Below are 115,343 nucleotides of genomic sequence, written 5' to 3' on the forward strand. Positions count from 1 at the left end.
GAGAGTCACGAGCGGCGCCGTGCTGAAGCCCATCTCCTCGGCGCCCAGCAGCGCGGCGATGACCACGTCGCGCCCGGTCTTGAGCTGCCCGTCGGCCTGCACGATGACGCGGCTGCGCAGGTCGTTCAGCACCAGCGTCTGGTGCGTCTCGGCCAGGCCCAGCTCCCACGGCAGGCCCGCGTGCTTCACCGACGTGATGGGGCTCGCGCCCGTGCCGCCATCGTGACCGCTGACCAGGATGTGGTCCGCGTGCGCCTTGCTCACGCCCGCCGCGATGGTGCCCACGCCCACCTTGCTCACCAGCTTCACGCTGATGCGCGCGCTGGGGTTGGCGTTCTTCAGGTCGTGGATGAGCTGCGCCAGATCCTCGATGGAGTAGATGTCATGGTGCGGCGGCGGGCTGATGAGCCCCACGCCGGGCGTGCTGTGCCGCACGGCCGCGATCTCTTCGTTCACCTTGCGGCCGGGCAGTTCACCGCCCTCGCCGGGCTTCGCGCCCTGCGCCATCTTGATCTGGAGCTCGTCCGCGTTGGTGAGGTAGTTGATGGTGACGCCAAAGCGCCCCGACGCGATCTGCTTGATGGCCGACCGCTTGGGGTTGAGCGAGCCGTCCGGCAGACGCTTGTAGCGGAGGGGATCCTCCCCGCCCTCGCCCGTGTTGGACTTGCCGCCCAGCTGGTTCATGGCCACCGCCAGCGTGCTGTGCGCCTCCATGGAGATGGAGCCGAAGCTCATGGCGCCGGTCACGAAGCGCTTCACGATCTCGCTCGCGGGCTGCACGTCCTCGAGCGGGATGCCGGTGGTCTCCTTGAACTTGAAGAGGCCCCGCAGCGTGCAGCGCGTCTCCGAGTCGTCGTTGGCGTGCTTGCTGAACTCCCAGTAGGCGTCACGGTCGTTGCCGCGGGCCGCCTTCTGCAGCGTGGCGATGGCCTTCGGGTCCCACATGTGGCGCTCGCCGGTGGCGCGCCAGTGGAACTGGCCGTCGTTCGGCAGCACGGGCAGCCGCGCGGCCTCGGGCAGGGTAGGGTAACCCACCTCGTGGCGGCGGACCTGCTCCTCGGCCAGCACGTCGAAGCCCACACCCTCGATGCGGCTCGCGGTGCCCGCGAAGCACAGGTCGATGACGGCGTGGTTGATGCCCACGGCCTCGAAGATCTGCGCGCCCTTGTAGGACTGCAGCGTGGAGATGCCCATCTTGGCGAAGACCTTGAGCATCGCCTTGCCCGCGGCCTTGCGGTAGATCTCCACCGCCTTGTCGGGCGCGTAGTCCGCCTTGAGCACGCCCTCCTGGTGCAGGAAGGCGAGCGCCTCGAACGCCAGGTAGGGGTTGATGGCGTCCGCGCCGTAGCCCACCAGCGTGCAGAAGTGATGCACCTCGCGCGCCTCGCCCGTCTCGAGCACCAGGCCCACGCGCGTGCGCTTGGCCTTGCGGAGCAGGTGGTGGTGCACCGAGCCGCACGCCAAGAGCGCGCTCACGGGGACGCGCTTCTTCGACGTGCGCCGGTCGCTCAGGATGATGAGCTCGTAGCCCTCGTCCACGGCGGCTTCGGCCTCGGCTTGCAGGCGACGGATGGTCTCGCTCAAGCCGGCGGCGCCACGGCTGCGCGGCCAGGTGATGTCCAGCGTCTTGCTGTCCCAGCTGCAGGCGCTCTTGCCGTCCAGCGACTTCAGCCGCAGCAGCTGGTCGTTGTTGAGGATGGGGTTCTCCACCCGCAGCCGGGCCGCGTGCTTCGCCGTGGTCTCGAGCAGGTTGCGCTCGGGCCCGATGAAGCACTCGAGGGCCATGACGACCTCTTCGCGGATCGAGTCGATCGGCGGGTTGGTCACCTGCGCGAAGAGCTGCTTGAAGTAGTCGTACAGCATGCGCGGCTTGTCGCTCAAGCACGCGAGCGCGCTGTCGTTGCCCATGGACCCCACGGGGTCGCGCTTCTCCTCCACCATCGGCTTCAGCATGAACTGCAGCGTCTCGGTGGTGTACCCAAAGGCCTGCATGCGCGCGAGCACGGTCTCGGGGTCGTACGCGTGCGCGGCCATGTCCTCGGGGTCGGCCGGGGGCAGCGTCTCGAGAGAGATGACGTGCTCCGCCAGCCACTCACCGTAGGGGCGCGCGCCGGCCACCTTCTCCTTGATCTCCTCGTCGGGGATCATGCGCCCCTGCTCGAAGTCGATGAGGAACATGCGCCCGGGCTGCAGGCGCCCCTTCATCTTCACGTTGGCCGGGTCCACGTCGATGACGCCGACCTCGGAGGCCATGATGCACTTGTCGTCGTGCGTGATGTAGAAGCGGCTCGGGCGCAGGCCGTTGCGGTCCAGCGTGGCGCCGATGACCTTGCCGTCGGTGAAGGCGATGGACGCGGGGCCGTCCCAGGGCTCCATCAGCGTGGAGTGGTACTCGTAGAAGGCGCGCTTCGCGGGGCTCATGGCCGTGTGCATCTGCCACGCCTCGGGCACCATCATCATCACGCACTCGGGCAGCGAGCGGCCGCCCATGTAGAGGAACTCGAGCACGTTGTCGAAGTTGCCCGTGTCGCTGGTGTCGGGTTCGGCCACGGGGAACACCTTGGTGATGTCCGCGCCGAACGCGTCGCTCTGCACCACGCCCTGGCGGCTGCTCATGTTGTTCACGTTGCCGCGCAGCGTGTTGATCTCGCCGTTGTGGCTCATCATGCGCATGGGCTGCGCGCGGTCCCACGAGGGGAACGTGTTGGTCGAGAAGCGCGAGTGCGCCATCGCCAGGTGCGACTTGTACTCCCAGTCCGCGAGGTCCGGGTAGAAGGGCACCACCTGCGAAGGCGTGAGCATGCCCTTGTAGATCATCAGGCGCGTGGACAGCGAGCACACGTAGAAGAGCCCGGCCTGCGTGAGCTTCGCGTCCTTGCGCAGCGCGTTGCCCACCGACTTGCGGATGATGAACAGCTGACGGTTGAAGTCGTCCTCGCTGATGCCCTCGGCGCGGCCCACGAAGAGCTGCTCGATGTGCGGCAGCGACGCCACCGCGGTGGGCCCGATGTCGGCGCCCTTCGGATCCACGGGCACCTCGCGCCACCCGAGGAAGCGCTGGCCCTGGTGCTCCACCTGGCGCTCCACGTAGCGCTTGGCGTGCCGGCGCTCGGCGGCGTCGGTCGGCAGGAACACGTTGCCCGCCGCGAACTCGCCATCGGGCGGGAGCGTGAGCCCAGCATCCCGCAGCGCCACCTTGCGCAGGAACTCGATGGGCAGCGCAGTCAGCAGCCCAGCGCCGTCACCCGTGTTCGTCTCGCAGCCGCACGCGCCGCGATGATCCATCGCGCGGAGCAGCTGGTCGGCGTCGAGCACGATCTGATGCGAGCGACGCCCCTGGATGTCGGCCACGAAGCCAACTCCACAGGAGTCCTGCTCATACTGGGGGTCGTAGAGACCCTGCTTTTTGGGTGCGCAGTAGGGCATTGGGGTTTCCTGGGTTCAAGACGCCGAGCGGCGTCGGCGTTTGCGGGGGGTGTCGTCCAGCGGGGCGACCTCGTCGTCGTCGAACGAGACCTGGACGCGCTCGGTGTGGCTCGAGAGCACCACCATGGTGTGGGTGCCCTCCACGCCTTCCAGCGAGCGCACGCGGCTGATGAGCCGCTCGAGGCTGTTGGTGTTCTTGACCTTCACCTTCAGCAGGAGGGTGTGACCCCCCGTGACGTGGTGGCACTCCATGATCTGGGGCATGGCCTCCACCCAGTCCTCGATGTCCGAGAGGCGAGCGGGATCATAGACGCTCACGCCGATGAAGGCGGCGATGTCGAGGCCCATCGCGCGGGCGTCCACGCAGGCGTGATAACCCGTTATGATTCCAGCGCTTTCCAGCTTCCGGACGCGCTCCATCACCGCGGGTGCGGTGAGGCCCACTTGCTCCCCCACCGACTTCAGCGAGATCTTGGCGTCGGCCTGCAGTGCAGCGACCACCTGACGATCGATGACATCGAGTGGGTAGGGGTCTTCGCCAAATTTTGTTCGGTCGTAGGCCACGGAGGCCTAACGCATAGTGGGTATGGCGCGGTGTGTCAATTGGATCTGGCCCTGTTTGTGGGGCCGGAATGTCGAAGTTACACAGCTGATATTTCCGCGGTCCCGGAAAGCTCTTAGGGGTATTGACCTATGACACCGCGTGCAGCATAGTTCTCCTCGGCGCTGGAGACGGCGCCAACGGGCCCTGGGTAAAATGCAGTCCCTCCCCTCCTTGCACGCCCGGGGCCCGACCTAACTCCACCACGCTAGACGTGGGCACCAAAGCGAAACGCCGCAGCCCCTCGAGAGCTGCGGCGTTTCGGTTTGTTTCAGGCTGACCGAGGTCAGTCTCGTCTCCCATCGGCTGACCTAGGTCAGCCCCGGTGGCTAGCGACCCGCCGGGCGGCCTCCTGGACCACGCTGCCCATCGGCCGGCCCGTGGTGGCCACCTGGCGACCGTGCCCACGGCCCCCTTGGCGTCCGCGGTGGTTGGCCCGCTCGGCCTCCAGCTGCGTCATCTGCTCGGCGGTGAGGATCTGGCGGAGCTCGCTGTCCACCTGCTCACGCTGGGCGCGGGCCGCCGTGCGGCGCGCCTCGGGCGTTGTGTTGGCACCGGCATCGCGGGCTGCGTGCCGCCGGCTGGCGGCCTGCTCGAAGACGCGCTGCACGCGGGTGGTCTGGCTCTCGTTCAGCCCCAGGGTCTCGCGCAGGTGGGTGACGCGCCGGGCCACGTGTTCGGTGCGCGCTTGGGCTCGCAGCGCCTCGGCCTGCTGGCGCTGCGCCGGGGTCAGCACCGCGTCCACGCGGCGGCGCGTCTCTTCATGAAGGGCCCGCATCTGGGCACGGTTCGCCTCGCGGTCGCCGCTGCCGCGCAGCTGCTCGGCCCGAGCGCGCGTCTCCTCACGGATGGTGCGGAGCTGCGCTTGCTGGGCGTCGGTCAGGTTCAGCTGACGCATCACGTCGCCGTGCTGGCCGCCGCCCTGTCGGCCGTGGTGCCCGCCGCCACGACGGCCCTCGCCCCGGCCGCGGGGGCCACGCTCGCCGCGCGGTCCGTCGGCATGCTCACCCGCAACGCCGGCGTCGGGGTTGTTGCGGGGCGGCTGGGCCGACAGGCCCGCTGGCACCGCGAGGGCCAGCAAGAGGGAGGCACCGGAGAGCTTGCGGAAGAGTCGGGTGGAGAGGGTCATGATCAGTCCTGTTCGTTCTTGGTCCGAGTGGTTCGGGGTCGTTTGGGCAGCGCCTTGCTGCTGTGTGGGAAGACGCCCGACTCCTTGCGCTCACCTTAACGCCCTCCAACTTTCTGCTATCCCCTCTCCGATGCCCACGGCCCCCATGGACAGCGGACACAACGTGGCCTTCTTGTGGCTGCTGCGGACCCGCTGGGCCGCCACGGCGGCGTTCGCAGTGGCGGTGGTCGTCGCGCAGGAGGTCCTGCAGCTGCGGCTCCAGCTCACGCCGCTCTTCGTGCTCTGGTCGCTGGCGCTCGCCACGAACGCGGCCGCGGCGTGGGTGCCCCGAGAGAAGCAGGCCGTCGCAGGAGCGTGGTTGCTGGGCTTCGACATGAGCGTGCTGACGCTGATCCTGGGGATCGCCGGCGGCCCCAGCAACCCGTTCAGCGCGCTCTATCTCGTGTACGTGACGCTCGCGGCCATGACCCTCAGCGGGCGGGTGACGGCTGCGCTCACCGTGTTCGCCATTGTCGCCTATGGCGCGCTCTTCATGGTGCCACCCGAGCTGCTCGACCCGCACGCCGGACACTACGGGCACACCGCGCACATGGGGCAACAAGACGGCACATCGGCTTACGACGCACACCTCTACGGAATGTTCCTCGCGCTCGCGGTCACGGCGGCGCTGCTGGCGGGGTTCGTCACCCGCCTGGCCAGCGCCCTGCGCCGCCGCGAGCAGGAGCTGAGCGTCGCGCGCGCGGAGGTGTCTCGCGCCGAGCGGCTCACGGCGCTGACCACGCTCTCCGCGGGCGCGGCGCACGAGCTCGGGACGCCACTCGGGACCATCGCGCTGGTGGCCAAGGAGATCGAGCGGCGCGCAAGCGGTGACGACCTGCTCGCGTCCATTCGTGAAGACGCCGCGCTCGTGCGGGCGGAGGTCGCGCGCTGCCGCGGCATCCTGGACCGCATGGCGGGGCGCACGGGGGAGCCCGTGGGGGAGGCACGTGAGACCATCACGATCGCCGACTTGGTGGCTGCCGCTCTCGAGCGCCTGCACGCGGCCGACGCCCAGCGCGTGACGCTCACAGCGGGGGGCGACGAGGTGGTGCGCGTGCCGCCGCGCGCGCTCACGCAGGTGCTGGAGAACCTTGTGCGCAATGGCCTCGACGCTGCCTCCGAGAGCCGCGTGCGGGTCGCGGCGGAGCGCGGCGACGACGGCATCGTGAGCGTGCACGTGGCCGACGACGGCCCCGGCATGAGCAGCGACGACCTGGCGCGCGCGGGCGAGCCGTTCTTCACCACCAAGGACGTGGGCCACGGCATGGGCCTCGGGCTCTACCTCTCGCGCGCCGTGGTCGAGCAGCTGGGCGGCACCTTCGAGCTGCGCTCCACGACCGGTGTGGGCACCGAGGTGAGCTTCGTGATCCCCGCCTGAGCGGGTGTGCCCGACCATGCGCCATTAGAGGCTGCGACAATTTGACGCCTTGCCCACCCGTTCATGAGGGGTATTGCTTTCACCGAGCCTCGGATGGAGATCCCCGCATGAGCACCGACGAGCCCCACGTCGCACGCACGCTGTTGGTGGTGGACGACGACCACGTCTTCCGCGGGCGCCTGGCGCGGGCGTTCACCGAGCGTGGCTACGACGTGCGTCAGGCGCGAGACGCCGAGGAGGCGCGGCAGCTGGCGGAGCAGGAGACGCCCGAGTTCGCCGTCGTGGACTTGCGCATGCCGGGCAGCAGCGGGCTCGAGGTGGTGGCCTGCCTGCACACACTCGACCCGACCACGCGGGTGGTGGTGCTCACGGGCTACGGCAGCATCGCGACGGCGGTGGAGGCCGTGAAGCTCGGCGCCACGCACTACCTCACGAAGCCGGCCGACGCCGACGAGGTGGAGCTGGCGTTCGCTCGCGGGCAGGCCTCGGGCGACGCGACGCTCCCCATCCGCGAGGAGGATGCCCCCAGCCTCGCGCGCGTGGAGTGGGAGCACATCCAGCGGGTCCTCACGGACGCCGGGGGCAACATCAGCGTGGCGGCGAAGCGCTTGGGGCTCCACCGCCGCTCATTGCAGCGGAAGCTCTCGAAGTACCCCGTCTCGCGCTGACCCGGCGTCTACGGCCAGGCCCGTGCAGCGAGACGGGCGAACCCTCAGGCGTCCTTCTTGGACACGCGCTTCGGCTTGGCGTCCGTGGCCACCGAGCGAATGGCGGTGGGCGTCAGCGTGGCGCTGATGAAGGCCGAGACGTCGATCAGGTCGCGCGGCTTGAGGCCCGCGGCGATCAGGCGCTCCTGGCAGCGCACCGCGGCGCGCATGAACTGCTCGTACGTGGCGCCGTTGGGGCTGCTGTCGTAGTTGAGCTCGAGCTCGAGCACCAGGGCCTGCTTCTTGAAGTAGGTGGGCTTCACGAAGACGTGCTCGGTGGGCAGCGCGGCGGCCGCGAGCCACGTGGCGGCCGGCCAGGAGGCGCCGCCGTCGATGCGCATGGCGAGCACGTACTCGTCGAAGCGACGCGCCAGCGGGCCGTCGCCGTACAGCAGCTCGTACAGGGCGCGCGCGAAGTTCTCGTGGGCGCTCTCGGGCATGGTGCGGAAGCGCGTGATCTCGGCGCGCTGCGTGGTGCCCGCGGTGCCCTCGAGGCAAGCGGCGGCGCTGTCGAGCACGGCCGTGTAGTTGCCCTCTTCCATGAGCTCGCCGAGGGTGTCCTGGCTGAGCACGTCCATGGCGCGCGTGATGGCCGCGTCCTTGAGGCGGTCGTCGCCCACGCCGCGCTCGGCCACGAGGTAGTCCGGGTCCTGGAAGCCGCCGGGGTACTGCGCCTTGAAGAGCGCCACTTGCTGCGGGAACTCGATCTCGGGGCGCTTGAGGGCGGCCTTGGTCTTGGTGGACGTGGACGGACGGTTGCGACGCGCGGCGCGATCAATGCGGTGCGCCTCATCCGGGGCGCACGGCAGGACGCTCATCTTCTCGTAGTACTCTTGATGGATGGCGCGCTCGGTGCCGTCCTCGAAGAGGAAGATGCGGCGGTCGCTGAGCTCCTCGAGGAGCACGGCGCGGCCCCACTGCTGGCGCTTGCCGTGTTGGAAGATACGCGGAGGGATGGCGGGCGTCGGTTCGGTCATTGCGTGGTGATGGGCCGTGGTGAGGAAGGCGCGCCAATCGAATTGGCTCCGCGGTCGCGGAAGCGCGCGCGTTCTTGCAGGAAACCTACAGCCGGCGCGGGGTGTACCACGTGCAGGGGGCCGGCGCACGCCGACGGGGCCCTGCGCGCGTGCAGGAGGGGCTCAGCGGGGGGCGAAGACCTCCCGGCCGGTCGCGCCGGCCAGGACATCGGCCAGCTCGAAGCGGGCCGGGAGCACCTCGTTGGCCAGCCAGAGGCGCGCCTGGTCGTCGAAGTGGTCGGAAGCCGCGATGCCGGACTGCCCCCCCGGGACGATGTTCACGCCCGTGACGTTGCCCGGCTCCATGTGGAACACCATGCGCATGACCGGTCCGTTCCCGAACGTGTAGGGCGACCCCGTGGTGAGCGGTGGGTGGGCCGCATCCACCGAGTAGAGGTCGCTGTGCCGCGGGAACCACGGCAGCGAGGCGCGCGGGTCGGCCGCGGGGAGGTCCGGGAAGAGCGGCAGCCGCGCGGTGTTGATGTCACGCCCCAGCAGGGCGACCTCCGGGATGTCCCCCGCGAACTGCGTCACCAGCGACTGGAAGCGCACCTGGTGGCGCAGGCCCCAGAGCCACTCGTCCATGTCCGTGGTGTCGAAACCGCCCACGCCGGGCACCTCCGGGTCGGGGGCCGCCCCCAGGCGACCCAGCGCCCCGGCCAGCGCGCTCAGGAGCATCTCGTCGCTGCGCTCCACCACACCCACGGTGGTGGCGTCGTCGAAGAAGACCGACTCCTCCGTGGCCGCGTCCCACGACGCCAGGTTGTCGGGGTTGCTGGCACCGCGGCCCTCGAGGAGCCAGACCAGCGCCTTGATGCGCAGGGCGGCGTCCGCCTCGAACACGAAGGCCACGTTCTCGTCGCCGAAGATGGTGTCGTGCATCCCGCGCAGCCACTCGTTCCAGATCATGGTGGCCACGGCCGCCTCGCGCTGCTCCTGCGTCGGCGCTTCGTAGAAAGTCTCGACGCCGCTCTCGGCCTGCGCGCCGCGCATGAGCCAGGTCTCGAGGCGCGTCTCCACCTCGTCGAAGGCGGTGAGGTTCGCCACATAGAGGTCGACCAGGCGCTGCTCGTCGGCGCTCAGCACGGGGTCGTTCATGTTCAGCTGCTGCGCCCGCTGGATGGCCGCGAGGGCGAGCGGCGCGAGGTGACGGCCCACCGGGGAGTGGTGGTCGGCCTGCAGCGCGCGCATGGCCTCGAGGCTGCCCGAGCTCGTGGCCGCCAGCTCCGCGAGGCGGTCGGAGATGGTGGTGGCACGGTAGCCCCCGTCGAAGTCGTACCCCAGGTACCACGCGTCGTTGGTCAGGTCGTCGTCCACGGTCATCCCGCCGATGTCGTTGTTGGCGTTGGCGATGAAGCCGGCTGCCGGCGAGATGGCCATGGGCCACTCCTCGAAGGGCACCAGGCAGTGCTCCGGGTCGGCCTCGTCGGGCAGGCCTTCGTCGTTGAGCGGGATGGTGAAGGCGCCGAAGCGGTTGCCGTCCAGCAGCGAGCGGGGGTCGCCGCCCGCGGCCCACGTACGGTCGGCGTTGCGCAGGTTGTCGCGGCAGGGCAGCGCGTTGTAGCTGCCGTACCAGACGTCGCCGTGGATGTCCGCGGCGCCCAGGTTCTGTCCGAAGCCCACGAAGCGGCGGCTGGCTTCCCGCATCTCGGCCACGTTCTCCGCGCGCCCGAGCCCGTCGGCGGCTTGCACCGTGTTGGCGATGTCGAAGCCCGTGTAGTCGAACGAGATGGCCGTGATCTTCCCGTCCATGTCGGTGTCTTCGGGGATGATGTAGACGCCCTGCACGTTGACCAGCGTCTCGCCCGCGCCCGGCACCGTGTCGGCCTCCACCACGCGCCCCTCGAGCTCCGCCAGCAGGCGACCGTCGAAGGTGGTGTAGCGCGTCCAGGTCTCCGAGCGGCCCACCGAGTCGAAGGCGGGCACGTTCGCGATCTCGTAGACCTCGTCGATGCCCACCAGCGGGCGCCACTCGTCCTCGAAGAGGCTCGCGCTGGGCGCGCCGTTCGCGTCGAGCTGGATCTCCTCGCGGTACCAGTCGGTCAGGTCGCCATAGAGATAGGTGATGCTGTAGGCCACGTTGCCGTTGGTGCCCACGCCCATGTAGGGCACGCCGGCAAAGAAGAGCCCCAGCTGGCGCAGCGCGTCGCGCCGGCCGCCGAAGACCGAGGTGTCGAGGCCGGTGTGGTAGAGCAAGCTCGGCACCGTGAGCGGCAAGTGGCCATCCCCCGCCAGCAGCGCAACCCCGTCGGTGGTGCTCGCAGCCGTCATGGCCCACACGTTGGAGCCGTAGTCCTGGTCGCGACCCCCGTGCACCAGCTCTTCCCAGCGGTTCGCGCGCGCCAGCACGCGGTTCAGCAGCGTCTCGCTCACGTCTGCGCCGCGGCTCGGAGCGATGGAGCGCGGCCCCACGAGCCCCGCCGCGTTGGCCATGGCGCCGGTGGTCAGGCCGAAGCCGGGTGTGGTGGTGGTGTTGCGCAGCGGGCGCACCGGCGTCCAGATGTCTTGCACGATGCCCGCTTGGCGCAGCGCCTCGTTGGGCAGGCCGGAGCCGGTGAAGGCCTCGTCCAGGCGCGCCTCCACGCTGGCCCGCTCCACGTCGAGGCTGTCGTACCCCTGCTGGAACGTCACCGCAGCCAGCCAGCCGATCAGATCCCGGCCCGTGACGTGACGCATCACCGGCTCGGCGCGTGGGATGACCAGGCGCAGCAGCGTGAGCTCCGTGGGCGGCTCGGCTTCCTGCACGGCCACGGCGTCGATGTACGCGTTGATGCCTTCGGCATACGCCTCGAACGTGTCCAGCTGCTCGGGCGTGAGCTGGTCCAGGATGCGCTGCGCCACCACCGCGAGGCCCTGGCCACGCGACAGCTGGTCGCCCGACAGCGCCACGTCACCCACCAACGACGACAGCTCGCCCCAGCCCAAGCGCCGGCCCGCTTCGATGGAGAAGTAGCGGTCGGCGGCAGCCAAGTAGCCCTGCACCACACGCAGGTCGCGCTCGTTGTGGGCGTAGATGTGCGGGATGTTCGCCTCCGTGCGCACCACGTGCACCTCACGGCGCAGCGTGGGCAGCACCATGCGCGTGGTCTCGGGCACCGCCAGCACGGCCGCTTGGTCCTCGGTTTGGCCGCCTCCGCAGCCTGCGCCGAGGCCGGCAGTCACGAAAAGCGTGGAGAAGAGAAAGCGCGACACGAGCCGCTGGGAGCAGCGGAGGGGGGCAGCGAACATCCGGACAGGATCGGCGATGTGTCGTCAAATGGCAATGGGTGCCATATTCCGTGGCGTGCTTCGTCTGCTGATCCTCGGGCTCGACTGCGTGCCCCCCGCGCTGCTCTTCGACCGCTGCCGCGACGTCATGCCGAATGTGTCGGCGCTCATCGAGCGCGGTGTGCACGGGCCGCTGCGCTCGAGTGAGCCGCCCATCACCGTGCCGGCCTGGGCCTGCATGACGTCCGGCCGCGACGCGGGCGAGCTGGGGCTCTACGGGTTTCGCAACCGGGTGCGGGGTGAGTACGGCCTGCGCACGGCGGACAGCCGCGACGTGCGGGTGAAGCGTCTGTGGGATTACCTGGGCGACGCCGGACACCGAGTGGCTCCTCTGTTCGTGCCGCTGACCTATCCGCCGACACCCGTTCGGGGTGTGATGGCCTCCTGCTTCCTCACGCCGGAGGGGGCGCCCTTCACGTTCCCGCCGGGGCTGGGGGCGCAGCTCGAGGAGCGGCACGGCGCCTACCACGCCGACGTGCGTGACTTTCGCACCGACGACCTGGACCGCATCTGGGGCGAGCTGCACGCCATGGCCGAGCAGCACGTGGCCATGGCGCGTGACGTGCTCGCGCGGCAGTCCCCCGAGTTCATGATGATGGTGGAGATGGGGCCCGACCGCTTCCACCACGCGTTCTTCTCGCACTTCGACGCGCGCCACCCGCTGCACCAACCGGGCAGCGCGTATGCGGACGCACCCGAGCGCTACTACGCGTTCTTGGATGCACAGCTGGGCAAGCTGCTGGCCGATGTGCCGCCCGACTGCACCGTCATGATCGTGAGCGACCACGGGGCGAAGTCCATGCTGGGCGGCTTCTGCATCAACGACTGGTTGAGCAGCACGGGCTTCTTGCAGCACGCTGCCGTGAGTGCGCCCACGCCGCTGCGCGAAGCCGGCGTGGTGTGGTCCGGCACGCGCGCCTGGGCCGAGGGCGGCTACTATGCGCGGGTGTTCCTGAACGTGGCCGGCCGCGAGCCCGAGGGGGTCGTTCCGCCCGCCGACTACGAGCGCACGCGCGACGCGATCATCGAGGCGCTCGGGCGCGTGAAGCGCCCCAATGGAAGCGCCTTTCCGGTGCGCGCCGTGAAGCCCAACGAGTCGTACCGGGCCACGCGTGGTGAGGCGCCCGACCTGATGCTCTACCTCGACGACCTGGACCACCGCGCGCTCGGCACCGTGGGCCACCCGAGCCTGTTCCGGCAGAGCAACGATGGCGGGCCCGATGGCTGCAACCACGACTGGGACGGCGTCTTCGTCGCGGCCGGGCCGGGCATCCCCGCTGGCGACCGCGTCGAGGGCGCTAGCCTCTTCGATGTCACCCCCACCGCGCTCGGTCGCTTTGGTCTGCGTGTCGAGGGGCTAGCGGGGCGCGACCTGTTCGCACGGCGCTGACGCGTTCGCGCTCACAGTCCCGCTTCGGACCAGTCCTCCGAGAGCGGCTCGTCGCCGTCGTCGCGGGCGTGCCACCAGGCATCCTCGAGCCCGAGCATCTCCTCGTGCAGCTCTTCGGGCGTGAGCGCGATGGCCACGGGTGAGAACGTTCCGCTCGCCTGTGCCCCGCGCAGGGTGGTCGTCGCCAGGCGTGTCAGCGTCAGGAAGGTCTCGCTCACCCCCTCGTGCTGATCCGCTCGTGCCGGCAGGATGCGCACGGACGGCAGCAGCCCGAGCTCGGCGCCCACCTGGGCAGGCGACAGCGCGTCCGGAAGGTCGAGCTTGTTCACCTGCAACACCAGCCGCTGCTCCACGTCGGGGACGATCTCGCGCAGTGTCGCGAGCATGCGCCCCTGCGCGGCCATGCGGCTCGCGGACGCCTCCGCCACGAAGCAGACGGCGTCGGCAGAGCGCAGCAAGAGGCGACGGCGCGCGCGCAGCGACCACTGGCCTGGCACGCTCACGACGTGGAGCCGCACGGGGCGCCCATCGAGGTAGCCTCCTTCGAGCGCGCGCCAGTCGAAGAACTCGGTCCGCCGGCTCGACGAGCCTGGCGCGGCCAGGGTCCCTCTCCGCGCGCTGAACAAGGTCTCGTGCAGCACGCGGATGTTCGTGGTCTTTCCGGCTCCTGGCACGCCGTCGTAGACGATGCGAAGAGTCAACTCGCCCGAGTCGGGGTCGATGTAGGCCATGGCCAGCTCGCTCGAGCGGGGTTCAGAGCTTCAGGCCATCTTCGATCCCGCGCATGCGGTGCCGAGCGAGGCCCAAGTTGCCGCGGCTCTTGTCGATGGCGACATACAGGAAGAGCGAGGGGTTGCGCGCAAGCGGGCGGATGAGGTGGTACTGCGATTCGAGGGTGATGAGGATGTCCTCGATGGCGCCAGGGATGCCCAGCTCGCGCATGACGCGCATCTTGGACTTCACGACGCCGGTGTTGCCCGAGGCGGCGAGCTCGATGTCGAACCCGCTGTTCCCGCCGATGGTGCCGAGGGTGAGACCAGACTCCCAGTCGACGAGAGCGGCGGCGACTGCGCCGTCGAGGGTCATGATCTCTTCGAGGCTCTTGCTGATGGTGGACATGATGGCTTGATTCCGAGGACGTTTTGGGGGGGATGAAGGACGCGCTGCGGGAGCCAGCGCGTGGGAGACAGGGATGACGGCGGTGTCGGGACCCTCCGTGAGTCGGCGGATCTCCGCGGCCAGCTCCGCGAGCGAGAAGCACAGGTCCGACGCGTAGCTGCGCTCCACGGAGTGGAAGACCACGCGCCCGCCTTCCGCGCGATGCAGGAGGCTCGCCAGCTGCCGGGCGTTGTGCTCGAGCAGCGCACTCCGCATCGCTTGCCGGTCGACGACACCCTCGTCGACGAGCGCCTCCGCGAAGTTTCGCCCTGACGTGCGGCAGCCCTTCCACACCTGCTGGAGCGTGGGGTGTGAAGCGAGTCCGCGCGCTTGCATGACCTCGGACAGGCGTCCCGCCCCGTCATGGGAGACCACCCAGGCGATGGCCCCGCCCGCGAGGAAGATGCGGTCCTGGTGCTCCGGAGTGTGAATCACCACCTCGCCGTGGCCGAGCTGGATCGCGTCCAGCAGCACCCGCTCGAGTGTGCTGGGGAGCTGGAGGTCGTCCAGCCCGCCGGTCAGTCCATCATGGGCGGCTTCGTCACCCTTGGTGGTGTGCTTCTCCGTCAACACGGGACTTGTATAGTACGAATTGTGCACTTGGCAATCTTGTAATCGACCAAAACGACCAAACACGCGGCCAACGCGAGAGGTTGCTCGGGGGTATTGAGGACATATGTAGCACTGAATTGGGATGCGCGCCCTCAGAGCCCGTTCCCGCCGTGCCACGCCCAAACGCAACGACGGCCAGCACCACTCAGGGCGCTGGCCGTCGTCGTGGGCCGTTGTCGTGGGAGGCAGGCTACCAGCTGATGCGGAACACCCAGCGCGCGTGCTCGGGCCCATCGGCCACGCGGGAGATGGTCTCCACACGCCCGCCGAGGACCCCGTGCGACTTCAGCGTCCCGGACACGATGCCGCGGAACGTGTCCGCGTAGAAGGGGCTGGGCTCCACGCGACACTCCCAGATCATCGCGCGCTCGCCCGACACGCGCACCGCGTGCTCGTTGTCCTGCACGCTCATCTTGTAGGCATCCACCAGACGCTCGAGCACGCGCCGCGGATCCTTGCCCATCATGGCGCTGAGGGTGCGCCCCACCATGCTGTCGCGGAACACGGGGTAGAAGGTCTCGGCGATGCGCTCCATGGCCTGCTCGAGCGGCACGTTCGGATGGAGCACCGGCGCGGCCATGAAGTACAGCTTGTAGAAGTCGCGGTGGGGCAGCAGCGCGAAGGGGATCACACGCCCACGCACGCCGGCGTGGGCCATCAGCTGATCGGCCAGCGTTGCGTCCCGCTGACGCTTGATGACGTTGACCAACCCATCGAAGAACATCCCGCGCACTTGGCACTCGCTCGGGAAATGGAAGAGCGTGGCGACGATGGCGCGCTGATCCGCAGCGCTGAGTGGCAGCGCCGCGGCGAACGACTCGACCTCGCTCTGGTCGATGGCGCGCAACCCCCAGTCGAGGCCTTCGCGTGGGGTCGAGTCGAGATGAAGAGGGGGGGGCATGTCAGATGCTCCGTCGAATCAAGGGACGAGGTCCGGGGCGGCGAGTGGGGGCAGGCCGAGGCGGAAGCGAATCTTGTCGAGCAGCTTGAGCGGCTCGAACACCAGGGGCTCCTCGAGCGGGAACAGCTCGCACGGCTTCGCGCTGCTGTGGTCCGCTTCGAGGATGGCGTTCACGGCGCGGCGCGCCGCTTCGTTGGCGCCCTCCATGGTGGCCAGGTCCGTGTAGGTGCGCACGAAGTCCGACGCCAGGAAGAGGTTGGGGATGCCGGTGTGCGCCTCCGGGCGGTCTGCCCACGAGCCCACGGTGTTCACGAGCAGCGGCTCGCGGTTCTCGGGCTTTCCGCTGGCCCCGCCGGTCACGATGCTGTCGTCCAAGTACCAGTGGGCGAGGTTCGAGTCCATCAGGTCCACGCCTGGATCGTCGTTCAACGAGAGCCGCAGCTGCTCCCACACCTCGTCCTTGATCTTCTGCCGATCGTCGATGGCGTCGGCGGGCTGATGCAAGAGGAAGCCTGGCGAGGTCCAGTCGCTGATGTCCACCGAGAGGATGCCGCGCACGGTCCCATCGCCCACGCCCGACAGGCGCTCCGACCAGAACTGTTGCTGCGAGATGCTCGTGAGCGCCCAGGGTGAGTCCGCGTAGATGGTGTGCCCGTGGGCGAGCGGGACGTCGTCGCGCAGGAAGAACTGGATCCCGCTCATCCACTCGGTGTGCAGCTGCGACAGCTTGCCGAGCTCGGGCGCCGCCGCCTTCATGTCGGGCGTCACGAAGTGCACGAAGCGGTCGACCGGGATAGCCGAGACGTAGTGGTCCGCCGTGACACTCTCGATGGTTCCATCGGGCTTGCGCACATCGACACTGCTGACGCGTCCGCCCGCCATGTGAATGGCCTCGAGCGGGCGCTCGAGCTCGTAGGTGACGCCCAGCTGCTCGATGTGTTGCACCCAGGGGTCGATGAAGACGTCGTTGGTGGGGCCATCGAGCAGGCGGTCGAGGGTCTCTCCCGGGCGCAGCAGATCCTGCAAGAGCTGCAGCAGGATGTAGCCCACCGTGCGCGTGCTGCCGATCTCGGCGCGCATGGCCACCAGCGAGCGCGTGAGTCCGCGGGCGAGGTAGAGGCGGTACTCGGGGCTCATCTTGTCGGCTTCGATGAAGTCCCACCACGACATCTGCTCCCACTGTCCGAACCTGCGCTCGTCGCACGAGCTCAGCAGGGCCACGAGCCGTGTGGCGAAGAACAGCGCCTCGATCTCGGGGATGCCGAAGTTGGCCGTGGCGAGCGCCACGATCGCCTCCTTGAACTCGCTCAGGCTGCGCGGAAAGCGCGCCACCAGCACCGGATCCGTTTGCCCGATGCGTGCGATCTGGAACTGCGATGCTTGCACCAGGTTGTCGTACACGCCGTCGACATTCCCGGGGTAAGGGATGCGCTTCATCGTGTCCGTGATGTGTTTGTAGAAGCCCGGGAAGAAGCGGAACCCGTGCTCTCCGGGGAGATCGGGGCGCCCATCCGTGCCGGTGCCTGGGATGCGCACGCTGCGCGCCTTGCCTCCCGCGATGTCCATCGCCTCGAACACGCGCACTGCGTAGCCGCGGGCTGCGAGCTCGTGTGCGGCGGAAAGCCCGCCAATGCCCCCTCCTAGAACTACCACCGTCTGCGCCATATGCGCGGAGGGTAGGCGAACGCCGCGGCCACCAGAAGATCCTAAAGCGGTGTCGGAGAGAACCCCTGTTGGGGCCGATGCGGTCTCAGGCCGCTGGGCCGGGTGCCCCGCGGCCCAGGAATTCGAGGCAACGCGCGATGGTCTCCGGGTGGTTCATGATGAACGTGTGTGGGCTCTCCACCAGCGCGAAGAGCTCCGCGCCCGGGAGCGCCGCTTCGCTCACGCCCACCACGCCGTCATCGTCGCCCTCGATGAGCGGGTTGACCCCGCGGCCGCCACGCAGTGTGCCTGCCACGATGCCGAACGGGATGGTGGGTCGAGGGGCCACCTCGCCCAGCTCGCCGCGGTGCACTTGCGCCATGCGCTGCCCCGAGGGCCCGAAGACGGCACGGAACGGGGCGCTGTCGAGGCGCGCCGCTAGGCGTGCACCCTGGCTGGGCGGCGCGATCATGAAGAGGCGACGTGGGGTGAGATGAGCGATGTCTGCCGTGTGGTCCACCAGCAGGCGACGCGCCACGATGCCACCCAGGCTGTGCGTGACGAAGCTGGTCGCGTGACGCTCGGGAAGGGCCGCGAGGACCTCAGCCACGTGCGCGGCGTGCTGAGCCACCTCATCGCGTGTGCTGGCGTAGTCGAGGGCGAGGGTGGCGTAGCCCGCACGGCTCAGGTGACGCCGCAGCGTGGCCAGCGAGCGCGACGTGCGACCGAGCCCGTGCAGCAGCACCACCAGCTCGCGCTCGGGCTCTTGTGGAAGGCTGGGCAGCAGCGCCTGGTAGGCCGCGATGCACACCTCGCGCGAGCCGCTCGCGAGCGCGAGGTCGTGTGGCGACAACAGACGATGGTGGCTGGGTGAGAGCGCGAACGACTGCACGCGGTACCCACGCCACGCGCGCACGTCGTTCCAGAGCTGCGCCCCGCCCAGGGTGCGCGGGCCCGTTCGCGTCATCCGCCGAGCGCGCCCCGCAGCAGCCGCTGGATCTGGTCGTCGGTGGCGTAGATCTCCTCCACCTGCTCGGAGTCCACGAGCGCGCGCGTCAGCGACGACAGCATGTGCTTCGGGCTGCGGGCGTCCGACGCGGCGCGCACCATCTCGCGCACCAGCATCTGCTTGCGGTCGCGGATGATCTCGATGACCTCGTCCGCCTCCATGCGGTCGAGCAACACGTCCAGCGCCGCCATCAGCTTCTGGTTGAAGGGCGTCATCTCGACGTCCTCGGGCTCGTCGTCGCGGTCGTCCGCGCCGCCACCGCCGCCGCCACCCAGCAGCGCACGCAGTGCGCCGCCGAGGCCGCCCAGGTCGTCGTCGTCCGACTTGCTGGCCTTGCCGGCCTTGCCGGCCTTGCCATTGCTCTTGGGCGCGGGCGCCTTTGCTGGCTTCTGAGCTGCGCCGCGGCCGGGGCTCGCGCTCACGTTGCTCTGGCCCAGCTCGCGCTCGAGCGCGGCGAACTCTTCGTCGCCCTCGAGGTCGAGGTCCCCCAGGTCCCCTAGGTCCCCTAGGTCCCCTAGGTCTCCGAGATCGCCGAGATCGCCCTCGAGGTCGAGATCATCGGCCGGCTTCGGCGCCGCCACCTCCACCACCGCGGGACCGCGGCCTTTGCCAGCGCGGCGGATGGGCATGACATCGATGTCCGGGCTGGGCGCGCTGCGCAAGCTGCGCTGCGCGGCGTCGAAGCGCGCCCGCCAAGCGGCGGCCAGCTCGCGCACGATGTCGTCGCCGCTCGTGAGCGCGGTGCTGATGGCGCTCGGTGCACGGCCGCTGCGGAGCGCCCCCTCGAGCTCGCGTAGCTGCTCGAGCAACGCGTGATGTACGGCGGCGAGGCCGTCCACGTCGAACTCCTCGGGCAGCTCCACGCGTCGCGTGCGGATGAACTTCTCGGTGACCCACGTCATGGTGGCGCGCGCCAGGGCGGGGTGGGGGTCGCTGGGGTGAGCTTCCAGGCGGCCATCGAGGATGGGCCACTCGCCACGGCTGAGCGCGTCCCAGGCCTCCGCGAAGCCCGAGTCCAAGAGGCCCTCGAAGACGTTCCAGCCCGAGCGGTCGTCCTCTTCCCAGCTGTCGTCCAGCAGGCGGGCGTACTTCTTGGTGGCCGCCGTCAGCGTCGTCTTCTTCGCGCCGGCCGAGGCCTTCACGCGCGCCGCCATCCAGTTCAGCGCGGACGCGATGTCGTCGAACTCGAGGTCTCCGCGCAGGCCGTCCTCGGCGGTGTAGACGCGATGGCCGCCGTCGGGATCGGCTAGCGTGTCTACCAGGAAGAGTGTCTCCTCCATGGCAGGGCAGGTGAACGCCTCGAGCTCCGCCACCTGGATGGCCCACTGCATCCGCCACGGCGCGGACGGGTCACCGCTGGCCAGGCCGGGGTACGGAGCGTCCGAGAGATCCAAGAGCGCGAAGCCGTGCGGGTGGCTCGCGCCCAGCTGAAGCGCCTCCACCAGCACGTCTACGGGGTTGTCGAGGGGCGGGAGCTCGGCGGGCTCGATCTCCAGCGCGGAGAGGTACGCGAGCAGCGCTTTCTTCAACTCGTTGGTCTTCGCTCGGGTCACCGCGCCGTCGTAGCAGGGGAGAAGAGGGGGAGCACGCCGGGCGCCGGACGGAAAACCGGTCGAAAATTTGGCGGATAACAGACTACATGTAGGATATAGACAGACAGGAGACTCCCATGACTCTGCGCAACGCCATCGAACGCCGCTCCACTCGTCGACAGGTCGACCTCCCTTGCCAGGCCGTCGCCGAAGAAGGCTTTCGCTTCTTGGGCGGTCGCGTCATCGATCTGTCGCCCGAGGGCATGCAGGTGGCGAGTGGCGCGCAGGTGCGCGTGGGCGAGCCCGTGCTCGTGAGCTTCCGGGCCCCCAACAGCACCGATTGGATGGACGCCGAGGCCGAGGTGGCTCGCGTGGTGCGCGGACAGCGCGGCACCGACCGGGGCCGCTCCATCGGGCTGCGCTTCACGCAGCAGTCCACGTTCGACCGCGTCATGCTGGCGGAGCGCCTGCGCAACCTGACGCCGCCCACCCCCGCGCGCCGACTGCGCCGTGACTACGCGGCGTTCGTGCGTGGCGTGGACTTCTTCTCGCCGTCGAGCCTCGCGCGGCACGGCTTCGACTACTTGTCCGAGCGCTGCTGATCGAGCCTCGAGCGCAGCGGGTGGGCAAGTGGGCGGCCCGTCATGTCAGGGCGCAGGTGGCGCGCTCAGGCGCTCGGTCACAGCGGAGCGCAGCTCCTCGGCGCGCGCGTCGCCCACGCCCAACCGCTTGGCGAGGCCCTCGTGGAATGCTGCCTCCGCGCGGTCCACGCTGCCGTCCGTGCCGGCCAGCTCCCAGCTGAGCGCCAGCATCAGCTCGCGCAGCACCGGGTGCGTGATGCGCTGCTCGAGGCCGTCTAGCGAGGGTGGGTCGTGGACCGCGGAGACCAACGCGTCGACCGTGTCGTCGTCCATGCTGGCGCTCATCACGAGCTGCTTGAGGAAGTAGGCCTCCTCCGGATCCAGGTTGCGGTCGGCGTTGGCCATCCAGATGCAGATCTCGATGGCGGCGCGCTTCTCGCGCAGCGCGACTTCGGGGCTCTGCTCTCCGAACCACACACGGAGCTGGTCCAAGCGGTCCTCACCAACGACGTAGGCGGCCACCGCGAGGCCGGCGGCCTCCGTTCCGCTGACGACGCCGCTGCGGGCCAGGGTCCCGATCCAGGTAGACATGGCGCTGCTGGCTTGGGTCATGCGGCCACTCTACCACAGAGGTTCTGGCCCACGCGCGCCCCGAGAAATTGATAGGCTGCCGGCGATGGAGCCGCGCCGCAGAACGCTCACGCACCTGGGGCTCCGCTCGCAGATCGTCCTCGCGCTGACGGTGACCTTCGTGCTCGCGTTCGGGTTGTTCAGCGTGGCGCTGGTGCGCATCACCCAGCGGGCACGCGCCGAGGACCGCGTGAGCGACCTCCAGGCTGCGGCCGCGCTCTTGGCCAACGCGCTCTCGCAGCCGAGCGAGGATCCCCGCGAGCAGTTCGTGCAGCTGAGCGAGGCTCTCTTGGGTGAAGCGGGGGTGCGCGGCGTGGAGCTCGCGCGCGGCGACGCCGAGCCATGGGCGCGTGGCGTCACCGGGCTGGGCCAGCCCGTGGACGCGGTGCTCGCGAACGGCGATCGCGTGCGCCTTTGGGTGCGTGCGCCCACCGTGGACACATCACCGCATCTGTCGCTGGTGCTGAGCTATGTGTCGGTCACGGGGGCGGTCATCCTGCTGCTGGCCTACGTGGCGCTCACGGGGCTGATCGTGCGCCCGGTGGAGCGCATCACGCGCGCCGTCACGCGGCTGGCCGAGGGCAAGCTCGACCACGACGTGCCGGTCAGCGGGGCCGCCGAGGTGGCAGAGCTGGCGCTCGGCTTCAACCGTATGGCGAAGCAGCTGCGGCTCGACCGCGAGGCGCTCGAGAACCGCCTGCGCGAGCTCGAGGCGACCACCCGTGAGCTCGAGGCGGCCCAAGCCCAGGTGGTGCGCGGGGAGCGCCTGGCCTCCGTGGGGCGGCTGGCCGCGGGTGTGGCCCACGAGCTGGGCAACCCGCTGAGCGCGGTGCTCGGCCTGCTCGAGCTGGTGCGGGAGGGAGAGCTCGAGCCCGAAGAGAGCGCCGAGTTCCTGGCGCGCGTGCAGCGCGAGACGGAGCGCATGCACCAGATCATCCGCGACCTGCTCGACTTTGCGCGCCACGGGTCGCCCAGCGAGCCGCACGGCGCTCCCGCGAGGCCGCTTCCGGCCACGGACCTGGCCAGCGTGGTGGACGAGACGCTGCGCCTGCTCGCGCCCCAGAAGGACATGAACCGCGTGGTGCTCGCGCGCGACTTCGAGGCTGACCTGCCCCGCGTTGCCGTGGATCCGGACGCGTGCCGCCAAGTGGTGCTCAACCTGCTGCTCAACGCCGTGGACGCGCTCGGCGGCGAAGGGCGAGTGCGTGTGGCGCTCACGTCTCAGTCCGCGTCGGCGCAGCGGGAGGTCTTGCTGCAGGTGACCGACTCGGGGCCGGGCATCGACGCGTCCGTGCGCGCGCACCTCTTCGAGCCCTTCGTGACCACCAAGTCCGCGGGAGCGGGGACCGGCCTCGGTCTGGCCGTCGTGCACGGGCTGGTCGAGCGGGCGGGCGGGCGTGTCGAAGCCGATGACGCGGCGCCGGAGGACGGCGGCGGCGCGCGCTTCCGCGTGTGGTTCCCCGCCAGCTCGTGACATAAAAATTACATCCACGTGCAGGTCCCGTCGGGTGCCCGTGATAAACCTAGAGAGACCGCAAAGGAGCGGCTCGACCATGAAGAAGTGGATTGGCAAGACCTGGCTGCGCGTCGCGGGCTGGACGCTCGAAGGCAGCGCCCCCACGGAGCAGCGCTACGTGCTCATCGCGGCGCCGCACACGTCCAACTGGGACCTCCCCTTCATGCTGGCGTGCTCGTACATCTACGACCTACCCATGCACTGGATGGGCAAGGACACGCTGTTCAAGCCGCCGCTCGGCTGGTTGCTGAAGCCGCTGGGTGGCATCCCCATCGACCGCACCAAGGCGGGCGGCGTGGTCGCGCAGTTCGTGGACCGCTTTGCCGAGATGGCCAGAAGCGGCGAGGGCTTCGTGCTGGCTGTCCCGGCCGAGGGCACCCGTGGCAAGAAGGCGCACTGGAAGTCGGGCTTCTATCACATCGCTTCGGCGGCCAATGTGCCCATCGCGCTCAGCTTCCTGGACTGGAAGACCAAGCGCACCGGCATCGGGCTCATGATCTACCCGAGCGGCGACATCAAGGCCGACATGGACCTCATCCGCGCGTTCTACGCGGGCATGGAAGGCCGCTTCCCGGGGCAGTTCACCCCGCCCATCCTGCGCGAAGAGCTGGCCGGCGAAGACGCCGACGCGCCGCTGGCCGACGTGGGCTGACGGTTCGCCCGGGGGGCTATGTGCCCCCGTTGGGCACGGGCTCACTCGTCGGCGAGGTGTTGCTGCCACTGGACCGGGAGGTCCAGCCAGCCTTCGCCGTGCAGGTAGGCGTAGATGGCGTTGCACCACACCGCGCAGATCTCGGCATAGATGCGCGCGTCGGCCGCGAACTGGAGCGTCTCGGGGCGGAACGCGTCAGAGCCCTCTCCGTTCAGGTGGGCGGCCAGCGGCGCCTGCATGTGGCTCAGCATGTTGTCGAGGAACTTGCGCTCGAAGACCTTGCGGAACTCCGGGAACGAGGCCTCTTGGATCTTGTAGGTGAGCGCGTTCCCATGCGCGACACGGCTCTCCTTGATGACCTCCCACGAGAACTCGCCCAGGCTCTCGCGGAAGTCGCGCATCAGGAACACGAGCAACACGTCGCGGTACACCATGAGCAAACGCTCGAGCTCGGGGCGGCTGCGCGCCAGGGTCTCCGAAACGAGCATCTTCGAGAAGCGCTGCAGGCGCTCGATGGCGTCGGCCTGCACCCGGTCGCTGCGGTAGTTGAGGCTCCGCAGCTCGTCGATCATGAGCGCCTCGTTGTGGTGCAGCACGTGGAACAGGGCCTCGTCCGCGTAAGCGAAGATGGTCTTCGCGCTCTGCGCCACGGAGGGGTTCGCGTAGATCTCGGAGGTGAAGAAGAGGTTCGTGATCTTGCGTTGGATGAGCTCGATCTTGTGGCGCAGGAACGCCTCGCGGCGCGCCGAGACCATCTTCTCGAGGAGCTCGCGCAGCTCCTTCATCAAGGCGATCTCGATCTCGGCCGGGTCGGTGGGCGCCGTGCTGGCGAGCTGCTCCGCCTGCAGCGTCTGCAGCTCGGCGACGACCTGCGCGGTGATCGCGTCCAGCTCGGCGTTGGTCTGGATCTGCGGCTCGAAGTAGACCACGCGCGCCTTCAGCTGCTCGTCGCGCAGACGCAGCACGTTCTCGGCGAGCTCGATGCGCGCGAGGGTGGCCTTCGGCACGGGCGCCGCACGATTCACGGGCGCGGGTGGGGGGGGCGCCGCTCGTTTCGGAGGTAGAGGCGGCTTGGGCGCGGACATGGACGCATCGTGCCCGTCACCCGATTCGGGATCAACCGTCTCGTGACGGGCGATCGACGAATCGGCGAGAACCGAGCTACGCGCGCTTGCGCGTGGCGGCCGGCTGCAGCTTCTCGCCGACGAACGCGCCCATCAGCGTGGCCAGGATGCCCAGCAGGCCACCCACCACGTAGGCGAGCTTCGGCAGCTCGTGCACGTCCGCGATGCTGTCCAGGTAAGCGAGCGTGGGGAGCACAGCCAGCAGCGCGCCGACCGGGGGCTCGAGGAAGGTCTTGCCCGGCGAGAGCCGACCCACGATGACCGCGCCCACGAACCACACGCCACCTGCGATGGCGAGCCCCACGGACCCCTGCGGGTCGTACATGGGCAGGACCATGGGCAGGCCGGCGAACACCAATGCGCCGAGGATCATGTCGAGCACGAAGGCGATCAACACCCACTTCCACTCGAACGTGTCTTGCTGATAGCGGCGCGCGGCCTCTTCGTCTTCCGTGAGGTCGCGCGTCAACTCCTCCAAGCGCGCACCGCAGGAGGCACAGCGCGGGGAGGTGGCCGGGTTGCTGGCGCCGCAAACGGCGCAGCTGATCGTGTCGTCAGTTGCCATCGGAGTCTCTCGCCCCGGAGTGTCGCGCGAAAGAGGGGGGCAACGCAACCTGCAAACACGAAAGCCCGGCGGTTGGCCGGGCTCTCGTCAGTCTAGGGCGCGTTCAGCGCTCACTCCTCTTGGTGGACGATGTTGAACTCGACGCGGCGGTTGCGCGCGAGGTCTTCCTCGGAGACGGCGTCCGGGACGATGGGGCGGGTCTGGCCGTAGCCCTCCGACTGGAGGCGAGCACGGTCGATGCCCTTGCGGCGGAGGTAGTCCATGACCGACCGGGCACGACGCTGCGAGAGGCGCAGGTTGTTGGCCGGGCGTCCGCGGCTGTCCGTGTGGCCCTCGATGGAGAGCAGCGCGATCTCGGGGTGCGCCGCGAGCACGGCCGCGATGTTGTCGAGCAGCGGGTAGGAGCGGCGCTCGATGCGGTGGCTATTGGTGCGGAAGTAGACGTTGTCGAGGATCTCGATGCGGTCATCCTGGAGCACCACGAGCTGCTGCTCTTGGCAGCCGTGGTTCTCGACGCTGCCGGGCTCGTCCGGGCAGTTGTCGCGGCGGTCCACCACGGTGTCACCGTCGCGATCGGAGTCGGGGCAGCCACGGTTCTCGATGACGCCGGCCTCGTTCGGGCAGCGGTCCTCGAGGTCCACCACGCCGTCGCCGTCGTTGTCGGCCTCGGGGCAGCCGTCCACGTCCTCGAAGCCGTCGAGGTCCTCGGCGTCCATCGGGCAGCGGTCTTCGACGTCGAGCACGCGGTCGTTGTCGTTGTCGGGGTCGGGGCAGCCGTCCTCGTCCTGGAAGTTGTCGCGATCCTCGGGATCGTCCGGGCACTGGTCGTCCACGTCGTCGATGCCGTCGCCATCGCGGTCCGTCTCGGTGGGGACGAGCTCGGGCTCGGGCTCGGGCTCGGGCTCGGGCGCCACGCGGTCACGCGCCAGGAGCTCGAAGCTGAAGCTGAGGCCGGCGAAGAGCGCCGCGTCGGTGTGGTTGTCGTTGGTGCGCTCGATGACCGACTGCGGCTTGCCGTCGCCCGCGAAGAGCAGGTAGCCGCGAACGAAGAAGCCCATGGAGAAGGGCCGCGCGATGGACAGGTCGTAGCCCAGCGCGCCGTCGAGGCCGATCTGGATGCCATCGAACTGGTGTACGCCGATGTGGGCGCTCACCCAGAAGCCACCGGCGATGTCGCCGTTCTCTTCGTTCGAGTAGCCGTCCTGGGGGTCGATCAGGCGGATGCGCACGCCCGCGCCGGCCATCCACATCATCGAGCCGCCGAAGCGACCGAGGGCCAGGTCGCCGCTCGGGTCGCGCGGAGCCCCGTCTGCCATCTCCAACAGGTACCCAGCGCTACCGATCAGCTCGAGGGCGACCGGACCCGCGACCACATAGTCGAGCGAGAGCCAGCCCCCGATGCCGAGGCGCGCGGTGAGGTCGTTGTTCCCGGGAGGCGCCAGGTATCCCATGATGGGGATGCCCGCGCCGAGATCCACGTGGAGATTCAAGCGTCCGGAGTCGGCGTTCGCGCGGCTCGGGGCCCAAGCGACAAGGGCGCCGCACAGGGCGACGACGGCGGCAGCGCGAAGCGCGCTCCTGAAGTTACTGGTCATGATGGCGGTATTGGGCATTGTTTCTATCGTGCGGTCAAGTGCGCGGACACGTACCTCTGCGGTTAGCTCCCGATCGGCGCCTTGCAGGGTGAGTCTGGCTCTCCCACACCTCCTCGATGACGGAAGATCGAGCCGGGCGCCCCTGGTGGGGCAGCCACGAGGTGCCCACCCGAGGCCGGCTGGAGCTCACGCTCGGGGCCCTCACGCTCTGGGTGACGCGGCTCGAGCGCGAGTGGCGCATCGGCGCCGTGCGCGACCCGGACACGCTGCGGGCCGGGGTGGCCGTGCGGGTCTACGGCGAGGGTGACCCGGGGGCGCAGGCGGACGACTCGCAGTGGGACCGCTTCGCCCAGGGCGAGACCTCCGGGCGCATCACCCTGACTCCTGGCCTGATGGACCGAGCGTTCGTGGTGCGTCCGTACGCCAAGCTGCACCTGCTCCCCAACCAGCAGGTGGTGGTCTACGTGACCACGCCGCTGGTGGTGCGCCTGTCGGACGACATGGACAGTGTCCCGATGGTGGAGGTGCCCGTGACGCGGCCCTCGGAGACCTGGCACGGCGCGAACACCATCGAAGGCACCGTTTGTTATGCCGGTCGCACCCACGCTCGCCTCCAGGCCGAGCTGCTCGAGCGCCGTGAGAGCCGCGCCACGACCGCCATTCGGCTGCACAACCGGGGCTCCCAGCCGTACTGGGTGGAAAAGCTGTATGTGCCCGTGCCGCGCCTCGCGCTCTGGGAGGACATCGCCACCGGCGCGCTGCACACGGACTCCCTCACCCTGACGCGCGAGCGTGGAGACGAGGAAATCGAGGTGCACGAGGGGCCGCCGTGGCCTGGCGCGCAGCCCGTGGCGCGTGCGCGGGAGTCGGAGCAGGGGGTGTCGGTGTTGGCCATGCTGAACCAGTTCTGGGGAGGCGGGCTGTGAGCGGCCTGTACGAGGCTCTCGGCACATGGCTGCGCGACCCCATGGTGCGCATGCCGCTCTTCGCGCTCCTGTTCTGGATCGTCGGGCTCGTCGTGGCGCGGCTCGTGGTCGGGGGCCTGGCGCGCGTCGCGGCCCAGCACCTCGACGCGCAGCGTGTCACGTCGGGCCGTCGGATCGCGTTCTATGGGCTCGCCATCCTGGTGACCCTGGCGGCCCTGCACCGGGGCGGCATCGACATGAGCGTGTTCTTCGGGGCGGCCGGCATCCTCACGGTCGCGTTCGGCTTCGCCTCCCAGACCAGCATGTCGAACCTCATCAGCGGCGTCTTCTTGATCGGTGAGCGCTCGTTCACGGTGGGCGACTGGATCACGGTGGGGAGCGCCACCGGCGAGGTCCTCAGCATCGACCTGCTATCGGTGAAGCTGCGCACGCCCGAGAACCTGTTCGTGCGCGTCCCGAACGAGACGCTGATCAAGACGGACATCGTCAACCTGAGCCGCTTCCCCATCCGACGCGTGGAGATCGACTTCCGCGTGGAGTACGAGACGGACCTCGCTGCGCTGGCTCAGCTGCTCGAGGGCATCGTGCACGAGCTGCCCGAGTGCTTGCTGGAGCCCAAGACGCACTTCTTCGTGCAGGACTTCACGGACGCCGCGGTGTGGGTGAAGTTCCGCTTCTGGACGCGCCGGGAGGTGTTCCTCGAGGCCCGCGCCACCGTGCAGGCCTTGGCGCAGGAGCGGCTGGCCGCGGCCGGCATTCGCCAGCCCACGCAGCGCCTGCGCATGGAGCGCCCGGCGGCGCTCGACGCCGCGATGGAGTCCCCGCCCGACGTCAGCTGACGTGCAGCTCGGCCTCGATGCGCGCGGCCTCTTCGTGCGACAGCTTGGCGCCGTGGACGAGGGCACGGAGCCGCACCCGCTCGGGCTCCGACACCCCTTCGCTGATGGCCGCCACCGCGTACGCCAGCCGCACCCCCGGCTGCGCCAAGTGGGCCTCGTGGAGGTTGACGCCCACCTGCTCGGCGAAGCGCACCCCACCGCTGACCGCGATGCGCTTGCGCGCGCTCTCGATCTGCTCCGACACCTCGGCCGCCGTGAGCGAGTGCGCGATGGTCGACTCGAGGGCCAGCTGGATGCTGGCGCGCTCGGCCTCGTCGATCACCAGGTCGGCGTGCGCGATGACGACGACCACGTTGACCAGCAGGCGGAGCTGCAGCGGGGTGAAGGCGGCCGCGTTCTGGGCGATGATTTCGGCGAGGGTCGGGTCCATGCGAGTGGCCGACCATATCATGGCGGGGCGGGGGTGTCCGAGACGGATGGCGCGTACAACTGTCTGGCGGGCATTCGCTGCGCTAGGCTGTGCATTCGACGATGTCCCAGCACCCCAAGATCTGCCCCGAGTGCAGCACCCCCTATCACGCTGCGGCGACGTTCTGTCAGCTGGACGGGAGCGCGTTGGTGGAGCAGCAGGTGTCGGCCGACCCGCTGGTGGGCGCGAGGCTCCTGGAGCAGTTCGACGTGCACGAGGCCATCGGGTCGGGCGGCATGGGCACGGTCTACCGTGCGCATCAGGCCGCCCTGCAGCGCGACGTGGCGATCAAGATCCTGCACCGCGACCTCGCCAAGAACGCCGACGCCGTGCGGCGCTTCCAGCGTGAGGCACGCGTGGCGTCGTCGCTCGACCACCCCAACCTGGTGGACGTCTACCTGTTCGGCGAGCTCCCCGACGGCAGCCTCTATCTGGTCATGGAGTACCTCGAGGGGCGCACGCTGGCGCAGGCGCTCTTCGAAGACGGCCACTTCCCGCTCGCGCGTGGTCTGCGCATCGCCCATGCCACGGCGATGGGCGTGGGGGCGGCCCACCGGCAGGGCATCGTGCACCGCGACGTGAAGCCCGAGAACATCATGCTGGTGAAGCGTGACGGTGACCCGGACTTCGTGAAGGTGCTGGACTTCGGCATCGCCCGCCTGCTCTGGGACGAGCAGAGCCACATCACGCAGTCGGGGGTCATTTTCGGGACCGCTCGCTACATCTCGCCCGAGGGAGCCAGCGGCGAGGCCACCGACGCGCGCTCCGACGTCTACTCGCTCGCGGTTCTCACGTATCAGCTGCTCTCGGGCAGCGTGCCCTTCGACGACCCCTCGCCCGTGGCGCTGCTCATGAAGCACTTGCGCCAGAAGCCGCCGCCGCTCGAGACACGGCCGGGCGGTGCGCACGTCCCCGCGGCCATCGCCGAGGTGGTCATGCGCGGGCTCAACAAGCACCCCGATGCGCGGCACGACAACGCAGCGGCCTTCGCGCGTGCTCTCGAGAGCGCCGCTGCGGCGTCGGGTGTGGCCATCACCGCCGAGACGTCGCGCGCGGCGCAGAAGGGCTCGGCGGCCACGCTGCTGCAGACCGGTCCGCTGATCGACGCGCCGGCCCCGGTGGCTGCGCCCATGATGGCGGCGCGCCCGCAGATGGCCACGCGCCGCGACGGCAGCGTCATGCCGGCCATCGCTCAGCAGGAGCTGGCGCGCATGGCCGCAAGCGTTGCCAGCGGCCCTCCGGCTGGCAACGGTCACGGCGCGGGCATGGGTCACGCACGCCAGATGATGCCCGTGGTGGAGCTGCCCGTGCTCCACCCGGCCGACGTGGGTCCGCGCGTCAGCCACGATCCCGGCCCTCCGGGTGGGCGCTCCTACGATGAGTCCTTCGTGGGCATCCCGGGCCTGTCGTCGGCGCGCCCACGCGCGCTCATGCCCATCCTGGTTGGCTTCCTGGTGGGCGCCATGGCCGTGGGGCTGCTGGCCTTCGGGCTGTTCCAGCGCGGCGAAAGCGAAGCCGCAGAGCACCAACGCAGCCTCGAAGAGCGCGCCCGCGAGGCGCTCAGTCACGGGGCCATCGACACCCCGCCGGGCGACAACGTGCTCGAGCTCACCCGGCGCCTGCTGGAGATCGACCCGGCGCATGCGGGGGCCCGCTCCATCCGCCGCGAGGCCGCCCTGCTCCTGCGGGAGCGCGCGGCCAACGCGCGCGTGCAGAACGACATGCCCGCTGCGCGCGAGGCCTACGAGCAGGTGCTGCGGCTCTTCCCGGAGGATGCTGCGGCCACCGAGGGCCTGCGCTTGCTGGCGCAGGTGGAGCAGGTGGCTTCGGCACCACCGCTTTCGGCTGGCATCCACCTCGACCCCGACGACCCTGGGCAGCGTGAGCGCGTGCGCCTGGTGGGGGTGTTCGGGCCCGGTATGCGCCTGCCCTCCGACGTGGTCCCGGAGTTCACCGTGTTGCGCGCCGGTCGGCGCTTGGACCGGCTGCCCGCCACGCCGGGAGACGTGAGCGGCACCTGGGTGGCCGACTATGCGTTCGCGCAGACCGGTGACCACGAGGTGACGCTGGAGTTCGGGGTGGGCGCGCAGCGCGTCATGTTGCGCCAGGACGTGAGCGTGGGGCGCGCGGACAGGGCGCCCCGCACCACTACGGTGCGTCCCGCCGTGCCCACGGAGCCCACGGTGCCTCCGGCCGGGACGTCGCGTCCGCTCGGGCCGCCCACCACCCTCCCGCCGCCCCCCGTGGAGCCGGTGCCCACCACCATGAACGATGGCATCGACTGGGGCGTGCCCTCGGAGCCGAGCGAAGAGCCACCCCCCTGGACGGGCTGACGCCAACCGCCAGGCGCCCGCGCTAGGCGCGCTGCTCGTCGAGGCGTCGCACGAAGTCACCCAGGATGCGTGCGTAGAGCTCGTCGCCCAGCAAGGCGTCTTCCACGCCCTCGTCGATGCTGGGGTTGTCGTTCACTTCGATGACCACCGCGCGGTCACCGAACTGCTTCACGTCCACGCCGTAGAGGCCATCGCCGATCAGGTTGGCGGCGTTCATGGCCGCGGTGAGCACCGCGGGCGGCACCGCGCTGATGGGCAGCGTCTCGAAGCCTCCGCCGGTGTTCGCGCTGGTGTCCGCTGCGTGGTTGTAGATCTGCCAGTGCGACGGAGCCATGAAGTACTTGCACGCGTAGAGCGGCTGACGGTTCATCACGCCGATGCGCCAGTCGTACTCGGTGAGCATGAACTCCTGGGCCAGCAACAGGGCCGAGCGCTCGAACAGCTTGCGCGTCACCTTGTGCAGTCCGTTCATGTCCTCGGCGAGCTCGATGCCCTTCGAGAACGCTCCGTCGGGGATCTTGACCACCACCGGGAAGCTCAGCTCCTCGGCCACGTGCGTCAGCGACTCCGGGCGCGAGCGGTAGAGCATGGCGGCACGCGGTGTGGGCACGCCCGCGGTCTTGAGGAGGTCCCACAGGAAGAGCTTGTTGGTGCAGCGCAGGATGGAGCTCGGATCGTCGATCACCACCATGCCCTCGTTCTCGGCGCGCTTGGCGAAGCGGAACGTGTGGTGGTTGATGGCGGTGGTCTCGCGGATGAAGAGCGCGTCGTACTCGGCGAGGCGGCCGAAGTCGCGCTTGCGCACGCGCTCGATCAACAGCCCCATGTCCTTGCCCACGCGCTCGAAACGGGCCAGGGCGTCGGGGTCGCTCGGCGCCAGAGCTTCGTTGGGGTCCACCAGCATGGCGACGTCGTAGCGGTACTTCGTGCGCGCCTTGGGCTCGAGCCACATGCGGGTGCTGAAGCGCTCGAGCGCGAGGCCGAATTCCTCTTCGCTGGCCTCGTCGAGCTTGGCGAGGTTGCCGGCGGTGACCGACGCGATGCTCCACGACTTTCGCTTCTTGAAGCGCACACGCAGGATGGGGCACGGGAACAGCTCGAAGATCTGGCTGGCGATGTCCTGCAGCGGCTCGACCGTGGTGGAGCCGAAGTGGAGGATGAGCTCCAGCGACTTCGTGAGCGGGCTGGCATAGGCTTCGAGGGCCGCCATCACGGCGTCGTCGAGGCTCTCGGTGTCCAGTGAGTAGATGGAGCGCCGGCGGAGATCGTTCAGTGTGCGGACCGAGGGGAGCACGCGGTGACCGCGCGCTTCTGCCAGGAGCGAGCAATAGTACCCGTAGCTGAGATACTTCTGGCTGCGGCACAGGTTGATCACGCGAACGTGATTCGGGTCCACGCCGTTGGGCGTCCCCGACAAGTACTCCTGGACGGTCACGACGTCGTCGCTTGGGTAGAGGTTTGCCCAGTCTTCGAGCTCGGTTACGACGATGATGAGTTTGCGCATGGTGGCCACGTCGGGCGGGGGGTCCATGGCGGACTCGGCGCGCTCGAATCGGAGGCCGCTAGAATTGAGCCGCGCGCGGTGGTACGCAAGGGTTTGCTCGCGAATTGAGAACCATGTCCACGGAAGCCCTGAGAACGCTAGAGATTCGACCCGCGCGCACAGAGGACCTGCGCGCGCTCGTGGCGCTCGAAGAGGCGGTGTTCGACTACGATCGGCTCTCGCGGCGTAACTTCCAGTGGATGCAACGGAGGGCGAACGCCGCGCTGTTGGTGGCCACTCCACCCACCCCGGAGGGCGAGACGGCGGTCACGGAGCCCGAGATCGCGGGCTACGCGTTGGTGCTGTTTCACCGCGGCACGTCGCTGGCGCGGCTCTACTCCATCGCCGTGTCGGACAGCGCACGCGGGCAGCGTCTGGGGGCCCGGTTGCTGGAGGCGGCCGAGGCCGAGGCCGTTGCGCGCGGCGCCGTGTACCTGCGCCTCGAGGTGCGCGCCGACAACGCCACGGCCATCCAGCTGTACGTCTCGCGCGGGTACGTGCCGTTCGAGCGCGTGGTGGGGTACTACGGCCAGCACGGTGACGCGCTGCGGTTCGAGAAGCGCATCCGGTTCCCCAGCCTCGAGAGCCACGTCCGCGCCATCCCCTACTACGAGCAGATCACCGACTTCACGTGCGGGTCCGCGTCGCTCATGATGGCCATGGCTGCGCTCGACAGCGACTACACCCCGTCGCGCCAGGAAGAACTCCAGATCTGGCGCGAGGCGACCACCATCTTCATGACCAGCGGCCACGGGGGTTGCAGCCCACACGGCCTGGCGGTGGCTGCCGCCACGCGGGGCTTCGAGGTGTCCGTCTACAGCAACAGCGACAGCGTGCCTTTCCTCGAGGGGGTCCGTGACGAGGCCAAGAAGGAGGTCATGCGCTTGGTCCACGAGGACTTCCTCGCGAAGCTGGACGCCTCGCATGCGCAGGTGGTGCAGAGCGTGCTCAGCTTCGAAGAGCTCCGCGCACGCATGGACGAGGGGGTGGTGCCGGTGGTGCTGATCAGCGAGTACCGGCTCACGCACAAGAAGGCGCCCCACTGGGTGGTGCTCACGGGGTACGACGAGCGCTTCGTCTACATGCACGACCCGGGTGTCGACGAAGACGAGCATCGCTCGGCGACCGACTACATCCACGTCCCGGTGACCCACGCCGACTTCGAGCGCATGTCCCGCTTCGGGCGCTCGCGCTTGCGCTCCGTGGTGATGCTGAGCGCGCCGCGGTCGCGGTCGGGTGACCGCCGCCGCAAGTCTCGCCGCCGCACCCCAACCCCCTGAGTGCTCAGCGCAGGGTGCGGAGGTGCTGCTCCAGCTGGGCCAGGCGCTCCTTCAAGAACTCGCTGTCGGGCTCGAGCTGACAAGCGCCACGCAGCGCTCGTTGCGCGGCTTTCCAGTCTTGACGCTTGGTGGCGTCCACCGCGTCGTCGTACAGCGTGCGTGCCTGGGCCGAGCGGATGCGCGGGGCGCTCGGGGCCGCCGCCTTGGGCTTGGGCTTTGCGGCCTCGCGGGCCTCGGAGGTGAGGCGCAGCTCACCGCGCTCGAGGGCCTCGTCGTACCGCGTGCGGGCCACCGGGTCGGTCAGCACCTGGAAGGCCTCCGTGCCGCGTCGGTAGATGGCGTTGGCGCGCTCCAGCTTCTCGGGCGTGGCCCCCGCAAAGCGATCGGGGTGATAGCGCCGCGCGAAGACGCGGAACGCCTCCTTCACTTTCACGATGCTGGCCTCTTCGTCCACGCCCAGCAGCGCGTAGTAGTCGAGCTGGTCGAGGTCGCTCATCGGCGCCCCGCGAGCGCCACGGACTGACGGGCCTGCATCGAGCGAATCTCGTCTTCCGACACGCCGCCAAGCAGGTTGATGCGCGTGGCTTGCTGGACACCGGTCTCCACGTCCACCGCGCGCACGTCGAGCGTCCCGCTCGCGTCCAGGATGAAGGTCACCTCGATGCGCACGCCACCGCGCGGCGCGTCGCGCAGCCCCGTCAGCAGCACGTCGCCCAGCGCCTGGTTCTCACCGTAGGCGCGCGCATCGCCCTGGCAGATGCGCACGTGCACCTCCAGTTGACCGTCCTGCGCGGTGGAGAAGATGCGGCTCTGCTCCGTGGGGATGGGCGTGTTCCTGCGGATGAGGTGCTGGCAGTAGCCGCCCACCGTCTCGAGCCCCAGTGAAAGGGGCGTGACGTCCATCAGCAGCGGCGCCGGCCCGCTCACGGCCAGCACGGGACGCGTCATCTCGGCATGGACCGGAGCCGTGATCGCAGACGCCATGGGCGCCGCGCGGCTGGGCAGCGCCATGACCTGGTCGAGCGGATCCGCGACCGGCTCTGCGAGGTCTGTGCCGATCATGACCTCGAAGTCCTCGTCCTCGAGGGCCTCGGTGTTCACGCGCTTCCGCGACGTGGCCATGAACTGGATGTCGGCCTCCCCCAGCGTCTCGGTGTTCACGCGCTGCCGCGACGTGGCCATGAACTGGATGTCCGCCTCGCCGAGTGTCTGCGTGGTGGTCAGCGAGGGGGGCGGTGCGGGCTCGGACTCCAGCAGCTCGAGGTCCTCGAGGTCGCCGAGATCTTCGAATTCGCTGGTGACGGTGGGCGCCACCATGCCCGAGAGCGTGTTGACCTTGGGCCGCGACACGGGGGCGATCGGGGCATCCAGCATGTCCAGCGCCATGCGCGGGGGACTGGCCGGCGCGGGGCCCGAGCCGGTGCCGAACTGCGCCGTGTTCTCGCGCTGACGCCCAGGGTTGGCGGCCGCGCGGGAGACCCCCAGCACCATGGGCCGCACGTCGGGGGTGGACGGCTCGTCCAGCTTGAGCAGCGAGCTCCCTTCGGTCCGGGCGAAGGGTGACGCCGTGATCACCGCGGCGCTGGTGGCTCCCGGCACCAACGTGGGGTGCTTGGGTGGCAGCGGTGCTCGTGCCGCGCCGCCGCCCAGCTCGTCAGCCATCGGGTCGTCGAGGTTCAGCAGGGGCTTGGCACCGCCGCTCGGCTTCGGGGCGCCGACGCTGATGGCGGGGACGCCCACGCTGATGGCGGGCACCGCCGACACGCCGCGTGGCTTGCTGATGTCGGCGGTCACGACCTCCACGGCGGCGGTGGGTGCAGCGACGCGCTCGACCTGCACGTTGGGTGCGAACGCAGGCCCCTTCGGGAGAGCATCCTTGCGCGCCATGTTGGCGCCCTGCGCCGCGCGCAGATCGGTGAGCGACACCTTCTTCAGCGCGACCCGACCGAGGGCCATGCGCCCACGCGCAGCCTCGGGGCCACCGAGCGCGAGGGCATGCAGTGCCGCCCCTTGGGCCACCACGAGATCGGGGTCGATCTCCTGGCGCGGAGCCTGGCCGAAGAACTGCGTGACCAGCTCACGCACCAGCGGGACCCGCGTGGAGCCGCCCACCAGGATGACGCTGTCGATGTCCTTTACGGTCAGGCCCGACTGCTTCATCGCGATCTTGCAGACCTCGATGCTCTTCTCGAGGGTGGGCCGCATGCGCAGCTCGAGCTCCGTGCGCGTCATGTTGAACGCGAGGTCGAGCGCGTGACCGCTCTCACCGTACGCGAGCTCCTCCACCGTGACCGCGACTTTTTCGTCCGCAGAGAGCTGGCACTTGGTCCACTCCGCCGCCGCGCGTAGTCGCTCGAAGGCCTGCGCGTCGCCGCGCACGTCGTAGCGGTGCTGCTTCAGAAAGTGGTCGGCCATCGCCTCGGCGATGATCAGGTCGATGTCGTCGCCGCCGAGGAAGCTGTCGCCGGCGGTGGCCACCACCTCGAACACGTCCTTGTCGAGCTCGAGGATGGTCAGGTCGAACGTGCCGCCGCCCAAGTCGAACACGGCCACCCGCTCGGCGCGCTGCTTGCCGTAACCGTAGGCCAGCGCGGCCGCAGTCGGCTCGTTGATGATGCGCGCGACCTCCAAGCCCGCCACGCGCCCCGCCGCCTTGGTAGCGCTGCGCTGCAGCTCGTTGAAGTTCGCGGGAACCGTGATGACCGCTCGGTTGACCGACTGCCCCAGGCGCGCCTCGGCGATGCGACGAACCTCGCGCAGCACGAAGGCGCTGATCTCGGTCAGTGTGTAGGTCTCGTCCCGCACGGTGACGACCACACCACCGCTGCCGCTCTCGGTGAGCTCGAACGCGAAGCGGGACTTCGCGGTCGCCACCTCGGGGCTCTTGAACGGGCGACCGATGAGTCGCTTGATCGAGTAGACCGTGTTTCGGGCGTCGATCAGGCGCCGGTCGCGCGCCTCCTCGCCCACCAATATACGCCGCTCCGGGTGGAACGATACGACCGAGGGGATGAGACGATTGCCAGCCTCGTCGGCGAGGACGGTGACTTGTTCGCCGTCCGCCACGGCCACGACGGAGTTCGTCGTGCCGAGGTCGATTCCTAGAATGATGCCGCTCATCGAGTCTCAGGGGATAGCCCCAGGGGGCGCCAGACGCTGATGCTGCCAGAAGGCGCCGCTGCTGACTACTCTCAGCCTTTTTCTGCTTCGATCGCGGGCGCGGCCCGCTCCGAAAAAAAGAAATGTCGCAAACTGGACGCCTGAGCAGTGGTGCTCGTACACTGAACACATGAACCGTGAACAACTGATCCTGGGTACGCTCCTCTCCCTCTTCGACCTCGCGCACGACCTCGGGCACTCCGAGTCGGTGCGCGTGAACCGGGTGGCGGGTCGCATCGGTGCCAGCGCCGCGGCCGTGCGAGCCGCTCTCGTCCACCTCGAGTCGCGTGACCTGGTGGACGCAGAGCGCGTGCGGCTCACGCTGCGTGGCCTCGCCGTCGCCAGCGCGTTTCGGGCCACCGAGGATGTCCGTGTGCGGGTGGCCGCCTGAAACTCCGTTTCAGCGTGCCTTGCGCTTGGCCGCTGGCTTCTTGCGCGTGCGCGGCGCTTCGTCACTCGGCGGGGCCTCGGCCTTGGGCTCGGCGGGCTTCCGCGTGGCCGCAGCCTTCGCCGGTGCAGGCGGCTCCGGGATGGACGGTACGGGCGGCGGCGCAGGGATGACCGCCACCGGCGGCGGAAACTGCGACGCGCGATGCGCGCGTGCGGCCTCCAGCAGCTCTTGCAGCGCGCCGGTCGTCATGCGCGCCATGTCCCACACGTCCGGCACCAGCTCGGCGTCCACCAGGTAGCTGAAGTCGATGGCGTCGAGGTAGCTCATCAGCGTCAGGTTGAGCCCGGCGCCCTCCATGACCGGGCCCAGAGGGTAGATGGCCTCCAACTTGGCGCCCTCGAGGTACAACGGGAAGCGGGGCCCCGGGACGTTGCTGATGACCAGGTTGTGGATCGGCCGGTGACGGTCGGCGAGGTTGCGCGTGGAGTAGAAGCGCACCGCCGATGCAAAGACACTGGGTCCTGCCAACTCTGCCCAGTTCTGCAGCGTGTCCGCGCCGAGCGCGTTGTGCTCGGCTTTGGCCCCCAGGGTGGTCTTGTGGATCTCCTTCAGGCGCTCCACCGGGTCTTCGATGTTGGTGTAGAGGCACACGAACATGGCGCTGACCTTGTTGTTGGCCTGACCGTGCTCTTCCTTCTGCCGCACCGACATGGGGCACACCGCCGTCAGCGGGGCGCTGGGCAGCGCGCCACGCTCCAACAGGTAGGTGCGCAGCACGCTGCCCGCGATGGCGAGCACCACGTCGTTCACGGTGGTCCCGAACGCGTTCTTGATGTCCTTGATGGTCTCGAGCGGCACCCGCGCGTTGGCCAGCTTGCGGCGAGCGCTGACGGCGCCGTTCCATGGTGTGCGCGGCGCCACGAGCGGGGTGCCGCCCGCGTCCTGCTCGGGGTCACGCCGACGCTTGATGACGGTGTCCACGAACTTCACCGACTGGCCGAGCACGTTCGCGAACTGCGCTGGCGCCTTGAGCTTGGAGCGCAGGGCGAAGCTGACCATCTCGAGATCCGTGGGGATGCGGTCGGGCTCGCGGGGGGCGACCGGCTTGTCGGGCCCGGGCTTGGGGCTCTGCTGGAGGAGGTGCATGACCAACTCCGACCCGGCCACGCCGTCCACCGCCGCGTGGTGGAACTTCATGAACAAGCAGAAGCGACCCCGCTCGAGCCCCTCGATGACCCACGCCTCCCACAGCGGCCGCGACCGGTCGAGCGGCGTGCTGTAGATGCGGCCGACCATCGCGCCGAGCTCCTCCTCGCCCCCCGGGGCCGGCAGCGCCACGTGACGCACGTGGTGGATGACGTCGAAGTCGGGGTCGTCCACCCAGAGCGGGTGATGCAGGTCGAGCGGCACGTGCACCAGCCGGCGGCGCAAGGCGTAGTGCTCTTGTGCAGCTCGCGCGATGCGCCGTGAGATGGTGTGGAACGAGTACCCGCCGGGCATGTCGCCTGGCGAAAAGACGCACGCAAACCCCACGTGCATCTGCACTTGCGGGGTCTCCATGTACAAAAACGAGGCGTCCAGTCCGGTGAGTCGCTCCATCGAGTCCTCTTGATAGGGTGGGCGAGTGTATCACCGCGCGGCCGGTGCGCGCCGCCGAGTATCCACTTGCCGAGGGGATCGCGTACGCTACACGCACTCACATGACGCGCCGTGACACACGCCGTCCCTCCGTGGACGAGGCCCGACCGCGGGTACTCTTCGTCGATGACGAGCGGCACGTCCAGCGCGCGTTCGAGCAGGCGGCCTTTTCACTCGGGGTGGTCGTCGAGCTGGCCAACAGCGCCACGCAGGCGCTGCGCGCGGTGGAGCGAGGCCGCTTCGACGTCATCGCCGTGGATCTCAGCATGCCCGGGCTCGATGGCCTCGGCATGGTGGAGCGTCTGCGCGAGGTGAGCCCGTCCAGCGCGTTCGTGCTCGTGTCGGGCGCGCCTTCGCTCGAGCTGCCCACGCGTCCCGATGTGCACCTCGACGCGTTCGTGGTCGTGAAGCCGTGGGACCCGCAGGTGCTCAGGGACACGCTGCTCGACGCGCTCGAGCGGGCCGAGGAGCTCGCCCTGCGTCCCTCGACCGAGCCGCTCGCGTCCGTAGAGGCCAGCTTGCTGGTGCTGGACGTGGACGTTGCGCGCGCGGAGAACACGCTCGCGTTGCTGCGGGGCGCGGGCCTGTGCGTGGTCGGGTGCCGCGCCACCCACAGCCTGAATGACGCCCTCGACATGCTCGAGGCTGGCCACTTCGACATCGTGCTCATGGACTTGAGCCTCACGCAGGGCATCGGCATGGACGCCATCGTCCGTCTGCGCCTGGCGTCGCCCGACAGCGCCATCGTCGTGCTCTCGCCGAAGTGGGACGAGACCAGCGCGCGGCACGCCGTCCAGCTGGGCGCCCAGGACTGCCTCGAGCACGGCTTGGGCGAGCCCGCGGCGCTGCGCCGGGCGCTCATGTTCGCCCTCGAGCGCAAGCGCTTCGAGCGCCGCTCGTCGTACGTGGCGCGCTACGACTACCTCACGGGTCTGCCCAACCGGGCCAGCTTCCGTGACCGGCTCGCGCACGCGCTGGCGCGCTTCCGCCGCGAGGACCAGGCATTTGCGGTCATGTTCGTGGACATCGACCGCTTCAAGTCGGTCAACGAGTCCTTCGGCCAGGCCGCGGGCGACCGCTTCCTGCGCGAGGTGGCGCATCGCATCCAGGTGTGCCTGCGTGAGGGGGACACGCTCGCCCGGCTCGAGCGCGACGAGTTCGGCCTCATCCTCGAGGGGCCCATCGCGCGCGAGGGGGTGTCCGAGATCGCGCGGCGCATCCGCGAGGCCATGGCGGAGCCGCTGCGCTTCGAGCAGACCGACATCGTGCCGCGAGCCAGCATCGGCGCTGCGCTCTGCCCCGACGCGGGCGACACCGTGGAGGCGCTCATCGACGCGGCCGACTCCGCCATGTTCGGCGGCAAGCGGCACGGCGGAGACCGCTTCGCCATCGCGGGGCAGGTCAACACCACGGCGGCGCTCTCGCGCCTGCGCCAAGAGGGGCAGCTGCGCTACGCGCTCGAGCGCAACCAGTTCACGCTCGAGTACCAGCCCAAGTGGTCCACCGTGCAGCAGCGCACGGTGGGTGTGGAGGCGCTCATTCGCTGGCGCAACGTCAGCGGTCAGGTCATCCCGCCCAACGACTTCGTGCCCGTCCTCGAGGCGCTCGGCTTGATTGTCCCGGTGGGCGCGTGGGTCATCGACACGGCGCTCGGGCAGCTCTCGCGCTGGCGCCGCGCTGGCGCCCACGACCTCCACATGGCCGTCAACCTCTCGCCCATCCAGCTGGAAGACGACGGCGTGCTCGACACCATCCGCTTGGCGCTCGAGCGTCACGGCCTCGATGAGTCGCTGCTGGAGGTGGAGATCACCGAGACCACCCTGTTGCGCTCCACGTCGCGAGCGCACTTCGTGCTCGGCGAGCTGCGTCGCCGGGGTGTCCGCGTGGCCCTCGACGACTTCGGCACAGGCCACTCGAGCCTGGCCAACCTCGCCAGCTTCGAGGTGGACGCGCTCAAGATCGACCGCTCCTTCGTGCTGGCCGATGACCGGCGCAGTCAGGCCATCGTCGCGTCCATCATCGACCTCGCTCATCGCCTCGGTATCGAGGTGGTCGCCGAGGGCGTGGAGACCCAGGCTCAGCACGACGCGTTGATCGCGGCCGGCTGCGACATCCTGCAGGGCTACTTGCTGGGCCGGCCGAGCGCGCCCGACGCGCTGGGTCTCGACGGCGCACACGCCTGAGGCGGGCCGCCCCGAACCCTCCTCGGGCCACCAACTGGGCGAGCGCACGGGCGGCGTGCCAAGATGAGGTGTGCATCGAACAGACCGAGTCCCTCCCTGGCCGTGGATGACAGTGCTGCTAATGGGGACCTTGGCCTGCGGCGGGGAAGGGCGCGGCGCTGCGGCCTCGGGCGGCTCGGGGCAAGACAGCCCCACGGAGCCAGCGGGCGACGACGGGGAGGCTGCGAACGCGGGCCGGGATGCCGGGCGAGCCGCGCGCCCCGGTGCGGCCGCGAGCTGTGGAGCGGCGGCTCTCCCGGTCTACGCCGACGGTGCGACCGTGACCTCGGTCTGCCCGGACGACGCGGCGGCCGAGGGGCTGACGGTGCTCGATCTGCGGCCCGAGTGGACGCCGCGTGTGTTCACGGAGGACGCGTCGCTCGGCCCGGTGGGGGTGCAGCCCTACCGCGCGACCCTGCTGGCCCTCGCCGACGAGAACTTCGAGGCGCTGCCCGAGGACGTGGAGCCGGAGCGCTTCCTCGAGCTCTTCGGCATCTTTCCCACCCTGCGCGTGGTGCACCAGCGGCTCCTCGAGACCGAGCGCCATGCGTGCCGCGCGGGCGTGAGCGACACGAACCTCGGGGTGCTGGACGAGCTGCTGCGCCCGTGGGGCGACCGTGGCCAGAAGGAGGCCCGCGTGCGTCGCGTGGAGTGGCAGCGCCACCGGCTCGAGCAGGCGCGCGAGCGGCTGGGCCTCGCCACCATCCACGAGCTGATGACCGACGAGCGCTACGGCGCCGAATACCGCCGCTACGAGCACGAGCGGGTCCCCGTGGACGCCGTGCGTGAGCTGGTGGAGCACCTGCGCTGCGACGGGCTGCTCCCCGAGCGCTTCACCGATGGCGTGTTCGACGGGCACCTGGTGGACGCGCTGATCGTGTTCCAGCGCCGGCACATGGTGACCAACGCGGGCTTCGTGGACACACCCACGCGGGAGGCGTTCCTCCAGGACAGCCGCGAGGCGGACTTCGCCACGCTGCTGCGCGTGCTGCGTGAGCGCGTGGTGGACGCGACCGGGCTGATCGAGGACGGCTCCGCGGCGCACGCGTGGGGCACGGTGATGGGCCACAAGTTGGACACCGCCGAGTTCCAGATGGATGCGGGTCACGATGCCGCCCCCAATGCGGCGCCGGACCTCATCTCGCCCGCTACCGAGGCTGCCGCGCAGGCGCTGGGCTGGACCGACGCCGAGGCCGCCACGCGCGCGCTGGGCCAGCTTCTCACGCACGGACACGCGCAGGTGGCGGTGCGCCTCCCGCCGCTGCCCGAGTACCATGGCGGCGAGATGGCGCTGCGGGCCGAGATCCACCGCGGCGACGTGTACTACGACTACCCGTACACGAATACCGGCGCGCAGATCCATCAGCCCACCGCGCAGCGTCCGGTCTTCACGCTCTACGTCACGCACGAAGGACAGGAGATCGCGCTGGCACGTTGGGCCACGACCATCGGAGGCTGGAAGACCGAGCGCACGCCCGGTGGCGGCGTGGGCATGAGCTACAAGGAGTCGCCCGTGGGGCAGCGCATCATGCGGGACATCATCGCCAGCCCGGCTTGGCTGCCGCCGCCCAGCACGCCCAACGAGGACATGGTGCGCCGCGTGCCGGGCGTGGGCTACCGCGCCAACAACGCGCTCTTCGGCCCGAGCTACCGCAGCGCCTACGGGATGGTGATGCTCATGCACCACCGCGTCATGCCCACCCGCGCCGAGGGCGACCCACCGCGTATCCACGACGAAGGCATCCGCACCCACGGGTCGGTCAGCTACCGCTCCATCGTGCGGGGCACCAGCCACGGGTGCCATCGGCTCTACAACCACCTCGCCGTTCGCCTGGCGTCGTTCGTCCTCGCGCACCGGCCCCATCAGCGGCACGGCTCCATCACCGTGCGCTACGCCAAGCGCTTCAACTACCTGGGCTCCTACATCAACTTCCGCATCGACTCGCGGGGCTACCGCTACGAGCTCACCCCACCCATGCGCGTGGACGTTCTCGAAGGCACCATCCGCGGTGCCCGCCGGGCCCCGGTGGACGGGGTCCGACGCCTCGCGGGCAGTGCTGCTGCGTCGGCCGTGGCGGACACGGCGGACTGATCGGGCTGTGGGTTTTACCCCACGAGAAAACGATGGTCCCCGTTCATCGGCGTAGGGGAAAACCCACAGACGAAATGTTCGTAGCGACAGCCAGGGAAGAAAATGGCGTCAATTTCGTAATTTGGTACACGGGCCTACGTTGGCCCGAGCATTGCTTTGGCTCTGACCATCATGGCCAACCCCCGCCTCCTGCTCGTGCTTGCTGACTCGACCCTGGCGTCCATCATCGTGGACTCCTTCACCGGCGTGTTCGACGTCACGCACGTGACCACGCTGACGGCTGCCCTCGGACAGCTGCACACGAGCCGGTACGCAGCGGTGGCTTGGTCGCGCGCAGAGCACGGTCGTGTTGGCGCGGGCTTCCCGGAGCTGGTCCGTCACGTTGCTCCGGGCGTGCGCATGCTCTCGGCACACGCGCACTTGGTCCCGCACATGGTCACCCTCGCGCGCCTGCGCCCGAACCCCGTGCGCGACTGGCGCGTGCGGGCCCCAGTGAGCGCCACGCTGGTGGACGCCATGGTGGCGAGCGTGGACGACCCCGTGTTCGACGGTCCGCACATCAACTGAGCTGCGTCAGCCGAAGCGGAACGCGGACACGGTGGCGGACATCACCGCGCCTCGGTACGCGGCGTGCGCCAGATCGTCTCCTGCGGCACCCGCCACCACCATGAGCGGCAGGAGGTGCTCCTCGCGTGGATGCGCGATGCGTGCCGCGGGTGCATCCGCCCACGCTCGCAAGCGGTCCTCGCGCGCCTCGCGCGGCAAGCCCAGGCTCTCGGCCAGCCATGCGTCGAAGGTGGCGGAGGCGTCCCGCGCCAGCGACCGCTGGAAGTGCTGCATGTTGTGGTAGCTCATGCCCGAGCCCACGATGAACACGCCCTCGTCGCGCAGCGGCGCGAGCGCTCGCCCCAGCAAGAGGTGCTGCGCGGGGTCGAGGCGCCGGTCGAGCGAGAGCTGGACGGTGGGGATGCTGGCCTCTGGGAAGCTCACCTTGAGCGGCACGAAGACGCCGTGGTCGAAGCCCCGCTTCTCGTCCGAGGCCGTCTCGAAGCCCGCCGCGTCGAGCAGGGCAGCCACGCGTCGTGCGAGCTCGGGCTCACCGGGCGCGGGCCAGGTCAGCTGGTAGGTGTGCGGCGGAAAGCCGGAGTAGTCGTAGAGCAGCGGCGGCTGTGCGGCGGACGTCACGGTGAAGCCCTGCGTCTCCCAGTGTGCCGAGATCACCAGCAACGCGCGGGGCGCCTCCGGCAGCGTCGCCGGGAAGCCGCGCAGCCACTCCTCGAGCGCGTTCCACGTATCGGGCGGGCCCATGGTCCACTCCATGAAGAAGCAGGGGCCTCCGCCGTGCGGGATGTAGAAGGTGGGCTGGCGGCTCATGTGGCTGAGTGAGCCTGTATCCGGGCGGATACGCTACTGTTTTCGATGAGTTGCGGCGCAGGGCCCGCGTCGCTCATGGTGTGGTCATGTCTTCCCCTAGCACTCCTCAGGAGGTCTCCATGTCCGCCCCTCGTGTCCTCTCGCTCGTCGCTCTCGTCACCCTCGCTCTGCTCGCTACCGGGTGCGCTTCGTCTTCCAGCTCCGGCAACTCCAACGGGCTGCGCACCGACGGCAGCGTCGCCGACCCTTGCGACGACGTGCAGTGCGAGGCGGGCCAACACTGTGAGCTGCTGGCGACGCCCTGCGCCCCCGAGAGCCCCCGCTGCGAGCCCGTGCCCGTGTGCGTGCCCGACGAGCAGGCCGCGTGCACGAACGACGAGTGCGGCCCGGTCCCGCCCACGCTGCCCTGCGCCGACGGCCAGGTCTCGCAGACATGTGCTCGAGACACCGCGGGCGAGTGCGGCTGGCAGCACCCCGAGTGCCCACGCATCGGCGACCCGTGCACCGGCTGCGAGCCCTGCCCCATCCCGGAATTCGGCGAGTGTCAGTGGACGGAGATAGGGGTCTGCTCGCAGGTCAGCGATAGTTGCGTCTGAGGATCCGTGCCGCGCTCGAACGTCGACATCTTCCAGTTCCTCGACTACCGCACGTATCTCCGCGCCTTCTATGACGCGGAGAAGGCGTCCTCGTCGACGTTCTCGTATCGGGCGTTCTCCATGCGCGCGGGGCTCGCCTCCCCCAACCACCTCAAGCGCATCATGGACGGCGAGCGCAGCCTCCAGGGGGAGCTGGTGGAGCGCTACGTGAAGGTGCTGGGCCTCGGCCCCAGCCAGCGCCGCTACTTCGAGGCCCTGGTGGCGTTCACCGACGCGACCGACAGCCAGAAGCGCGAGGACGCCTACCGCGTGCTGCGCTCGTTCCGGCAGTATCAGGACGCGCACCAACTGGACGAGCGGCACGCCGCCTACCACGAGAGCTGGTACATCCCGGCCGTGCGCGAGCTGGCGTCGCGCCCCGGGTTCCGCGCAGACCCCAAGTGGCTGGCGCGGCAGCTGCGGCCGCGCATCACCGTGCGGGAGGCGCGTCAGGCGCTGGACACGCTGCTCACGCTCGGCCTGCTCCACGAGGTGGACGGCAAGCTGCAGAAGGCCGACGCGGTCATCACCACGGGCGCACAGACGCGCGGGGCGCACATCACGCGCTACCACCGCGTCATGCTCGAGCGCGCCTCGCAGGCCATCGACGAGTTCCCCGCCAGCGAGCGCGATCTGTCGGCGCTCACGTGCTGCGTGGACGCCGGCTCGCTGCCCGTGTTCCGTGCCATGATCGCCGACTTCCGGCGGCAGTGCGTGGCGCTGGCCGAGCAGTCGAGGAGACCCGCCCGCGTGATTCAGCTCAACATCCAGCTCTTCCCGCTCAGCGACGAGGGCGACGCGGAGGACGCACGATGAAGACGTGGGCACGTGGACACCAACTCGCGCTGGTCGTTGCTCTCTGCGCCATGAGCTGCGCCAGCACCGAGACGGGCAACCCCCCCGTGCAGCCCGACACGGGGCTCGAGGCGGGCAACGTCACGTTCATGGTGGTGCCCAACATGGGCGACCCGGGGCTGCTGAGCGGCTTCGTCCAGATGAACGTGCCCTTCGGCGCCGAGCTGCACGTGACCGCGGTGGACACCACGCTCGACACGGTGCGCGTGCCCATCGTTGGCGAGCCACTGGGCTTCACCACCACCCTGCCGGCGGGCTTCTCCGGCTGGTTGCGCCTGCAGATCGTGTCTGCGGACGGACCTCCGTTCGGGCCGCTGGACGTGCTCACCAGCGACGCGGCCATCGGCGGGATGGTGGAGCTGCTGCCCAGCCCCGTTGGCGAGTGCCTCGAGGTCCCCACCTCGCTCACGCTGGATGCCGACGGCGCAGCGGACCTTCAGCTGGTCAATCGCTGCGAAGGGCCGCTGACCTTTGAAGCGCCACGCGCGCGCCTGGGCGGTGTCAGTGCCACCCCGGCCACGGGGTTCACGCTGGCCCGCAACGGGCGCCGGACCATCGCCATCTCGCGAACGGCCGGGTTCCCCACGGGTGACGCCGAGGTGTTGGTGCTGCAGGAGGCATCGGGCGAGCGCCGCGCCGTGACCATTCGCGAGTGAACCCGTCGCGAGGGCGGCGCGCGCGCCTTGGCGCCGAAGCAGCCTGCCCCTAGGCCTGCGCCCATGTTGAACTGCGCGCCGGTCACCCCCTGCACAGCCGCCTCGTCGGCCGGGAGGGCGTGACGTGCGGGCGGGGCGCGTGCTGGTGGTCGGCGGCACCGGGTATTACGGGCAGAAGGTCATGGACGCCCTCGGCCGCGCGGGCTTCGACGTGACCAGTGCGGCGCGGTCGGGCGCCGACGTGCGGGTGGATCTGCGCGACGCCTCCACGTTCGCGGCCTTCCGGGACTACGCGGCCATCGTGAACGCGTCGGACTCCGTGCGTGCCCGGCCGGATGACGCGCTGCGGTTCGCGCTGGCCGAGGGGCTCCTGTGGGTGGAGATGGGTGCTGACCCCGCGCTCACCGAGCGCGCCCTCTCGCTTTCCGTGGCTCCGGCGCGCGGGACCGTGGTGCTGGGCGCCGGCATCTTTCCCGGCCTCAGCACGGCGCTGGCCGTGGGCCTCGCCGGAGCCGATGCCGAGAGCGTGGAGCTGGGGATTCGCCTCTCGCCGCTCTCGGGGGCGGGGCGCGGGAACTGCGCGTTGATGACCCACACGCTGGCGCTCCCCAGCGTGCGCTACGACGCGGGAGAGCGCGTGACGGGCCGCACCGTGGGCCCGCGCGCCGTCATGCCCTTCTACGGCGACGAGCCGCAGATGGCGGCGGAGATGGCCTTGCCGGACGCGGACCTCATCGCGCGCGCCACCAAGGCACCTACCGTCCGGGCGCGCTTCGCGCTCCAGCCGGGCTTCCTGCTGCACAACTTCCGCGCGCTGGCGTGGCTGGCGGACCGCCTCGGCACGCTGCGCGGCGGCCTGCTGGCCGTGTCCTACGTCATGCTGTGGGCGCTGCGCTCGGTGCTGCTGCGGAGTGTGAGCTCGCCGGTGGACCTCAGCGTGGTGGTGCAGTCGCCCAGCGGCACGCGGCGCCGGCTGGTGCGCGTGCCGGACGGAACCGCCGGGACGGCGCTGGCTCTCGCGGCGTTCGTGCGCGAGCTGCTCCCGCGTCGGCTGCCCACCGGCGTGGTCGTCGCGGGTCAGCTGGTGAGCGCGGATGCCCTGATCGGCGCCATGCGCGCCATCCACGGCTCGGACGCGTGCGTGCTCTCGGACCCCGCCTGAGCACCGATTGCCGTATCGCCATCGCTTTCTGTTGCCCCAGGAACAAGGGCGATTTCGGGTTCCAGGGCTTGTGAGACGCGGGTGCCCGGCGGCATCCTGCGGGTCATGCCCTCCACGTCATCCCCCTCGGTGCTGGTCTGCCTGGCTGCCCTGCTCTCCCTGACCGCCGCTGCGTGCGGTGGAAGTAGTGACAATAAGCCCGACCCGCGCGATGGCAGCGTGGTGCTGCCAGATGGCGGCGGCGCGCCCGACGCCAACGGCGGCGACACCAGCACCACGGATCAGGGCAGCGTCGACCAGGGCGGCGTCGATCAGGGCACCGCTGGGCCCGAGTGCGGCAACAACGTGCGCGAGAGCGGCGAGGAGTGCGACGGCGCCGACCGCGGTGGCGCCACCTGCGCCAGCGAGACCCCTTCCACGCCGGTGGGCCAGCTGGCCTGCGCTGGCTGCAACCTCGTCACCACGGATTGCCGCGCAGCCACCAACGACGACGAGGACGCCGACCTGGTGGTGGACGACCTGGACCCCGCGCCCAATGACCCACGCGTGTGCGGCGACTCGGACACGGATGGCTGCGACGACTGCTCGCTGCGCGGGCGCCGAGACACGGACGAGGACGGCTACGACCCGAACGGCGACGGCGACTGCGAGCTCGAGCTCGACTACGACTGCATGAATGGCGCGAACGCGGCCTCGGACGCCTTTCGTACCCAGGCATGCGTCACCTTCGCGCACATCAACAACGACCGCGCCTTCTTCACGGCGGAGTCGGGCAACGCCGCACCGCTGGTGTGGAACGAGGACATCTGGGAGGTGGCCGTCGGGCACAGCCGCAACATGTGCAACATGGGGATCTTCGACCACGACATCGGGGGTGACGGGCCCTCCGACCGCGCAGCCGCCGCTGGCCTGAATTACGGCCTGGCGGAGAACATCTCGGCCAACCTGGATCCGGGCGCGGCGGAGTACGGCTGGATGGAGGAGCCCACTTGCCGGGGGCACCGCGGCAACAACCTCAGCCCCAAGGCCTTCGAGGCGGCGGTGGGCTACCACATCTGCAACCGGCCCACGAACGAGTACACGTGGGGTCAGCACCACCACATCACCACGGACTTCCGTCGCAACAACGCCACGCCCAATTCGGCTTACTGCACGAACGCGGCGACGGACTGTGAGATCCCGCCCAACCCGCCCACCACGGCCACCTGCCCGCAGATGCTCATCAACTGGGGCTTCTGCCCCACGCCGAGCGCCACCACCCTCACGGGCTGGGGCTGCCCGAGCGACTGAACCGGGCGCCCCGCGAGCTGCGCCGCCGAGGGCCGTCAGTACTGCGCGTCGAAGTCGAGCTCGAGCGGCTCGGCGCTGGTGGGACGCGCCTGACACGCGAGCACCCAGCCACGCTTGAGGTCGTCGTCGGTGAGCGCCTCGTGGCTCTTCATGGCCACCTTGCCGCTGACCATGCGCGCCATGCAGCAGCCGCAGTAGCCATCTTCGCACGATGACGGCGGACGGTGGCCGGCGGCCTCGGCGGCCTTCAGCAGCGTGAGCCCGGCCACATAGGGGACGTCGATGCGGGTGCCGTCGAGCTTCATGGTGAAGCTGGCCGGGGTGTCACCGGCCGCCACGGGCGCTGCCTCGGGGGTGGCCTCGCGGCGGTCCGGGTCCGTGGGCGAGACGAAGCGCTCGAAGTGGGTGTGCTCGCGCGGGATGCCGGCAGCCTCGAAGCCAGCCTCGACCGTGTCCATGAACGGGCCGGGGCCGCACACGTAGAAGTCCGAGCTCTGACGGCCGGCGATGAGCGCGCTGACCTTGGCGGCCGTCATGAAGCCGCCTTCGGCGTCCAGGTGGTGCACCACCTTGGCCCGCCCCGGGTAGCGGCGCTCCAGCAGGTCCAGCTCTTCCTTGAAGATGACCGAGCGCGCGTCGCGGTTGGCGTACACCAAGAGCACGTTGCGCCCCGTGGTGATCAGCGCCGACTTCATGAGCGAGATGACCGGGGTGATACCGCTGCCGCCGCCGAAGAGCGTGAGCGGGCGGTCGTTGCCCTCGGGCTTGAGCACGAAGCGGCCCTCGGGGGGCTGCACCAGGATCTTGCTGCCCACCACCAGCTGGTCGTTGAACCAATTGGAGATGCGGCCGCCGTCCACGCGCTTGACGGTGACCTTGTGCCACGCGTCCGTGTCCGGCGAGCTGGCCAGCGAGTAGCAGCGGCGCAGCTGCATGCCTTGGAACGGCACCTCGAAGGTCAGGAACTGGCCTGCCTTGTAGCGAAACGCCTCGCGAAGAGGCGCGGGGATCTCGAACACGAAGGAGCGCGTGTCGTGCGTCTCCTGCAAAATGCCCGAGACGAGGAGCTCGTGGAAGTCGGCGGCCATCTGTCCCGAAAAATAGAACGTGTTTCAGTTTCGTCAACCCGACGCGGGGAGACTAGGGTGTGGGCAGGCCGTGCGCCAGGCCCGCCTCGGCATACGGGTCCACCAGCGTGGCCACGCCGTCGTCGAAGTGGGAGGACAGGAACGACCCGATGGAGGACCGCGCGAGGTCACTGGTGGGCATGTTCGTGTGGGTGGCGGTGACCACCTCCACGCCCTCCCGGATGACGTCGTACTGAAGGAGGCCGGCAGTCGCCACGCCCTCCCAGTTGCCCATCAGGGGCGGCGTCTCGCTCGAGAACGGCAGGCCCACCACCGGCCGCACCTGCGCGCCCACGTGCGGTATGCCGAGCGCGCGAGCCAGCGAGTAGTTGGAGGCGTTGGTGACCGTGTTGTCGTCCAGGGTGACGCCGAACAGGTAGTCCGGCACCGCCGACCCCGGCCGCAGGCGGTCCAGCAGGACGTGGCGCGCGTAGGCCGAGCCGTCCCCGCGATCCAGCACCATCTGCAGCACCGCGAAGGCCTGCGCGATGGAGTCTTCCGTTTGGCGTCGCAGCACGAAGGTGACCAGCGGCGAGAACGACGAGTCCTCGTCGTAGACGATGCGCGAGAGGGTGCCGCCGCCCTCCATGTTGACCACCGCCGAGTAGGCGTCGCTCATGGCGACCAGCTCGGTGGACATGATGCCGCCCAGGGAGATCCCGAAGTAGACCAGCTGCGTGGCGTCCACGTCGTTCGTGCCGTCACCGTCGAGGTCGCCGTCGCTGGTGAGCATGCGCGTGAGCTGGAGCTTGTCGTAGGAGGACTGGCGCCAGTGGTCGCGCAGGCGGCGCGCATCGAGCACGGGCGGGTTGCTGAGCGTTAGCGCGAAGAAGCGGAACGTGCCCTGGATGCCGGCGAGCATCTCGCCGCCCGTGCTGGGGTGATCGCCGTGGACCAACGCGTCGATGGCCACCGTGGCCCAGCCCTGCTCGGCGAAGCCACCCGCGAAGAGGCCGGCCGAATTGCGTGTGTCCGTCAGGCCATGGCCGAAGACGACGGTGGGGTAGGGCCCCGCCACGCTCGCGGGCGGCAGCCAGATGGAGACCGGCACCTCCCACGTCTGCTGGGGCGCGACGGCGTTCACGTCGATGTCCACGGCACCGTTCTCGGCGCGGTAGTCCTCTACCAGCAGCATGGCCGAGCACCGGCGGTGCGTGCCCTCGTCGGTGCAGCTGGTGTCGGTGAGCGCCGGCGAGAGCGTGTCCACGTGCGACGCGATGGCGACGGACTCGCGCGTGATGGACTGCGTGGTGACCACGTGCAGGGCCACCAGGTCGCGCCAGCTGGTGACCACCCCCAGCTCCTCGAGGCCGTCGATGGCGGCCTGGCGGTCGTCGTCCGGGTTGCGCAACAGGCGGCGCATGCCGGTCGCGGGCTCGAGGCAGCCCCCAGCGGCCGCGCTCAGCCCACGCGTGGCGAAGTAGGCCACGCGGGTGGCCTCCGGGAGCGGCGTGAGCGGGCGCACATACAGGAAGTTGGTGCTGGTGCGCGTCTGACTCGGGACCAGCACGGGCGGCCCGTCGGCGGGCAGCACCACGATGCCGATGCCGTCGGTGACGTGCGCCTCGCCGTCGGCCACCGGCAGCAACGCAGGGTCGAACGTGCCGCTGAAGCCGAGCCACATCTCGCCCTGCACCCCGACACCGTCGAGGTCCACGATGTGCTCTTGAAAGAGCGGTCCCAGCGGCCCGTAGGGCGTCAGGTCCGTGCCCTCGGGGAACGTCATTTGATAGCCGGTGGGCTGTGACGCGTCCTCCACCAAGAAGTCGGTGGTGGGGAATGACGACATGTCCCCGACGCCGGGCTCCCACGCGTACACGTTGCAGCCCTCGGGGATGGACGGGGCATCGCTGCCGCAGCCGAAGACGGACAAGGCGAGAGCGGAGGCGAGGGTGCAGTGGAGCGTCGTGACGACGCCCCGGCGTTCCGGTCGGGGGGCAGACATGCGGCGCAATCTACCAGCTTCTGGACGCCAGGGGTTTCGCGTTGCTCGCCCTTCTGGCAGAAAGCCTGCATGAAGACGCTGCTGCGTGCGGGCCAGGTGCTGGCCTTGTTGGGTTGTTCGGTTGCTTGCCTGTCCTGCGGCAGCGACGACTCCATCGTCATCCGCTTCGCCGACCCGGGCGCGGCCGGCGGCCGGCCGGGTCGAGGCTCGTTCACCCTGGGCGTGGCCACGGCCGCGGCGCAGATCGAAGAGGGTAACGAGAACGCGGACTGGTGGGTCTACACGCAGCCCATCGCGGACGGGGGCCTGGGCGTGGGCCAGTTCGTGGGCGAGGCCGTGCAGGGCTACGCGCGCGCGCTCGACGACGTGGCGCTGGTGGACGAGATGAACCTCGACGCCTACCGCCTGAGCGTGAACTGGGCGCGCATGGAGCCCACGCGCGACAACTACGACGAGGCTGCCTTCGCGCACTACGACGCGGTCATCGACGCGCTGGTGGCGCGCGGCATCAAGCCGATGATCACGGTGCACCACTTCTCGAACCCCATCTGGGTGGACGACCCGCGTGTGCCCGAGTGCCCGCCCGGCGGCCCCACCGACGAGAACCTCTGCGGCTTCGGTCACCCCACCGGCGGCCCCGCCATCGTGGCCGAGATGGCGGAGTTCGCGGGCGAGCTGGCGCGCCGCTACGGCGACCGGGTAGATGAGTGGGTGACCGTCAACGAGCCCATCAATTACCTGGTGGCCAGCTACATGCTCACGGTTTTTCCGCCCGGTCGGAACCTGCTCTTCAACGGCTTCGAGCGCTTCATCGACGTCGTGCGCACCTTCATGGAGGCGCACGTGGCCATGTACGACGCCATCCACGCGAACGATACGGTGGACGCCGACGCCGACGAGCAGACTGCCCTGGTGGGTTTCACCCTCAACGTCATCGAGTGGGCGCCCGCGGTGCGCAACGTGGTGTCGGACTTCGAGAGCGCCGTGCGCGCCCGCAACACGATCCACTACGTCTACAACCACCAGTTCCCTCAGTCGATCCGTGAGGGCACGTTCGACACCGACTTCGACGGTGTGGGCAACGAGACCCACGACGACTGGGCCGGCAAGCTCGACTTCATGGGCGTGCAGTACTACTCGCGTCAGGGCGTGACGGGCTCGCCGGGCCTCATCCCCGAGATCAATGCCACGCCATGCTTCGCGGACTTCGACTTCGGTGCGTGCGTGGACCCCATCTTCGACGCCACGCACTGCGTGCCGGCCATGGGCTATGAGTACTACGAGCCTGGCATCTACAACCTGCTCACGGAGTATGGTGAGACCTACCCGGACCTGCCGCTGACCGTGACCGAGAGCGGGCTCGCCACCAACGTGGGCCGCCGCCGCGCCGAGCACATCGTGCGCTCGCTCGAGCAGATCGAGCGGGCGCGCCGCGAGGGCGTGGACGTGCGCGGCTACTACCACTGGAGCCTGATGGACAACTTCGAGTGGGCGGAGGGCTACGAGCCCCGCTTCGGTCTGTACCGCGTGGACACCACCACCTTCGAGCGCACCGCCACTGACGGTGCGATCCTGCTGGGGCAGATCGCGGCGGCTCGCCGCATCACCGCCGAGCAGCGCGCCGAGTACGGCGGCACCGGGCCCATGACGTCCGAAGGCGACCCGCGCGAGCTGCGAGTGGGCTGCCGTCCGGTGGAGTGAAGGCGAGGCGGAGTCCGAGACCGAGACCGAGGCAGAGGCAGAGTCCTCACAACGGGAGGCGCAGCGCCATTCCCTCGGGGGCTTCGCTCTCGCCGACGGACCAGATGCTCTCGCGGTCGAGGCGGAGTGGCTCGCCGTCGTAAGGGTCCAGCAGCGGTGCGGGGAGGTAGCCCGGCACCAGGTCCGCCTGTCTGGCCGGCAGGGCGCCCGCATGGTCGAAGGCGTACCGCCGCACGGCGACCAGCAGAACGAGCAGGCGCGAGCCCGCCACGGTGAGGTCTTCCCGTACGATCATGCTGTCGTAGTCGGCTGTCGCGAGGTCCAGCAGGATGCGCCCCGTGCGGTTGTGGAGCTGCTGCACCAGCCCGCCATCGGTGCTCCACAACGGGAGCCGCTCGAGGGGCGCGCGCTGCCAGCGCGGCAGGGTGGCCCGGTCCACCACACGCTGCATGTGCATGCGGTACCACACGCGGGTGAGCTCCTCGTCGTAGCCCTTTGCCTCCACCCAAGGCATGGCTTCGTCCTGCATGGCGAACACCGGCTCGACCACGCGCGCCTCCACCGTGAGCGCGCGGGCGATGCAGCCGGGCTCGATCGGTACCAACCCAGCCGCGGCCTGGGCGTGCAGCGCCGGATCGGCCGAGCCGAACGTGGCGAGCAACTCGCGGACCTCGCCGTGTGCCATCTGGTAGATGACCATGCCCATCACCGTGTCCACCAGCCCCGTGTCGCCCAGCATGAGGCGCGCCGCCAGCGCCTGGACGTGGAGCATCTCCGTGAGGCCGAGCGCGGGAGCGCCTTCGGCGGCCTGTGCCCAGCCCGACAGCAGCCAGGCACGGCAGATCTGCAGCAAGGGCAGCAGCAACACGCCCGGGTCATCGAACCCGACAGGCTGTGGGATGGAGAGCCCGGAGGTCTCGGTCACCACCGCGCGCAGGGCATCGATGCGGCCAGCAAACGGCTGCCAGGCGGACAGCTGATCGGCGCTCGGCGTGCTCTCGGCATCCAGGACCCGGTGGAGCTCCGGGGCGTCCGAGGGGAAGTTTGCGCTCGCCTCCGCGATGCGCTCCCAGGCTCGTCCATCGCCCGCCTCTGGGGCGGTTGGGGCGCTGGGCCGCGGCGTGTCGGCCAAGCTAGGCCAACGCGCGTCTTCTCTTTGGACGAGGGCGTAGAGAACGCCTCCGGTGACGGCGCAGAGAAGCAGCAGCCCGCCGAGCACCAGCACGAAGAGACGGGGAGAGCGCGTTTCACCCATGCGCCAGGATACCCCACGCCCGGTGCGTTCGGCTCAGTTGCCGATGCGGGCGGTGAGACCGGCGAGGATGTTGATGGACATGTTGGTGTCCGCCACGCCATCGCGGGTCGCGAAGATGTCCTCGTTGGCCCAGTCGAGGCGCGGCTCGAGGGTCAGGATGACGTTGTCGCCGGGGGTGTAGCGGAAGGTGGGGGTGACGGTGATGAGGCTCTCGGCGCCCATCGTCGAGTAGGCACCGTTGGCGCTGCCGCCGTAGAGGTATTCGACGCGGGCGCCGATGGCGATGTCGTCGGTCACGTCGATGCCGAGGGCGGCGCTGGCGCCGAAGTAGAGCGCGTCGGTGGTGTCACCGGGGAGCATGGGGTTGAAGCGGAGGTCGGCGTTGAGGACGAGCTTCATGCTGTCGGTGAGGCCGATGGTGGCGACCACGTCGATGAAGTGGCCCCAGTCGTTGTTGCCGGCCTCGGCCTGCGTCGCGTAGCCGACGGCGAGGAAGACGTTGTCGCTCGGAGCGAGGGTGACCTGGGCGCCGAAGGCGGGAACCTCGTTGAGGTCGCTGACATCGGCGAAGTCGAAGTTGCCGTTGACCACGAGGAACTTGAGGCCGACGGTGTCGCTGACCGCGTAGTTCACGCGGAGACCGGTGTGGTTGAAGGGCTGCATCAGGAAGTAGAGCGCGCCGCGCGTGTAGTTGACGTTCAGCCACTCGTCCGCGACCTCGGCACCATAGACGGTGTCGAAGAAGCCGAGGTCGATGCTGAGGGACTCCGTGGCGTACCAGGAGGCGAAGCCCTGCTTGACGTTGCTGATGAGCGCGTAGTTGTTGAATCCGGCGATGAGGAGGGGGGCCGCTTCACCGAAGCGCAGGTTGACGGTCACACCACCGTGCTCACCAGCGTACGCGAAGTCACCACCCACGAAGGGAATGCCGAAACCGTGGTTGCGTGCGTACTCACGGTGGTTCGGCTCGGTCGAGACAGAGTCGCCGGTAACGGGGTCGACGATCGCGCCATTCGGCACGCGCTGCGTATCGAACTGGTAGTAGCCCGAGGCGAAGGCCTGCCACGTGACGTTGTCCATGATGGACTCTTCGGGGCTGTCGTCCTGGGCGAGCGCTGCGCTCGGCAGGGCCATCGCCAACATGATCAAGCTCAGACGTGTTGAGAGATTCTTCACGGTTCTACTCCAGTCAGCGTTGGGTTGAGGTGCGTCGTGGGTCAGCGGGACCCGCGCGGAAGGTGGGGATCGGCGACCGCGCGGCACGTGGCGTCGCACTCCGGAAAGCGAACGACCAGCTCGGCCTGATCCCGGCAGAAGTCCGCAAGACCAACCTGGTGCGAGCGACAGACGGTCGCGAGCGATTCGATCGTCCGGTCGTACAGCGCACGTCGTTCCGCGGCTGGGAGGCCCTCGATCGCCCGGCTCGGCCTCATCGCGCGCCATGCGCTGAGCCCGATCAGGAGCGCAACGGCGACGACCGCGACGATGCGCAACCGCCAACGGAACGCTTGCTCGCTTGCTGTGGCTTCGTGTTTCGGCACACCCCCTTCGTACAGCTGCCTGCAGCAAGGGGCTGTCAAACCTTGGACAGCGAGCGTCAAGATGCCGTCAAGAACGAAGAAGGCCACCCCGTGGAGGGTGGCCTCTCTCGAATCAGCCTGGCGTGGGCGCCAGGTTCTCGGCTCAGTTGCCGATGCGGGCGGTGAGACCGGCGAGGATGTTGATGGACATGTTGGTGTCCGCCACGCCATCGCGGGTCGCGAAGATGTCCTCGTTGGCCCAGTCGAGGCGCGGCTCGAGGGTCAGGATGACGTTGTCGCCGGGGGTGTAGCGGAAGGTGGGGGTGACGGTGATGAGGCTCTCGGCGCCCATCGTCGAGTAGGCACCGTTGCCGCTGCCGCCGTAGAGGTACTCGACGCGAGCACCGATGGCGATGTCGTCGGTCACGTCGATGCCGAGGGCGGCGCTGGCGCCGAAGTAGAGGGAGTCGGTGGTGTCACCGGGGAGCATGGGGTTGAAGCGCAGGTCGGCGTTGAGGACGAGCTTCATGCTGTCGGTGAGGCCGATGGTGGCGACCACGTCGATGAAGTGACCCCAGTCGTCGTTGCTGTTGGTGTCGAGGGCTCCGTGCCGCGCGTGTAGTTGACGTTCAGCCACTCGTCCGCGACCTCGGCACCGTAGACGGTGTCGAAGAAGCCGAGGTCGATGCTGAGGGACTCCGTGGCGTACCAGGAGGCGAAGCCCTGCTTGACGTTGCTGATGAGCGCGTAGTTGTTGAAGCCGGCGATGAGGAGGGGGGCCGCTTCACCGAAGCGCAGGTTGACGGTCACGCCACCGTGCTCGCCGGCGTACGCGAAGTCACCGCCGACGAAGGGAATGCCGAAGCCGTGGTTGCGTGCGTACTCGCGGTGGGAGGGCTCTGTCGAGACAACGTCGCCGGTGACGGGGTCGGTAAACGAGCCATTCGGCACGCGCTGCGTGTCGAACTGGTAGTAGCCCGAGGCGAAGGCCTGCCACGTGACGTTGTCCATGATGGACTCTTCTTCTGCGAGCTCTTCTTCGACCTCCTCCTCGACCACTTCCTCGAGCGGCGTTTCTTCTGCGGCCGGCTCGGCGTAGGTGGTGGGCTCTGCCGCTACGGGCTCGGCGGTGTCTTCCTGGGCGAGGGCTGCGCTCGGCAGGGCCATCGCCAACATGATCAAGCTCAGACGGGTTGAGAAGTTCTTCACGGGTTTTGCTCCAGTCAGCCTTGGTGTGAGACCCAGCATGGTTTGTGTCTCCAACGTTCCAGGTTCGCGTTCCGTCGAAGTCTGTTCACCTCGACTACTGGAGTGACCTTGGCCGCAGGAGATTTCGAGTGTGTTTCGTGATCAGCACCGAAAGGCAAAATGAGACACGGAAAGTATTCCCCTGAATTCAAGTGTTTCAGGGCGGTTTCAGCGTCGTGAGCGCGCTGTTGCACCAGCCTCGAATTGCGCCACGATGAGGCCTCCATGCCCTCGCCCCGTGCCTCGAGTCCCTTCCCGCAGCTTGCCTACGGGACCCCGCGCAAGCTCCCGCGCGCGAAGTCCCTGCCAGGCCGCGTGGTGGTGCTGGACGTGGCTTTCGCGGCAAATGCGGGGGGCGCCAGCTTCGAGGGCGTCACCAAGCCCTTCCTGGACGGCCTCGGATCGCGGCTGGCGATGTGGATCGACCACCACGATCACGAGATGCACTCGGCCTACGCCGACGACCCGCGCTTCGTGCTGCGCACCAAGGCCCAGCACGGCGCCTGCCCCGAGCTGGTCACGCCCGAGCGCGTGGCCTGGGCGGGCGAGATCCAGACCATCTGCTGCCACGTGGACTTCGACGGGCTGTGCAGCGCGGCCAAGTGGATCCGCGGCGGCGTGGAGCCCTACGCGGGGGCCGACGACGACGCACGCGCTATCGACACGCGCCTCGGCGAGCCGAGCGAGCGCGCCGCCCTCATCGATCGGGCGCTGCGCGCGCGGCACCGCGACGACGGACTCAAGGGCGTGATCGTGCGCTACCTCGCGGGCGGGGCCTCGGACGCGGGCTTGTTCGAGCCCATTCGCGACGCCGCGAAGAGCCTGGATGGCCGCGAGCGCGAGGCGCACAAGCTGGCCACGCGCTACACGGTGGCCAGCAACATCGCGTTCTGCGACGCCACCGAGCGCGGTGGCCACTACGACAAGACGCTGCTGCTGTTGCTGGGCCAGGAGCTGGCGCGGGTGTCGGTGGTGCTCGACGAGACCACGGTCACGGCGGCGGCCAAGTTCGACAGCGGCGTGGATCTGGTCGCGCTGCTGGGCCTCACCGGCGGCATGCCCACCCGCGTGAGCGTGGAGCGGCGCCGACTGGACGAGGTCATGACCGCCCTCCGCGGCGCCGTCTGACCAGCGCTCTTTCCGCGCTCAGATGGAGGGCCGCACCCAGCCCCCGAAGGCGCGCTCGAGCTCGTGCGCGACAGCCAGGGTGAGGTGGTCGTGGCCATGCCCCGCCGCGACCTGCACGCCGAGTGGCAGCCCGCGCGGGTCGAGCCCCAGGGGCACCTGCGTGACCGGCAGCTGCATGACGTTGAGGATGGCCGTGTAGACCCACAGGAAGGGCCACAGCAGCGGCACGTCGTGCTTGGGGGCCACCATGCCGTACGGCGGGTAGAGCATGACGGTGTCGCCCGCCAGCGCCTCGTCGAGCTCGGCGCGCAGCAGGCGCCCCTGCTCCACCATGGCGCGCGTGTGGCCCGGCGCGAGGTCCGTGATGCGCTCCCCCACGGCCAGGATGACCGCCGGCAGCGTGTGCGCCGAGCGCCGCGTCAGCAGCTTGGCCAGCTCCGGCACGCTCTTCCACTTCTCGCCGTTGGCGAGCAGCGTGGCGAACGGTGTGCCCTGCGAGTCGTGCAGCATGCTGGACCAGATGTCGAAGGCCTTCTTGAGCCGCACGAAGCGGCGCTCTTCGACCTGGCAACCCAGCGACCGTAGGTGCTCGGCGACGCGCTTCTGACTGGCCCGCAGCGCGGGGCTCACGTACGTGCGCCCGTCATCCGGCACGTTGAGGACGCGCACCCGCGACAGGTCCACCTGGGTGGGGTCCAGCAGGGGGATGGGCTTGGTGTTCGCGTCGCTCTCGTGCGGGCCCGCGAGGATGCGCACGAGCATGCTCAAGTCTTCGGCGCGCCGCGCGATGGGCCCGGTGCTGAGGAAATTGCCCGCCGCGCCGTCGCCCTCGGGGTACTGGCCGCTGTTGGGGATGAGGCCCGCGCTGCACTTGTGGCCGAACACGCCGTTGAAGAACGCAGGCATGCGGATGGACCCGCCCACGTCGGAGCCCAGCCCGAAGAGGCTGGCGCCCGAGCCCACGATGGCGCCCTCGCCACCGGAGCTGCCGCCCACGATGCGGCTCGGGTCGTAGGGGTTGTTGGTGCGCCCGTAGACCCGGTTGAAGCTCTCCATCCACATGCACAGCTCGGACACGTTGGTGACGCCCACCGGGATGGCGCCCGCGTCGCGCAGGCGCGTGACGGCCGGGGCGTCTGCGCTCGGGCGGAAGCCCACCCGCGCGGGGAGGCCGGACGTCTGCGGCATGCCCACCAGCGCGAAACACTCCTTGATGGTGCAGGGCACGCCGTGCAGCGGCGGCAGCGACGCCACGTCTTCACTGGCCAGGCGGCGGTCGGCCAGCTCGGCCTCGGCGCGCGCCTCGTCGAAGCGCGTGGCCACCACGGCGTTGAGTGTGGGGTTCACGCGCTCCACCTCGGCGATGCAGGCGTCCACCATCTCGCGCGAGCTGACCGCGCGTCGGCGGATGCGGGTGGCCACCTCCATGGCGCTGGCGCTGCGCAGCAACTCGAGGGGGCTGGCATGGTCTCGCAGGGGGGCGCGTTCGGTCATCGTGTCTTTTCGCTCGGGGGGGGAGGGAAGGTGTAGTCGGAGAGCGCCACGCGCCGCCCGTCCGGGTCGCGGAAGTAGAGAGTGTGCGCCGTCTCGGCCTCGATCGTCACGCCGTGCGTGGCGAGGTGCGCGCGGGCGCGGGGCAGGTCGCCGTCCGTGGCTAAAAGCGCCAAGAGCTCGCGGGTGCCCGGAGGCGGTGCAGGCTCGTCGGCTGAAGCGCGCTCGATCATGAGCACCGCGTCGTCTAGCTGCAGCCACACCCCGCTGCCGGCCTGAACGGGCCACGGCCCGAGCGCGAGCACGTCACGGTAGAACGCCACCAGGCGGTCGACGTCGTGGGTGCGCAGGGCGAGGTGGTGCAAGCGCATGGCGTTCGAGGCTCGCAGTAGCACGCCTCGGGGCGTGTTGTTATCGTCCTGGGTGATGCCGTCCGCAACGCCCAATCTCCCGCTCGCGTTCTTCGAGCAGCTCCCCAAGACCGACCTGCACGTCCACCTCGATGGGTCGCTGCGCCTCGGCACCATCCTCGACCTGGCCGAGCAGGGCGGCGTGGAGCTCCCTTCGCGGGATCCAGAGGCGCTGTCGCGTGCCATGCACCTGGGCGAGAACACGGGCTCGCTGGTGGAATACCTGAAGGCGTTCGACGTCACGCTGCGGGTCATGCAGACCGAGGCGTCGCTCGTGCGCATCGCCTACGAGCTGGCCGAGGACGCCGCGAAGGAGAACGTGCGCTACATGGAGGTGCGCTACTCGCCCATGCTGCACACGCGCGACGGGCTGGGGCGCGCGGCGGTGGTGGAGGCCGTGCTGGCCGGGCTGTGGCAGGCGCGTCAGGATTTCGGCATCCAGAGCCAGGTCATCCTGTGCGGCATCCGCAACATCTCGCCGCACTCCTCGGTGGAGATGGCCGAGCTGGCGGTGGCCTACAAGAACCGCGGCGTGGTGGGCTTCGACCTCGCGGGCGCCGAGAACGACCACCCCGCCAAGCACCACCTCGAGGCGTTCCAGCTGGTGCGCGACAACAACATCAGCGTCACCATCCACGCTGGCGAGGCCTATGGTCCGGCCAGCATCCACCAGGCGCTGCACGACTGCGGGGCGCACCGTATCGGGCACGGCTGCCGGCTGCGCGAGGACGGCGACCTGCTGCACTACGTCAACGACCACCGCATCGCCCTCGAGTGCTGTCCGTCCAGCAACGTGCAGACGGGCGCCGTGCGCGACCTGGCCAGCCACCCCCTCAAGCTCTACTACGACCTCGGCCTGCGCGTGACCGTCAACACGGACAACCGCCTGATCACGGACACCACCGTCTCGCGCGAGCTGCACCTGTGCCACACGCGCATGGGGCTCGACCTGCAGGGCATCAAGCACGTGGTCCTGAACGGCTTCAAGGCGTCGTTCCTGCCCTTCCACGAGAAGCAAGACCTCATGCGCCGCGTCTCGCGCGAGCTCGAGCGCTTCCACGCCGATGGCAGCATCGATGCGCCGCGCCCGGTGACGGAGACCGAGGGCAAGGCCGCCCACATCGGCGCGTGAGGTTGTTCGACTCGCACTGCCACCTGGACTTCCCCGAGTTCGACGCCGACCGCGGTGAGGTGCTGCAGCGGGCGCGCGCGGCGGGTGTCTATGAGCTGCTGGTGCCGGGCTACGAGCCCGAGCAGTGGCTGCGAGCGGGGGCCATCGCGCTCGCTGCGACGGAGCGCGGGCTCACCGTCCGGACGGCCGTGGGCATCCACCCCTACGCGCTGGCTGGCGGAGCGAGCGTGTGGGTCGGTCGCGCTCCCGGCGTGCTCGCTGCGACATTGGCGGAAGCCGCCACCATGCCGGGGGTCGTGGCAATAGGGGAGTGCGGCCTCGACGCGTCGCTGGCGGACCGTCTGGGAGAGGCTTGCAGCCTCGCGCAGCAGAGCGCCGTGCTGCGCGAGCACCTGCACGCGGCCACCACCTGTGAGCTGCCGTTGGTGCTGCACGTGGTGAAGGCGCACGGGCTCGCGCTCGAGCTGCTGCGCGGTGCTCCCGCGGTGCCGTGCCTGACCGCTCGGGGTGTCATCCACGCGTTCTCCGGCTCTCCCGAGCTGGTGCGCGAGTACGTGGACCTCGGCCTCATGCTGGCCTTCGGCGGCGCGCTCACCCGGCCGAACCACGAGAAGGCCCGCGCGGCGGCTCGCTCCACGCCAGATGAGTGGCTGCTGGTGGAGACCGACGCCCCGAGTGGCCGGCTCGCTTCCGGCCCGGAGCGCAACGAGCCCGCCGCGCTGGCGCAGGTGGTGGAGACGCTGGCCCAGCTGCGAGGTCAGTCGGTGGAGCACGTGGCGGCGCTCACGTATGCGAACGCGAGGAGGCTGTTCCAGCTCCCGCCCTGAGCGGCGAGGGGCGGGATCGTCACCGTGGGCGTGGTCCTCTACCGACTCATCACAAGTCTTGTCAGGCACTGACACGTAGAATCGGCCATGTTTCTAGGGATATTGGCACCCCGGCTGGAAGCTGCCCACTCATCGCTTCTTCATCAGCTTTTTGGCGAGTTCTGGGTGTTCAGCGATCGCTGAGAAGAACTCCATGTAGCGGGCCAACTCGACGAGGCCGCGAGCAATCGTGGTCGAGCCGGGTTCGTACTTGGTGTAGTGACCGGCCCACCCACCGAGGTCGGCGATCCAGCGGACCGCTGTTTTTATCGGGGGAATCCCGTCGGGAACCAGCTCCACGCTGGTCTTGATGCGGCGCTTGGCGAAGATGAGGACTTGGATCTCGTCTTCGGTGAGCTCGCAGGTGGCGGGTTCATCAGGCTGGGTGCGAGCCAGCCGCTTGAGGTGTTCGGTTCGTGCGGCCACAGAGGCGAGAAGGATGGCCCATTTTCGGATTCCGTCGGCGCTGCGGAGGTGGATGTTTTCGGCGTCGCAGCCGCCGGCCTTCCACGTCCGATGAAACTCTTCGATTCGCCAGCGCGCGCGATAGCTGTCGATGACGCGCTCGGCGTCCGCGAGCTTCGCCACGGGACGGTTCGTGAGCAGGACCCAGTGAATGGGCGTGCTGGTGTTCCGCACTTCGAGGACTTCGACCACGCCGACTTCGAGCGCGACCCGCTCGTCTCGCCGCTCGTACGTAGGGAGCATTAGTTTCAGGGACCTTGCGCGAATGACGACCTTCGCAGTACGGGCAGCACACGAGTGCGATCGAGGGACCTGCAAGACGCGTCGACCCAGAGGCTTCGCCGCGCTCACCGCCGAGAACAGTCTCGTCGACTTGCCTCGCCACTCGACCACGCGGTCCTGGGCAGCCCGGATCGTGAACCATGTGCCAGCCTGTCCGAGTTGCCTGAGCAGCTTGGACTCATCCGCCTCGCGGTCCATCACGAACCAAGATCGGACGCCAGGAGCGTGCTTCTCGAGGACCTGGTTGACGCTCTCGACGGATGCACTCCAGTGCTTCATCTCGGTGTCTCGCTTACGACGACGAAGGTGTCGGCTCGGCTTCTTCTGGCTCTTCCGCCTGCCAGTTTGCACCCCGAAGGGACCGCCGGGTTTTCAGGATCATGGGACCAGGGGAAGGTCCGACGACAGTGGGCTGAGCATGCCGTCTGATGGTCGCGGTGTCACGTCCGGAGGAGCCGGAGGCGACGACGTCGGGGGCTACCGTCGCTTCTTCCGGATGGGGCGGTCGGGCTTGGTGATGGGGACGCTGGGCGGGGCCTCGTCCCCGGTGACCTTGGGCTTGAGCCGGTGTCGGTATGACTCGCCTTCGACGACGAGGTCGTAGGCGTTGTTGATGAAGCGGTCGACGGCGCTCTGAGCGAGCAGCACGTCATCGAAGGTCGCGATCCACTCGGCCGTGTCTCGGTTGCTGGTCACGATGGTCGGGAGGCGTCCGTTCCGTTCGACGAAGAGCTGGTAGATGTCGCGCCCCTCGTCACGCGTCATGGGCTCGAGCGCGAAGTCGTCGATGATCAGCAGATCGACGGTGGTGAGCTCGGTCATCAGGGCGTCGCGTGAGTTGTCGAGACGACTCTGCTTGAGGCGCCGCAGCATGTCGTCGGCGCGAGTGAGCATCACCTGGAAGCGGTGCCTGCAGGCGATGTGTCCGAGGGCGGTGGCGAGGAAGGTCTTGCCGACGCCGACGGGGCCGAGGATCACGACGTTGCGCGCGCTCTCGATGAAGCGAAGGCATACGAGCTCGTCGAGCACGTGCCGGTCGAAGTGCACCTTGGTCGAGTTGTCCCAGCGCTCGAGCACCATATCGGGGTCGAGTCCGGCCGTGTGTGCGCGACGCGCCGTCGCCGTACTGTCTCGCCGGTCGATCTCGTCCCGCAGCAGAAGGAGCATGAAGGCGTCGTGCGAGAGCTTGTTCTGCCGAGCGAGGAGCAGGCGCTCGGGGAGCGTGGGAATCATCTTCCCCAAGCGGAGCTTCTTGAGGGCGATGCGCAGCTCGGGATCGATGGTCGTGGTGTTCGACATCAGCGGTCCTCCTCGCGCGAGGTCTCGAGCGTGCTGTACACGCCTGCGTCGCGCGCGAAGCGTGGTGTTTGAGGCAGCTTGCGGAGCTTCCCTCGCTCCTCGGCCTCTGCCTCGGCGGACATCGCCATTCGGAGCATGCGGGCGATGCGGGGCACATCGACAACATCGAAGCTGAGCGAGCGCTCGCAGACGGCGTCGACCTTCGCGGCGCCGTAGGTGTCGCAGAGTCGAAGCAGCTGATAGCCCTGCCTCATCATCGTCCACGGCAGCTGCCGATCGAAGAGACGGTCCGCGTAGCAGCCCACGTGTTCGCCGGCCTTGTGAGCACGCTCGACGATGTTCGTGAAGCTGCGTGTGGCGTAGGCGGCAGCGCCCACGGGGTAGTCGTTGGTGTCGGTTGAACGCTGGCCTGGAGCCTGCCTCGGATGGGTCTTGATCAACTCCGCGGCGAGATAGATGCGCACCAGATGACGGTCCGCACGAACGCGCACCGTCCTGCCGATGAAGCGCGTCGGCACCGAGTACAGCGCGCGTTGCACCTGAACGTGATGATCCGGATGCACCTTCGCTTCGGTCCAAAGCGGCACGTCGAACGGCTTCTCGGGAGTCGGCAACATGAGCGGCTTCTCCTCTGCCTCGTAGTGCTCGCGCACCACGCGCTGGGTCGTTCCGTGGACGCGCTCTGCCACCCTGCGGCACCAAACCTCCGCGCTCCGACGTGCCTCGTCGAGGTCAGCGATGCTCTCGCCGTCCCACCAGCTCTCGCGCACGAAGGGCATCTGGTTTTCGACGCGAGGCTTGTCCTTCGGGTGCCTCACGCGCGTGGTGTCGACGAAGAAGTCGCGATGCTGAGCGTAGTCGGCAAACGCATCGTTCACGCGTGGCGAGGTCGGGTGCGGGCTCGTGACCATCGCGCTCGCGTTGTCGACGAGCACGCGCGCCACGAGGCCTCCGAAGAACGTCCATGCTGCATCGAGTCCCTCGCACACGGCTTCGGTAGTCTGCTCGAAGGTGGGCCAGATGAACTGCATGCGGCTGTACGTCAGCGTCACGACCAGGCACCACAGCGTTCGTTCCTTTCCCTGCGCGGCGTCGTAGAGCAGCCCCACCTTGCCGAAGTCGGCCTGCGCCTCCTGGCCGGGCTCGGGGTCGTCGACGCGAACGGTGGGCTTCCGCTCACGCCAACCGATCTCGTCGTGCGCCCAGCGACATAGCGTGGCGTACGTGACGTCCACGCCGCGCCGCTTGAGCAGCTCGTGCACCTTGGTGAGCCGCAACGCGCGCGTACCCTTCTGCGTGGGCTTCAGCCAGCTCGTGATCAACTCACGATGGGCATCGATCCGTCCGCGCGGCTCGCTCGGTGGCTGAGGGGCGCGCACCTGAACGGCCTGGACCACCTGCTGGACCACCACCTCCGTGTCGACCTCGCCGTCGGTCTCCCCGGCGGCTTCCACGTACCGACGCACTGTCTTCCGGTCCAGCCCCGTCTCGCGGGCGATCTCCCTCAACGCCTGCCCCGCTTCGCGGCGGCGCAGGACTTCCTTCACTTCGATCATGCTCAGCTCCCGGTAACTCATGCGGCTCTCCTCGGACGCCCGCGTCGTCCAAGGGGAACCGTGGTTGATGTTCCGGTCGCCGGCCCAGAGACCCCCTCCTCGCCGCCCCACAGGTGGTCCCATGAGGCTGCAAATCAGGTGGTCCCATGTCCCTGCAAAACTCAGGGGCACCCCTTACGGGTGGTCCCATGTCCCTGCAAATCCGGTGGTCCCATGGCCCTGCAAGTTCAGGCCATCAGGTGGTCCCATGGGCCTGCAAACTGGCATCCGCCGCTTCTTCTTCGCCGCTGCGCGCGTCCAGAACTGCACGTCGAGAATGCCGTTGAACGTGCCGTCTGGCGCGACGGCCACCGCGTCCACGACCTTGAGTCCGCGGGTCGGAAAGCGCGTCGCGCCGATCGAGCCCAGCGGCTTGGTTTTCGCGCGGTCCGTCAGAACCAGACTCGACCCATCCACCGGCACGTAGACAAACTCGTGCTCCGCGCATCGCCCTGCCGTCGCAGCCGTCGTGGCTTGCAGCAACGCCTCCGAACGCACCTTCTTGTTCGACATCAAGTCGTACGCCGCCTGTCGCTCCGCGGCCGACCGGCACACCCCTGCGATGGTCCCTCCAGGCTGCTGGGCGACCCGTGCCGCCAACCGAATCAGCCGATGGTTGCGCCTCGCATCACCGAGATCCGCATTGCCAAATTCTTCGCGAGCCCACGCCGTTTCTTCGTCCATCTCCCCTGAACACACCGGGGATCACGAAATTCCCGCACTTCAAAAAATGCGATCAGTGGGCAGGACTGAAGTCCGGGGCAGCATCCCGGGCGTGGATGAACAGCGGAAGTCCGCTCCTGCGGGGCGCGGACTGTGTGGTTCGAGGCTGGCATGCGCCTCGAATTCCGCATCGTTTCCAGCTTGGAACTCAACAGTTCTCTCGCTTGACCCGGCGCCTAGTACCGCCGCCCGGAAATCCGATCCGAGTTTGCGCATGACGGAAATAGAAGTGTGCGGTGGGGGGTTCAGGGGCGATGAGTCGTGGGCCGAAGGCGCGGACAACGTTCATCCCTTTGCTTGAGCGTCATCGCGTTCGTGAGCTGGCCTCGAGCCGGACGGCGCCTTTCGAGGCTGTCCGACGGGCACGCATGATCCTCTCACTGGCAGCAGGCGTAGGCACCACCGAGACCGCGCGGGCGTTGGGCACGTGCGACCGCTCGGTCAGGAAGTGGCGGGCGCGCTGGGAGCAGGCCCCTGTCGTCGAGTCTCTTCGCGACGGCGACCGTCCGGGTCGACCGCGCGTGATCGTGGCGGAGACGCGCTGCACCGTGCTCCAGCTCGCATGCGACAAGCCCGACAAGCTGCTCACTCCCTTCCGCGACACCTGGACACAGGGCGCGCTATCGATGGCTCTCACGTTGCGCACGGGGGTCGCAATCAGCCGTAGCTCAGTTCAGCGGATCTTGAGCGCGAAGGGGCTCAAGCCTCATCGCGTGCGGCAATGGCTCCACAGCCCCGACCCGTGTTTCCGCGAGAAGGTGGCGCGCATCTGCGACCTGTACCGCAACCCGCCTGCCGACGCCGTCGTGCTCTGCATCGACGAGAAGCCTTTGCAGACGCTGGAGCGCCGGTTCCCAACGACGGTCGGACCGGACGGTGTCGTTCGGCGCGACTTCGAGTACGTGCGACATGGCGTCGGACACCTGCTCGCGGCGCTGAACGTCGTGACGGGAGAGGTCACCACCGAGGTGGTGGACAAGCGCGACGCCGCGACCCTGACGCGCTTCATGCAGGCCGTGGCGCGACGCTATCGAGGCAAGCGCGTGATCGTCGTGTGGGACAACCTGAACATCCATCACGAGGGCAAGGATGACCGCTGGGAGCGCTTCAACGCAGACCGCAAGCACCCCTTCGAGTTCGTGCACACGCCGGTGCACGCCTCGTGGGTCAACCAGGTCGAGCTCTGGTTCTCCATCCTCCAACGTCGCGTGATCCGTCACGGTTCCTTCGAGCACCAAGGTCGCATCAAGCAGGAGGTCGAGGCCTTCGCTCGCTACTGGAACCTCTACGAGCGCAAGCCCTTCCGGTGGACGTTCGATGGCTGCTTTGAACAGCCCCTGCTTCGTGCGGCATGATGCGGCGCCATGCCGAAGTCGCCGCTGAGCCCTACGACGTCGAAGGAACCCACTCGTTCTTCCACAGCCGCAAAGGCTTCCAGCACCTTCGCGCACGCCGACGCGGTGAGTTCCTCACCGTCGTCTCGGGCCCAGAGCGCGACGCCATCAACCACTTCCGCCTGCGGCGCGTAACCAAGCAGTGGTGGGAACTCGAGGTACCCACCTCCGCCGGCCGCTGGGAGCAGGTCGGCCTCCGCGCCAACCGCATGGAAATCTTCAGTGCCCTGCTCACCGACTACCCTTGGCTACTCGCTCCCCGCGAGTGAAACTCGGAGCGAACTTCCGATCCGCGGTACTAGTCCGGGCCCGCTAGCAGCCCGTTGAAATACCCCGGTAGGGGATCGACACGGTGGATCGCTCCGAATAGTGTCGGGGCATGTCGATGGGACGGCGAAGGCCGAAGCAACGATCGCTGTTCGTAGAGACCGAGAGGATGGCCGGGGCGCCTCGGCACCGGTTCTACGACGCGCTCAACCAGGTCCTGGACGAAGCAGGATTCGATGCGCACGTGGAGACGCTGTGCGAGCTGGCGTTCGAGCCGAGGAGCCAGGGCGGTCGGCCGTCGTTGGCGCCAGGCGTGTACTTCCGCATGTTGTTGCTGGGGTACTTCGAGGGGATCGAGTCGGAGCGCGGGATCTGCTGGCGATGCGAGGACTCGCTCTCGCTGAAGCGCTTCCTGGGATTCGAGCCGCACGAGTCGACGCCCGACCACTCAACGTTGTCACGCATGCGCACGCGACTGCCCGAGTCGACGTACGTGGAGGTCTTCCGCTTCGTGATGCGTGTGCTCAACGAGCGCGGTCTGCTGCGCGGCCAGGTGGCTGGGGTGGATGCGACCTACCTTCGCGCCGATGCGTCGATGAAGACCATCGTGCGGAAGGGCAGCGGCGAGGGCTACAAGGGCTACCTGCGCAGGCTCGCCAAGGAGTCCGGCATCGAGAACCCGACCGAAGAGGAGCTGCGCCGCTTCGACCGAAACCGCGAAGGCAAGAAGACGTCGAATGAAGAGTGGGCAAGCCCCACCGACTCGGACGCTGAGATCGTGCGCTTGAAGGATGGGCGAACGCGACTCGGCTACAAGGCCGAGCACGTGGTCGACATGGAGACCGGAGCGCTCCTCGCCGTGGACGTGATGGCCGCCACGACGAGCGACCCCTCGTCCATCGAGACGAGCCTCAAGCTCGCCGAGCAGAATCTCGAGCGCACCATCGCTCGCGACGACGATGACGACGACAGCGACGAACCACCTTCCAGCAAGTCATCCGGGAGCATCCGCGAGGTCGTCGCCGACAAGGGCTACCACAAGGCGAGCACGATTCGGAGCCTCGAGGAGAAGCGCATCCGGACCTACATTCCCGAGCGGCTTCAGCACGGCAAGCGTCGCTGGCAGAAGCATGGTGGACGCAAGACGGCAGAGGCCGTGTACCGCAATCGAGAACGCGTGAAGCGCCCGAAGGGCAAAGAGCTACAACGCCGTCGCGGTGAACTCATCGAGCGCTCCTTCGCGCACATCTGCGAGACCGGCGACCATCGACGCACGCGGCTCCGAGGCGAAGACAACGTCCGCAAGCGCTACCTCATCCAGTGCGCGGGCTTCAACCTCAGCATCCTGATGCGCGAGCTCCTCGGAGCAGGCACCCCTCGCCAGGTCGTGGACCTGGCGAAGGCCCTATGGGGCGCAGCAGCCACTCTCGCGGATCACGTCGTGTGTGCGCTGGTGGCTCTCATGGCTGCTGTGGTTGCGACCAGCGCCGCCATGATCCGTCACGGCCGCTCCTATCTGCCGCCCTCGCTCACGCCACCCGACAGCCCTGGCTCGCTTCTGGGTTTTTCAACGGGCTGCTAGGGGCTGGACTTCCGCTCCTGCCGAGGCCCGGGATGCTGCCCCGGATTTTAACCGTCTTAACCCGGGGTGCCAATTGCCCTTGTTTTTGTGGCACTTTCGTGCCGGCCGCCTTCGCGCTCGCGAGAGCGAACTTGTGACGCGTCGACAGGCGTGGTCCTCGACGGCGACGGCGACGAACTGCGCTTGCGACTGCTCGGCTGAAAGCGGAGCGTCCCGAGGTCGGTCACGACTGGCGGGAGGGCCCCACGTCGCCGTCGCCGTCGCCGTCGAACGACAACGACAACGACAACGACAACGACAACGACAAGCGCGCCGATGAAAGGGGGAACGGCCCGTGCCGGCAACGTGGCCCCTTGCGACGCGCCACGCCGTGCCCTATTCCAGGCGCTTCCCGGACTCGCCATGACCCTGCCGCTCAGCCCCGACACCCGCGCGCTCGCCACGCCGCCCAGCAGCACCCCCGCCGTGAGCCCTGCGCCGGCCCTCGACGCGGGCAGCGTGGAGACGCCCTACCGCACGCAGCGCCGCTTCGACCGCGCGGCGCGGCTGTTCAGCGAGCCGGGCCTCGAGGCGCTCATGAACGCGCGCGTGCTGGTGGTGGGCTGCGGCGGCGTGGGCTCGTTCGCGGCCGAGGCGCTGGCGCGCAGCGGCGTGGGCCAGCTGGTGCTCATCGACTTCGACAAGGTGTGCATCACCAACAGCAACCGCCAGCTGCACGCCATGAAGGGCACCATCGGCAAGCTGAAGGTGGAGGTCATGGCCGAGCGCCTGCGCCTGGTGCATCCCACGGCCGAGGTGGTCGCCGAGCCACACTTCTACAACGCCGAGAACGCTGACGCGCTGCTCAGCGGGCAGATCGACTTCGTGGTGGACTGCATCGACAACATGACGGCCAAGGCGCACCTGGTGGCCACCTGCCTCGCGCGTGGCATCCCGGTGGTGTCGTCCATGGGGGCGGCGGCGCGCCTCGACCCCACGCAGATCCGCGTGGGCGATCTGTGCGAGACCGAGATCGACCCCTTCGCGAAGGCGTTCCGCAAGCTGCTCCGCAAGCACCACGACATCGACGTGCAGCGCGGCGTCCCAATCGGAGTGCGCGCGGTCTACAGCGTGGAGGTGCCGCGCGAGCCCGCACCGCTGGCCTATGACGAGGGCCAGGGTTTCGTCTGTGTGTGCCCCGGCGGGAAGAACGGCCTCAACGACTGCGACAAGAAGAACCGCATCGATGGGAGCGCCGCGTTCGTGACCGGCGCCTTCGGCCTCGCCGCCGCCAGCGTGGTGGTCCGCGCGCTGGTCGAGGGCCGTCCTGCCGCGGCCTGCTAGGGTGCGGCTGCATGCCTGACACCGAGCTCCCCCCGGCACCTTCCCGGGCCCCCCTCTACGCCGTGATGCCCCCCGAGGGACAGGTCACCATCGAGAGCCTGCTCGACGGGTTCCTGGCCTACTGCGCGCAGCGTGGGCTGTCGCTCTACCCCGCGCAGGAGGAGGCCATCCTCGAGCTCTTCGACGGCAAGAGCGTCATCCTCAACACGCCCACCGGGTCGGGCAAGTCGCTGGTCGCGCTGGCCGCGCACTGGAAGGCCGTGGCCGACGGTGGCCGCTCGTTCTACACGGCCCCCATCAAGGCGCTGGTCAGCGAGAAGTTCTTCGAGCTGTGCGAGGCGTTCGGGCCCGAGAACGTGGGCATGATGACCGGCGACGCCAGCATCAACCGGGACGCATCGGTCATCTGCTGCACGGCGGAGATCCTCTCGAACCTGGCGCTGCGGGAGGGTGACCAGGCCGACCTCGACATGGTGGTGATCGACGAGTTCCACTTCTACTCGGAGCGCGACCGCGGCGTCGCCTGGCAGGTGCCGTTGCTCACGCTGCCGCAGGCGCGCTTCCTGCTCATGAGCGCCACGCTGGGCGACACCGCGCGCTTCGAGGAGTCCATCGCCGAGCTGACGGGAGCGCCCGTGGCGCTCGTGAAGACCATGGATCGCCCGGTGCCGCTCGACTGGGAGTACTCCGAGAAGCCGCTGCACGAGACCCTGCTGGCCCAGCTCGAGTCCAAGAAGACACCCATCTACGTGGTGCACTTCGCGCAGCGCGCTGCCTCCGAGCACGCGCAAGACCTGATGAGCATCGACTTCCTCTCGAAGGACGACAAGGCCGCCATCAAGCAGGAGCTCACCGGCTTCCGCTGGGACACGCCCTTCGGCGCGGAGTTGCGCCGCTTCGTGCACCACGGCGTGGGCGTGCACCACGCGGGCATGCTGCCCAAGTACCGGCGCGTGGTGGAGCGGCTCGCCGGCAAGGGGCTGCTCAAGATCATCTGCGGCACGGACACCCTCGGCGTGGGCGTGAACATTCCGCTGCGCACGGTGGTGTTCACCAAGCTCTGCAAGTACGACGGCGACAAGACCAAGATCCTGACGGTGCGCGACTTCCACCAGATCGCGGGGCGCGCCGGCCGAAAGGGCTTCGACACGCAGGGCACCGTCATCGTGCAGGCGCCGGAGCACGTCATCGAGAACAAGATTGCCCAGCAGAAGGCCACCGGCGACGCGAAGAAGCTGCGCAAGTGGAAGCCCAGCAAGCCGCCCGAGCGGGGCTATGCGCACTGGGACGAGCAGACCTTCCAGAAGCTGCGCGACGGCGAGCCCGAGCGCCTCGTGTCGCGCTTCGCGGTCTCGCACGGGATGATGCTCAACGTCTTCACGCGCCCGGACGGCTGCACCGCCATGAAGCGGCTCATCCGCGCGAGCCACGACGCCCCGGTGCGGCAGCGTCAGCACGGGCGCCACGCGCTCGCCATCCTGCGCTCGCTGATCAAGGCCGACATCGTGGCGCTGCGCCGCGGCGGGGTGGACCTCAACGCCGACCTGCAGACCGACTTCTCGCTCAACCAGGCGCTCTCGCTCTACGTGGTGGCGGCCGTGGAGGCGCTCGATCGCGAGAACGGGGACTACGCGCTCAACTTGGTGTCGCTGGTGGAGGCCACGCTCGAGGACCCGAGCGCCGTGCTCTTCAAGCAGGTGGACACGCTCAAGGGGCGCGCGGTGGCGTCGCTCAAATCGCAGGGCGTGGAGTACGACGAACGCATGGCCGAGCTCGAGAAGATCGAGGCGCCCAAGCCTAACGCCGAGTTCATGCTGGGCACGTTCCGCATGTTCGCCGAGCACCACCCGTGGGTGGGCAGCGACTCGCTGCGCCTCAAGTCGGTGGCGCGCGACATGTTCGAGCAAGGCGAGACCTTCAACGGCTACGTGCGCACCTATGGCCTGGCGCGCGCCGAGGGTGTGCTGCTGCGTTACCTCTCGGACGTCTACAAGGCGCTCATCCAGACCATCCCGGAGGACGCGAAGACCAACGAGCTCGACGACATCATCGAGTGGCTGGGGGTGGTCATCCGCTCGGTGGACGGCAGCCTCTTGGCCGAGTGGGAGCGCATGAAGCGCGGCGAGCTGCTGGACGAGCGCGCCGAAGAAGAGGCGCTGCTGGACGCCGAGCGCAAGGGCGTGGACGTCACCGCCAACCGCAAGGCGTTCCGCGTATTGGTGCGCAACGCGACCTTCCGTCTCGTGCGGGCGCTGGCGCAGCGCGAGGAGCGCTTCTTCCTGGACATGGTGCAGACCGAGCCGGGGCAGCCACCCCTGCGCGTGGAAGAGCTGGTGGCCCTCATGGACCCCTATTGGGCGGAGTACGACGAGCTGCGCATCGACGCCGAGGCGCGTGGGCCACAGCACTTCCAGCTGGAAGAAAACAGTGGCAACCGATGGCTGGTGAATCAGTCGCTGCTGGATCCCGAGGAACACCTCGAGTGGCGCCTGCGCCTGGCGGTCGACCTACCGGCTTCTCGCGATGAAGGTGGGGTGGTGCTGCGCTGGGTCGGTATCGACCGCCCCGAGATTCCCGCTACTGCGCAGTAATGGTGCACCTGAACAATTGTCAGATGCGAAAAAGATGGAATTCCGGCCAAGGTTTGGTAAGTCTCGTTACGCTGATGTAGAAAAATGACGTTGAGCGATTTGACGTAGTCCATGAAAGGGGCTGTACTGTCGCTCAAAGAAGGGGAACCACGACATGGAAGTGAACGCTATGCAATCGAACCAGCTCATCGAGGTCACCGAGCAGCTCACGCAGCTCGACCCTGTGCGCACCTATCCGCATCGCGCCGGAGAGACGCTGGCTGGGCTCGTGCGTGCCACTGGCTTCCGTGTGGAGCGCGTCGACGGCGAGACCGTGACCAGCGAGCCCGCACCACGGGGTGAGCCTTCGCTGTCGCTCCCGCTGCGCAACGGGCGCGAGGTCATCGGCACCCTGCACCTCTACGGACACGGTGCTTTCGGTGAAGAAGAGGTTCGCCTCACCCGGTGGGGTGCACGCATGATCGCCCGCGGCATCGCGTACTGCGCGCGCCTCACCTCCGAGGGTGGGCGTCGCTCCGGCGAGGCCGTGGAAGCCACTCTCAAGCGTGCTCCGCTCACGCCACGCGAGCGTGATGTCGTGTCGCTCCTCGTGGCCGGCTCCAGCACGCGCGACATCGCCTCGCGCACCGGGTTGACGGTCTCCACGGTCAACACGTACCTGAAGCGCATCTTCTCGAAGCTGGGCGTCCACTCGCGGGTGGAGCTCGTGGCGCGCATGGCCGGCACCGACGGCCTCGGCTCCACGGACGGCCGCGTGGCCTACGACGACGACGGCGACCTCGCGCAGGCCTGAGGCCTCACGAGGGGAGAGAGGTCGGCTCGGCGCGCGGGAACGTGACCGTGAAGCGGGTCTCGTCGTTGCGGCTCGCCACCTCGATGCGGCCGCCCATGCTGGCGACCAGGTGCTTCACGATGGCGAGGCCGAGGCCGGTGCCGCCGATCTCGCGGCTGCGCCCCGCGTCCACGCGGTAGAAGCGCTCGAAGACACGAGCCACGTGCTTGCTGGGGATGCCGGGCCCGCTGTTGAAGACCGACAGGCTCACGTGCGTGGGGGTGGTCTCCGCACGCAGCCACACGCGCCCGCCCTGCGGCGTGTACTTGATGGCGTTGTCCACCAGGTTGATGAGCACCTGGTCGATGCCGCGCGGGTTGGCCAGCACGTCGGGGAGGCCTTCGAGCTCGGCCGTCACCGTGATCTCCTTCGAGTCGGCCATGCCCGAGAGCCCCTCCACCACCTCGAGCGCGGCGGCACCCAGCGACACGGGCAGCGTCTCGATCTCGGAGCGCTCGGACTCGGCCCGGCTGAGCGTGACCATGTCGTCCACCAGCGCCTCGAGGCGCCCTGCGTGGCGCAGGATGACGTCCAGGAAGCGCGCCGCCATCTTGGGGTCCTTGGCTGCGCCGCCGGCCAGCGTCTCGGCGTAGCCGCGGATGGCCGTCACGGGGGTGCGCAGCTCGTGGCTGGCGTTGGCGATGAAGTCGCGCCGCACGCGGTCCGCGGCCACGTGCTTGGTGACATCGTGGATCACGCCGATGGCGCCGCCGCCGTGCTCGAGCGGGGCCACCTGCGCCACGAAGTGCCGGGGCTGGGAGTCCACCATGTAGTCGAAGGCCACCTCGCGGGCCCCTTGGCGAACGTCGTCGTCGATGGCGTCCATCACGGCCTCGTGCAGGTCCACGTCGCGGATCACCTCGATGATGGTGCGCCCCAGCGGCTCGAGCTCGACCAGCGCGTCCAGCGCGTCGTTGGTCAGGTCGATCATGCCCTGGTCGTCGGTGACGAACACGCCCTCCGCCATGGAGTCCAGCATGGTGGTGAGGCGGTCCTCCTGCGTCCGCAGCGTGGCCTGTCGCTCTTCCAGCTGCTCCGCCAGGCGGTCGAGCGCGCGCCCGATGTCGCCCAGTTCGTCACGGCGGTCGCTGCGCGTGCGCGCGGTGAGGTTTCCGGCGGCCAGCGAGTCGGCCACCTTGGTGAGGTCGCGCGCGGGCTGGACCAGCGTGCGGGTGAGGCCCCAGGTGAGCAGCACGCCCACCACCATGGCCACCAGCCCGCCGGCCATGAGCAGCGCGCGCACGCTGCGGTGCACCGCCTGGCGCATGCGCGTGACGTCGCGCACCTCGATCACGCGACCATCTGCGAGTGTCCGGGTGAGCACACCCACGGTCTCCCCACGGGGGCTGCGCTCGGTCCGGAACCGGTCTCCGGGCGGTGCGTCGGGGGTGGGCGTCAGCTCGCGGATGCGGGACCCGTGCGTGCTCCCCACGCGCTCGCGCTCGGCCAGGCGGTCGGCCTCGGGCCGCGCCGTCCTGCCCGCGTAGTCGTCGAGGGCGAGGCGCAGGGCGGCGCGCTGGCCCTCCTCCGCCTGCTCGTCCACGATCTGGTCCTCCAGGATCCACAGCGTGAGGACGAGCAGCGCCATGGCGGTGAACGTCGCGAACATCACGCTGCGTCGTAGACCGCTGGGTGGCTCCATGTCTCTCCGCTCAGCCGTCGACGCGCGTCATGCGGTAGCCCACGCCGCGCACGGTCTCGATGTACTTGCTGCCGGCGCCCAGCTTCTCGCGCAGGCGCTTCACGTGCGTGTCCACCGTGCGGGTCTCCACACCGGTGGTGTAGTTCCAGACCCGCTCGAGGAGGGCGTCACGCGACTGCACGCGGCCCATCCGCGACGCCAGGTCCAGCAGCAGCTTGAACTCGAGGGCCGTGAGCGCGACCTCCTGGCCCTCCACGCGCACCGAGTGGCGCGGCACGTCGATGACCAGGCTGCCCACCTCGATGGCCTCGGGGGCCTCGGCCTCCATGTCGTTGCGCACCGCCCGCCGCAGGATGGCGTCCACCCGCAGCACCAGCTCGCGCGGCGAGAAGGGCTTCACCACGTAGTCGTCGGCGCCCACCTCGAAGCCCACCACGCGGTCCACCTCTTCGCCCTTGGCGGTGAGCATGAGCACCGGCACACTGCGCGTGGACTCCTGGCGCCGCAGCCGGCGACACACCTCGGTGCCCGAGAGGTCGGGGAGCATCAGGTCCAGCAGGATGAGGTCCGGGCGCCGCCGCTGGGCCTCGGTCAGCGCCGAGGTGCCGTTGCCCACCACCACCACGTCGTGCCCCGCGTCACGCAGGTGATACGCGACGAGGTCGGCGAGGTCGGGCTCGTCATCGACCACCAGGATGCGTGCGCTCTGTACGTTGTCGGTGCTCATGGCGCGTAGATTGGGCAGCAGTCGTGACAGGAGCGTGACATGCGCGTGGCTTTCTGCCATCAGTGTTCCGGGGCGTCGCGCTCCTCGTCGATCGCCCCACCCGGGTCGGTGGCCCAGCGGGTGAACGGGCGGAACCAACGCCCGACCGTGCGGCCCAGGTCGTCGAACGCCAGGTACAGGCACGGAATCAGCACCAGCGTCAGGACGGTGGCGAACGAGAGCCCCCAGCAGATGGCGTTGGCCATGGGCGACAGCAAGGGCGAGGCGGCCCCGCTCATGGCCAGCGGGAGCAGGCCGGCCACCGTGGTGATGGTGGTCAGGAAGATGGGCCGCAGGCGCAGGATGGCCGACTCCACCACCGCGTCGTGGAGCGGTCCGCCGGCTCGCCTTCGCTCGTTGATGAAGTCCACCATCACCAGTGAGTCGTTGACCACCATACCGGCCAAGCCCACCACGCCCACCAGGGCGATCATGCCGATGGGGGAGTTGGTGACGAAGAAGCCGATGGTCACCCCGATGAACGACAGCGGGATGGCCGACATGACGATCATCGGCTGGCTGAAGCTCTGGAACTGCGTGGCGAGGATCGTGTAGACGAGCAAGAGGGCGATCACGAACGCCCCCATCAACGAGTCGATGGACTCTGCGGTCTCCTCGTACTGGCCGCCGTACTCGATCTGCACGTCGGGGTTGCCCGCGATCAGCGGCGCGAGGCGCGTCTGGAGCGCGGCGTTGACGTCTTGGGAGGACGTGGCCGTCTCGTCGATCTGCGCGTAGGTCGCCACCATGCGCTGCTGGTCGTGGCGCTGGATGAACTGGGGGCCGCGCGCCTCGCGCACCTCGGCCAGCTCCCGCAGCGCCACCAGCGAGCCCGTGGGTGTGGGCACCTCCAGCGTCTCGATGCGCGAGGGGTCGCGGCGCACCGACTCGTCGAGGCGCACGAAGACGTCGACCTCGTCGCGGCCATCACGCGCGGTGGCCACGGCGGTCGAGCCGAAGGCGCGCGCCAACCAGCCCGTGATCATGGGCGCCGTGAGCATGTGAAGGGCGGCGCGGTCCTCGTCCACCACCACCTGCAGCTCGGGGCGCCCCAGGTCCCAGTTGTCTTGCATGGTGGTGACGCCGGGAATCTGCCGGAGCTCCACCTGCACGGCCTCGTTCAGTTCCACCAGCTGGTCGAGGTCCTCGCCGAAGACGCGCACGGCCACGGGGGCCCCGCGCGGCGGGCCCGGCCGGTGCTCCACGATCTCCATGCTGGAGGGCCCCACCAGGTCGTCGAAGAGCCGGTTGGCGCGGCCCATGAGCTCGCGTCCCGCCAGCATCCCGGAGCGCTGCTCGGCCGGCTTCATGTACGTGGTCACCATGCCCACGTTGTCACCGTTCACCGCGCCCATGGCGTTGCGGGTGATGCCGCGAACGGCCACGGTGGCCTCGACGTCCGGGCTCTCGAGGGCCAGCAGGCGCCGCTCGATCTCCTGGATCACGGCGTCGGTCTGCTCGCGCGTGGCCGAGGTGGGCAGCTCCACGCGCACGTCGAACATGTCCACGTCCCCGTCCGTGAAGAGCACCACGTCCTTGGTCTTCACGGCCCACATCACCAGCCCGACGGCCAAGCCGTAGGCCACGATGATCACGGTCCACCGGAAGCGCAGCGCGCCCTCGAGGCTGGCGCGATACGCGGCGGTGACCCGCCGGCCCGCGCGCTCCCAGCGCGTCTCGGGCCGCTGCACGTTGGCGACCTCCGGCTTCTTGATCGGCAGGCTCGCGAAGTCGGCCATGTGGCTGGGCAGCGCCAGCAGGGCCTCCACCAACGACGCGACCAGCGCCAGGATCACCACCTTCGGGATGATGGAGAAGAACTCGCCCAGCACGCCGGTCATCATGAGCAGCGGCAGGAACGCCGCGCAGGTGGTCGCGGTGGACGCGATGACCGGCCACATGACCTCCTCGGTCCCGAGGATGGCGGCCTGCCGCCGCGGCATGCCCTCCTCCATGTGCCGATAAATGTTCTCGATGATGATGATCGCGTCATCGACCACTACACCCAGGCAGAGGATGAGCGCCAGCAGCGAGATGACGTTGATGGTGATGCCCATCATCTGCATGCCGATCAGCGCGCCCGCGAGCGCCACCGGGATGCCGAGCGCCGCCATGGCCGCATTGCGGAAGCCCACGAAATACCAGAGCAGGCCGATGACCAGCAGGAGCCCCGTGGCGGCGTTGCTGTAGAGGGTCTCGAGCGAGCGCCGCACCTCGGGCGCGGCGTCTCCGAAGACCTCGATGGTCACCCCTTCCGGCAGACCGGCGCGCTGCTCGTCCAGCAGGGCGCGCACGTTCTCGCTGATCTCGAGGCTGTCCGACACGGCGTCCTTGCGCAGCATCAGCACCGTGGCCGGCTCGCCGTTGACGCGCCCGCTGATGCGGGGGTCCGCGAAGCCCTCCGTGATGTCGGCCACGTCGCCCACGTGCACGGCACCGCCCACCGGGTCGGGGCGCACCACCACGTTCGCGATCTCCGCGGCGGTGGCGGCGCGCGTCATGCCGCGGACCAGGCGTGTGTCCGTGGGGCTCTCGATGGTGCCCGCCGGGATGTTGAAGGCGCGGGTGCCCAGCGCGTCGGCCACGGCCGTGATGGGCACGCCGTAGGCCGAGGTGCGGTCCGGATCGACCTCCACGCGCACCTCGCGCTCGCGCACGCCGAACTCACCCACCTCGGCGATGCCCTCGATCTGCTCGAGGTCCTGCACCAGGTCGAGCGCCACCTCGCGCAGCACGCGCTCGGGCACGTCTCCGCGGATGGCCAGCGCCAGCGTGGGCACCGTGACCTTGAACTCGCGGACGATGGGCTCCTCGGCCAGGTCCGGCAGCTCCACGCGGCCGGTCTGGTTGCTGACCTCGATGACCGCGCGGCCCACGTCTTCCACCGTGGGCTCGAACTGGATGAAGATGGACGAGAGCCCCTCGCGCGAGGTCGAGAACATCTGGTCGATGTTGTCCACGCCGCCGGCCGCGGTCTCGAGCGGGACGGTGACCAGCTGCTCCACCTCTTCGGCCGACGCACCGGGCACGAGGGTGATGACCTGACACCAGCCCGTGGGCACGGCCGGGATGGACTCCCGGGTCATGTCCTTGAGCACCATCCCGCCCATGATCAGGCTGAAGATGGAGAGCAGGTTGACCAGGACGGGCTGCTTGACCGAGAAGCTGGCGATGCTCACGGTGGGGCGGGCTCCGCCTCGCGGGGCCGCTCGACCGTGGCAGCCGCGCCGTTTGCCTGTGCCTCGGGCACCACGTTGACGGCGCCGTCCGGGACCACGCGCTCGAGCCCGGCCACGATGATGTCCTGCCCCACGGTCACGCCGCTGTTGAGGATGGCGCGGCCGTCTTGGCGTGAGACCACGACCACGGCGCGACGGCGCGCGACGCCATTCTCCACCTGATAGACGTGCTCGCGCCCGAAGCGCTCGAACAGCGCGGCGGTGGGCACCGCGAGTCCAGGCGTTTCGGGCCCCGTGGTCACGGCCACACGCGCCATCAACCCGGGTCGCAGCCTGCCTTCGGGGTCCAGGATCTCCACGTCCACCGGTAGGCGCCGCGTGCGCGAGTCCACCACCTCGGACACGCGCAGCACGCGCCCGGTGAAGACCTCGTCGCCGCGCGCGAAGACCGTCACGGACGCCGCAGCCCCGGCCTGCACGTCGAGGGCGTCGCGCGGGTCCAGTAGCACGCGCGCCTCGAGCCGCTCCGTGTCCACCAGCATGAACATGGGCGCGCCCGGAGCCACGAACTCACCCTGCTCCACCACCCGCTCGACGATGGTGCCCGCGAAGGGCGCGCGCAGCACCGCCTCGGTGAGCCCGCGGCTCGTCAGCCTGCGCTGCGCCTGGGCCTGCTGCACCACGGCCTCGGCGAGACGCACCGCGTCGCGCGCCCGGTCCAGCTGCTGGGTGGCCACGCTGCCCTGTGCCGCGAGGCGCTCGGCCAGGTCGCGCTCACGGGTGGCCTGGGCCAGGTTCGCCTCGGCCTGGGCAATGCCCGCGTCCGCTGCGCCCACCGCCGCCGCCGTGCGACCAGTGTCGAGACGCGCGAGCACGTCGTTCAGCCCCACGCGCTGGCCGCGCTCCACCAGCAGCGCGACCACGCGCCCGGGCACCTCGGCGCGCAGCGTGGCCGTCCGCTGGCCGCGGATCTCGGCGGTGCCGGCGCTCGAGGGCGTCTGCATCACGCTCTCCACGCGGCCCACGCGGACGGGCGGGGGGGGTGGGGTTGCCGCGGGGGGAGCCTCTTCGGTGCAACCCACCACGCCGAGCATGCCCAAGAGGACGGCAGCGCGCGCTGTGAGTGAGGCCCGGGGGGGGAGAAAGGCACACATCGCCGCACAGCCTGAGACTGATAGGACTACAATGCAATCCTCCTCGCACCTGCTACAGCAAACCGACCGATGCCCCACGATATCCAGCACGCCATGCGGGTCGCCCAGGCCGCCGCCCTCGACGTGGGTCCCTACTTGCTCGAGGGCTTCCGCGCCGACACCCAGGTGCGCCTCAAGGGGCCCATCGACCTGGTCACCGAGTACGACATCGAGGCAGAGCGGCGCTTGCGGGAGGCGCTCTCTAGCGCGCTGCCGTACCGCATCGTGGGCGAGGAGGCCGGCGCGAGCGGGGACGCCAGCGGGGGCGCCGTCTGGTACGTGGACCCCATCGACGGCACCACGAACTTCGCGCACGGGCACCCCTTCTTCTGCATCAGCCTCGGCCTCTTCAGCGAAGCAGGCGAGGGGTTGGTGGGCGTCGTGCACGCGCCGGCGCTGGGTGTCACCTGGGTGGGTGGTCGGGGCCACGGCGTCACCCGCAACGGCGTGGCCGTGCGTGTGTCTACGCGGGACACGCTGGACACCGCGCTGTGCGCCACGGGCTTCCCCTATGACCGCCGCGAGAACGACGACGACAACCTGCGCGAGGTGCGGGCCGTGCTGAAGCGGGTACGCGGCATCCGGCGATGCGGCTCGGCGGCCTTGGACCTGGCGCTGGTGGCGGACGGCACCTACGACGCTTACTGGGAGCAGCGGCTCGGCGTGTGGGACATGGCGGCCGGCGCGGTGCTGGTGGAGGCGGCGGGGGGGCGCCTGAGCGACTACGACGGTGGTCCTGCCGACGTCCGCAAGGGGCGTGTGGTGGCCAGCAATGGTCTGGTGCACGACCCCCTCGTCGAGCTCCTCACGGCGGCGCGCGCTCCGCTCGGCTGAGGCCCTGCGGCCGCGCGGCTTCGCGAACGCGTGCTTCTTCGCTACCCTCGCGCTCGTGCAGCCGCCCTTCCCACCGCCTCCCCCCTCGCCGCATGGCCCCGGCCCGTCACCGCAGCAGGGCGTCCCGCGGCCGCCGCCCGGTTCGGGTGGCCTGGCCAACAACAAGATGATGGTGGGCGCCGTCGCGGGGTGCGGCTGCCTGGGCCTGCTGATGGTCGCGGGCGTGATGATCACCATGGTCCTCATGCGGCGCCCGACGGCCCAGGACCCATCGCTGACCACGGGTCCTGGTGGCGCGCCGCTGGCGGGGACCACGCCACCCACGCCGCCGCCCACGGCGCCGGGTACGACAGCTCCCGCGGGCGACACCCAGCAGGTGGCCGCCCAGTACCTCATCGCCCTCGGCGAGAGCACGCTGGCTGCAGCACGCGGCGAGTACGGGGACGAGCGCTTCGGGTCGCCGCACGGGTCCGCCATTCCGAACGTGGTCGCGCTCGGCGCTGCGCCCGCGGTCCAGCTCGTGGTCGTCCGCCTCGGTGGCAGCGCCGGCAGCCAGCACGTGCGCACGTCGCTGGTGGCCTTCCCAGACGGACGCTTGCGCGCCGCCGAGGCCAAGCTGGGCGGACGTCCGTCGGGCGTCGCGTTCGAGGCCGGTGTGGGCCCCGAGCTGTTCGCGCTGATCACGAGCATCGGCGACGGCCTCCTGCAGCGCGGGCAGTGTCCCACGCTGCTGGCCATGCCGGAGCTCACGGGGCTGCCTCAGCCGCTGATCGCCGACCTGACGCGCGAGCTCGGCGAGTCCCGCAGCGAGTGCCAGGGGCTGCGGCCGTGGCCCGGCTTCCAGGACGCCTGGTCGCCCCGCGTGGACGGCATGCTGGTGATCGCGGAGGGCCCGAGCGGCCCGGTGTTGGTGGAGGCCGACCTGCGCCCCGTGCGCGGCATCCTGACGCCGTCGCACATCCGCGAGCCGCGCGCACGCTAGGCCGTCCTGCATTGCGCGCTGACCTTGTCCACAGGGGGATCCGCGTTTTTTGCGGCCACTTTTTTGACCCTCTCCGCAGGTGTCGCCGATGGTACCGGCGATGTCGATGGAGCGAACCGAGCTAAGAGGCGCCCTTCTTTCCGGGATGTACCGGGTCGGCGGATGCATTGGTGTGGGCGGGACGGGCATCGTCTTCGAAGCCCGGCGTGAGCGCGATGGCGCCATGCTGGTGGTGAAGACGCTGCGCCCGAAGTTCGCACACAACCCGGATCTCGTGACGCGACTCAAGCGCGAAGCCGAGGTGGCTCAGACGGTCTTTCACCCCGGCATCGTCCCGGTTCTGGATCACGGCCTGCTCCAGGACGGCTCGCCCTTCCTGGTGCTCAAGCGCCTCTATGGCGAGAGCCTGTCGCGCCTCCAGCGTCGCCTCGGGCCCCTGCCCGTCAGCGAGACCGCCGTCATCACCATGCGCGTCGCCTCCATCCTGCACGCCGTCCACTTGGCGGGGTACGTGCACCGCGACGTGAAGCCCGAGCACATCGTCTTGGACCGCAACCGGCTCGGCGAGCTCGAGGTCGCGCTGCTGGACTTCGGTGTCTGTGCGGCCGGCACGGCGCCTCGTGACGAGCGTGAGCGTGAGCGCGGGCGCGTGTACGGCACGCCCACCTACGTGTCCCCCGAGCAGGCTTCCGGGAACCCCGACGTCGCCGCCGGCGCCGACCTCTACGGTCTGGGCGTGACCGTGTTCGAGCTGCTCACCGGCGAGGTGCCGTTCCGCGCGTCGGATGTCACCCAGCTGCTGCGCCGCATCATCAAGGAAGACGCGCCCCGCGTGTCGCTGCGGGCCCCCCACGCGGTGGGGGCCATGGACGACATCGTGGCGAAGCTGCTGCAGCGCGACCCGCAGCAACGCTTCCCGAGCGCGCGTGCCCTGGGCCGCGCTCTGACGCCGCTGGTGATCGACCGCGTGGCCGCCGAGCGCCGCCTGGCGAACGCGCTGCACGTTGGTGTGGCCACGCAGGATGGCAAGGTCACCCTGCAAGAGTCCGTCGCGGCCTGAGCGCGCCGCCAGCGCCGTGGCGCCTACGCAGGCGAGGTGGTCAGGAAGCGCTCGAACATGGCGTAGCCCTCCACCATCAGGCGCAGCGAGGTGGACTCGTTCTTCTGGTGCGCCTCGGCCGAGTTACCCGGACCGAAATTCACGCCGGGCACGCCCACGGCGTCGAAGCGCGCCACGTCGGTCCAGGCCTGCTTGGTCTTCACGGCCACCACGCCCGAGCGCCCCAGCTGCTGCACCAGGGGGTTGTTCGCGTGCGGGCGGCCGCTGGGCGAGAGGTCCGTGGGCGTGACCTCGCAGCGACCGGCGATCAGCTCGCGCAGCTCGGCGATGGCGTCTTCCGGCGTGCGACCCGGCGCGAAGCGGAAGTTCACGTTGATGGTCAGCTCGTCCGGCACGACGTTGCGGCCACGTCCGCCGCTCATCAACGTGGGCGTGATCACCTCGCGGAAGACGTGCCCGTCCAGGTCCACCACGCGCGGCTCGCGCGCCGCCAGGTCGGCCAGCACGGGGGCCGCCTTGTAGAAGGCGTTCTCGCCCTGCCAGGGGCGCGCGCTGTGCGCTGTGCGCCCGCGGAAGGTGAGCGTGGCGTGCACCGAGCCGAGGCAGCCCAGCTGCACCTCGTTGTCGCTGGGCTCGAGGCAGATGGCCAGGTCGAGGCCGTGCAGTTCCTGGAACGTCTCGAGGATGGGGCCGAGGCGGTTGTCCGCGAACGGGCCCTCCTCGCGCTCGTAGAAGATGAGCGTCAGCTCGTAGGGCAGGCTGGCGAGCGGCAGGCGCTCCAGGGCCTCGAGCATGATGGCCAGGCCCGATTTCATGTCCGCCGATCCGCAGCCGTAGATGCGGTCGCCCTCCACGCGCGGCTCGCCCTCGTGCACGGTGTCCACGGTGTCGAGGTGACCCACCAGGGCCACGCGCGGGCAGCCAGGGCGGCGGTTGGCCTTCACGATCAGGCTGTGGTGGAAGCGCGTCACCGCTTCGCGCGGGAGTGTCTTCAGCAGGCGCGCCTCCACGTGATCGCAGAGGGCCTCTTCGTGGCCAATCACGCTGGGGATGCGGCAGAGGTCGAGCAGGGTGTCGCGCAGGGCGTTCTCGAGGGACATCGCGGCGCACGGTAGCAGCGCGCGCGGGGGCGTGCAGCGCGAGCCGTCGGACCGCCGTCGCCGTCCGGGCGGAACGAACCCGCTTGACCCTCCCGCTTCCTGAGCGAAGCATCGCGGCTCGATGTCGGAAAAGCACTCCTCCTCCATCCGTGTGGCCCTGACCGCGCCCGTGCTCGTGGGCGCGCTCGGCTACTTCGTGGACATCTTCGACCTGCTCATCTTCCCGGTGACCAGCATGCCGAGCCTCACGGAGCTGGGCGTCACCGATGCACGTCAGATGCGCCACCTGCGGGAGGCCATCATGAACTGGCAGATGATCGGCATGCTGGTGGGCGGCATCTTCTGGGGCGTGTTGGGCGACAAGATCGGCCGGCGCAGCGTGCTGTTCGGGTCCATCTCGCTCTACTCGCTGGCCAACATCGCCAACGGCTTCGTGCAGGACGTCTCGACCTACCACTACATCCGCTTGATCGCGGGCTTCGGCTTGGCTGGCGAGCTTGGCGCTGCGATCACGTTGGTGAGCGAGACGCTGCCCAAGGAGGCGCGCGGCTACGGCACGGCCATCGTGGCCAGCGTGGGGGTGAGCGGCGCCATCTTCGCCGGGCTCATCGGGACGCACGTGTACTGGCGCACGGCCTACTTCATCGGCGGAGGCCTCGGCTTCGCGCTGCTGCTCCTGCGCGTGGGCTTCGGAGAGAGCACCATGTTCCAGCACACCAAGGAGGGCAGCGCGGTGCGGGGCAACTTCTTCGCGCTGCTCTGGCCCCGCGAGCGGCTCGGGCGCTACCTGAGCTGCATCCTCATCGGCGTCCCGCTCTGGTTCGGCGTGGGTATCCTCATCAACCTCTCGAGCGACCTGGCCGCCGAGCTCGGGGTGCAGGGCGCCGTCAAGCCCGCCACCGCGGTGGCCGTCTGTTATGCGGGCCTCACTCTCGGGGACTTCGCCTCGGGCGGTCTCAGCCAGGTGCTTCGCAGTCGACGGCGCGCGGTGGCGGTGTTCCTCGCCATGACGGCCACGTCCATCATCCTGTACTGCACGCTGCGCGGTCTCTCTGCGACCGGCTTCTACGTCATCTGTGGGTTGCTGGGCCTCTCGCTCGGCTACTGGGCCGTGTTCGTGACCATCGCCTCCGAGCAGTTCGGCACCAACTTGCGCGCCACGGCCACCACCACGGTGCCCAACTGGGTGCGCGGCGCGCTGGTCCCCATCACGTTCGCTTTCGAGGCGCTGCACGAGCGCGGGCTCACGCTGGTGCACAGCGCGCTCGTGCTGGGTCTCTCGCTGGTGGGGCTGGCCAGCGTCGCGCTCTACTTCTTGCCCGAGACGTTCGGCCGCGACCTCGACTTCGTGGAGTGACCGCGGCCCTCGCTGCTAGCCCGCGCGGTGCAGCTCGCGCAAGCGCGCGTGCGCCACGCGCCGGTGCTCGTGCTTGCGCAGGCCCTCCATGGACTGCGAGAAGTAGGCCGGCTGCGGGATGGTCAAGCGCTCGCCCAGGATGCGCTCGGCCAGCGGCGAGATCGCCAGCCCCAGGTCGCGGGCGATCTCGCATGCCACCAGCGCGCCCGACTCGGCCGCGCCCTCCATGAAGCCCTGCTTCTCGGTGGAGCCGTGCTCGCCGGCGAAGTGCATGTTGCGCACGCGCTTGCCCTCCTGGCCGAAGAAGTCGTACTGCCCTGGCTTGTAACAGACGAACGCGCCCAGCGCGTACGGCATGGTGGGCCACGACATGCGCACGGCGCTGCCCGCGATGTAGGTGGCCGCCGTGCCCGGGTAGAGCGTGTCGATGTGCTGCAGGATCGCCCGTGCGCGGTCCTCGGTCTCGCCCTCGATGTTGAGGAGCCCCGGCGCGCCGCCCGCGTAGACCGTGAGGATGCCGCTGTCGCCGGCCTGTCCGATGGAGGTCTCCCAGGTCTGCCCGAACCCGAGCTCGCTGGTGGAGCTGCCCATGGTGCCGTGCGTGGTGCGCCACACGCGGCTGTCGAAGCCCAGCATGATCTTCGAGCAGGTGCCGTAGCCGATCTCCGCGATCAGCCGCGACTTCCAGTCCGGCATCTCGAGCTGGAAGTCCACGGCGCGCAAGGTGGTGAGCGGGTTGGCCAGCACGAGGTGGTCGCACTCCACCGACACGCGCGTGCCCCCTTGGTCGAAGTGCGCCGTGAACGTGCCGTCCGACCGCTCTTCGACCGCCACCAGCACGTGCCCGAGGGCCACGCGCGCGGTCAGGCGCTCGTGGATGGCCTGGATGAACGTGTCGTTGCCCAGGTGAGTGTGATAGCGCTCGTCGGAGTCGCCGAAGATGCGGAAGTGATCCGTGCTGGCGTAGTCGATCAGGTAGTGCAGGTTGAGCGCGCTCTGGTCGTTGCACTCGAGCCCGTACTCGGCCGCGTAGGCGGTATCGAGCAGCGAGCGAACCAGCGTGTCGTCCACGTTGGTGGCCAGCCACTCCGACAGGGGCATGTGGTTGAGGCGCTCGTAGCGGTCGGCGTTGGCCTCCTCTTCGAGGCCCTCCATCTCGGCGGCCAGCTTCTGCGCCGTGGGCCGGAAGCGCTCGAACACCTCCTCGGTGGGCACGTGGCGGCCCTCGAAGTACCAGGTCTCGCCCTCGCGCAGCCCGGCCATGGCCTCGGAGCGGTCGTCGAGCGCGATGCTGAACTCCGCAGCCAGTGCGTGCATCACGCGGTCGCCCGTGTCGATCAGCTCGCCGCCCAGCTCACACACCTGGTCGTTGGGGAAGTGACCGCGCAGCGAGTGCATGCGCCCACCCACGCGCCGGGTCGCCTCGAAGACCTGCGGGCGCAGCCCGAGCGCCTCGAGCTGAAGCGCACAGTGCAGGCCGGCCATGCCTGCGCCCACCACCACGATGCGCGGGTCTCCTCCGCGCGGCAGCGTGGACCGGCCTCCGCAGCCCGCGAGCGCAGAGCCCGCGGCGAGGGTCCCGAGCGTGGCCATGGAGCCCTCGATGAAGCGCCTGCGGCTCATCGGCAGCGACGCCAGCGGGAGCTCGCGCGGGGCAGTCTGATCGCGCAGGCCGTGGGCCAGCGCAGCGCGTACGCGCATCATCAACTTCGAACGTGGCATCGGGCGTCTCCTGTCCTCGGTGAGTCGGCGGGTCGTCCCCAGGGGACGCGCCTCGTGCAGCGTACACGTGATCCCCACATTTCTTCCCTCCAATCACGTGCGCCCGCTCGGTCACGCGGGCAGGGGCAGCGGGCGGGGCGCCCGCAGCATGTAGTGCAGCGCGCCACGCAGGCGCGCCTTCGCGTCCACGTCCACCACCGCGCCATGCGCCATGACCAGCCGAGTGAAGTCGAGCGCGAGCACTTGCTCCAGGCTCGCGCGGGCGGCCTCGCGGTCCCGCGTCAGGAGGCGCAGCGCGCGGCTCTGCGCAAGGACGCGGTGCGCCCCGACCATGCGCAGGATCAGCCCCGTCAGCAGCCCCTCGGGCGCGAGCACGTGGAACACGAGGTCCGTCACCACCAGGGTGCGCGACGCCGCATGGAAGAAGACCGTCTCGCCCATCGCCGGGACGCCGTCGAGGAGGACGCCCTGCACCCCGCTCGGGAGATCCGCCGGCAGCACGCTGTGGGGCGGCACGGCGCGGCCGAGCCTCGCCAGCTTCGCGGGGAGGCCGCTCGGCAGGAGCACCCGTGCGGACGGCCAGCGCACGGCGGCCTCTCCCACGAACAGGTGGTGCAGGTTGCTGGGAGCGACGATGTGCGAGATGGGCCCCAGCGCGTCCACGCGCGCGGCGAGGGCGTCGTCGATCCGAAGCGGCGAGATCATCAGAAGGCTGCCGTCATCGAGGCGCAGTAGCGTGGTGCGCACAGGCAGGTAGAAGCCAGCGTGGATGCGCAGGGTGCTCTCGAGGGTGTGGACACCCTCCGCGAGGGTGACGAGCTGGGTCATGGTCTGCTCCGGAGTGGGAGCGGATAGTAAAGCGCCATTGACCATTGTCGTCAAGTGCAGTTGACGAAGAGTCGAAGCAACGTCATCGTCTGTGCATGAAGAAGCGTCGTGCATCGCGCGCTACCACGGGCAAAGGCCCACCCGTGGACCCCCAACAGTTCGCGCGCGAGCTCGAGGCTCAGAAGCGCGCCAGCACCGCCCAGCTCCTGATGCGCTGCGCGCGCCTCGTGAACGAGCGCGGGGTGGCTCGCGCGGCGCAGAAGTTCGGCATCCCCGTACGCGCCGCCCACATGGGCCTCTTCCCGCACCTCGATCTCGCGGGCACGCGCCAGACCGAGCTCGCGCGGCGCATGGGGGTCAGCAAGCAGGCGGTGAATCAGCTGGTCGCAGAGCTGGTGGGCTTCGGCGTGCTCGAGCAGGTGCCCGACCCTGCCGACGGGCGGGCGCTCCTGGTCCGCTTCACCCCGCGAGGGGCTCAGTCGCTGTTCGACGGCCTCACGGTGCTGAACGAGCTCGAGGTCGCCATGCGAGTCGCGCTGGGCGCCCCGCGCATGGACGCGCTGCACGACACCCTCACGCGGCTGAGCGACTGGCTGGACGATCCCGCCTGAGCCCCGTCACGGCGCGTAGTGATAGCCCATGTCGATCGCGTCGCTGTTCGCGCCATCGAGCACGCCATCCGCGCGCGTGGTGAGTGACGACCAGTCCGGGAAGTAGGCGTCCGGGTCCGTGCTGGTCATGCCAGCGTCCACGCATGCCGAGGTGACGGCGTCGCCGGCGCCGATGTGCTTCAGGAACAACTGTCCCGCGGGACCCGGCGAAAAGGGGTCGCCGAGCGCTGTGGTAGAGGAGTCCAGCAGGACGTTGCCCAGCCCGAACCCGGTCAGGTCGCGCGTGGAACAGGAGTGCGCCACGGAGCCGGGCAGGTTGCTGGCGCTGCTGTTCAGGTCGCCGGCCTGGTTGTTCCAGAAGACCACGTTCACCAGCGAGGTGTTGGCCGTCGCCCACAGCGCGCCCTCCGTAAACTCGCTCTCGGTGGAGGCGATGGTCACGTTCGTCACCGTGTACACGCCACTCCCGCTCAGCTGGATGGCGCCGCGGCGGCCGATGTTCCCGTCGAAGAGCAGGTTGCGCAGCGTGCCGCTGCCCCCGCCGTGCGTGTGCACGCCCCCGCCCCCATTGCCCACCATCTCGTTGGCCAGGAAGCGGCAGTCTTCGAGCGCGATCACGCTGTTGCTGCGGACGCCCGTCCCTTGGCCGCCGATGGTGCCGTTGGCTTCGAAGAGCGTGCCCTGGATGGTCAGGGTGCTTCCCGCGAGCCCCTCGGCCCCTGCGCCGCTCCACGCGATGTTCCGGAGGAAGACGCTGTCGGACACTTCCACCGCGCTGCCGGCGTGGGCGCTGAGGCCTGCGCCAGAAGCGTTCAAGACGGCGCCGATGTTGTCCCGCGCAGTCACCCGGTGGAGCACCACCTCGCTGGCCATCGCCGGCACCCGGATGCCGACACCGTCTTGAATGGCCGTCGTGTAGCCATCGGCGACCACGACACCGTCGAGTCGGGCCCCCGTGGCCATCAGCACGACGAGACTCGCGTTGTCCGTCCGGGTGGGCTGGTTGGGGGCGTTGCGCTCGGCTTGGACGGTGGCCACCGTCAGCGGCGCGTCGTCTCCGTTCGCGTCCCCGCTCAAGACGGACTCGCGCAGCACCGCGGGGCGCGCCGAGCGCTGGGCCTCCGTCCCGACGAACCCACCGTAGACCTCGAGGCTAGCCACCATCGCTAGCACCGTCGTGTTGGCCGCCGCGCGATAGGTGCCCTCCGCGATCCAGATCTCCTTCAACGGGCCGCCCGGGAGGTTGGCTTGCGCGGCGGTCACGGCAGGCTGGACACTCGTGAAGGCATCCGCCCACGAGGCGCCATCACCGGCACCCGTGGCACCCGCGCGCACGAACACCACGTTGCACGCGTCGCCCTCTCCGGTGGGAGGATCGTTGTCCTCCTGGCCCGGGTTGAAGATCGCAACGCAGTTGTCGGTGTCGGCGCAGATGCCGTCCATGTCGGCGTCGCCCGTGGAGTCATCTCCGACGCAGACGTCCAGATCGTTGCAGACGTCGTCCATGTCGGCGTCGCCAGCGGCGTCGTCGCCCGTACACACGTCGACATCGTTGCAGAACCCGTCGGTGTCGGAGTCGCCCGTGCCGTCGTTGCCGGTGCACGCGTCGACATCGTTGCAGACCCCATCCGAGTCACCGTCACCCGCGCTGTCGTTGCCGGTGCAAGCATCCGCCTCGTTGCAGACGCCGTCCATGTCGGTGTCTGGGCAGCCGCCCGCGTCCGTGCCCAGGTCGGTCACTTCGGCGTCGTCCGTGGCCCCGTCGGTGGCGCCTAGGTCGCTGGTATCGCTGTCCAGGGCGCCCAGATCGGCGACGCCCAGGTCCGCGTCGCCCGCGTCGGGCTCGCCGAGGTCCAGGCTGCCATCCATCGCTAGACCCGTATCGGCGACCCCACCGTCAGGCGACGCGGCGTCGCCGCCACAGCCAGCCGCAGCGACCACGGAGGCCAATAGGAGCAGCGCACGGACGAGGAACGAGGGCGAGGAAGCTGGATGGGTCATGGTGGACTCTTGCGGTGAAGCGGGTGGCTCTCTGTCGTCTTTGACGAAGTGTCATATTTGTGCACCGTCAGAGTTTCCTTGTCCAGCGAAAATGACCGTGAGTCCAAACGGCCGCTTTCGCCGTGCGAACTGGCCGCTTCGGAGCGCGCCTCGCGGCGCGCTTCGAGCCATGCTCCGTGACCATGGAACAGACCCTCGCCCTCAACCCCAGCACGGGCCTCCTCGGGGACGGCTACAAGCGGACCCTCGCGCTGCTGACTGCCCTGCTCACCCTCAGCTTTCCCGTCGCGTCCTGGGCCGTCTTCGGCGCTGGCGCAGACCGGCAGCAGACCGCGGCCGTGCTCTCGTGCATCTTCGTCTTCTGCATGGCGGGACTGGTGATCGCCCCGCACCTGCCGTTCGCGGCCCTGCGGGGCGAGTCCCGCTACCGGCGCCTCGAGCGCATGGTCTACATCTGGATCATCGTCTTCGTCGGAGTGGCCCTCACCTGGGAGATCCCGTGGGCCTTCCTGCACGAGCGCATCGCCGCCTCGCGCGACGAGCTGTGGGCATACACGTGGTGGGCCTACATCGACGGGGGCGATCTGCGCTACGTGAACCCCAGCTGGCTCGTCTTCTTCATCGAGAGCTGGGCCGACGCCAACGGCATCTTCAGCGCCATCGCGCTCTACGCGTGGTTCAAGTCCGGCAAGACCAACCCGCTGCCGGTCTACTACTTCATGTTCGCAGCGCCGCTGCACATCTACCCCACGGTGCTCTACTACGTGAGCGAGATCGCGACGGGGCTGCCCAACGTCGACACCAGCAACCCCATCAACCTCTATGTGAAGTTCGGGCTCGCCAACTGCTTCTGGGTCATCGTGCCGTTCTTCGTGTTCGCGTGGGGCATGCAGACCATCGAGCGAATTCACCGCGCTCGCTTCGAGGCCGAGACCGCGCGCGCATCACTTTGATGGAGCTTCCGTCACTTCGCGTGGAGCATGCGCCCACACGTGGGTGTTCCGCTCCACCCGGGGGGAACGCATGCATTGGCCCAGCGATTGCAGCGCAGGCCTGGGTTCACACCGAGGAATCCACATGCACAAGAAGAACGACGCAGACACCCGCAACGACGTGATGGAACTGATGGAGCGCCGCGAGCTGGCCGACGCGGTCCACAGCGAGCCGATGCACGCCACCTTGGGAGAGGACCCCGAGGTGGTCGCGAGCCTGCGTGAGCAGCTGGGTGATGCGGGCGAGAACGAGACGACCGACCGCGCACGCGCGCGCCTTGCTCGCAGCGTGAAGGCGTTGCGCAGCACCGTGAGCCACTCGGCGACGGAGCTGACTGCGGCGCTGCGCGGCACCGGAAACTGCGCCGTGGCGTGGCTGCGCGCGGAGGTTCGGAACATGCGGTCCACGCGCCTGCCGGGCGACGCCCTGTCGCAGAACTGACCCTGCACGAACCAGTCGATGGAGATGAACACGATGAACAAGCACTTCACGCGCCGTGACTTCTTTCACCGGGTCGCTGGCGCCACGGGGACGCTGGTCCTCGCGCCCTACCTGGTGGGCTGCGAGCCCACGAGCACGCCGGACAGAGCGCCGACGGCGATGCCGATCCTCGAGCCTGTTGCCCCGACGGAGACCCCTGCGGCCGAACCGCCGAGCGTGCCGCTCGAGCGCCCTGCGGGCTGGGACGCGCTCGCGTTCAACAAGCGGCGCGGCAACGCGGGGGCCATCCCCGCGAGCTACCTCGACGACATCAACGGCCCGGACGGGGACGCTCGGCACCTCGGCAAGCACTTGCCCTTCCTGCCCGCCCTCGACCCTGGAGTCGTCGTGCCCGCCGGCATGCTGGCCATCATGTGGGGCGACCCGAGCAAGGGCTACGCTCGGCACCCCAACGCGGCCTCGACCGAGGGGAACCCCGAGGGCCACTGGTACAACTGGATCCGCCTTCGGAAGGCGACCGCGGGGGATACGCGGGAGGTCGAGAGCCACTACCGGAGCTGGCCTGCGGTCGAACCCGGAGACGATGGCGCCTACACGGCTCTCGCGGGCGACGACCCTGCGCGTGATGGCGGTGAGAACACCGTCTACCTGGCGCAGCTCCCGCCCGACGTCGTTCCAGGGGACCTGGTTCGTGTGCACGCCCACTGCCTCACGCACGGCGAGTACGTGGACTTCGTCCAGCTCCCTGGCTGAGCGCGTTGATGCTTTCTTGATGCGGCCGCGGGTGGCCTTGACGACCGCGTGACACGGCCGGCGTTACGAAGACGGTCATGGACATCGTCTTCATCGCCGTCGTGTGCGGCTTCTTCGGGCTGACTTGGGGCTTCGTGCGCCTGTGCGAGGGCATGTAACCATGGCCACCCTCACCATCATCGGCGCCATCCTGGCAGGGCTGCTCCTGGGCTACCTGGGCTTCGTGCTGCTCTTTCCGGAGAAGCTGTCATGACGCTCTCCGCAGTTCTCCAGATGGGGATCTTCCTGGTCCTGCTGTTGGCGCTGGCCGCACCCCTCGGTGCGTACCTGGCGCGCGTCTACACCGGCGAAGCCCGCTGGGCACAGCGCATCGGTGGGCCGCTCGAGCGCCTCCTCTATCGCGCGTCCGGTGTGGACCCGTGGGAGGACATGAGCTTTCAGCGCTACACCGGCGCCGTCCTGCTGTTCAACCTACTGGGCGTCCTCGTGGTCTATGCCCTGCTGCGCCTCCAGGGGGTGCTTCCGCTCAACCCCGAGGGGCTCGGCGGCGTCCCTCCCGAGCTGGCCTTCAACACCGCGGTGAGCTTCGGCACCAACACCAACTGGCAGGCCTACGGTGGCGAGACCACCATGAGCTACCTCACGCAGATGCTGGGCCTCGCGGTGCAGAACTTCGTGTCGGCGGCCACCGGCATGGCCGTGCTTGTGGCGCTCATTCGCGGCTTGACGCGCGAGTCGGCACAGGGCCTCGGCAGCTTCTGGGTCGATCTCACGCGCTCCACCGTCTACGTGCTGCTGCCGCTCTCGCTCGTCCTCGCGCTGGTGCTCGTGTCGCAGGGCGTGGTGCAGACGTTCGACGGCTCGGCGACCGCCGCGCTGCTCGACCGAACGGGCGCCGCGGCGGCGGAAGGCGCACAGCAGATCCTCGCGCTCGGGCCCGCCGCATCGCAGATCGCGATCAAGCAGCTGGGCACCAACGGCGGCGGGTTCTTCAACGTGAACTCGGCGCACCCCTTCGAGAACCCCACGCCGCTCTCGAACCTCCTCGAGGTGACGTCCATCCTGCTGATCCCGGCTGCGCTGTGCTTCACGTTCGGCGTGATGGTGAAGGACCGCCGTCAGGGCTGGGCCGTGCTCGCCGCGATGCTCGCCATCTTCATTCCGCTACTCTTCGCGACGGTGGCCTTCGAGCAGGCGGGCAACCCGGCGCTCACGGCGCTGGGGGTGGACCAGGCCGTCTCCGATGTCTCTTCGGGCGGCAACATGGAGGGCAAGGAGGTGCGCTTCGGCATCACCAACAGCGCCCTGTGGGCCACGGCGACCACGGCGGCCTCCAACGGCTCCGTCAACGCCATGCACGACAGCTTCACGCCGCTCGGCGGGCTCGTCCCCATGTGGCTCATGCAGCTCGGTGAGATCGTCTTCGGCGGCGTCGGCTCCGGGCTCTACGGCATGCTGATCTACGCCATCATCGCGGTGTTCATCGCGGGGCTGATGGTGGGCCGCACGCCCGAGTACCTGGGCAAGAAGATCGAGGCCTACGAGATGAAGATGGCGTCGCTGGTCATCTTGCTGCCGGCGGCGGCCGTGCTCATCGGGACCGCCATCGCCTGTGTGGTCCCGGCCGGGACCGCGACCCTGGGCAACCCCGGCGCGCACGGCTTCAGCGAGATCCTCTACGCGTTCTCGTCGGGCGCCAACAACAACGGCTCCGCCTTCGGTGGCATCACGGTCAGCGGAAACTTCTACGCGACCGCCATCGGGCTCTGCATGCTGGTGGGTCGCTACTGGGTGATCGTGCCGGTGCTCGCGCTGGCCGGCGCGCTGGCCCGTAAGCGGCGCATCCCCGTCAGCGCCGGGACGCTGCCCACGCACACACCTCTCTTCGTGGGGCTCCTGGTGGGGACCATCGTCCTCGTGGGCGCGCTCACCTTCATTCCGGCGCTCGGGCTCGGCCCCGTCGTCGAGCACCTCCAGCTGTCGGCGCACTGAAAGAAACCTCCATGGCACACCCACCCAGCCATAGTCGGCCCCTCTTCGAGCGGGCCATCGTGAAGGGCGCCATCGTCGACGCGTTCTCGAAGCTCGACCCGCGCCGCATGGTCCGCAACCCCGTCATGTTCGTAGTCGAGGTGGGCAGCGCCTTCACCACGCTGCTCTTTGCGCACGCCGCCATCACCGGAGAGGGGGATGCACCCCCCGCGTTCATCTTGGCGGTCGCCCTCTGGCTCTGGTTCACCGTGCTCTTCGCCAACTTCGCCGAGGCCATGGCCGAAGGGCGCGGCAAGGCGCAGGCCGACACGCTGCGCAAGGCGCGCCAGGACGTCACCGCCCGGCGGCTGCGGCGCGGCGAGGACCCTCACGTGCTTGCCGACTCCGCACGGCGAGATGCCGCGCTCGAGCCGACGCCCTCCTCGACACTGCGCATCGACGACATCGTCTTCATCACCGCGGGAGAGCTCATTCCTGCCGACGGCGAGATCATCGAGGGTGTGGCCTCCGTGGACGAGAGCGCCATCACGGGCGAGAGCGCCCCGGTCATCCGCGAGAGCGGTGGTGACCGCAGCGCCGTGACGGGCGGCACGCGCGTGCTGTCCGACTGGCTCATCGTGCGGGTCAGCACCAACCCGGGCGAGACCTTCCTCGACCGCATGATCGCGATGGTCGAGGGCGCCAAGCGCAAGAAGACCCCCAACGAGATCGCGCTCGACATCCTGCTGGCCGCGCTGACCATCATCTTCCTGCTGGCCACGGTCACGCTACTGCCCTTCTCGGAGTACGCGGTGTCGAGCTCCGGGCAGGGGACCACCGTGCCCCTCACCGTGCTCGTCGCGCTGCTGGTGTGCCTGATCCCCACGACCATCGGCGGACTCCTCTCCGCCATCGGCATCGCCGGCATGGACCGACTGATCCAGGCGAACGTCATCGCCACGTCGGGACGCGCGGTCGAGGCCGCAGGCGACGTGGACGTGTTGCTGCTCGACAAGACCGGCACCATCACGCTCGGAAACCGTCAGGCCACCGAGTTCCTGTGTGCGCCCGGGGTGTCGGAGGCCGAGCTGGCCAACGCCGCGAGGTTGGCGTCGCTCATGGACGAGACCCCCGAGGGGCGCAGCATCGTGGCGCTCGCCATGGAGCTGCACGGCGGGAGCCAGCGCGCCGACGAAGCGCAGGGAGCCAGCTTCATTCCGTTCACCGCGCAGACGCGCATGAGCGGCGTGGACATCGCCGGACGGTCCATTCGCAAGGGCGCGACCGACGCCATCGTGCGCCTGGTCGAAGGGCAGGGCGGTTCGTTCCCGAAGCCGGTGCGCGCGCTGGTCGACGACGTCGCCAAGCAGGGCGCCACGCCGCTGGTGGTGGCCGAGGGAGCGCGCGTGCTGGGCGTGGTGCGGCTCAAGGACATCGTCAAAGGTGGCATCCGCGAGCGCTTCGCCGAGCTGCGCCGCATCGGGATTCGCACGGTCATGATCACCGGCGACAACCCGCTGACCGCGGCGGCCATCGCCGCCGAGGCGGGCGTCGACGACTTCCTGGCCGAGGCCACCCCCGAGGCGAAGCTCGCGATGATCCGCGACTATCAGCAGAAGGGGCACCTGGTGGCCATGACCGGCGACGGCACCAACGACGCACCGGCCTTGGCCCAGGCTGACGTGGCCGTCGCGATGAACTCCGGCACCCAGGCCGCCAAGGAGGCCGGCAACATGGTCGACCTCGACTCGAACCCCACGAAGCTCCTGTCCATCGTGGAGATCGGCAAGCAGATGCTCATGACGCGCGGCGCGCTCACCACGTTCAGCATCGCGAACGACCTGGCGAAGTACTTTGCCATCATCCCCGCGGCGTTCGTCTCGACGTATCCAGCGCTGAGCGCCCTCAACGTGCTGGGCCTGCACTCGCCGACGACGGCGGTCCTGAGCGCCGTCATCTTCAACGCGCTCATCATCGTGGCGCTCATCCCGCTCGCGCTGCGCGGCATCCGCTACCGGCCGGCGCCGGCCTCGGCGCTCCTGCAGCGCAACCTCCTGGTTTATGGTCTCGGCGGCGTGGTGCTGCCCTTCCCCTGCATCAAGCTCATCGACCTCGCGCTCGCGGGCATGGGCGTCAGCTGAGAGGACTCCCATCATGATCACGCTCATGCGTCCCGCGGCCACTCTCCTCCTTCTCTTCACGCTCCTCCGGGGTGGCCTATCCGCTCCTCGTGACCGGGCATCGCGCAGGCCGTGTTCCCCGCCCAGGCCAACGGCAGCCTGGTCCGCGCGGACGGCCAGGGTCGTCGGCTCGCGCCTGATCGGCCAGCCTTCGAGGACCCGCGCTACTTCTGGGGGCGTCCGTCGGCGACCGGCGCCCCCCCCTACAACGGCGCGGCCTCCACCGGCTCCAACCTGGGGCCCTCCAACCCGGCGCTGCGACGCGGTGCGGGCCCGGGTCGCGGCGCTCCGCGAGGCGACCAGGCACGCCGCCGCCGGTCCCCGTGGACCTCGTCACGGCGTCGGGCAGCGGCCTCGACCCGCACATCTCGCCGGCGGCGGCGCTCCACCAGGTGCCGCGGGTCGCGCGAGCGCGCGGCTTGACCGAGGCGCGCGTTTTGGCCCTCGTGCGCCAGCACATCGAAGGGCGGACCTGGGGAGTGCTCGGTGAGCCGCGCGTGAACGTGCTGCTGCTCAACGTGGCGCTTGACGACCTGACCCGAACGGGCACTTAGCAGTCGAGCGATGCAAGAGCCCGACGACCGACCCGACCCGACGCCCTGCTCCGCCGCCTGCAGCAGGACGAGGCCCGCGCCAAGCGCGGGAAGCTGAAGATCTTCTTCGGCTTCGCGCCGGGCGTCGGCAAGACGTACCGGATGCTCCAGGTGGCCCGCCAGCTCCGCGAGCAGGGCGTCGACGTGGTCGTCGGGATGGTCGAGGACCACCGGCGGGCCGACACGGCCGCGCTGCCGAGGGCCTCGGCTGCTGCCGGCGCCGCGGTGGCACCGGGGCCGGGCGCTCGAGGAGCTCGACCTCGACGCGGCGCTCGCGCGCGCGCCCGCCGTGGTGCTGGTCGACGAGCTGGCTCACACCAACGCCCCGGGCTCCCGGCACCCCAAGCGCTGGCAGGACGTCCTCGAGCTGCTCGACGCCGGCATCGACGTGCTCACGACCCTGAACGTGCAGCACGTCGAGAGCCTCAACGACGTCGTCGCGCAGATCACGCACGTGCAGGTGCGCGAGACCGTGCCCGACTCCGTGCTCGACCGCGCGGACGCCATCGAGCTGGTGGACATCGCGCCAGAGGAGCTCTTGCGGCGCCTCGAAGAGGGCAAGGTGTACCTGCCGGACCAAGCCCGGCGCGCCTCCAAGCACTTCTTCCTGCGGGGCAACCTGCTCTCGCTGCGCGAGCTGGCGCTGCGCCGCACGGCCCAGCACGTGGACGAGGACGTGCGCGAGTATCGGGAGGAGCACGGCGTCTCCACCACCTGGCCGGCTGGCGAGCGCATCCTGGTGTGCGTGGGGCCAGCGCCCAGCTCGGGGCGCCTCATCCGCGCCGCGGCCCGCATGGCGACTGGCCTGCGCTGCCCCTGGGTGGCGGGCTACGTGGAGTCCACGGCGCTCGACATGATGAGCGACGCCGACCGCGAGCGCCTCGAGGCGCACCTGCGCGTCGCCGAGTCGCTCGGCGGCAGCGTGACGCGGCTCACGGGGCTGCGCGTGTCCGAGGCGCTGCTCACGTATGCGCGTCGCAACAACGTGACGCGCATCATCATCGGCAAGCCCACCCACTCGCGCCTGCGCGACCGCTTGGGGGGCTCATTGCTGGACGACGTGGTCCGCGGCAGCGGCGAGATCGACGTGCACGTGATCAGCGGCGACGACTCGACAGAAGCGCGCGCCCCCGCCCCGCCACCCGTGTCGCCCCGTGTTCCGCCGGAGCACTACCTCGCTGCCACGGCGATCGTGGGCGTCACGCTGGGCATCGCCATGCTGCTGCGCGAGCTGTTCCAGCTCCCCGATCTCGAGATGCTCTTCCTCCTCGCGGTCATGGCGGTGGCCGGCCTGTTCGGGCAGCGGCCGGCGGTGCTCGCGGCGGCGCTCGGGGTGGCCTGCTATGACTTCTTCTTCGTGCCGCCCTTCCACACCTTCAGCGTCGAAGACCGTCGGTATCTGCTGACCTTCGGCATGATGTTCGCGGTGGGGCTGGTGATGAGCGAGCTGGCCACGCGCCTGCGTCGCCAAGAGCGCTTGGCGTCTGGGCGAGAGGAGCGCACCGCTGCGCTCTATGCGCTCACGCGCGAGCTGGCGTCCGCCGAGCAGCCACAGGACATCGCGGCCAGCGCCGCGCGACACGTGGCCAACTCCTTTCGCGCGCGCGTGGTGGTCCTCGCGCCGGCGCTCGACGGTGTGCTCACGCCCCTCGCCGCAGCAGGCTCGGACGCGGCCCTCGAAGCGAGCGACCTGGCGGTCGCAAAGTGGACCTTCGAGCACGGTCAGCTGGCGGGTCTCGGCACGGACACCCTCCCCGGGTCGAAGGCGGTGGCCATGCCTCTCCAGGCGGGGAGCTCGCTCCTCGGCGTGCTGGTGTTGGTCCCCACCGAGCAAGGGGCCCTGCGCGCCGACCAGCGCGACCTCCTCGATGTCTTCTCACGGCAGGTGGCGGTGGCCCTCGAGCGCGCGCGGCTCTCCGAGGAGGCCAAGGCGGCAGCCTTGCGGGCGCGCACCGAGGAGATGCGCTCGTCCTTGTTGTCGGCCGTCTCGCACGACCTGCGCACGCCGCTCGCCTCCATCACGGGCGCTGCGACCGTGTTGCGAGACGAGCCCGACCTCGAGAGGGAGACGAAGTCCGAGCTGGTCGAGTCCATCGTCGATCAGGCCGAGCGCATGGAGCGCCTCGTGGGAAACCTGCTCGACATGACGCGGCTCGAGTCGGCCGGCATCACCCTCCGCAAGGACTGGGTGCCGCTCGACGAGATCATCGGGTCGGCGCTCACCCGCCTCGAGACGCGGCTCGGGGACCGTGCCGTGAACGTGGACATCGCGCCCGACGTGCCGCTCGTGTTCGTGGACCCGGTGCTGCTCGGGCAGCTGTTCCTCAACTTGCTCGAGAACGCCATCAAGTACACCCCGCCCAGCACTGCCATCGGCATTCGAGCCGTGCGGGTCGGCGAGCAGGTCACCATCGACGTGTACGACCACGGGCCCGGGCTCCCTGCGGACGCCGAGGAGGCGGTCTTCGACAAGTTCTTCCGCGGGCCGCACCCCGGCGTGCCGGGGGCCGGGCTGGGTCTGGCGATCTGCCGCGGGGTCGTCAGCGCGCACGGCGGCACCATCCACGCCGAGAACCGGCCGGAGGGCGGAGCGGCGTTCCACATCGTCCTGCCCAGCGGAGGCACGCCCCCGCCCTCTTGCCCCACGCCGGAGGCACGCCATGAGTGACGCGGGCGCGCTGGTGCTGGTGGTGGAAGACGAGCCGCAGATGCGGAGGTTCATCCGGGCCTCGCTGCGCTCCCACGGCTATCGCGTCATCGAGGCCGAGCGCGCGAGCGAGGCGCTGATGCTGATCACCAGTCAGAACCCCGAGCTGGTGCTGCTGGACCTCGGCCTGCCGGACGGCGACGGCATCGACGTGACCAAGCAGGTGCGCGAGTGGAGCGCGGTGCCCATCATCGTCATCTCGGCGCGCGGTCGCGAGGACGACAAGGTCGCCGCGCTCGACGCCGGCGCGGACGACTACCTGACCAAGCCCTTCGGCGTGAACGAGCTGCTGGCCCGCATGCGGGTGGCGCTGCGTCACGCGCAGACGGTCGGAGCCTCGCCGCCGCTGCAAGTGCTGGAGTTCGATGGGTTGACGATCGACCTCGCGCGGCGCGAGGTGTCCCGCGGGGCCGAGCCCATTCACCTCACGCCGATCGAGTACAAGCTCCTCGTGCTGTTCGCCCAGCACGCCGGGAAGGTGCTGACGCACCGCCACATCCTGAAGGAGGTATGGGGCCCGGCCTACGCGACGCAGACGCACTACGTTCGGGTGCACATGGCCGAGCTGCGCAAGAAGGTGGAGGTGGATCCCACGCGGCCGAGGCTGCTGGTCACCGAGCCGGGGGTCGGCTACCGGCTTCGGGATCGCTCCTGAGCGATCGTCTACGGCACCGTTCCGTCCGTGAAGAAGAACAGGCGCATGGTGGTGGTGGCGTCGCCCAGGGTGAACGAGCGCTCGACGGCGATGCCGGGATGGAAGTCGCTCCCGACGAGGCTGTACACGCCGCGTCCCACTTGGAAGCCGCTCACCGCCACGCCGTCGCTGGGGCTGACCGTGTCTCCGCGTCGTCCCGGGTCGCAGGTGTTGATGCTCGCGCGCAGCTCCTCAGCGCGCGTGGCGCGCGAGACCACCGTCACCTCGGCACACACCGGATGCATGCTCGTCAGCAGCGTCTGAAGGCGGGCCTGCGCCGCCTCGATGGCGCGGTAGCGCTGGGTCAGCGGCGTGAGGCCCGTAGCCTCGTCGGCCGGGGCGTCGGCGTCGGCGGGCACGGCGAGCCCAGCGGTCTCGATCTCGCGCCTCAAGGCTGCCTCGAGCGCGGAGAGCTCGGCAGCGCGCAGCGCGAAGGCCTCGCGTGACTCGGCTTCACTCGGGAGCGAGGGACCGGAGGTGCAGCCGATGCCCGCAAGGAGGAGGAGGATGGAGAAGGCGGGCGTGCGCGTCATGAGACCCCGGAGCCTATCAGGGGCGGCACACGTTGCAGAGTGCGAGGCTCAGCTCCCCGCGCTGCGCTGCTCGAGGAAGGCCGAAGGCGTCTCGCCCGTCCATCGCCGGAACGCGCGGCCGAACGCGCTGGCGTTGCCATAGCCCAGCTCCTCGGCGATGGCGTCGAGGTTCACGCGACCGCGCTCCATCAGCGCGATGGCGCGTTCGCGTCGGGCTTCGTCGGCCAGGGCGCGCACGCTGGTGCCGTGTTCGGCCAGCTGTCGTCGCAGGCTGCGCTCGCTCATGTGCATGGCCTTGGCCAGACGGGCGCCCAGAGCCGCGTCGCCGCGCAGGTTCCCCCCGCGCAGCCAGTGACGTGCCCTGTCACGCAGCGTGAAGGCGGTGTTGTTCTCGGCCAGCTGCGCCTGCGCGCGATGGGCGAGCAGCTGACCCAGGCCCGGGTCGGCCGACGCTACGGGCAGCTCCACGCTCGGCAGATCGAAGCGGAAGCCCACCTCGCTCTGGCCGAAGTGCACAGGGGCGCCGAACAGCTCCGTGAGGCCGTTGCCGTGGCGCGGCCAGCGGTGCGTGAACGTGACCGTGCGTGGCGGCGGCGAGGAGGGCGCCACCAGGCGCGTGAAGCGCCACAGCGACAGCAAGAAGTACTCGGCGAACTCCGGCGGGTGAAAGGGCTCGGCGTGCCGCCGGAAGCTGGCGAAGCCGCTCTCCGGTGAGTGCGAGAGGTGTACGCCCAAGCCGTCCACGAGCGAGTTGCCGTAGGGCATGGCGTAGCGTGCGCCCTCGCGCAGGGTGGGCTGCGAGCCCGCTAGGTACAGCTCGAGCGGCAGGCTGCTGGCGTCCAGGCGCTCGGTGGCGCGCAGCGGGAAGCAGGGGTCGCCCGTCTCCTCCATGCAGTACGAGCGCACGTCGGCCCACGTCTCGTACGGGATGCGTCCGTCGATGCGGCCGGCGAGCTCGAGGTCCACGCCCACGCGCTTGGCCAGCAGCGGCAGCTCGCGGCCACGTGCCTCCCACTCGCGGAGGAGTGGCTGCACGAGGCGCGCGGAGATGGAGCTGGGAGCATGCGAAGGCACGAGCGGAGTGTACAGGGTCCGAGACCGAGTCGGAGTCGGAGACCGAGTCCGCTCACCCTTGCGCGATGCGCTCGACTCGGATGGCTCGGTTGGGGCAGTGCTCTTCGGCTCGGTGGGCGCTCTCGAGGAGGGCGGCGTCGAAGGTGGTCAGCACCCGGGCTTGGTCGCCGTCGAGGGCGAAGAGGGTGGGGCTCTCGCCTACGCACATGGCGTGGCCTTGGCAAAGGCCGGGGTCGATGATGGCCTGGTAGCGGGCTTCCGTCGCGGTGGTCGCGTGCTGCGTGGACGTCGCAGTCGGAGCGGGCTCGGCTACGACGGCCTTGGCGCGGGCTCGGCGCTGGAAGCGCACTTTGCAGGGGGAGAGGGGCTGGACGATCATCTGCGTGTAGTCGTCCACGTAGGTGTCGGGGGCGTTGACCAGCTCGAAGTTCCACTCGCGCAGCATGACGGCGAAGATGGCCTTGATCTGGAAGAGCGCGAACGCGTTGCCAGAGCACTTGTGGCGCCCGCCGCCGAAGGGTTGGTAGGCGTTGAGGTTCTTGTCTTCGGCGCGCTCGGGGCTGTAGCGCGTGGGGTCGAAGCGCTGCGGCTCGGGGAAGAGCGACGCGATGCGGTGCGTGACGGGCGGGCTGGCCCAGACCATCTGGCCCTTCTCGATCACGTAGGGGCCCACCTCGAGGTCCTGGCTGACCTGGCGCATGAGCACGATCAGCGGCGGGTGCAGGCGCAGCACCTCCTTCACCACGGACTCGAGCACAGGAATCTGGCGCAGTGAGTGGAAAGTCACCTCGCCGTCATCGCCGTAGATGTGGTCGAGCTCGTCGCGCACCTGCTTCAGCAGCGCCGGCTGCTTGAGCAGCTCCAGCAGCACCCACGCCGCCGTTCCCGAGCTGGTGTGGTGGCCCGCGAAGAGCGCGCCGATCAGCATGCCCGTGATCTCGTTGTCGTTGAGCTTGCTGCCGTCCTCGTAGGTGGTGTCCATCAGGCTCTGGAACATGTCGCTCGACTTCTCGGGCTGCTGCCGGCGCTTCGCGATGATCTCGCTCACCAGCGTCTGCAGGCGCACGCGCGCCTTGTCGCGCCGCCGGAACACGGGGATCGGGAAGTTCGGGTAGTGGTAGGCCAGCGGGTGCACGCCCTGCTCTAGGTCGTGGTAGATCTGAGCGAATTCCTCGCTGATCTCGTAGCGGAACTCGCGCCCCAGCAGGCAGTGCGAGGCCGTCCGGATGGTGAGCTCCTTCATGAAGTCCACCAGCTCGAACTCGCCCTGCTCGCTGCCCCACTCGGCGGCCATGCCGCGCACCTCGTCCACGATCTTGCTGGAGTGGTTGCGCATCGCGTCGAAGCGCAGCGAGGGCATCAACATCCGCAGCTGCTCGTTCTTGCGCTCGATCGGCGCGTCGAAGATCAGGCCTTCGCCGAAGATGGGCGCCATGAGACGGTAGGCCGCACTCTGGTCCAGCTGCTCGTCCGGCGCGCGGTAGAAGGCCTCGCTCGCCACCTCGCCGGTCAGCAGCACGATCTTCTGGCCGAGCATGGTGAACTCCACCACCTCGCCGCCCTCGTCGTGGGCGCGCTGCATGAAGTGGTAGGGGTTCTTGGCGAACGGGATCATGTGCCCGAAGAAGGGCAGCCCGCCGCGCAGGCGCGGAGGGCGCTTGCCGCTCTGCACCTTGCTGCCAGACGGAGTGCTGCTGCGCGGCGTCGCGCTGGCGGCGGGGCTCGAGAGGGGGCTCGCTTGGGTCATCTTCAGCTCGGTCATGGGGCCTCTGGTGGTCGAGCTTAGGCCGGAAGTTGGCGGGGGTAAGCACCCTTTCGGCCACTTCACGCTGTTGGAGCGGCCATCGGCGTCACGCGATCGGGACGGAGCGCGCAGGCGGTCTGGTCCACGCTCGCTGGTGAGCCCTTCCGCTCTCACGGCAATCGCGTTATCAGGAGGAGATCCGACGCCAGCTGTCGTAGGATGGAATGCTCACGCGCCTTGGGCGGCGCGGCGCAGAGGAGGTCTCGACATGGGCAGGATGCAGGGCTGGGTTGGGTTGACGTGTGCGGTGCTCGCGGCGGGATGCGCCACGACCGAGGACGTTCCGACGGACGCTGGCAACGGCGACTCCGGTCCGACCGACTCGGGCATGCCCGGCGCCCTCGTGCCCGTCGACATCCAGGGTGAGGTGCTCCTCGCCAACGGCTATCCGGGCCAGATCCTGCCGCTGTTCCGCTCCGAGATCGGCTCGGGCTCGGCGCTCGGGCGCGTCGAGCTGTTTGCCCGCTTCTGCTCGGACGCGGCGTGCGCCACCCCGCTCGCCGTGGTGCCGCTCGTGATCGACGGCGCGGACGCCAACGGCCGCTACGTGCTCGCCAGCGCCAGCACCGTGGGCGAGGGCTTCGCGAAGCCCTTCACCATCACCCAGGCGCCGCTCGGCGCTTCCTTCGTTCAGATCATCGGCGACACCGAGTTCAGCGTGACGGCCGGCCTCGGCGAGTGCTCGACCACGGCCAACTGCCCGGCGGACTTCGATGTGATCTCCATCGATGGCTTCCAGGTGGGCCAGAACGTGGACGGGACCACCGCGCAGCCAGGCCCAGACACCATCGCCATCAACGTGGCCAGCAGCGGCGCGAGCCTCACGCTCGCTGACACGTTCTACCTGGGCCACCTCGCCTTCGACCCCGGGCCGCTCGATGACGCCGCCCCGCCCGACGACGGCACGCTGCTGCTGGCCATCTCCAACGCCGCCGACAGCTACCGCAACCTGATCGGCACGGTGGACCTGAGCAACGCGAGCGCCACGCCGGGGGCGCTGACCACCTCGTACATCCTCCAGAACAGCGGAAGTGACTTCCTCGGTGACGTGTGCGGCATCGTGCGCGGCGTGGGGTCCGCCTACGCCATCGGCGTCGACAACACGGGCACGCACATCTTCGAGCTGTCGGCCACCACGGGGGCGCAGGTCTCGGATGATCCGATCGTGACCATCCCGCCCACCGACATGAGCGACCCCAGCACGTACGCGCGCCCCTGCCGCGGCGTGTTCGGCAGCGTGAACGGCGTGGACCACCTCTACCTGGTCCAGTTCTCGGGAGCCGGCGCGCTCGAGACCTCCTACCCGTTTCCGTTCTACGACGTGGACGTCACCAACGGCACGTACACCACGCCCATCACCGACACCGACTACGCGCTGCGCGCCATCGCCATCGACGGCACCTCGCATCTCTTCGCCGTCGACATGAGCTGGTCGAAGGACTCCGGTGACAACATGGTCGGCTTCAACCGCATCCTCGAGCTGACACGCGACAGCAACGGGCACGTCACGGGGATCGCCTCCACCACCACGACCAACCTCGAGTCCGATGAGCCCTGCGGCGCCACCAACAACTGGCCCTCCGGCGCGGCGGTGGTCACCATCAACGGCGCGTCGGCGCTGGTCGTGGGCCACAACACGGGCGTCGCGGTCTACAACCCGTCCACACTCGTGCAGACCTCCAACCTGCAGCTGCCCGGCTTCGGCCAGCTCTTCGCCGAGCTGGTGCCGAGCCCAGACGGCAACCGCCTCTACGCGCTCCCGCAGTGCAAGGCGCTCAACACCGCCACCACCTTCGAGCTGCCCTACGCGCAGACCACCGAGAACGCCGACACCAACCTGGTGGCCATCCTCGACACCACGGGCAGCGCGCTGGCCGTCGCCAACACCACCATCGACATCGACGCCGACGGCACCAACGACCACGGCATCGACCTCGATTACTGGTTCCTGAAGCGCTACATCCGCGACCACAGCAGCACCCTGCCCATCCCCCCGGTGGTCTTCACGGGCCCGCAGCTGGCGGTGGGCACCAGCATGTTGTTCGTGCGCGGCAGCGGCATCCAGGGTGACGGAACACCCAGCCAGATCTCCTCCTCGGGTCTCGGCCAAGTGCAGGACATCGGCTTCTTCAGCCTGGCCACGGGGCGCGGCGTCCTGTTCGGCGACTACATCCCGTGGACCGACGGTCTGAGCTCCGAGGCCGGCACGGGCACGGGCATCTGGGGCTACGACGTGCACGCCGGCCAGGAGTCGTCGGTGGGCGCCGTGTTGTACCTTCCTGCTCCATGAGCGAAGCGCGGGACACGAGCCCGGTCGAGCGGATCCTCGACGCGACCGGGCGTGTCATCGCGGCGCGGGGCGTGGCCAAGGCGCGCGCCGGAGACATCGCCGACGAGGCCGGTCTCGGGCGCGCCACGCTCTATCGGTACTTCGCCACCCGCGAGGACATCTTCGTGGCGTACGCCGAGCGGGAGATGGAGCGCTTCCTTGCCGACCTGCTGGCGGCTGCCGAGAAGCAGCCTACGCAGCGCGAGCGTGTCATCGAGGGCGTGGCGCTGGCCGTGGAGGGCATCGCCGCGCGCGCCACCATGGCGCCCTTCTTCGAGCCGGAGGCGCTGCCCATCGCCGCCATGATCCCGGGGCGCAGCACGCTGCTCCTGCCGCGCGCGCTGGCTGCGTTCGACCGGCTGGTGGCCGCTCCCCTCGGGGGGCAGGCGCTCAACCCTGCGCTCCACACCGTGGCGTTGGCCGAGTGGTTGGTCCGCATGATCCTCTCGCTGGCCATGATGCGCGGGCCCAAGCGCAGCCGCAGCCAGCTGCGTGCGTTCATCGGAACGCTGCTCAGCACGGAGCCGATCTTCCTGCAGGCGGGTCCCGCGACACCGCCTCCTCGGGGCGGCGGTCGTGTGAGACAAAAATAGAAACTTGTCTTGCGAACGCTCTCTGGGCTGGGCAGGCTGTCTGGTGAGGAGTCCACCATGATCATGTCCACCGCGCTTCCCAACGAGACCCAGCCGCTGCGCTACGACCCGTTCGAGGTGGGCGACATGCCCGACCCGTATCCTCTCTACGAGCGGCTGCGCGAAGAGGCCCCGCTCTATCACCACGCCGCAGGTGACTTCTGGGTGCTCTCGCGCTTCGACGACGTCTTCCGCGCCACGCGTGACTTCACCAGCTTCTCCTCGGCCCGCGGGCTCACCTTCATCCGCGACGAGATGAAGCTGCTGGGGCTCGCGCCCACCTTCATCATGATGGACCCGCCGCAGCACACGGCGCTGCGTCGCCTCATCTCGAAGGGCTTCACGCCCGACCGCGTGTCGGGCCTGGAGCCTCGCATCCGCGCGTTCGTGCGAGGGCGCGTGGACCAGCTGGCGCAGCGCTGCGCGGTGGGTGAGACGCCCAACGTGGTGGACGAGTACACCTCGCCGCTGCCCACCTTCGTGCTGGCGGAGCTGTTGGGCGTGCCACCCGAGGACCGCCCACGCTTCGACCCGTGGTCGCGCGCCATCACCAGCGCCTCCATGGAGCCCGAGCCCATGGGCGCGGCCGTGCACGCGGTGGCGCAGCTGTTCGGCTACTTCGTGCAGCTGCTGGAGCGCCGCCGCGTGGAACCGGGAGACGACATGCTGTCGGCACTGCGGGCTGCGGAGATCGACGGCCAGAAGCTGAGCAACTGGGACCTGCTGGGCTTCTGCTTCGTGTTCATCGCGGGCGGAAACGACACCACCAACCACATGCTGGCCAACGCGCTGGTGCGCCTGCAGGAGCACCCCGAGCAGCGCGCACTGCTGGTGGCCAACCCCGAGCGCATCGGCCCCGCCGTGGAGGAATTCCTGCGCTTCGACGCGCCCGTGCAGGGGCTCTCACGCACGCTCACGGGGGACCTCGAGCTGCACGGACAGCGCCTGCGCGAAGGGGCCAAGGTGCACCTGCTCTATGCCAGCGCCAACCGCGACCCACGCCAGTACGGCGAGCGCGCGAGTGAGCTGGACGTCATGCGCGACGTGCAGCGCCACATGAGCTTCACCCAAGGGCCGCACTTCTGCATCGGCGCGCACCTCGCCCGCATGATGGGGCGCATCGGCCTCGAAGAGCTGCTGCTGCGTTTTCCCGAGTACAGGCTGGATCTCACCGGGGCGGTCCGCACCCGCTCGGCGTTCGTGCGCGGGTTCGACGTGCTGCCGTTCCACGCGGCGTGAGCTCCGCAGGCCCCGCTCGCGCGCCCCACTCACCGCTCTCCACCGTTCTGTCGGAACGGACTTGACGCCTCCAGGGCACTGGGCTACTCCTTAGTCGAAAGTGAAAATCACTTTCAATATCATTACGGAGTTGAAGACTAGAATGACCTTCGGACGGAATGCGCTCACGGGTGGGGCTCTCTTGGCAGCGGCGGCGCTGGCTGGGTGCGGCAGCGACGGCGGCCCCAGCTTCGACCCCATCACCACCGGCAGCGATGTGGTCCTCACGGAAGCCAACGACCTGCGTGGCCTCATCTTCGCAGCCAACGGCAGCATCTACGGCGCGGGCTTCACCAACGTGAACCCGGACGACCAGCAGACCGTGGTGCTCCGCACGAGCGCCGCTGGCGCGCTCGACAGCACCTTCGGTGAGGGCGGCGTGGTGGTGCTGAACCTGGTGCAGGGCAACGAGCAGGCCCTCGCGCTGGTGGAGCTGGCCAACGGCGACGTGGTGGTGGTGGTGAACGTGAGCGACGAGCAGGGCGGCGAAGACATCCCGGACGTGGACGGCGGCGACCCCGTGCCGCGCCCCAACGGCCAGGACGTGGTGCTGGTGCGCCTCGACAGCAACGGCGACCCCCGCGCCACCTTCGGCACCGACGGCGTGCTCCCCGTGAGCTTCGGCTGGGCCGCGGCCGACGACGCCAGCTGGCCCGTGCCCACCTACACGGCCAGCAACCCCGAGGCCTCGCGCTTCTCCGGCGCCGGCTTCCCGAACGACACCGCGTGGGACCTCCAGCTCGACACCTCGGGCGCCTCCGAGCGCTTGGTGGTCTTCGGCATGGGGCCCGCCGCGTACTCCGCGTCCGGCACCCAGCGTGTGGACATGGACCGCTACATCGTGCGCCTGAACGCGGACGGCACGCCGGACGCCAGCTTCAACGGTGGCGAGAACTTCACCTTCCACACCGAGGGCACCCTCGGCGACAACGCGCGCCGTGGACTGGTGGAGCCCGACGGCTCGATCGTCAGCTCGGGCTACACGAACTTCGGCGAGGGCTTCGACAACCACGTGGTGCTCATCCGTCTCCTGCCCAACGGCACCGTGGACACCTCGTTCGGCTTTGGCTTCCCCTCGGCGCGCCCGGGCGCCACGCGCTTCAACCCCTACATCGCCGACGGCGGTGCGGCTGAAGCCTACGGCGTGGTGCGCCTCTCGGACGGTACTTACGTGACCACGGGCTACGGCGCGGTCACCGGCGAGGGGACGGCCTCCACCCTCGGCTACGAGACCACCCTGGCTCAGGACGTGGTCATCTTCGGCCTCACGGCGTCCGGGCTGGTGCCGGATTTCGGCAACAACGGCGAGCTCGCCATCCAGAGCGAGGCGCTCGACCTCGAGACGGACGAGGACCGCGGCCGCGCTCTCGCGGTGCTGCCGGACGACCGCACCGTGCACGTGGGCCGCTTCGGTGGCGCGGCGGCCATCTTCGTGGTGCGCCCCGATGGGACCCTCGACGAGACCGTCGGCGACGGCGGCCGCATCGTGTACGGGGCCAGCGCGGTGACTGCCCAGTTCTTCAACGTGGCCGTCTCGGCCGACGGCACGCGCATCGCAGCCGCCACCAACAACGACGCCAACGGCGTGCGCTTGGTCACACTCGAGGTGGGCGCGGACTGACTCACCGCGTACTCACCTGACGCGCCCGGAGGTGGTGGGCTCCTCCTCCGGGCGCGTTCTCTTTTGAGCCGCGTTCCATGACCGCAGGCGCTCTGTCTGCGGCCATGCCGCCCCGCTCGCACGTTGTGCGCTGGCTCCCTGCCGGCTAGAGCAGGGCATGGACGTCGTCAGCGTGGATGCCCTCACCCGTGCGGTGCTCGATGCCGGCTGGCCTCACAGCGCGACCCTGCCGCTGGTGAGCGCCGTCGCCGAGGCCTACAGCTCACCGCCGCGTGCTTACCACGACCTCCGCCACATCGAGGAACTGCTGGGCTGGTACGAAAGGGTGCGCACGCAAGGGCCTGGCTGGCGCGCTCCCCATGATGTCCTGTGTGCCGTGCTCTACCACGACGCCATCTACGTGGCGGGCCGCTCGGACAACGAGGCGCGCTCGGCGCAGCTGGCGGTGGCGCAGATCACGCGCTTCGGTTTGCCCTGCGACGCCCCGCGCGTGAGCGCCTTGATCCTGGCCACGGCGCGGCACGGATCGGAGCTCATCGACGACGCGCAGGACCCGGACCTGGCGCACTTCCTCGACGCCGACATGGCCATCCTGGGCGCGCCGCCTGCACGCTTCGATGCCTACGAGCGCGCTATCGCCACCGAGTACGCGGCCGTTCCCAGTGAAGCCTTCCGCGCCGGGCGTGGGCGCTTCCTCACGCGCCTGCTGGCGCTCCCGCGCCTCTATCAGACGTCGTTCTTCGGCTCACGGCTCGAGTCCACCGCCCGCGCCAACTTGGCCCGCGCGAGCGCTGCGCTGAACGACTGACGTGCCCCGCTGAGGCTGGCTGCGGCAGCGGCGGGGCGGTCACCTTGGGACCCACTCTCGTGTGCGCCCGAGCCCGAAAGGCTCGGCAGGTCACTCTCGGGCAGCGTCTTGAGCAGCGTCGGCGCGCTGCCGTCACCCACCCCGAGCAGCAGGGTCTCTCCGTCCACCTGCACCAGCACCAAGGCGTGCCGCGCGTCGAGTGGCGTGCGCTCCAGCACCCGGATGCGGCCGCCGCCGCGCAGCATGCCGCCCCGCGCGAGCCCCCGCAGGACCACCCACGCCAGCACCGAGACGGCCAGCAGCGCCAGCACCGCCTGAAGCAGCGCGGCGCCGTAGCCACCCGTGATCACTGCGCGGCGTCCAGCTCGATGCTCTGGAGGAGGATCTCCGCGATGTCGAGCTGCTTGACCGAGTCTTCCTTCTCTTGGTCCTTGAGGCCGTCGGTGAGCATGGTGGAGCAGAAGGGGCAGCCCGTGGCGATGGTGCTCGCGCCGGTGTCCAGCAGCTGCAGCGTGCGCTTGGTGTTCACGCGCTCGCCGTGCTCCTCCATGAACATCTGCGCGCCGCCGGCGCCGCAGCAGAGGCCCTTGCTCTTGTTCCAGTACTCCACCTCGACCAGCTCCACGCCGGCCTTCTCCAGCACCTCGCGCGGGGCGCTGTAGACGTCGTTGTAGCGGCCCAGGTAGCAGCTGTCGTGGTACGCGACCTTGCCGCCCACCTTCTTGGTGGGCGTGAGCTTGCCGCGCGCGATGAGCCCGTTGAGGAACTCGCTGTGGTGCACCACGTCGTAGTTGCCGCCGAAGTCGCTGTACTCGTTGCCCAGGGAGTTGAAGCAGTGCGGGCACGCCGTGATGATGGTGCGCTTGCCGTTCATGCCGTAGCCGTTGAGCGTCTCCACGTTCTGGGCGGCCAGGGTCTGGAAGAGGTACTCGTTGCCGCCGCGGCGCGCGGGGTCACCCGTGCAGGTCTCCTCGGTGCCCAGGATGGCGAAGTTCACGCCGCCCTGCTTGAGCAGCTGCACGGTGGCGCGGGCCACCTTCTTGGCGCGGTCGTCGAAGCTGGCGGCGCAGCCCACCCAGTACAGCACCTCGGCGTCGGGCGTGTCGCTCATGAGCGGCACGTTCAGGCCGTCGGCCCAGTCGGCGCGGTCCATGGCCGAGATGTTCCACGGGTTGCCGTTGGTCTCGATGCCGTTGAACGCGGTCTGCAGCTGCGCCGGGAAGTCGTTCTTCATCATGACTTCTTCGCGCCGCATCCCGATGATCTTGTCCACGTAGGTGATCATGACCGGGCACTGCTCTTCGCAGGCGCGGCAGCTGGTGCAGGCCCAGATGACGTCCGGGTGGATGATGTTGGGCACCAGGTCCACGACCTGGCCGCTCTGGAAGTAGCCACCCTCGGGGGCCGGCGGGTTGGCGCGCATGGGCTCGGTGCCGTCACCCGTGGCAGCCGCTGCGGCCGCGTCGTCCTTCGGGTCGGTCACGGTATCGCCCTTGCCGAACATGGCCTCTTCGGTGTCGTAGAGGTGGTCGCGCAGCGCCAGCGTGAAGTGCTTGGGCGAGAGCTTCTTGTTCGTGATGTAGGCCGGGCAGTTGTCGCTGCAGCGCCCGCACTCGGTGCAGGTGTAGAGGTCCAGCAGGCCCTTGTACGTGAGGTCCGTGATGCGGTTGATGCCCAGCGTCTCTTCGCGCTCGACCTTGCCCTCGATGTCCTGGACCGTGGGCAGCGCGTTGTGGCGGCGCTGGTAGGCGAAGACGTTGGGGATGACCGTGATGATGTGGAAGTGCTTCGAGAACGGGAGGATGTTCAGGAAGATGAGCACGAACGCCGAGTGCCACCAGAAGCCCACGTGCTGGAGCACGGTGAGCGGCGCCTGGCCGAGCTCGGCCCCGGAGAAGGCCATGGCCAGCAGCGAGCCGAACGGCTCGTACCAGGCCCAGTGCGTCTCGGCCCCCGTGGCGGCGTTCAGGATGGAGAGCGACGCCCCCACATAGAGGAAGTCGGCCACCATCATGGTGAAGATGATGCCCAGGATGACGTTGGGCTCGTTGCCCAGGGTCATACGCGCGCCGCGCTGGCTGTACTTGGGGTCGCCATGGTCCACGCCCTTCTTCACCAGGCGGATGTACCAGAAGGCGAGGGCGC

The 115,343-nt window shown here is 69.4% G+C and carries 92 protein-coding genes and 2 pseudogenes (2 of these 94 running past the window's edge); 47 read left to right on the top strand and 47 right to left on the bottom strand.

Annotation, left to right across the window (positions count from 1 at the left end; all coding sequences use genetic code 11):
- From gltB to IPI43_18160, 3 genes are all read right to left on the bottom strand, one after another.
- Positions 1–3,426, bottom strand: partial view of a glutamate synthase large subunit gene (gene gltB / locus IPI43_18150; protein ID MBK7776023.1) — the 5' portion only. It extends 1,179 nt beyond the left edge of the window; only the first 3,426 of its 4,605 coding nucleotides appear in the window; the start codon lies at positions 3,424–3,426; the stop codon falls past the left edge of the window.
- A 15-nt stretch (positions 3,427–3,441) separates the two neighbouring features.
- Complete coding sequence (locus IPI43_18155; GenBank protein MBK7776024.1) at positions 3,442–3,990, bottom strand: Lrp/AsnC family transcriptional regulator; 549 nt, start codon at positions 3,988–3,990, stop codon at positions 3,442–3,444.
- 353 nt (positions 3,991–4,343) lie between these two features.
- Entirely contained in the window at positions 4,344–5,156 is an 813-nt protein-coding gene (locus tag IPI43_18160; GenBank protein MBK7776025.1) for a Spy/CpxP family protein refolding chaperone, read from the bottom strand.
- A gap of 130 nt (positions 5,157–5,286) precedes the next feature.
- Between IPI43_18160 and IPI43_18165 the strand changes: the two genes are divergently transcribed.
- A complete protein-coding gene (locus tag IPI43_18165) occupies positions 5,287–6,573 on the top strand; it encodes a HAMP domain-containing histidine kinase (GenBank protein MBK7776026.1) in 1,287 nt (428 codons plus the stop codon).
- Positions 6,574–6,680: 107 nt separating this feature from the next.
- Complete coding sequence (locus IPI43_18170; GenBank protein MBK7776027.1) at positions 6,681–7,241, top strand: response regulator; 561 nt, start codon at positions 6,681–6,683, stop codon at positions 7,239–7,241.
- A 44-nt stretch (positions 7,242–7,285) separates the two neighbouring features.
- Here the strand turns inward: IPI43_18170 and IPI43_18175 are convergent, their stop codons facing one another.
- Positions 7,286–8,257, bottom strand: a complete 972-nt coding sequence (locus IPI43_18175; GenBank protein ID MBK7776028.1) for a hypothetical protein — start codon at positions 8,255–8,257, stop codon at positions 7,286–7,288.
- Between the two features lie 162 nt (positions 8,258–8,419).
- The gene (locus IPI43_18180) at positions 8,420–11,524 is read right to left on the bottom strand and encodes a penicillin acylase family protein (GenBank protein ID MBK7776029.1); all 3,105 of its coding nucleotides are present in this window, start codon (positions 11,522–11,524) and stop codon (positions 8,420–8,422) included.
- Between the two features lie 55 nt (positions 11,525–11,579).
- On the opposite strand from IPI43_18180, the gene IPI43_18185 reads away from it, so the two are divergent.
- Positions 11,580–12,953, top strand: coding sequence for an alkaline phosphatase family protein (locus IPI43_18185; protein ID MBK7776030.1), 1,374 nt, complete (start codon positions 11,580–11,582; stop codon positions 12,951–12,953).
- Positions 12,954–12,964: 11 nt separating this feature from the next.
- Here the strand turns inward: IPI43_18185 and IPI43_18190 are convergent, their stop codons facing one another.
- The 6 genes from IPI43_18190 to IPI43_18215 all read right to left on the bottom strand — a co-directional run bounded on the left by IPI43_18190 (position 12,965) and on the right by IPI43_18215 (position 19,830).
- On the bottom strand, positions 12,965–13,684 hold the full coding sequence (locus IPI43_18190; GenBank protein ID MBK7776031.1) for a hypothetical protein: 720 nt from the start codon (positions 13,682–13,684) through the stop codon (positions 12,965–12,967).
- A 22-nt stretch (positions 13,685–13,706) separates the two neighbouring features.
- On the bottom strand, positions 13,707–14,072 hold the full coding sequence (locus IPI43_18195; GenBank protein ID MBK7776032.1) for a hypothetical protein: 366 nt from the start codon (positions 14,070–14,072) through the stop codon (positions 13,707–13,709).
- Positions 14,073–14,913: 841 nt separating this feature from the next.
- Positions 14,914–15,624: a DUF2378 family protein gene (locus tag IPI43_18200; GenBank protein ID MBK7776033.1), complete on the bottom strand. Its 711-nt coding sequence runs from the start codon at positions 15,622–15,624 to the stop codon at positions 14,914–14,916.
- 18 nt (positions 15,625–15,642) lie between these two features.
- Positions 15,643–17,289: an FAD-dependent oxidoreductase gene (locus IPI43_18205; protein ID MBK7776034.1), complete on the bottom strand. Its 1,647-nt coding sequence runs from the start codon at positions 17,287–17,289 to the stop codon at positions 15,643–15,645.
- 85 nt (positions 17,290–17,374) lie between these two features.
- Complete coding sequence (locus IPI43_18210; GenBank protein MBK7776035.1) at positions 17,375–18,235, bottom strand: hypothetical protein; 861 nt, start codon at positions 18,233–18,235, stop codon at positions 17,375–17,377.
- Positions 18,232–19,830 (bottom strand): hypothetical protein, encoded by a 1,599-nt coding sequence (locus tag IPI43_18215; GenBank protein MBK7776036.1) that lies wholly within the window; start codon positions 19,828–19,830, stop codon positions 18,232–18,234. Before IPI43_18215 ends, IPI43_18210 begins: the two co-directional genes overlap by 4 nt.
- A gap of 116 nt (positions 19,831–19,946) precedes the next feature.
- Between IPI43_18215 and IPI43_18220 the strand changes: the two genes are divergently transcribed.
- Entirely contained in the window at positions 19,947–20,411 is a 465-nt protein-coding gene (locus IPI43_18220) for a PilZ domain-containing protein (protein ID MBK7776037.1), read from the top strand.
- A 45-nt stretch (positions 20,412–20,456) separates the two neighbouring features.
- On the opposite strand, the gene IPI43_18225 is transcribed toward IPI43_18220, so the two are convergent.
- Entirely contained in the window at positions 20,457–21,002 is a 546-nt protein-coding gene (locus IPI43_18225; GenBank protein MBK7776038.1) for a hypothetical protein, read from the bottom strand.
- 64 nt (positions 21,003–21,066) lie between these two features.
- Here IPI43_18225 and IPI43_18230 point away from each other — a divergent pair, with 64 nt between their 5' ends.
- Both IPI43_18230 and IPI43_18235 read left to right on the top strand, forming a co-directional pair.
- Positions 21,067–22,494, top strand: coding sequence for a HAMP domain-containing protein (locus IPI43_18230; GenBank protein ID MBK7776039.1), 1,428 nt, complete (start codon positions 21,067–21,069; stop codon positions 22,492–22,494).
- Positions 22,495–22,573: 79 nt separating this feature from the next.
- Positions 22,574–23,188, top strand: a complete 615-nt coding sequence (locus tag IPI43_18235; protein ID MBK7776040.1) for a lysophospholipid acyltransferase family protein — start codon at positions 22,574–22,576, stop codon at positions 23,186–23,188.
- Positions 23,189–23,229: 41 nt separating this feature from the next.
- On the opposite strand, the gene IPI43_18240 is transcribed toward IPI43_18235, so the two are convergent.
- The 3 genes from IPI43_18240 to IPI43_18250 form a co-directional block, all read right to left on the bottom strand.
- Positions 23,230–24,195 carry a hypothetical protein gene (locus tag IPI43_18240; protein ID MBK7776041.1) on the bottom strand — a complete coding sequence of 322 codons (966 nt, stop codon included), beginning with the start codon at positions 24,193–24,195 and terminating at the stop codon, positions 23,230–23,232.
- A 154-nt stretch (positions 24,196–24,349) separates the two neighbouring features.
- Positions 24,350–24,877: a hypothetical protein gene (locus IPI43_18245; protein ID MBK7776042.1), complete on the bottom strand. Its 528-nt coding sequence runs from the start codon at positions 24,875–24,877 to the stop codon at positions 24,350–24,352.
- A 110-nt stretch (positions 24,878–24,987) separates the two neighbouring features.
- Entirely contained in the window at positions 24,988–26,472 is a 1,485-nt protein-coding gene (locus IPI43_18250) for an OmpA family protein (protein ID MBK7776043.1), read from the bottom strand.
- Between the two features lie 116 nt (positions 26,473–26,588).
- Between IPI43_18250 and IPI43_18255 the strand changes: the two genes are divergently transcribed.
- Both IPI43_18255 and IPI43_18260 read left to right on the top strand, forming a co-directional pair.
- Positions 26,589–27,398 (top strand): hypothetical protein, encoded by an 810-nt coding sequence (locus IPI43_18255; protein MBK7776044.1) that lies wholly within the window; start codon positions 26,589–26,591, stop codon positions 27,396–27,398.
- On the top strand, positions 27,395–28,237 hold the full coding sequence (locus IPI43_18260) for a mechanosensitive ion channel family protein (GenBank protein MBK7776045.1): 843 nt from the start codon (positions 27,395–27,397) through the stop codon (positions 28,235–28,237). The genes IPI43_18255 and IPI43_18260 overlap by 4 nt, the downstream gene beginning before the upstream one ends.
- Here the strand turns inward: IPI43_18260 and IPI43_18265 are convergent.
- Positions 28,230–28,667 carry a hypothetical protein gene (locus IPI43_18265; GenBank protein ID MBK7776046.1) on the bottom strand — a complete coding sequence of 146 codons (438 nt, stop codon included), beginning with the start codon at positions 28,665–28,667 and terminating at the stop codon, positions 28,230–28,232. The genes IPI43_18260 and IPI43_18265 overlap by 8 nt on opposite strands.
- A 101-nt stretch (positions 28,668–28,768) precedes the next feature.
- Between IPI43_18265 and IPI43_18270 the strand changes: the two genes are divergently transcribed.
- Complete coding sequence (locus IPI43_18270; protein MBK7776047.1) at positions 28,769–31,039, top strand: serine/threonine protein kinase; 2,271 nt, start codon at positions 28,769–28,771, stop codon at positions 31,037–31,039.
- 22 nt (positions 31,040–31,061) lie between these two features.
- Here IPI43_18270 and IPI43_18275 read toward each other — a convergent pair whose 3' ends face one another.
- Positions 31,062–32,543, bottom strand: coding sequence for a RimK family protein (locus IPI43_18275; GenBank protein MBK7776048.1), 1,482 nt, complete (start codon positions 32,541–32,543; stop codon positions 31,062–31,064).
- 113 nt (positions 32,544–32,656) lie between these two features.
- Between IPI43_18275 and IPI43_18280 the strand changes: the two genes are divergently transcribed.
- A complete protein-coding gene (locus IPI43_18280; protein MBK7776049.1) occupies positions 32,657–33,862 on the top strand; it encodes a GNAT family N-acetyltransferase/peptidase C39 family protein in 1,206 nt (401 codons plus the stop codon).
- Between the two features lie 4 nt (positions 33,863–33,866).
- Here IPI43_18280 and IPI43_18285 read toward each other — a convergent pair whose 3' ends face one another.
- Entirely contained in the window at positions 33,867–34,358 is a 492-nt protein-coding gene (locus IPI43_18285; GenBank protein MBK7776050.1) for a DnaJ domain-containing protein, read from the bottom strand.
- A complete protein-coding gene (locus IPI43_18290) occupies positions 34,355–36,982 on the bottom strand; it encodes an Hsp70 family protein (protein MBK7776051.1) in 2,628 nt (875 codons plus the stop codon). Before IPI43_18290 ends, IPI43_18285 begins: the two co-directional genes overlap by 4 nt.
- A 169-nt stretch (positions 36,983–37,151) precedes the next feature.
- Here IPI43_18290 and IPI43_18295 point away from each other — a divergent pair, with 169 nt between their 5' ends.
- Positions 37,152–37,412 carry a hypothetical protein gene (locus tag IPI43_18295; protein MBK7776052.1) on the top strand — a complete coding sequence of 87 codons (261 nt, stop codon included), beginning with the start codon at positions 37,152–37,154 and terminating at the stop codon, positions 37,410–37,412.
- Between the two features lie 9 nt (positions 37,413–37,421).
- Here IPI43_18295 and IPI43_18300 read toward each other — a convergent pair whose 3' ends face one another.
- Entirely contained in the window at positions 37,422–39,011 is a 1,590-nt protein-coding gene (locus IPI43_18300) for a wax ester/triacylglycerol synthase family O-acyltransferase (GenBank protein ID MBK7776053.1), read from the bottom strand.
- 101 nt (positions 39,012–39,112) lie between these two features.
- On the opposite strand from IPI43_18300, the gene IPI43_18305 reads away from it, so the two are divergent.
- From IPI43_18305 to IPI43_18315, 3 genes are all read left to right on the top strand, one after another.
- On the top strand, positions 39,113–41,233 hold the full coding sequence (locus IPI43_18305; GenBank protein MBK7776054.1) for an EAL domain-containing protein: 2,121 nt from the start codon (positions 39,113–39,115) through the stop codon (positions 41,231–41,233).
- Between the two features lie 319 nt (positions 41,234–41,552).
- Positions 41,553–43,364 carry a L,D-transpeptidase family protein gene (locus tag IPI43_18310; protein ID MBK7776055.1) on the top strand — a complete coding sequence of 604 codons (1,812 nt, stop codon included), beginning with the start codon at positions 41,553–41,555 and terminating at the stop codon, positions 43,362–43,364.
- Between the two features lie 195 nt (positions 43,365–43,559).
- Entirely contained in the window at positions 43,560–43,931 is a 372-nt protein-coding gene (locus IPI43_18315) for a hypothetical protein (protein MBK7776056.1), read from the top strand.
- 6 nt (positions 43,932–43,937) lie between these two features.
- Here IPI43_18315 and IPI43_18320 read toward each other — a convergent pair whose 3' ends face one another.
- A complete protein-coding gene (locus IPI43_18320; protein MBK7776057.1) occupies positions 43,938–44,738 on the bottom strand; it encodes a dioxygenase in 801 nt (266 codons plus the stop codon).
- Positions 44,739–45,340: 602 nt separating this feature from the next.
- Here IPI43_18320 and IPI43_18325 point away from each other — a divergent pair.
- From IPI43_18325 to IPI43_18340, 4 genes are all read left to right on the top strand, one after another.
- On the top strand, positions 45,341–46,189 hold the full coding sequence (locus IPI43_18325) for a TIGR02147 family protein (protein MBK7776058.1): 849 nt from the start codon (positions 45,341–45,343) through the stop codon (positions 46,187–46,189).
- Positions 46,186–46,884 (top strand): hypothetical protein, encoded by a 699-nt coding sequence (locus IPI43_18330; GenBank protein MBK7776059.1) that lies wholly within the window; start codon positions 46,186–46,188, stop codon positions 46,882–46,884. The genes IPI43_18325 and IPI43_18330 overlap by 4 nt, the downstream gene beginning before the upstream one ends.
- A 124-nt stretch (positions 46,885–47,008) precedes the next feature.
- Complete coding sequence (locus IPI43_18335; GenBank protein MBK7776060.1) at positions 47,009–48,046, top strand: hypothetical protein; 1,038 nt, start codon at positions 47,009–47,011, stop codon at positions 48,044–48,046.
- A gap of 105 nt (positions 48,047–48,151) precedes the next feature.
- Complete coding sequence (locus IPI43_18340; protein MBK7776061.1) at positions 48,152–49,336, top strand: hypothetical protein; 1,185 nt, start codon at positions 48,152–48,154, stop codon at positions 49,334–49,336.
- Positions 49,337–49,371: 35 nt separating this feature from the next.
- Here IPI43_18340 and IPI43_18345 read toward each other — a convergent pair whose 3' ends face one another.
- Both IPI43_18345 and IPI43_18350 read right to left on the bottom strand, forming a co-directional pair.
- Complete coding sequence (locus tag IPI43_18345; protein ID MBK7776062.1) at positions 49,372–50,424, bottom strand: ferredoxin--NADP reductase; 1,053 nt, start codon at positions 50,422–50,424, stop codon at positions 49,372–49,374.
- 52 nt (positions 50,425–50,476) lie between these two features.
- Complete coding sequence (locus tag IPI43_18350) at positions 50,477–52,408, bottom strand: hypothetical protein (protein MBK7776063.1); 1,932 nt, start codon at positions 52,406–52,408, stop codon at positions 50,477–50,479.
- 69 nt (positions 52,409–52,477) lie between these two features.
- On the opposite strand from IPI43_18350, the gene IPI43_18355 reads away from it, so the two are divergent.
- On the top strand, positions 52,478–54,109 hold the full coding sequence (locus IPI43_18355; GenBank protein ID MBK7776064.1) for a family 1 glycosylhydrolase: 1,632 nt from the start codon (positions 52,478–52,480) through the stop codon (positions 54,107–54,109).
- Positions 54,110–54,155: 46 nt separating this feature from the next.
- Here IPI43_18355 and IPI43_18360 read toward each other — a convergent pair whose 3' ends face one another.
- Genes IPI43_18360 through IPI43_18380 form a run of 5 tightly spaced genes read right to left on the bottom strand, consistent with a single transcriptional unit; the run spans position 54,156 to position 58,093 of the window.
- The gene (locus tag IPI43_18360) at positions 54,156–55,364 is read right to left on the bottom strand and encodes a hypothetical protein (protein ID MBK7776065.1); all 1,209 of its coding nucleotides are present in this window, start codon (positions 55,362–55,364) and stop codon (positions 54,156–54,158) included.
- 33 nt (positions 55,365–55,397) lie between these two features.
- On the bottom strand, positions 55,398–56,540 hold the full coding sequence (locus IPI43_18365; protein MBK7776066.1) for an outer membrane beta-barrel protein: 1,143 nt from the start codon (positions 56,538–56,540) through the stop codon (positions 55,398–55,400).
- 41 nt (positions 56,541–56,581) lie between these two features.
- Positions 56,582–56,992: a hypothetical protein gene (locus IPI43_18370; protein MBK7776067.1), complete on the bottom strand. Its 411-nt coding sequence runs from the start codon at positions 56,990–56,992 to the stop codon at positions 56,582–56,584.
- Positions 56,993–57,047: 55 nt separating this feature from the next.
- A complete protein-coding gene (locus tag IPI43_18375; GenBank protein MBK7776068.1) occupies positions 57,048–57,443 on the bottom strand; it encodes an outer membrane beta-barrel protein in 396 nt (131 codons plus the stop codon).
- A complete protein-coding gene (locus tag IPI43_18380; protein MBK7776069.1) occupies positions 57,410–58,093 on the bottom strand; it encodes an outer membrane beta-barrel protein in 684 nt (227 codons plus the stop codon). The genes IPI43_18375 and IPI43_18380 overlap by 34 nt, the downstream gene beginning before the upstream one ends.
- Before the next feature lie 264 nt (positions 58,094–58,357).
- On the opposite strand from IPI43_18380, the gene IPI43_18385 reads away from it, so the two are divergent.
- A complete protein-coding gene (locus tag IPI43_18385; protein MBK7776070.1) occupies positions 58,358–59,260 on the top strand; it encodes a hypothetical protein in 903 nt (300 codons plus the stop codon).
- An 18-nt stretch (positions 59,261–59,278) separates the two neighbouring features.
- Here IPI43_18385 and IPI43_18390 read toward each other — a convergent pair whose 3' ends face one another.
- Complete coding sequence (locus IPI43_18390; protein ID MBK7776071.1) at positions 59,279–60,754, bottom strand: amidase; 1,476 nt, start codon at positions 60,752–60,754, stop codon at positions 59,279–59,281.
- Positions 60,751–61,122, bottom strand: coding sequence for a VOC family protein (locus tag IPI43_18395; protein ID MBK7776072.1), 372 nt, complete (start codon positions 61,120–61,122; stop codon positions 60,751–60,753). The genes IPI43_18390 and IPI43_18395 overlap by 4 nt, the downstream gene beginning before the upstream one ends.
- A gap of 55 nt (positions 61,123–61,177) precedes the next feature.
- Here IPI43_18395 and add point away from each other — a divergent pair, with 55 nt between their 5' ends.
- Together add and IPI43_18405 are read left to right on the top strand one after the other, a co-directional pair.
- The gene (gene add / locus IPI43_18400) at positions 61,178–62,293 is read left to right on the top strand and encodes an adenosine deaminase (protein ID MBK7776073.1); all 1,116 of its coding nucleotides are present in this window, start codon (positions 61,178–61,180) and stop codon (positions 62,291–62,293) included.
- The gene (locus tag IPI43_18405) at positions 62,290–63,120 is read left to right on the top strand and encodes a TatD family hydrolase (GenBank protein MBK7776074.1); all 831 of its coding nucleotides are present in this window, start codon (positions 62,290–62,292) and stop codon (positions 63,118–63,120) included. The genes add and IPI43_18405 overlap by 4 nt, the downstream gene beginning before the upstream one ends.
- Before the next feature lie 129 nt (positions 63,121–63,249).
- Here the strand turns inward: IPI43_18405 and IPI43_18410 are convergent, their stop codons facing one another.
- The 4 genes from IPI43_18410 to IPI43_18425 form a co-directional block, all read right to left on the bottom strand.
- Positions 63,250–64,257 carry an IS4 family transposase gene (locus tag IPI43_18410; protein ID MBK7776075.1) on the bottom strand — a complete coding sequence of 336 codons (1,008 nt, stop codon included), beginning with the start codon at positions 64,255–64,257 and terminating at the stop codon, positions 63,250–63,252.
- A 126-nt stretch (positions 64,258–64,383) separates the two neighbouring features.
- Positions 64,384–65,205, bottom strand: a complete 822-nt coding sequence (locus tag IPI43_18415; protein ID MBK7776076.1) for an ATP-binding protein — start codon at positions 65,203–65,205, stop codon at positions 64,384–64,386.
- Positions 65,205–66,782, bottom strand: a complete 1,578-nt coding sequence (locus tag IPI43_18420; GenBank protein ID MBK7776077.1) for an IS21 family transposase — start codon at positions 66,780–66,782, stop codon at positions 65,205–65,207. The genes IPI43_18415 and IPI43_18420 overlap by 1 nt, the downstream gene beginning before the upstream one ends.
- Before the next feature lie 153 nt (positions 66,783–66,935).
- Entirely contained in the window at positions 66,936–67,484 is a 549-nt protein-coding gene (locus IPI43_18425) for a transposase (GenBank protein ID MBK7776078.1), read from the bottom strand.
- Positions 67,485–67,891: 407 nt separating this feature from the next.
- Between IPI43_18425 and IPI43_18430 the strand changes: the two genes are divergently transcribed.
- The 6 genes from IPI43_18430 (at position 67,892) to IPI43_18455 (ending at position 75,473) form a co-directional block, all read left to right on the top strand.
- Positions 67,892–68,878, top strand: coding sequence for an IS630 family transposase (locus IPI43_18430; protein ID MBK7776079.1), 987 nt, complete (start codon positions 67,892–67,894; stop codon positions 68,876–68,878).
- Positions 68,878–69,186, top strand: coding sequence for a hypothetical protein (locus IPI43_18435; GenBank protein MBK7776080.1), 309 nt, complete (start codon positions 68,878–68,880; stop codon positions 69,184–69,186). The genes IPI43_18430 and IPI43_18435 overlap by 1 nt, the downstream gene beginning before the upstream one ends.
- Positions 69,187–69,353: 167 nt before the next feature.
- Positions 69,354–70,766: a transposase gene (locus tag IPI43_18440; GenBank protein MBK7776081.1), complete on the top strand. Its 1,413-nt coding sequence runs from the start codon at positions 69,354–69,356 to the stop codon at positions 70,764–70,766.
- A 402-nt stretch (positions 70,767–71,168) separates the two neighbouring features.
- Positions 71,169–72,089 carry a tRNA threonylcarbamoyladenosine dehydratase gene (locus IPI43_18445; GenBank protein MBK7776082.1) on the top strand — a complete coding sequence of 307 codons (921 nt, stop codon included), beginning with the start codon at positions 71,169–71,171 and terminating at the stop codon, positions 72,087–72,089.
- Between the two features lie 65 nt (positions 72,090–72,154).
- Positions 72,155–74,680: a DUF3516 domain-containing protein gene (locus IPI43_18450; GenBank protein ID MBK7776083.1), complete on the top strand. Its 2,526-nt coding sequence runs from the start codon at positions 72,155–72,157 to the stop codon at positions 74,678–74,680.
- A 154-nt stretch (positions 74,681–74,834) separates the two neighbouring features.
- Entirely contained in the window at positions 74,835–75,473 is a 639-nt protein-coding gene (locus tag IPI43_18455) for a hypothetical protein (protein ID MBK7776084.1), read from the top strand.
- A 4-nt stretch (positions 75,474–75,477) separates the two neighbouring features.
- Here the strand turns inward: IPI43_18455 and IPI43_18460 are convergent, their stop codons facing one another.
- Genes IPI43_18460 through IPI43_18475 form a run of 4 tightly spaced genes read right to left on the bottom strand, consistent with a single transcriptional unit; the run spans position 75,478 to position 82,193 of the window.
- Complete coding sequence (locus IPI43_18460) at positions 75,478–77,154, bottom strand: HAMP domain-containing protein (protein MBK7776085.1); 1,677 nt, start codon at positions 77,152–77,154, stop codon at positions 75,478–75,480.
- A 10-nt stretch (positions 77,155–77,164) separates the two neighbouring features.
- Positions 77,165–77,881, bottom strand: a complete 717-nt coding sequence (locus IPI43_18465; GenBank protein MBK7776086.1) for a response regulator transcription factor — start codon at positions 77,879–77,881, stop codon at positions 77,165–77,167.
- 59 nt (positions 77,882–77,940) lie between these two features.
- Positions 77,941–81,099, bottom strand: coding sequence for an efflux RND transporter permease subunit (locus IPI43_18470; GenBank protein MBK7776087.1), 3,159 nt, complete (start codon positions 81,097–81,099; stop codon positions 77,941–77,943).
- Positions 81,096–82,193, bottom strand: a complete 1,098-nt coding sequence (locus IPI43_18475; GenBank protein MBK7776088.1) for an efflux RND transporter periplasmic adaptor subunit — start codon at positions 82,191–82,193, stop codon at positions 81,096–81,098. Before IPI43_18475 ends, IPI43_18470 begins: the two co-directional genes overlap by 4 nt.
- Before the next feature lie 129 nt (positions 82,194–82,322).
- Here IPI43_18475 and IPI43_18480 point away from each other — a divergent pair, with 129 nt between their 5' ends.
- The 3 genes from IPI43_18480 to IPI43_18490 all read left to right on the top strand — a co-directional run bounded on the left by IPI43_18480 (position 82,323) and on the right by IPI43_18490 (position 85,168).
- Positions 82,323–83,126 carry an inositol monophosphatase gene (locus tag IPI43_18480; GenBank protein ID MBK7776089.1) on the top strand — a complete coding sequence of 268 codons (804 nt, stop codon included), beginning with the start codon at positions 82,323–82,325 and terminating at the stop codon, positions 83,124–83,126.
- A gap of 55 nt (positions 83,127–83,181) precedes the next feature.
- Entirely contained in the window at positions 83,182–84,108 is a 927-nt protein-coding gene (locus IPI43_18485; protein ID MBK7776090.1) for a hypothetical protein, read from the top strand.
- 145 nt (positions 84,109–84,253) lie between these two features.
- Positions 84,254–85,168 carry a serine/threonine protein kinase gene (locus tag IPI43_18490; GenBank protein ID MBK7776091.1) on the top strand — a complete coding sequence of 305 codons (915 nt, stop codon included), beginning with the start codon at positions 84,254–84,256 and terminating at the stop codon, positions 85,166–85,168.
- Between the two features lie 23 nt (positions 85,169–85,191).
- Here the strand turns inward: IPI43_18490 and dapE are convergent, their stop codons facing one another.
- Positions 85,192–86,268: a succinyl-diaminopimelate desuccinylase gene (gene dapE, locus IPI43_18495; GenBank protein MBK7776092.1), complete on the bottom strand. Its 1,077-nt coding sequence runs from the start codon at positions 86,266–86,268 to the stop codon at positions 85,192–85,194.
- Between the two features lie 121 nt (positions 86,269–86,389).
- Between dapE and IPI43_18500 the strand changes: the two genes are divergently transcribed.
- On the top strand, positions 86,390–87,625 hold the full coding sequence (locus IPI43_18500) for an MFS transporter (protein MBK7776093.1): 1,236 nt from the start codon (positions 86,390–86,392) through the stop codon (positions 87,623–87,625).
- A 15-nt stretch (positions 87,626–87,640) separates the two neighbouring features.
- On the opposite strand, the gene IPI43_18505 is transcribed toward IPI43_18500, so the two are convergent.
- Together IPI43_18505 and IPI43_18510 are read right to left on the bottom strand one after the other, a co-directional pair.
- Entirely contained in the window at positions 87,641–89,347 is a 1,707-nt protein-coding gene (locus tag IPI43_18505) for an FAD-dependent oxidoreductase (GenBank protein ID MBK7776094.1), read from the bottom strand.
- A 111-nt stretch (positions 89,348–89,458) separates the two neighbouring features.
- The gene (locus IPI43_18510; protein MBK7776095.1) at positions 89,459–90,175 is read right to left on the bottom strand and encodes a DUF4336 domain-containing protein; all 717 of its coding nucleotides are present in this window, start codon (positions 90,173–90,175) and stop codon (positions 89,459–89,461) included.
- 143 nt (positions 90,176–90,318) lie between these two features.
- Between IPI43_18510 and IPI43_18515 the strand changes: the two genes are divergently transcribed.
- A complete protein-coding gene (locus IPI43_18515) occupies positions 90,319–90,786 on the top strand; it encodes a MarR family transcriptional regulator (GenBank protein ID MBK7776096.1) in 468 nt (155 codons plus the stop codon).
- Positions 90,787–90,792: 6 nt separating this feature from the next.
- Here IPI43_18515 and IPI43_18520 read toward each other — a convergent pair whose 3' ends face one another.
- Positions 90,793–92,787 carry a hypothetical protein gene (locus IPI43_18520; GenBank protein MBK7776097.1) on the bottom strand — a complete coding sequence of 665 codons (1,995 nt, stop codon included), beginning with the start codon at positions 92,785–92,787 and terminating at the stop codon, positions 90,793–90,795.
- Between the two features lie 182 nt (positions 92,788–92,969).
- Between IPI43_18520 and IPI43_18525 the strand changes: the two genes are divergently transcribed.
- The 9 genes and pseudogenes from IPI43_18525 to IPI43_18565 all read left to right on the top strand — a co-directional run bounded on the left by IPI43_18525 (position 92,970) and on the right by IPI43_18565 (position 103,080).
- Positions 92,970–93,740: a hypothetical protein gene (locus IPI43_18525; GenBank protein ID MBK7776098.1), complete on the top strand. Its 771-nt coding sequence runs from the start codon at positions 92,970–92,972 to the stop codon at positions 93,738–93,740.
- Positions 93,741–93,864: 124 nt separating this feature from the next.
- Complete coding sequence (locus IPI43_18530) at positions 93,865–94,221, top strand: hypothetical protein (GenBank protein ID MBK7776099.1); 357 nt, start codon at positions 93,865–93,867, stop codon at positions 94,219–94,221.
- Positions 94,222–94,254: 33 nt separating this feature from the next.
- Positions 94,255–94,974: a hypothetical protein gene (locus IPI43_18535; GenBank protein ID MBK7776100.1), complete on the top strand. Its 720-nt coding sequence runs from the start codon at positions 94,255–94,257 to the stop codon at positions 94,972–94,974.
- A gap of 160 nt (positions 94,975–95,134) precedes the next feature.
- Complete coding sequence (locus IPI43_18540) at positions 95,135–95,227, top strand: potassium-transporting ATPase subunit F (protein ID MBK7776101.1); 93 nt, start codon at positions 95,135–95,137, stop codon at positions 95,225–95,227.
- Positions 95,224–96,966 carry a potassium-transporting ATPase subunit KdpA gene (gene kdpA / locus IPI43_18545; protein ID MBK7776102.1) on the top strand — a complete coding sequence of 581 codons (1,743 nt, stop codon included), beginning with the start codon at positions 95,224–95,226 and terminating at the stop codon, positions 96,964–96,966. Before IPI43_18540 ends, kdpA begins: the two co-directional genes overlap by 4 nt.
- Positions 96,967–96,977: 11 nt before the next feature.
- Entirely contained in the window at positions 96,978–99,086 is a 2,109-nt protein-coding gene (kdpB, locus tag IPI43_18550) for a potassium-transporting ATPase subunit KdpB (protein ID MBK7776103.1), read from the top strand.
- Between the two features lie 13 nt (positions 99,087–99,099).
- Positions 99,100–99,679, top strand: a pseudogene (gene kdpC / locus IPI43_18555) (potassium-transporting ATPase subunit KdpC).
- 45 nt (positions 99,680–99,724) lie between these two features.
- A pseudogene (locus tag IPI43_18560) lies at positions 99,725–102,386 on the top strand (sensor histidine kinase KdpD).
- Positions 102,379–103,080: a response regulator gene (locus tag IPI43_18565; protein MBK7776104.1), complete on the top strand. Its 702-nt coding sequence runs from the start codon at positions 102,379–102,381 to the stop codon at positions 103,078–103,080. Before IPI43_18560 ends, IPI43_18565 begins: the two are co-directional and overlap by 8 nt.
- Positions 103,081–103,088: 8 nt before the next feature.
- Here the strand turns inward: IPI43_18565 and IPI43_18570 are convergent, their stop codons facing one another.
- From IPI43_18570 to IPI43_18580, 3 genes are read right to left on the bottom strand one after another with little or no spacing between them, the layout of a single operon-like run.
- On the bottom strand, positions 103,089–103,652 hold the full coding sequence (locus IPI43_18570) for a hypothetical protein (GenBank protein MBK7776105.1): 564 nt from the start codon (positions 103,650–103,652) through the stop codon (positions 103,089–103,091).
- Between the two features lie 48 nt (positions 103,653–103,700).
- Entirely contained in the window at positions 103,701–104,726 is a 1,026-nt protein-coding gene (locus tag IPI43_18575) for an AraC family transcriptional regulator ligand-binding domain-containing protein (GenBank protein ID MBK7776106.1), read from the bottom strand.
- A gap of 52 nt (positions 104,727–104,778) precedes the next feature.
- Positions 104,779–106,473 (bottom strand): cytochrome P450, encoded by a 1,695-nt coding sequence (locus IPI43_18580; protein MBK7776107.1) that lies wholly within the window; start codon positions 106,471–106,473, stop codon positions 104,779–104,781.
- 265 nt (positions 106,474–106,738) lie between these two features.
- Between IPI43_18580 and IPI43_18585 the strand changes: the two genes are divergently transcribed.
- The 5 genes from IPI43_18585 (at position 106,739) to IPI43_18605 (ending at position 113,198) form a co-directional block, all read left to right on the top strand.
- On the top strand, positions 106,739–108,820 hold the full coding sequence (locus tag IPI43_18585; GenBank protein MBK7776108.1) for a hypothetical protein: 2,082 nt from the start codon (positions 106,739–106,741) through the stop codon (positions 108,818–108,820).
- The gene (locus IPI43_18590; GenBank protein ID MBK7776109.1) at positions 108,817–109,452 is read left to right on the top strand and encodes a TetR/AcrR family transcriptional regulator; all 636 of its coding nucleotides are present in this window, start codon (positions 108,817–108,819) and stop codon (positions 109,450–109,452) included. Before IPI43_18585 ends, IPI43_18590 begins: the two co-directional genes overlap by 4 nt.
- Positions 109,453–109,515: 63 nt before the next feature.
- Entirely contained in the window at positions 109,516–110,730 is a 1,215-nt protein-coding gene (locus tag IPI43_18595; protein MBK7776110.1) for a cytochrome P450, read from the top strand.
- Positions 110,731–110,872: 142 nt separating this feature from the next.
- Positions 110,873–112,390, top strand: a complete 1,518-nt coding sequence (locus tag IPI43_18600; GenBank protein MBK7776111.1) for a hypothetical protein — start codon at positions 110,873–110,875, stop codon at positions 112,388–112,390.
- A gap of 226 nt (positions 112,391–112,616) precedes the next feature.
- Entirely contained in the window at positions 112,617–113,198 is a 582-nt protein-coding gene (locus tag IPI43_18605) for a hypothetical protein (GenBank protein ID MBK7776112.1), read from the top strand.
- Here the strand turns inward: IPI43_18605 and IPI43_18610 are convergent.
- Together IPI43_18610 and IPI43_18615 are read right to left on the bottom strand one after the other, a co-directional pair.
- Positions 113,117–113,548 (bottom strand): flagellar biosynthetic protein FliO, encoded by a 432-nt coding sequence (locus IPI43_18610; protein ID MBK7776113.1) that lies wholly within the window; start codon positions 113,546–113,548, stop codon positions 113,117–113,119. The two genes, IPI43_18605 and IPI43_18610, sit on opposite strands and share 82 nt — an antisense overlap.
- Positions 113,545–115,343: the 3' portion of a (Fe-S)-binding protein gene (locus IPI43_18615; GenBank protein MBK7776114.1), read on the bottom strand. 382 nt of this gene lie beyond the right edge of the window; 1,799 of the gene's 2,181 nt are visible here — the last part of the coding sequence; its start codon lies off the right edge, out of view; its stop codon occupies positions 113,545–113,547. Before IPI43_18615 ends, IPI43_18610 begins: the two co-directional genes overlap by 4 nt.

The organism is Sandaracinaceae bacterium (assembly GCA_016706685.1).
Taxonomy (GTDB): domain Bacteria; phylum Myxococcota_A; class Polyangia; order Polyangiales; family Houyiibacteriaceae; genus JADJJE01.

What these genes read in the sequence shown, in the direction of transcription:
- IPI43_18505 (MBK7776094.1), bottom strand. Translation starts at nt 89,347, where the DNA reads ATGCCACGTTCGAAGTTGATGATGCGCGTACGCGCTGCGCTGGCCCAC.
- IPI43_18510 (MBK7776095.1), bottom strand. Translation starts at nt 90,175, where the DNA reads ATGACCCAGCTCGTCACCCTCGCGGAGGGTGTCCACACCCTCGAGAGC.
- IPI43_18540 (MBK7776101.1), top strand. Translation starts at nt 95,135, where the DNA reads ATGGCCACCCTCACCATCATCGGCGCCATCCTGGCAGGGCTGCTCCTG.
- IPI43_18170 (MBK7776027.1), top strand. Translation starts at nt 6,681, where the DNA reads ATGAGCACCGACGAGCCCCACGTCGCACGCACGCTGTTGGTGGTGGAC.
- IPI43_18535 (MBK7776100.1), top strand. Translation starts at nt 94,255, where the DNA reads ATGAACAAGCACTTCACGCGCCGTGACTTCTTTCACCGGGTCGCTGGC.
- IPI43_18595 (MBK7776110.1), top strand. Translation starts at nt 109,516, where the DNA reads ATGTCCACCGCGCTTCCCAACGAGACCCAGCCGCTGCGCTACGACCCG.
- IPI43_18395 (MBK7776072.1), bottom strand. Translation starts at nt 61,122, where the DNA reads ATGCGCTTGCACCACCTCGCCCTGCGCACCCACGACGTCGACCGCCTG.
- IPI43_18500 (MBK7776093.1), top strand. Translation starts at nt 86,390, where the DNA reads ATGTCGGAAAAGCACTCCTCCTCCATCCGTGTGGCCCTGACCGCGCCC.
- IPI43_18445 (MBK7776082.1), top strand. Translation starts at nt 71,169, where the DNA reads ATGACCCTGCCGCTCAGCCCCGACACCCGCGCGCTCGCCACGCCGCCC.
- IPI43_18160 (MBK7776025.1), bottom strand. Translation starts at nt 5,156, where the DNA reads ATGACCCTCTCCACCCGACTCTTCCGCAAGCTCTCCGGTGCCTCCCTC.
- IPI43_18345 (MBK7776062.1), bottom strand. Translation starts at nt 50,424, where the DNA reads ATGGCCGCCGACTTCCACGAGCTCCTCGTCTCGGGCATTTTGCAGGAG.
- kdpA (MBK7776102.1), top strand. Translation starts at nt 95,224, where the DNA reads ATGACGCTCTCCGCAGTTCTCCAGATGGGGATCTTCCTGGTCCTGCTG.
- IPI43_18330 (MBK7776059.1), top strand. Translation starts at nt 46,186, where the DNA reads ATGAAGACGTGGGCACGTGGACACCAACTCGCGCTGGTCGTTGCTCTC.
- IPI43_18305 (MBK7776054.1), top strand. Translation starts at nt 39,113, where the DNA reads ATGACGCGCCGTGACACACGCCGTCCCTCCGTGGACGAGGCCCGACCG.
- IPI43_18585 (MBK7776108.1), top strand. Translation starts at nt 106,739, where the DNA reads ATGGGCAGGATGCAGGGCTGGGTTGGGTTGACGTGTGCGGTGCTCGCG.
- IPI43_18355 (MBK7776064.1), top strand. Translation starts at nt 52,478, where the DNA reads ATGAAGACGCTGCTGCGTGCGGGCCAGGTGCTGGCCTTGTTGGGTTGT.
- IPI43_18220 (MBK7776037.1), top strand. Translation starts at nt 19,947, where the DNA reads ATGACTCTGCGCAACGCCATCGAACGCCGCTCCACTCGTCGACAGGTC.
- IPI43_18205 (MBK7776034.1), bottom strand. Translation starts at nt 17,289, where the DNA reads ATGGCGCAGACGGTGGTAGTTCTAGGAGGGGGCATTGGCGGGCTTTCC.
- IPI43_18245 (MBK7776042.1), bottom strand. Translation starts at nt 24,877, where the DNA reads ATGGCAACTGACGACACGATCAGCTGCGCCGTTTGCGGCGCCAGCAAC.
- IPI43_18230 (MBK7776039.1), top strand. Translation starts at nt 21,067, where the DNA reads ATGGAGCCGCGCCGCAGAACGCTCACGCACCTGGGGCTCCGCTCGCAG.
- IPI43_18270 (MBK7776047.1), top strand. Translation starts at nt 28,769, where the DNA reads ATGTCCCAGCACCCCAAGATCTGCCCCGAGTGCAGCACCCCCTATCAC.
- IPI43_18195 (MBK7776032.1), bottom strand. Translation starts at nt 14,072, where the DNA reads ATGTCCACCATCAGCAAGAGCCTCGAAGAGATCATGACCCTCGACGGC.
- IPI43_18435 (MBK7776080.1), top strand. Translation starts at nt 68,878, where the DNA reads ATGCGGCGCCATGCCGAAGTCGCCGCTGAGCCCTACGACGTCGAAGGA.
- IPI43_18200 (MBK7776033.1), bottom strand. Translation starts at nt 15,624, where the DNA reads ATGCCCCCCCCTCTTCATCTCGACTCGACCCCACGCGAAGGCCTCGAC.
- IPI43_18465 (MBK7776086.1), bottom strand. Translation starts at nt 77,881, where the DNA reads ATGAGCACCGACAACGTACAGAGCGCACGCATCCTGGTGGTCGATGAC.
- IPI43_18425 (MBK7776078.1), bottom strand. Translation starts at nt 67,484, where the DNA reads ATGGACGAAGAAACGGCGTGGGCTCGCGAAGAATTTGGCAATGCGGAT.
- IPI43_18290 (MBK7776051.1), bottom strand. Translation starts at nt 36,982, where the DNA reads ATGAGCGGCATCATTCTAGGAATCGACCTCGGCACGACGAACTCCGTC.
- IPI43_18340 (MBK7776061.1), top strand. Translation starts at nt 48,152, where the DNA reads ATGCCCTCCACGTCATCCCCCTCGGTGCTGGTCTGCCTGGCTGCCCTG.
- IPI43_18390 (MBK7776071.1), bottom strand. Translation starts at nt 60,754, where the DNA reads ATGACCGAACGCGCCCCCCTGCGAGACCATGCCAGCCCCCTCGAGTTG.
- IPI43_18275 (MBK7776048.1), bottom strand. Translation starts at nt 32,543, where the DNA reads ATGCGCAAACTCATCATCGTCGTAACCGAGCTCGAAGACTGGGCAAAC.
- IPI43_18415 (MBK7776076.1), bottom strand. Translation starts at nt 65,205, where the DNA reads ATGTCGAACACCACGACCATCGATCCCGAGCTGCGCATCGCCCTCAAG.
- IPI43_18280 (MBK7776049.1), top strand. Translation starts at nt 32,657, where the DNA reads ATGTCCACGGAAGCCCTGAGAACGCTAGAGATTCGACCCGCGCGCACA.
- IPI43_18590 (MBK7776109.1), top strand. Translation starts at nt 108,817, where the DNA reads ATGAGCGAAGCGCGGGACACGAGCCCGGTCGAGCGGATCCTCGACGCG.
- IPI43_18360 (MBK7776065.1), bottom strand. Translation starts at nt 55,364, where the DNA reads ATGGGTGAAACGCGCTCTCCCCGTCTCTTCGTGCTGGTGCTCGGCGGG.
- add (MBK7776073.1), top strand. Translation starts at nt 61,178, where the DNA reads ATGCCGTCCGCAACGCCCAATCTCCCGCTCGCGTTCTTCGAGCAGCTC.
- IPI43_18175 (MBK7776028.1), bottom strand. Translation starts at nt 8,257, where the DNA reads ATGACCGAACCGACGCCCGCCATCCCTCCGCGTATCTTCCAACACGGC.
- IPI43_18475 (MBK7776088.1), bottom strand. Translation starts at nt 82,193, where the DNA reads ATGCTCGGCGTGGTGGGTTGCACCGAAGAGGCTCCCCCCGCGGCAACC.
- IPI43_18320 (MBK7776057.1), bottom strand. Translation starts at nt 44,738, where the DNA reads ATGAGCCGCCAGCCCACCTTCTACATCCCGCACGGCGGAGGCCCCTGC.
- IPI43_18600 (MBK7776111.1), top strand. Translation starts at nt 110,873, where the DNA reads ATGACCTTCGGACGGAATGCGCTCACGGGTGGGGCTCTCTTGGCAGCG.
- IPI43_18570 (MBK7776105.1), bottom strand. Translation starts at nt 103,652, where the DNA reads ATGACGCGCACGCCCGCCTTCTCCATCCTCCTCCTCCTTGCGGGCATC.
- IPI43_18565 (MBK7776104.1), top strand. Translation starts at nt 102,379, where the DNA reads ATGAGTGACGCGGGCGCGCTGGTGCTGGTGGTGGAAGACGAGCCGCAG.
- IPI43_18430 (MBK7776079.1), top strand. Translation starts at nt 67,892, where the DNA reads ATGATCCTCTCACTGGCAGCAGGCGTAGGCACCACCGAGACCGCGCGG.
- IPI43_18580 (MBK7776107.1), bottom strand. Translation starts at nt 106,473, where the DNA reads ATGACCCAAGCGAGCCCCCTCTCGAGCCCCGCCGCCAGCGCGACGCCG.
- IPI43_18295 (MBK7776052.1), top strand. Translation starts at nt 37,152, where the DNA reads ATGAACCGTGAACAACTGATCCTGGGTACGCTCCTCTCCCTCTTCGAC.
- IPI43_18300 (MBK7776053.1), bottom strand. Translation starts at nt 39,011, where the DNA reads ATGGAGCGACTCACCGGACTGGACGCCTCGTTTTTGTACATGGAGACC.
- IPI43_18420 (MBK7776077.1), bottom strand. Translation starts at nt 66,782, where the DNA reads ATGAGTTACCGGGAGCTGAGCATGATCGAAGTGAAGGAAGTCCTGCGC.
- kdpB (MBK7776103.1), top strand. Translation starts at nt 96,978, where the DNA reads ATGGCACACCCACCCAGCCATAGTCGGCCCCTCTTCGAGCGGGCCATC.
- IPI43_18180 (MBK7776029.1), bottom strand. Translation starts at nt 11,524, where the DNA reads ATGTTCGCTGCCCCCCTCCGCTGCTCCCAGCGGCTCGTGTCGCGCTTT.
- IPI43_18190 (MBK7776031.1), bottom strand. Translation starts at nt 13,684, where the DNA reads ATGGCCTACATCGACCCCGACTCGGGCGAGTTGACTCTTCGCATCGTC.
- IPI43_18265 (MBK7776046.1), bottom strand. Translation starts at nt 28,667, where the DNA reads ATGGACCCGACCCTCGCCGAAATCATCGCCCAGAACGCGGCCGCCTTC.
- IPI43_18385 (MBK7776070.1), top strand. Translation starts at nt 58,358, where the DNA reads ATGCCCTCGCCCCGTGCCTCGAGTCCCTTCCCGCAGCTTGCCTACGGG.
- dapE (MBK7776092.1), bottom strand. Translation starts at nt 86,268, where the DNA reads ATGTCCCTCGAGAACGCCCTGCGCGACACCCTGCTCGACCTCTGCCGC.
- IPI43_18525 (MBK7776098.1), top strand. Translation starts at nt 92,970, where the DNA reads ATGGAACAGACCCTCGCCCTCAACCCCAGCACGGGCCTCCTCGGGGAC.
- IPI43_18460 (MBK7776085.1), bottom strand. Translation starts at nt 77,154, where the DNA reads ATGGAGCCACCCAGCGGTCTACGACGCAGCGTGATGTTCGCGACGTTC.
- IPI43_18440 (MBK7776081.1), top strand. Translation starts at nt 69,354, where the DNA reads ATGGCCGGGGCGCCTCGGCACCGGTTCTACGACGCGCTCAACCAGGTC.
- IPI43_18480 (MBK7776089.1), top strand. Translation starts at nt 82,323, where the DNA reads ATGCCCCACGATATCCAGCACGCCATGCGGGTCGCCCAGGCCGCCGCC.
- IPI43_18255 (MBK7776044.1), top strand. Translation starts at nt 26,589, where the DNA reads ATGACGGAAGATCGAGCCGGGCGCCCCTGGTGGGGCAGCCACGAGGTG.
- IPI43_18490 (MBK7776091.1), top strand. Translation starts at nt 84,254, where the DNA reads ATGTACCGGGTCGGCGGATGCATTGGTGTGGGCGGGACGGGCATCGTC.
- IPI43_18530 (MBK7776099.1), top strand. Translation starts at nt 93,865, where the DNA reads ATGCACAAGAAGAACGACGCAGACACCCGCAACGACGTGATGGAACTG.
- IPI43_18450 (MBK7776083.1), top strand. Translation starts at nt 72,155, where the DNA reads ATGCCCCCCGAGGGACAGGTCACCATCGAGAGCCTGCTCGACGGGTTC.
- IPI43_18520 (MBK7776097.1), bottom strand. Translation starts at nt 92,787, where the DNA reads ATGACCCATCCAGCTTCCTCGCCCTCGTTCCTCGTCCGTGCGCTGCTC.
- IPI43_18250 (MBK7776043.1), bottom strand. Translation starts at nt 26,472, where the DNA reads ATGACCAGTAACTTCAGGAGCGCGCTTCGCGCTGCCGCCGTCGTCGCC.
- IPI43_18350 (MBK7776063.1), bottom strand. Translation starts at nt 52,408, where the DNA reads ATGTCTGCCCCCCGACCGGAACGCCGGGGCGTCGTCACGACGCTCCAC.
- IPI43_18210 (MBK7776035.1), bottom strand. Translation starts at nt 18,235, where the DNA reads ATGACGCGAACGGGCCCGCGCACCCTGGGCGGGGCGCAGCTCTGGAAC.
- IPI43_18225 (MBK7776038.1), bottom strand. Translation starts at nt 21,002, where the DNA reads ATGACCCAAGCCAGCAGCGCCATGTCTACCTGGATCGGGACCCTGGCC.
- IPI43_18455 (MBK7776084.1), top strand. Translation starts at nt 74,835, where the DNA reads ATGGAAGTGAACGCTATGCAATCGAACCAGCTCATCGAGGTCACCGAG.
- IPI43_18235 (MBK7776040.1), top strand. Translation starts at nt 22,574, where the DNA reads ATGAAGAAGTGGATTGGCAAGACCTGGCTGCGCGTCGCGGGCTGGACG.
- IPI43_18285 (MBK7776050.1), bottom strand. Translation starts at nt 34,358, where the DNA reads ATGAGCGACCTCGACCAGCTCGACTACTACGCGCTGCTGGGCGTGGAC.
- IPI43_18165 (MBK7776026.1), top strand. Translation starts at nt 5,287, where the DNA reads ATGCCCACGGCCCCCATGGACAGCGGACACAACGTGGCCTTCTTGTGG.